The organism is Zoogloea sp. (assembly GCF_041908905.1).
In the GTDB taxonomy this organism is placed as follows: domain Bacteria; phylum Pseudomonadota; class Gammaproteobacteria; order Burkholderiales; family Rhodocyclaceae; genus Zoogloea.
This window is the reverse complement of record NZ_JAYREK010000001.1, coordinates 111926-224210: the sequence shown is the minus strand read 5'-3', so window position 1 is coordinate 224210 and position 112285 is coordinate 111926. Positions and strand designations below refer to the sequence as shown.

General features: G+C 70.2%; 102 protein-coding genes and 2 pseudogenes (2 of these 104 cut by a window edge). 51 read left to right on the top strand and 53 right to left on the bottom strand.

The features are described from left to right. Positions 1–1073, bottom strand: partial view of a cytochrome-c peroxidase gene (locus ACE3OU_RS01050; RefSeq protein WP_374239675.1) — the 5' portion only. The gene continues 106 nt to the left of window position 1, outside the view; only the first 1073 of its 1179 coding nucleotides appear in the window; it begins with the start codon at positions 1071–1073; its stop codon lies off the left edge, out of view. A gap of 451 nt (positions 1074–1524) precedes the next feature. On the opposite strand from ACE3OU_RS01050, the gene ACE3OU_RS01045 reads away from it, so the two are divergent. Both ACE3OU_RS01045 and ACE3OU_RS01040 read left to right on the top strand, forming a co-directional pair. Then, on the top strand, positions 1525–2793 hold the full coding sequence (locus tag ACE3OU_RS01045; RefSeq protein WP_374239674.1) for an AmpG family muropeptide MFS transporter: 1269 nt from the start codon (positions 1525–1527) through the stop codon (positions 2791–2793). 4 nt (positions 2794–2797) lie between these two features. Further along, positions 2798–3511, top strand: a complete 714-nt coding sequence (locus ACE3OU_RS01040) for a uracil-DNA glycosylase family protein (RefSeq protein WP_374239673.1) — start codon at positions 2798–2800, stop codon at positions 3509–3511. Positions 3512–3832: 321 nt separating this feature from the next. Here the strand turns inward: ACE3OU_RS01040 and ACE3OU_RS01035 are convergent, their stop codons facing one another. After that, positions 3833–5362 (bottom strand): helicase HerA-like C-terminal domain-containing protein, encoded by a 1530-nt coding sequence (locus ACE3OU_RS01035; RefSeq protein WP_374239672.1) that lies wholly within the window; start codon positions 5360–5362, stop codon positions 3833–3835. Between the two features lie 165 nt (positions 5363–5527). Here ACE3OU_RS01035 and ACE3OU_RS01030 point away from each other — a divergent pair, with 165 nt between their 5' ends. Next, on the top strand, positions 5528–7069 hold the full coding sequence (locus ACE3OU_RS01030) for a hypothetical protein (protein ID WP_374239671.1): 1542 nt from the start codon (positions 5528–5530) through the stop codon (positions 7067–7069). 108 nt (positions 7070–7177) lie between these two features. Then, complete coding sequence (locus ACE3OU_RS01025) at positions 7178–7906, top strand: YebC/PmpR family DNA-binding transcriptional regulator (protein WP_374239670.1); 729 nt, start codon at positions 7178–7180, stop codon at positions 7904–7906. A 102-nt stretch (positions 7907–8008) separates the two neighbouring features. On the opposite strand, the gene ACE3OU_RS01020 is transcribed toward ACE3OU_RS01025, so the two are convergent. Beyond that, on the bottom strand, positions 8009–8665 hold the full coding sequence (locus ACE3OU_RS01020) for a PEP-CTERM sorting domain-containing protein (RefSeq protein ID WP_374239669.1): 657 nt from the start codon (positions 8663–8665) through the stop codon (positions 8009–8011). A gap of 332 nt (positions 8666–8997) precedes the next feature. Between ACE3OU_RS01020 and ACE3OU_RS01015 the strand changes: the two genes are divergently transcribed. From ACE3OU_RS01015 to ACE3OU_RS01000, 4 genes are all read left to right on the top strand, one after another. Then, positions 8998–9423: a PilZ domain-containing protein gene (locus ACE3OU_RS01015; RefSeq protein WP_374239668.1), complete on the top strand. Its 426-nt coding sequence runs from the start codon at positions 8998–9000 to the stop codon at positions 9421–9423. Positions 9424–9582: 159 nt separating this feature from the next. Beyond that, positions 9583–11214 carry an ABC-F family ATPase gene (locus tag ACE3OU_RS01010; RefSeq protein ID WP_374239667.1) on the top strand — a complete coding sequence of 544 codons (1632 nt, stop codon included), beginning with the start codon at positions 9583–9585 and terminating at the stop codon, positions 11212–11214. Positions 11215–11493: 279 nt separating this feature from the next. After that, the gene (locus ACE3OU_RS01005) at positions 11494–12138 is read left to right on the top strand and encodes a hypothetical protein (RefSeq protein WP_374239666.1); all 645 of its coding nucleotides are present in this window, start codon (positions 11494–11496) and stop codon (positions 12136–12138) included. A 92-nt stretch (positions 12139–12230) separates the two neighbouring features. After that, positions 12231–15167, top strand: a complete 2937-nt coding sequence (locus ACE3OU_RS01000) for a response regulator (RefSeq protein ID WP_374239665.1) — start codon at positions 12231–12233, stop codon at positions 15165–15167. A gap of 335 nt (positions 15168–15502) precedes the next feature. Here the strand turns inward: ACE3OU_RS01000 and ACE3OU_RS00995 are convergent, their stop codons facing one another. Both ACE3OU_RS00995 and ACE3OU_RS00990 read right to left on the bottom strand, forming a co-directional pair. After that, on the bottom strand, positions 15503–17125 hold the full coding sequence (locus ACE3OU_RS00995; protein WP_374239664.1) for an NAD(P)-binding protein: 1623 nt from the start codon (positions 17123–17125) through the stop codon (positions 15503–15505). Then, a complete protein-coding gene (locus ACE3OU_RS00990) occupies positions 17122–18669 on the bottom strand; it encodes a polyamine aminopropyltransferase (RefSeq protein ID WP_374239663.1) in 1548 nt (515 codons plus the stop codon). The genes ACE3OU_RS00995 and ACE3OU_RS00990 overlap by 4 nt, the downstream gene beginning before the upstream one ends. A gap of 82 nt (positions 18670–18751) precedes the next feature. Here ACE3OU_RS00990 and ACE3OU_RS00985 point away from each other — a divergent pair, with 82 nt between their 5' ends. The 11 genes from ACE3OU_RS00985 (at position 18752) to ACE3OU_RS00935 (ending at position 26670) form a co-directional block, all read left to right on the top strand. Continuing rightward, positions 18752–19138 (top strand): DUF350 domain-containing protein, encoded by a 387-nt coding sequence (locus tag ACE3OU_RS00985; RefSeq protein WP_374239662.1) that lies wholly within the window; start codon positions 18752–18754, stop codon positions 19136–19138. Next, complete coding sequence (locus ACE3OU_RS00980) at positions 19126–19599, top strand: hypothetical protein (RefSeq protein ID WP_374239661.1); 474 nt, start codon at positions 19126–19128, stop codon at positions 19597–19599. Before ACE3OU_RS00985 ends, ACE3OU_RS00980 begins: the two co-directional genes overlap by 13 nt. Next, positions 19596–20621 (top strand): SPFH domain-containing protein, encoded by a 1026-nt coding sequence (locus ACE3OU_RS00975; protein WP_374239660.1) that lies wholly within the window; start codon positions 19596–19598, stop codon positions 20619–20621. Before ACE3OU_RS00980 ends, ACE3OU_RS00975 begins: the two co-directional genes overlap by 4 nt. Positions 20622–20673: 52 nt before the next feature. Further along, positions 20674–22146 (top strand): DUF4178 domain-containing protein, encoded by a 1473-nt coding sequence (locus ACE3OU_RS00970; RefSeq protein ID WP_374239659.1) that lies wholly within the window; start codon positions 20674–20676, stop codon positions 22144–22146. Between the two features lie 3 nt (positions 22147–22149). Then, entirely contained in the window at positions 22150–22317 is a 168-nt protein-coding gene (locus tag ACE3OU_RS00965) for a SelK/SelG family selenoprotein (protein ID WP_374239658.1), read from the top strand. Continuing rightward, positions 22314–22673 (top strand): adenosylmethionine decarboxylase, encoded by a 360-nt coding sequence (gene speD, locus ACE3OU_RS00960; protein WP_374239657.1) that lies wholly within the window; start codon positions 22314–22316, stop codon positions 22671–22673. The genes ACE3OU_RS00965 and speD overlap by 4 nt, the downstream gene beginning before the upstream one ends. Before the next feature lie 39 nt (positions 22674–22712). Beyond that, positions 22713–23267, top strand: a complete 555-nt coding sequence (locus tag ACE3OU_RS00955) for a flavin reductase family protein (protein WP_374239656.1) — start codon at positions 22713–22715, stop codon at positions 23265–23267. A gap of 6 nt (positions 23268–23273) precedes the next feature. Next, positions 23274–23591 (top strand): hypothetical protein, encoded by a 318-nt coding sequence (locus ACE3OU_RS00950; protein ID WP_374239655.1) that lies wholly within the window; start codon positions 23274–23276, stop codon positions 23589–23591. A gap of 157 nt (positions 23592–23748) precedes the next feature. Beyond that, the gene (locus ACE3OU_RS00945; RefSeq protein WP_374239654.1) at positions 23749–24327 is read left to right on the top strand and encodes a phasin family protein; all 579 of its coding nucleotides are present in this window, start codon (positions 23749–23751) and stop codon (positions 24325–24327) included. Positions 24328–24468: 141 nt separating this feature from the next. Next, complete coding sequence (locus tag ACE3OU_RS00940) at positions 24469–25545, top strand: PHB depolymerase family esterase (protein WP_374239653.1); 1077 nt, start codon at positions 24469–24471, stop codon at positions 25543–25545. 24 nt (positions 25546–25569) lie between these two features. Beyond that, entirely contained in the window at positions 25570–26670 is a 1101-nt protein-coding gene (locus tag ACE3OU_RS00935) for an ADP-ribosylglycohydrolase family protein (RefSeq protein WP_374239652.1), read from the top strand. Here ACE3OU_RS00935 and ACE3OU_RS00930 read toward each other — a convergent pair. Next, entirely contained in the window at positions 26667–26966 is a 300-nt protein-coding gene (locus ACE3OU_RS00930; protein ID WP_374239651.1) for a DUF2502 domain-containing protein, read from the bottom strand. The two genes, ACE3OU_RS00935 and ACE3OU_RS00930, sit on opposite strands and share 4 nt — an antisense overlap. 211 nt (positions 26967–27177) lie before the next feature. Between ACE3OU_RS00930 and ACE3OU_RS00925 the strand changes: the two genes are divergently transcribed. The 6 genes from ACE3OU_RS00925 to ACE3OU_RS00900 all read left to right on the top strand — a co-directional run bounded on the left by ACE3OU_RS00925 (position 27178) and on the right by ACE3OU_RS00900 (position 32604). Next, positions 27178–27684, top strand: coding sequence for a hypothetical protein (locus tag ACE3OU_RS00925; protein WP_374239650.1), 507 nt, complete (start codon positions 27178–27180; stop codon positions 27682–27684). Positions 27685–27768: 84 nt separating this feature from the next. Then, on the top strand, positions 27769–28155 hold the full coding sequence (locus tag ACE3OU_RS00920; protein ID WP_374239649.1) for a hypothetical protein: 387 nt from the start codon (positions 27769–27771) through the stop codon (positions 28153–28155). After that, on the top strand, positions 28155–29147 hold the full coding sequence (locus ACE3OU_RS00915; protein WP_374239648.1) for a 4Fe-4S binding protein: 993 nt from the start codon (positions 28155–28157) through the stop codon (positions 29145–29147). The genes ACE3OU_RS00920 and ACE3OU_RS00915 overlap by 1 nt, the downstream gene beginning before the upstream one ends. Continuing rightward, the gene (locus ACE3OU_RS00910) at positions 29144–29632 is read left to right on the top strand and encodes a hypothetical protein (RefSeq protein ID WP_374239647.1); all 489 of its coding nucleotides are present in this window, start codon (positions 29144–29146) and stop codon (positions 29630–29632) included. The genes ACE3OU_RS00915 and ACE3OU_RS00910 overlap by 4 nt, the downstream gene beginning before the upstream one ends. A 254-nt stretch (positions 29633–29886) precedes the next feature. Further along, positions 29887–30447 carry a carboxymuconolactone decarboxylase family protein gene (locus ACE3OU_RS00905; protein ID WP_374239646.1) on the top strand — a complete coding sequence of 187 codons (561 nt, stop codon included), beginning with the start codon at positions 29887–29889 and terminating at the stop codon, positions 30445–30447. Between the two features lie 24 nt (positions 30448–30471). Next, on the top strand, positions 30472–32604 hold the full coding sequence (locus ACE3OU_RS00900; RefSeq protein ID WP_374239645.1) for a response regulator: 2133 nt from the start codon (positions 30472–30474) through the stop codon (positions 32602–32604). A 9-nt stretch (positions 32605–32613) separates the two neighbouring features. On the opposite strand, the gene ACE3OU_RS00895 is transcribed toward ACE3OU_RS00900, so the two are convergent. The 7 genes and pseudogenes from ACE3OU_RS00895 to bamE form a co-directional block, all read right to left on the bottom strand. Further along, positions 32614–34128 (bottom strand): YdiU family protein, encoded by a 1515-nt coding sequence (locus ACE3OU_RS00895; protein ID WP_374239644.1) that lies wholly within the window; start codon positions 34126–34128, stop codon positions 32614–32616. An 83-nt stretch (positions 34129–34211) separates the two neighbouring features. Continuing rightward, the gene (locus tag ACE3OU_RS00890; RefSeq protein WP_374239643.1) at positions 34212–35972 is read right to left on the bottom strand and encodes an ATP-binding protein; all 1761 of its coding nucleotides are present in this window, start codon (positions 35970–35972) and stop codon (positions 34212–34214) included. Beyond that, positions 35969–36436 (bottom strand): hydrogenase maturation protease, encoded by a 468-nt coding sequence (locus ACE3OU_RS00885; protein ID WP_374239642.1) that lies wholly within the window; start codon positions 36434–36436, stop codon positions 35969–35971. Before ACE3OU_RS00885 ends, ACE3OU_RS00890 begins: the two co-directional genes overlap by 4 nt. After that, positions 36426–36935, bottom strand: coding sequence for a nickel-dependent hydrogenase large subunit (locus tag ACE3OU_RS00880; protein WP_374239641.1), 510 nt, complete (start codon positions 36933–36935; stop codon positions 36426–36428). The genes ACE3OU_RS00885 and ACE3OU_RS00880 overlap by 11 nt, the downstream gene beginning before the upstream one ends. An 82-nt stretch (positions 36936–37017) precedes the next feature. Then, positions 37018–37962 (bottom strand): annotated as a pseudogene (locus ACE3OU_RS00875) (nickel-dependent hydrogenase large subunit); the annotation flags it as partial. Between the two features lie 2 nt (positions 37963–37964). Next, positions 37965–38906 carry an NADH:ubiquinone oxidoreductase gene (locus ACE3OU_RS00870; RefSeq protein ID WP_374239640.1) on the bottom strand — a complete coding sequence of 314 codons (942 nt, stop codon included), beginning with the start codon at positions 38904–38906 and terminating at the stop codon, positions 37965–37967. A gap of 112 nt (positions 38907–39018) precedes the next feature. Continuing rightward, entirely contained in the window at positions 39019–39504 is a 486-nt protein-coding gene (gene bamE / locus ACE3OU_RS00865; RefSeq protein ID WP_374239639.1) for an outer membrane protein assembly factor BamE, read from the bottom strand. A gap of 138 nt (positions 39505–39642) precedes the next feature. Between bamE and ACE3OU_RS00860 the strand changes: the two genes are divergently transcribed. From ACE3OU_RS00860 to ACE3OU_RS00830, 7 genes are all read left to right on the top strand, one after another. Next, positions 39643–40767 (top strand): branched-chain amino acid ABC transporter substrate-binding protein, encoded by a 1125-nt coding sequence (locus ACE3OU_RS00860; protein WP_374239638.1) that lies wholly within the window; start codon positions 39643–39645, stop codon positions 40765–40767. 70 nt (positions 40768–40837) lie between these two features. Beyond that, positions 40838–41950: a branched-chain amino acid ABC transporter substrate-binding protein gene (locus ACE3OU_RS00855; RefSeq protein WP_374239637.1), complete on the top strand. Its 1113-nt coding sequence runs from the start codon at positions 40838–40840 to the stop codon at positions 41948–41950. 132 nt (positions 41951–42082) lie between these two features. After that, the gene (locus tag ACE3OU_RS00850) at positions 42083–43015 is read left to right on the top strand and encodes a branched-chain amino acid ABC transporter permease (RefSeq protein WP_374239636.1); all 933 of its coding nucleotides are present in this window, start codon (positions 42083–42085) and stop codon (positions 43013–43015) included. 203 nt (positions 43016–43218) lie between these two features. Further along, the gene (locus ACE3OU_RS00845) at positions 43219–44319 is read left to right on the top strand and encodes an ABC transporter ATP-binding protein (RefSeq protein WP_374239635.1); all 1101 of its coding nucleotides are present in this window, start codon (positions 43219–43221) and stop codon (positions 44317–44319) included. Next, on the top strand, positions 44316–45098 hold the full coding sequence (locus ACE3OU_RS00840) for an ABC transporter ATP-binding protein (protein WP_374239634.1): 783 nt from the start codon (positions 44316–44318) through the stop codon (positions 45096–45098). Before ACE3OU_RS00845 ends, ACE3OU_RS00840 begins: the two co-directional genes overlap by 4 nt. Next, the gene (locus tag ACE3OU_RS00835; protein ID WP_374239633.1) at positions 45095–45814 is read left to right on the top strand and encodes an ABC transporter ATP-binding protein; all 720 of its coding nucleotides are present in this window, start codon (positions 45095–45097) and stop codon (positions 45812–45814) included. The genes ACE3OU_RS00840 and ACE3OU_RS00835 overlap by 4 nt, the downstream gene beginning before the upstream one ends. 96 nt (positions 45815–45910) lie before the next feature. Continuing rightward, the gene (locus ACE3OU_RS00830; protein ID WP_374239632.1) at positions 45911–46468 is read left to right on the top strand and encodes a putative metalloprotease CJM1_0395 family protein; all 558 of its coding nucleotides are present in this window, start codon (positions 45911–45913) and stop codon (positions 46466–46468) included. A gap of 1 nt (position 46469) precedes the next feature. Here the strand turns inward: ACE3OU_RS00830 and ACE3OU_RS00825 are convergent, their stop codons facing one another. Continuing rightward, positions 46470–47183 carry a hypothetical protein gene (locus tag ACE3OU_RS00825; RefSeq protein WP_374239631.1) on the bottom strand — a complete coding sequence of 238 codons (714 nt, stop codon included), beginning with the start codon at positions 47181–47183 and terminating at the stop codon, positions 46470–46472. Positions 47184–47260: 77 nt separating this feature from the next. Here ACE3OU_RS00825 and ACE3OU_RS00820 point away from each other — a divergent pair, with 77 nt between their 5' ends. Beyond that, positions 47261–47824 (top strand): NUDIX domain-containing protein, encoded by a 564-nt coding sequence (locus tag ACE3OU_RS00820; protein WP_374239630.1) that lies wholly within the window; start codon positions 47261–47263, stop codon positions 47822–47824. A 6-nt stretch (positions 47825–47830) separates the two neighbouring features. Here ACE3OU_RS00820 and ACE3OU_RS00815 read toward each other — a convergent pair whose 3' ends face one another. The 3 genes from ACE3OU_RS00815 to ACE3OU_RS00805 all read right to left on the bottom strand — a co-directional run bounded on the left by ACE3OU_RS00815 (position 47831) and on the right by ACE3OU_RS00805 (position 50058). After that, positions 47831–48487 (bottom strand): ceramidase domain-containing protein, encoded by a 657-nt coding sequence (locus ACE3OU_RS00815; protein ID WP_374239629.1) that lies wholly within the window; start codon positions 48485–48487, stop codon positions 47831–47833. After that, positions 48484–49680 carry a multidrug effflux MFS transporter gene (locus tag ACE3OU_RS00810; protein WP_374239628.1) on the bottom strand — a complete coding sequence of 399 codons (1197 nt, stop codon included), beginning with the start codon at positions 49678–49680 and terminating at the stop codon, positions 48484–48486. Before ACE3OU_RS00810 ends, ACE3OU_RS00815 begins: the two co-directional genes overlap by 4 nt. A gap of 114 nt (positions 49681–49794) precedes the next feature. Then, on the bottom strand, positions 49795–50058 hold the full coding sequence (locus tag ACE3OU_RS00805; protein ID WP_374239627.1) for a hypothetical protein: 264 nt from the start codon (positions 50056–50058) through the stop codon (positions 49795–49797). 707 nt (positions 50059–50765) lie between these two features. On the opposite strand from ACE3OU_RS00805, the gene ACE3OU_RS00800 reads away from it, so the two are divergent. Then, positions 50766–51569 (top strand): FRG domain-containing protein, encoded by an 804-nt coding sequence (locus ACE3OU_RS00800; RefSeq protein WP_374239626.1) that lies wholly within the window; start codon positions 50766–50768, stop codon positions 51567–51569. A gap of 2 nt (positions 51570–51571) precedes the next feature. Further along, a complete protein-coding gene (locus ACE3OU_RS00795; RefSeq protein ID WP_374239625.1) occupies positions 51572–52615 on the top strand; it encodes a DUF262 domain-containing protein in 1044 nt (347 codons plus the stop codon). A gap of 235 nt (positions 52616–52850) precedes the next feature. Here the strand turns inward: ACE3OU_RS00795 and ACE3OU_RS00790 are convergent, their stop codons facing one another. From ACE3OU_RS00790 to ACE3OU_RS00775, 4 genes are all read right to left on the bottom strand, one after another. Then, the gene (locus ACE3OU_RS00790) at positions 52851–53246 is read right to left on the bottom strand and encodes a hypothetical protein (RefSeq protein ID WP_374239624.1); all 396 of its coding nucleotides are present in this window, start codon (positions 53244–53246) and stop codon (positions 52851–52853) included. Positions 53247–53302: 56 nt separating this feature from the next. Beyond that, complete coding sequence (locus tag ACE3OU_RS00785) at positions 53303–54793, bottom strand: YifB family Mg chelatase-like AAA ATPase (RefSeq protein ID WP_374239623.1); 1491 nt, start codon at positions 54791–54793, stop codon at positions 53303–53305. An 84-nt stretch (positions 54794–54877) separates the two neighbouring features. Further along, positions 54878–56125, bottom strand: coding sequence for a hypothetical protein (locus ACE3OU_RS00780; RefSeq protein WP_374239622.1), 1248 nt, complete (start codon positions 56123–56125; stop codon positions 54878–54880). A 65-nt stretch (positions 56126–56190) separates the two neighbouring features. Next, positions 56191–56448: an accessory factor UbiK family protein gene (locus tag ACE3OU_RS00775; RefSeq protein ID WP_374239621.1), complete on the bottom strand. Its 258-nt coding sequence runs from the start codon at positions 56446–56448 to the stop codon at positions 56191–56193. A 272-nt stretch (positions 56449–56720) separates the two neighbouring features. Here ACE3OU_RS00775 and ACE3OU_RS00770 point away from each other — a divergent pair, with 272 nt between their 5' ends. The 6 genes from ACE3OU_RS00770 (at position 56721) to ACE3OU_RS00745 (ending at position 62284) form a co-directional block, all read left to right on the top strand. Beyond that, positions 56721–57500 (top strand): TorF family putative porin, encoded by a 780-nt coding sequence (locus ACE3OU_RS00770; RefSeq protein ID WP_374239620.1) that lies wholly within the window; start codon positions 56721–56723, stop codon positions 57498–57500. Positions 57501–57550: 50 nt separating this feature from the next. Next, the gene (glnK, locus tag ACE3OU_RS00765; RefSeq protein WP_374239619.1) at positions 57551–57889 is read left to right on the top strand and encodes a P-II family nitrogen regulator; all 339 of its coding nucleotides are present in this window, start codon (positions 57551–57553) and stop codon (positions 57887–57889) included. A 14-nt stretch (positions 57890–57903) separates the two neighbouring features. Beyond that, positions 57904–59421 carry an ammonium transporter gene (gene amt / locus ACE3OU_RS00760; protein WP_374239618.1) on the top strand — a complete coding sequence of 506 codons (1518 nt, stop codon included), beginning with the start codon at positions 57904–57906 and terminating at the stop codon, positions 59419–59421. A gap of 159 nt (positions 59422–59580) precedes the next feature. After that, positions 59581–60057 carry a hypothetical protein gene (locus ACE3OU_RS00755; RefSeq protein WP_374239617.1) on the top strand — a complete coding sequence of 159 codons (477 nt, stop codon included), beginning with the start codon at positions 59581–59583 and terminating at the stop codon, positions 60055–60057. A gap of 112 nt (positions 60058–60169) precedes the next feature. Beyond that, positions 60170–61264, top strand: a complete 1095-nt coding sequence (gene trmA, locus ACE3OU_RS00750) for a tRNA (uridine(54)-C5)-methyltransferase TrmA (protein ID WP_374239616.1) — start codon at positions 60170–60172, stop codon at positions 61262–61264. A gap of 3 nt (positions 61265–61267) precedes the next feature. Continuing rightward, entirely contained in the window at positions 61268–62284 is a 1017-nt protein-coding gene (locus ACE3OU_RS00745; protein WP_374239615.1) for a hypothetical protein, read from the top strand. 62 nt (positions 62285–62346) lie between these two features. On the opposite strand, the gene ACE3OU_RS00740 is transcribed toward ACE3OU_RS00745, so the two are convergent. The 10 genes and pseudogenes from ACE3OU_RS00740 to ACE3OU_RS00695 all read right to left on the bottom strand — a co-directional run bounded on the left by ACE3OU_RS00740 (position 62347) and on the right by ACE3OU_RS00695 (position 77274). Further along, positions 62347–65097: a molybdopterin-dependent oxidoreductase gene (locus ACE3OU_RS00740; protein WP_374239614.1), complete on the bottom strand. Its 2751-nt coding sequence runs from the start codon at positions 65095–65097 to the stop codon at positions 62347–62349. Between the two features lie 14 nt (positions 65098–65111). Next, positions 65112–66836 (bottom strand): bifunctional protein-serine/threonine kinase/phosphatase, encoded by a 1725-nt coding sequence (locus ACE3OU_RS00735; protein ID WP_374239613.1) that lies wholly within the window; start codon positions 66834–66836, stop codon positions 65112–65114. Positions 66837–66857: 21 nt separating this feature from the next. Continuing rightward, a complete protein-coding gene (locus ACE3OU_RS00730; protein ID WP_374239612.1) occupies positions 66858–68072 on the bottom strand; it encodes a nitrate/nitrite transporter in 1215 nt (404 codons plus the stop codon). 367 nt (positions 68073–68439) lie between these two features. Next, a pseudogene (locus tag ACE3OU_RS00725) lies at positions 68440–69480 on the bottom strand (NAD(P)/FAD-dependent oxidoreductase); the annotation flags it as partial. 333 nt (positions 69481–69813) lie between these two features. Further along, positions 69814–71004 (bottom strand): nitrate- and nitrite sensing domain-containing protein, encoded by a 1191-nt coding sequence (locus tag ACE3OU_RS00720; RefSeq protein WP_374239611.1) that lies wholly within the window; start codon positions 71002–71004, stop codon positions 69814–69816. A gap of 195 nt (positions 71005–71199) precedes the next feature. Then, positions 71200–72117: a PEP-CTERM sorting domain-containing protein gene (locus tag ACE3OU_RS00715; RefSeq protein WP_374239610.1), complete on the bottom strand. Its 918-nt coding sequence runs from the start codon at positions 72115–72117 to the stop codon at positions 71200–71202. 536 nt (positions 72118–72653) lie between these two features. Beyond that, positions 72654–73529, bottom strand: a complete 876-nt coding sequence (purU, locus tag ACE3OU_RS00710; RefSeq protein ID WP_374239609.1) for a formyltetrahydrofolate deformylase — start codon at positions 73527–73529, stop codon at positions 72654–72656. A gap of 56 nt (positions 73530–73585) precedes the next feature. After that, positions 73586–74194: a bifunctional phosphoserine phosphatase/homoserine phosphotransferase ThrH gene (thrH, locus tag ACE3OU_RS00705; protein ID WP_374239608.1), complete on the bottom strand. Its 609-nt coding sequence runs from the start codon at positions 74192–74194 to the stop codon at positions 73586–73588. A 43-nt stretch (positions 74195–74237) separates the two neighbouring features. Continuing rightward, complete coding sequence (locus ACE3OU_RS00700; RefSeq protein ID WP_374239607.1) at positions 74238–75293, bottom strand: SGNH/GDSL hydrolase family protein; 1056 nt, start codon at positions 75291–75293, stop codon at positions 74238–74240. A gap of 70 nt (positions 75294–75363) precedes the next feature. After that, entirely contained in the window at positions 75364–77274 is a 1911-nt protein-coding gene (locus ACE3OU_RS00695; RefSeq protein WP_374239606.1) for an ATP-binding cassette domain-containing protein, read from the bottom strand. A gap of 68 nt (positions 77275–77342) precedes the next feature. On the opposite strand from ACE3OU_RS00695, the gene ACE3OU_RS00690 reads away from it, so the two are divergent. Next, positions 77343–78050 carry a hypothetical protein gene (locus ACE3OU_RS00690; RefSeq protein ID WP_374239605.1) on the top strand — a complete coding sequence of 236 codons (708 nt, stop codon included), beginning with the start codon at positions 77343–77345 and terminating at the stop codon, positions 78048–78050. A gap of 35 nt (positions 78051–78085) precedes the next feature. On the opposite strand, the gene ACE3OU_RS00685 is transcribed toward ACE3OU_RS00690, so the two are convergent. From ACE3OU_RS00685 to ACE3OU_RS00660, 6 genes are all read right to left on the bottom strand, one after another. Next, entirely contained in the window at positions 78086–78583 is a 498-nt protein-coding gene (locus ACE3OU_RS00685) for a hypothetical protein (RefSeq protein ID WP_374239604.1), read from the bottom strand. A 55-nt stretch (positions 78584–78638) separates the two neighbouring features. Beyond that, positions 78639–79247 carry a 2-hydroxychromene-2-carboxylate isomerase gene (locus ACE3OU_RS00680; protein ID WP_374239603.1) on the bottom strand — a complete coding sequence of 203 codons (609 nt, stop codon included), beginning with the start codon at positions 79245–79247 and terminating at the stop codon, positions 78639–78641. 79 nt (positions 79248–79326) lie between these two features. After that, entirely contained in the window at positions 79327–79572 is a 246-nt protein-coding gene (locus ACE3OU_RS00675) for a GlsB/YeaQ/YmgE family stress response membrane protein (RefSeq protein ID WP_374239602.1), read from the bottom strand. A 60-nt stretch (positions 79573–79632) separates the two neighbouring features. Then, positions 79633–80916, bottom strand: a complete 1284-nt coding sequence (locus ACE3OU_RS00670) for a TIGR03862 family flavoprotein (RefSeq protein WP_374239601.1) — start codon at positions 80914–80916, stop codon at positions 79633–79635. Positions 80917–81432: 516 nt separating this feature from the next. Then, positions 81433–83367, bottom strand: a complete 1935-nt coding sequence (locus ACE3OU_RS00665) for an amidohydrolase (RefSeq protein WP_374239600.1) — start codon at positions 83365–83367, stop codon at positions 81433–81435. A gap of 126 nt (positions 83368–83493) precedes the next feature. Continuing rightward, on the bottom strand, positions 83494–83907 hold the full coding sequence (locus ACE3OU_RS00660) for a secondary thiamine-phosphate synthase enzyme YjbQ (RefSeq protein ID WP_374239599.1): 414 nt from the start codon (positions 83905–83907) through the stop codon (positions 83494–83496). A 465-nt stretch (positions 83908–84372) separates the two neighbouring features. On the opposite strand from ACE3OU_RS00660, the gene ACE3OU_RS00655 reads away from it, so the two are divergent. Further along, complete coding sequence (locus ACE3OU_RS00655; RefSeq protein WP_374239598.1) at positions 84373–85512, top strand: J domain-containing protein; 1140 nt, start codon at positions 84373–84375, stop codon at positions 85510–85512. An 89-nt stretch (positions 85513–85601) separates the two neighbouring features. Here ACE3OU_RS00655 and ACE3OU_RS00650 read toward each other — a convergent pair whose 3' ends face one another. The 6 genes from ACE3OU_RS00650 to ACE3OU_RS00625 all read right to left on the bottom strand — a co-directional run bounded on the left by ACE3OU_RS00650 (position 85602) and on the right by ACE3OU_RS00625 (position 89823). Beyond that, positions 85602–86042 carry a DUF29 domain-containing protein gene (locus ACE3OU_RS00650; RefSeq protein WP_374239597.1) on the bottom strand — a complete coding sequence of 147 codons (441 nt, stop codon included), beginning with the start codon at positions 86040–86042 and terminating at the stop codon, positions 85602–85604. A gap of 76 nt (positions 86043–86118) precedes the next feature. Continuing rightward, positions 86119–87009 carry a radical SAM protein gene (locus ACE3OU_RS00645; RefSeq protein WP_374239596.1) on the bottom strand — a complete coding sequence of 297 codons (891 nt, stop codon included), beginning with the start codon at positions 87007–87009 and terminating at the stop codon, positions 86119–86121. Between the two features lie 19 nt (positions 87010–87028). Next, positions 87029–88186: an MFS transporter gene (locus ACE3OU_RS00640; protein ID WP_374239595.1), complete on the bottom strand. Its 1158-nt coding sequence runs from the start codon at positions 88184–88186 to the stop codon at positions 87029–87031. Positions 88187–88251: 65 nt separating this feature from the next. Then, positions 88252–89106, bottom strand: a complete 855-nt coding sequence (gene asd, locus ACE3OU_RS00635) for an archaetidylserine decarboxylase (protein ID WP_374239594.1) — start codon at positions 89104–89106, stop codon at positions 88252–88254. Positions 89107–89156: 50 nt separating this feature from the next. Next, on the bottom strand, positions 89157–89360 hold the full coding sequence (locus ACE3OU_RS00630; protein WP_374239593.1) for a heavy-metal-associated domain-containing protein: 204 nt from the start codon (positions 89358–89360) through the stop codon (positions 89157–89159). A 16-nt stretch (positions 89361–89376) separates the two neighbouring features. Next, positions 89377–89823, bottom strand: a complete 447-nt coding sequence (locus tag ACE3OU_RS00625; RefSeq protein WP_374239592.1) for a PACE efflux transporter — start codon at positions 89821–89823, stop codon at positions 89377–89379. 75 nt (positions 89824–89898) lie between these two features. Between ACE3OU_RS00625 and ACE3OU_RS00620 the strand changes: the two genes are divergently transcribed. Together ACE3OU_RS00620 and ACE3OU_RS00615 are read left to right on the top strand one after the other, a co-directional pair. Next, positions 89899–90447 carry a DOMON-like domain-containing protein gene (locus ACE3OU_RS00620; RefSeq protein WP_374239591.1) on the top strand — a complete coding sequence of 183 codons (549 nt, stop codon included), beginning with the start codon at positions 89899–89901 and terminating at the stop codon, positions 90445–90447. Beyond that, a complete protein-coding gene (locus ACE3OU_RS00615; protein WP_374239590.1) occupies positions 90444–91655 on the top strand; it encodes an exo-beta-N-acetylmuramidase NamZ domain-containing protein in 1212 nt (403 codons plus the stop codon). The genes ACE3OU_RS00620 and ACE3OU_RS00615 overlap by 4 nt, the downstream gene beginning before the upstream one ends. On the opposite strand, the gene ACE3OU_RS00610 is transcribed toward ACE3OU_RS00615, so the two are convergent. From ACE3OU_RS00610 to ACE3OU_RS00595, 4 genes are all read right to left on the bottom strand, one after another. After that, the gene (locus ACE3OU_RS00610) at positions 91646–93814 is read right to left on the bottom strand and encodes an ATP-binding protein (RefSeq protein WP_374239589.1); all 2169 of its coding nucleotides are present in this window, start codon (positions 93812–93814) and stop codon (positions 91646–91648) included. The genes ACE3OU_RS00615 and ACE3OU_RS00610 overlap by 10 nt on opposite strands. Next, positions 93811–95019 (bottom strand): ABC transporter substrate-binding protein, encoded by a 1209-nt coding sequence (locus tag ACE3OU_RS00605; protein ID WP_374239588.1) that lies wholly within the window; start codon positions 95017–95019, stop codon positions 93811–93813. The genes ACE3OU_RS00610 and ACE3OU_RS00605 overlap by 4 nt, the downstream gene beginning before the upstream one ends. 115 nt (positions 95020–95134) lie before the next feature. Next, a complete protein-coding gene (gene fliW / locus ACE3OU_RS00600; protein WP_374239587.1) occupies positions 95135–95560 on the bottom strand; it encodes a flagellar assembly protein FliW in 426 nt (141 codons plus the stop codon). Between the two features lie 208 nt (positions 95561–95768). Beyond that, complete coding sequence (locus tag ACE3OU_RS00595) at positions 95769–97310, bottom strand: DEAD/DEAH box helicase (RefSeq protein WP_374239586.1); 1542 nt, start codon at positions 97308–97310, stop codon at positions 95769–95771. 377 nt (positions 97311–97687) lie between these two features. Here ACE3OU_RS00595 and ACE3OU_RS00590 point away from each other — a divergent pair, with 377 nt between their 5' ends. Next, positions 97688–98542, top strand: a complete 855-nt coding sequence (locus tag ACE3OU_RS00590) for a neutral zinc metallopeptidase (RefSeq protein ID WP_374239585.1) — start codon at positions 97688–97690, stop codon at positions 98540–98542. Between the two features lie 180 nt (positions 98543–98722). On the opposite strand, the gene ACE3OU_RS00585 is transcribed toward ACE3OU_RS00590, so the two are convergent. The 4 genes from ACE3OU_RS00585 to ACE3OU_RS00570 form a co-directional block, all read right to left on the bottom strand. After that, a complete protein-coding gene (locus ACE3OU_RS00585; protein ID WP_374239584.1) occupies positions 98723–99196 on the bottom strand; it encodes a VOC family protein in 474 nt (157 codons plus the stop codon). 79 nt (positions 99197–99275) lie between these two features. Then, positions 99276–99998 (bottom strand): response regulator transcription factor, encoded by a 723-nt coding sequence (locus tag ACE3OU_RS00580; RefSeq protein ID WP_374239583.1) that lies wholly within the window; start codon positions 99996–99998, stop codon positions 99276–99278. Then, a complete protein-coding gene (locus ACE3OU_RS00575; RefSeq protein WP_374239826.1) occupies positions 99995–102007 on the bottom strand; it encodes a PAS-domain containing protein in 2013 nt (670 codons plus the stop codon). The genes ACE3OU_RS00580 and ACE3OU_RS00575 overlap by 4 nt, the downstream gene beginning before the upstream one ends. Positions 102008–102044: 37 nt before the next feature. Next, the gene (locus tag ACE3OU_RS00570; protein WP_374239825.1) at positions 102045–103070 is read right to left on the bottom strand and encodes an AraC family transcriptional regulator; all 1026 of its coding nucleotides are present in this window, start codon (positions 103068–103070) and stop codon (positions 102045–102047) included. A gap of 403 nt (positions 103071–103473) precedes the next feature. Here ACE3OU_RS00570 and icmF point away from each other — a divergent pair, with 403 nt between their 5' ends. The 3 genes from icmF to ACE3OU_RS00555 all read left to right on the top strand — a co-directional run bounded on the left by icmF (position 103474) and on the right by ACE3OU_RS00555 (position 108208). Continuing rightward, a complete protein-coding gene (gene icmF, locus ACE3OU_RS00565; RefSeq protein WP_374239582.1) occupies positions 103474–106740 on the top strand; it encodes a fused isobutyryl-CoA mutase/GTPase IcmF in 3267 nt (1088 codons plus the stop codon). 136 nt (positions 106741–106876) lie between these two features. Then, positions 106877–107416, top strand: coding sequence for a M15 family metallopeptidase (locus ACE3OU_RS00560; RefSeq protein WP_374239581.1), 540 nt, complete (start codon positions 106877–106879; stop codon positions 107414–107416). Positions 107417–107662: 246 nt separating this feature from the next. Continuing rightward, complete coding sequence (locus ACE3OU_RS00555; RefSeq protein WP_374239580.1) at positions 107663–108208, top strand: hypothetical protein; 546 nt, start codon at positions 107663–107665, stop codon at positions 108206–108208. A gap of 14 nt (positions 108209–108222) precedes the next feature. On the opposite strand, the gene ACE3OU_RS00550 is transcribed toward ACE3OU_RS00555, so the two are convergent. After that, positions 108223–109791 (bottom strand): diguanylate cyclase domain-containing protein, encoded by a 1569-nt coding sequence (locus ACE3OU_RS00550; RefSeq protein ID WP_374239579.1) that lies wholly within the window; start codon positions 109789–109791, stop codon positions 108223–108225. Between the two features lie 194 nt (positions 109792–109985). Continuing rightward, positions 109986–110210 carry a VF530 family DNA-binding protein gene (locus tag ACE3OU_RS00545; RefSeq protein WP_374239578.1) on the bottom strand — a complete coding sequence of 75 codons (225 nt, stop codon included), beginning with the start codon at positions 110208–110210 and terminating at the stop codon, positions 109986–109988. A 317-nt stretch (positions 110211–110527) separates the two neighbouring features. Here ACE3OU_RS00545 and ACE3OU_RS00540 point away from each other — a divergent pair, with 317 nt between their 5' ends. Together ACE3OU_RS00540 and ACE3OU_RS00535 are read left to right on the top strand one after the other, a co-directional pair. Next, complete coding sequence (locus ACE3OU_RS00540; RefSeq protein ID WP_374239577.1) at positions 110528–111676, top strand: patatin-like phospholipase family protein; 1149 nt, start codon at positions 110528–110530, stop codon at positions 111674–111676. Between the two features lie 55 nt (positions 111677–111731). Beyond that, a protein-coding gene (locus ACE3OU_RS00535) for an AzlC family ABC transporter permease (RefSeq protein WP_374239576.1) crosses the window boundary here: on the top strand, positions 111732–112285 show its 5' portion. It continues 151 nt past the right edge of the window; 554 of the gene's 705 nt are visible here — the first part of the coding sequence; it begins with the start codon at positions 111732–111734; its stop codon lies off the right edge, out of view.

Sequence of the window (112285 nt, the reverse complement as noted above, 5' to 3'; positions counted from 1 at the left end):
TCGGTGGTGTTCACGTTGCGGTGGTAGGCGGGCGGCAGGTCGTTGAACTTCTGCACCACGCCGTTGGCGTCGGTGGGGTACCACTCTTCCGGGTGGGTGTCGCGGCGCACGTAGAAGCGCACCGCGTCGGTCAGGGTCTTGATGGCGCCGTTGTGGAAGTAGGGCGCGGTCATCGCCACGTTGCGCAGCGTCGGAACCCGGAAGGCGCCGCACAGGTCGCTGCGGCCGGCCAGGTCGCCGCGGACCGGGCCGCACAGCCCCAGGTCGTGGTAGGCCGGGTTGGCGTTGGCCTGGATGTCGGGGTTGCGCGGCACGCCCAGCACGTCGTAGGTGTTGTCGGTAAACAGGGGCGGGTTGCCATTCACGCCGGTGCTGACGTGGCAGGCCGCGCAGTTGCCCTTGGCCGGGTCGTTGAAGAGGGACCAGCCCCGCAGCTCGGCCGCGCTGAGCGCCACCTTGCCCGCCTGCCAGAGGTCGAACTTGCTGCTGAACGGCGCGAAGTCCGGGTCTTCGAGCTGATACTGCTGGAGCGCGTACAGCAGGCGGGCGAAGGCGTCGGCCGGCGTGTCCAGGATGCCGGCGCCGAACACCTGGCGGAATTCGTCCGCGTGGCGCGAGCGCCTGAGCTTGGCCACCACGTCCTCGATGCTGGTGTTGGCCATCTCGTTGGGGTTGAGCAGCGGGCCGGCGGCCTGTTCGGCGAGGGTGTTGGCGCGACCGTCCCAGGTGAAGCCGCCGGTCGGTGTGCCGTCCTTGTCGAAGAAGAAGGCCGTGTTGAACTTGAGGTATTGCAGCGAGGGGGCCTGCCGCCCGGCTTCATGCCCGGCCTCGGCGCCGGCGGGCACCGAACGGGTGTCGGAGGCGGCGTGGTGGTTTGCCTTGACGTGGCAGCTCGCGCACGACTGGGTGCCGGTGCCGGACAGGACGGGGTCGTTGAAGAGCTTCTCCCCGACCTGGGCGGCGGCCGAGAGGGAGAGGGGGGCAGTGCCGCCCGCGCTGCCGTCTCCACCGCCGCCACAGGCGGAGAGGATGAGGGCCAGCAGGGTGCAGGCGATGGACGCAAGGCTGCGCATCGACGGCTCCAGACGGTTGGCGGGCGGACCACGCGTGGCGGGCGGCACGCGCGTGCCGCCCCGGGTTCTCGTCGCTGGCTGGCTGGGCGGGTCGATACCGGCTTGGCTGGCTGGCGGAGGCGAGGGAGTTAAACAAGACTCACTCGCAAATAAGAATGGTTCGCATCATAAGGGTGCTTTCTGGTTCCGGTCAATAACCTTTAAGATGAAAGGGTTATGAAAGGTTTTTGACAGGAATCTGTCAGCTATGCAAAAGGGTATCCGGGGGCCGGCTCGCCCATGCCAAGGCTTGCCCGAGCCGGCGGGGACGCCCGGCTCTCCTGTATCATCCCGGCTGCCGCCGCTGCGCCGTTCCCCGTGCCGGCGCTGCTTCGTGCGATTTTTAATTCAAGACCCGGATCTCCAGCCGGCTGGCCCATCGCCCCCGTCCCGCCGGCTGCCCCATGCTCCCATGACCGAATCCCCCTGGCGTGCCCTCGCCAACCGCCGCATGCTGATCTGCGTGCTGACCGGCTTCTCGTCCGGCCTGCCGCTCTACCTGCTGCTCAACCTGGTGCCGGCCTGGCTGAAGACCGAGGGCCTGTCGCTGAAGGCCATCGGGGCCTTCGCGCTGATCCAGTTTCCGTACACCTGGAAGTTCGTCTGGTCGCCCTTCCTCGACCGCTACGCGCTGCCCCTGCTGGGCCGCCGGCGGGGCTGGATGGCGCTCACCATGCTGCTGCTGCTCGGGGCGATCGCCTGGCTCGGCACCCTGTCGCCCACCGCCGAGCTGGGGCTGGTGGTTGGGCTGACGGCGCTGATCGCCTTCCTGTCGGCCACCCTCGACATCGTGCTGGACGCCTACCGCCGCGAGCTGCTTCCCGAGATCGAGCTGGGCATCGGCAACGCGATCCACGTCAACGCCTACAAGCTCGCCGGCCTGGTGCCGGGCAGCCTGGCGCTGGTGCTGGCCGACCGCCTGCCGTGGCCGCAGGTGTTCGTGATCACCGCGCTGTTCATGGCGCCGGGCCTGCTGATGACCCTGCTGGTCCGCGAGCCCGTCGCCGCGGCCCGGGCGCCGCGCACCCTGCGCGATGCGGTGGTCGAGCCCTTCCGCGAGTTCTTCGGCCGCCACGGGCTGCGCTCGGCGCTGCTGGTGCTGGCCTTCATCTTTTTGTACAAGCTCGGCGACTCGCTGTGCACGGCGCTGGCCACGCCCTTCTACCTCGAGATGGGCTTCAGCAAGACCGAGGTCGGCCTGATCGCCAAGAACGCCGGCCTGTGGCCCAGCGTGATCGGCGGCCTGCTGGGCGGGCTGTGGATGGTCAAGCTGGGCATCAACCGGGCCCTGTGGGTGTTCGGGGTGGTGCAGTGGCTGGCGATCTTCGGCTTCGCGTGGCTGGCCTGGCTGGGGCCGGCCGAGGCCGATGCCGGCCGGCTGTGGGTGCTGGCGGCGGTGATCGGCCTCGAGGCGCTGGGGGTTGGGCTAGGCACCACCGCCTTCGTGGCCTACATGGCGCGCACCACCCACCCGGCCTACACGGCCACCCAGCTGGCGCTGTTCACCAGCTTGATGGCGGTGCCGCGCACTTTCATCAACGCCTCGGCGGGCTGGCTGGTGGAATACTTCGGCTGGTTCGATTTCTTCATGCTGTGCGGCGTGCTGGCGGTGCCCGGCATGCTGCTGCTGTTCAAGGTCGCGCCGTGGCGTGAAGCCCCGCCGACCGAAGCCCGGAGCTGACCCAATGTCCGACAAACCCCTCGAAACCGCCGCCCGCAGGCTGTCGGCGGCCCTTGCGCCGATGCGCTTTTCGGCGCCGGTGTCCCACGTCTACAACCCCTTCGACTATGCCTGGGCGGGCAACGCGGCCTACCTGCGGCGCTTTGGCCAGGGGCCGAAGCGGGTGGTCTTCGTCGGCATGAACCCGGGTCCATTCGGGATGGTGCAGACCGGGGTGCCCTTCGGCGAGGTCGCCGCGGTGCGCGACTGGATGGGCATCGAGGCCGAGATAACGCCGCCCGCCGAGCAGAACCCCAAGCGCCCCATCGAGGGTTTCGCGTGCACCCGCTCCGAGGTGAGCGGGCGGCGGCTGTGGGGCTTGTTCGCCGAGCGCTTCGGCACGGCGGAGGCCTTCTTTGCCGAGCACTTCGTGTCCAACTACTGCCCGCTGGCCTTCTTCGACGGGGGCCGCAATGTCACGCCGGACAAGCTGCCCGCCGCCGAGCAGGGGCCGCTGCTGGCGGCCTGCGACGCCCACCTGCGCGAGACGGTGGAGATTCTGCAGCCGGAGTGGGTGATCGGCGTCGGCGCCTGGGCCGAGCAGCGCGCCCGGGAGGCGCTGGCCGGCCTGCCGCTGCGTTTCGGACGGGTGCTCCACCCCAGCCCGGCCAGCCCGGCGGCCAACCGCGGCTGGAGCGAGGCGGCGACGCGGCAGCTGGTCGAGCTGGGGGTGTGGTAGCGGCGCCGGGGCGCCTGGCGGGTGTCCCGGGCCTGTTGCTTGGGTGGCGTCGATGAGTTTTTCCACGTCGCAGCCCGAGGACGAGGCGGGCTCGCCCGCAGCGTGGGCGACGTCGCCTAAAGTTTAGGCAGTGTCGCCTAAAAGTTAGGCAACCGATCCTCTTGGCGCCCCTCGCTTGCATAAAAATGAGGCGGCATCGCCTCAAAATAAGGCAACCGACCCTCCCGGGGACCCTCGATTGCCTAAAAATAGGGCGACGGAGGATCGCAGAGACCCTCCGCCGGGTGAATGTTCATCGACGCCGCCCCTCCGGCGGCCAGCTCAGCGGCGCCGGCCGCCGCCGAGGATGGAGCCGAGCACGCCGCGCACGATCTCGCGGCCGATGGACGAGCCCACCGTGCGCACCGCGCTGCGGGCGGCCTGTTCGGCCAGGCCCGGGTGGCGCCCGCCGCGGGGGCCGGTGCTGCCGAACAGCAGCTCGCTGAGCCCGCCGAGCAGCCCGCTGCCGCTCTCTTCGGCGGGGGCCGGGGCGGCGCCGCCGCCGTTGCTGCCCTTGCCGGTGGCCGGGGTGGCCGCGGGCTTGCCCTGCAGCACTTCGAAGGCCGATTCCCGATCCACCATCGCCTCGTAATGGCCGTAGATCACCGAGTTTTCGATGGCGGCCTTGCGCTCGGCCGGAGTCAGCGGGCCGAGGCGGGAGTCGGGGGCGATGATGGTGGCGCGCTCGACGATGTGCGGGCGGCCCTTGTCGTCGAGGAAGGACACCAGCGCCTCGCCCACGCCGAGCTCGGTGATGACGGTGGCGGCGTCGAACTCGGGGTTGGCGCGCATGGTCTCGGCGGCGGTCTTGACGGCCTTCTGGTCGCGCGGGGTGAAGGCGCGCAGGGCGTGCTGGACCCGGTTGCCGAGCTGGCCGAGCACGGTGTCGGGCACGTCGAGGGGGTTCTGGGTGACGAAGTAAACGCCGACGCCCTTCGAGCGGATCAGGCGCACCACCTGCTCGATCTTTTCGAGGAGCGCCTTGGGAGCGTCGTTGAAGAGCAGGTGGGCTTCGTCGAAGAAGAACACCAGCTTGGGCTTGTCCACGTCGCCGACCTCGGGGAGCTGCTCGAAGAGCTCGGCCAGCATCCACAGCAGGAAGGTGGAGTAGAGCTTGGGCAGCTGGCTGAGCTTGTCGGCGGCCAGCACGTTGATCACCCCGCGGCCGTCGGCGTCGGTCTGCATCAGGTCGGCGATGTCGAGCATCGGCTCGCCGAAGAACTTGTCGCCGCCCTGGGTCTCGAGGGCCAGCAGGCCGCGCTGGATGGCGCCGATCGAGGCGGCCGAGATGTTGCCGTAGGAGGTGGTGTACTCCTTGGCGTTCTCGCCCACGTACTGCAGCACGGCGCGCAGATCCTTGAGGTCGATGATCAGCAGGCCCTGGTCGTCGGCGATCTTGAACACCAGCTGCAGCACCCCCGACTGGGTCTCGTTGAGGTTGAGCAGGCGGGTGAGGAGCAGCGGGCCCATGTCGGATACCGTGGCCCGCACCGGGTGACCGGCCTCGCCGAAGACGTCCCAGAACACCGCGGTGCACGGCCGCGGGGTGAACTCGGTGATGCCCAGGGCGGCCAGGCGCTCCTTGAGCTTGGGCGACTCGACGCCGGCGGCGCCCACGCCGGAGAGGTCGCCCTTCACGTCGGCCATGAACACCGGCACGCCGATGTTGGCGAAGGATTCGGCCATCTTCTGCAGCGTGACCGTCTTGCCGGTGCCGGTGGCGCCGGTGATCAGGCCGTGGCGGTTGGCGAGCTGGGGCAGCAGGTGGATGTCCTGGGTCTTGGACTTGGCGATGAGCAGGGGCTCGGTCATGGCGTCTCTCCGGGCTGGCGGATCAAAACGCCAAGGGTAGCCCGATTGGCGGAGCGCGGCCAGAGGCGGCCGCCGGGCGGTGCTCGGGTGTAATTTTTTGTCATTGTGCCGTGCATCATCGGGGTCTAAGCTGAAGCGGAATCGTCCACTTCAAGGAGATGCATCATGACGTTCTCGTCCTGCGCCCTCCGGGGCCGGCTGGCGGGCCTCGCGCTGGCTGCGCTGCTGGCGGCCCCGCCGGCGGTGGCCGCCGAGCTGCCCGAGCTCAAGATCGACCTCGCCCAGACCACGGTGTCGGGCATCTCGTCCGGGGCCTTCATGGCGGTGCAGCTGGGGGTGGCCCATTCGGCCTCGGTGCGCGGGGTCGCCGCCACCGCCGGCGGGCCGTATTTCTGCGCCCTCGACGACGCCCTCGGTGGTGCCTCGGTGGACCGGGCCATCGGGCGCTGCATGCAGGGCGACCCGGCCTACCGCGCCCAGCCCATCGACGCGGCCCAGCTCGCCCGCATGGTCGCCGCCACCCGTGGCTGGGGGGCGAAGGGCGAGATCGACCCGCCCGAGGGCCTCGCCCGGCAGACGGTGTGGATCTTCCACGGCTACAACGACGGCGTGGTCAAGAAGCCGGTGAGCGACGCCCTGCGGGCCTGGTACACGGCCTTCACGCCGGCCGGGCAGGTCTTCTACAAGGACGAGTTGCCGGCCGGCCACGCCCAGATCTCCGCCGCCTGCGCCGATCGCCCGGATGGCGCCTGCAACGTGTGCGCCCAGACCGGCGGCCGCTTCATCAACGCCTGCGCCGAGCCCGGCCAGCCGGGTGCGCTCTACGACGCCGCCGGCGCCGCGCTGCAGCTCTTCTATGGCCCGCTGCGGCGCACCCCCACCGCCGCTCTCGGTGGGAAGCTGGAGTCCTTCGAGCAGGCGCCCTTCATCCGCGGGCGTAGCGGCAGCCCCGTGCCGCCGGCGCGGATCGCGATGGGCGACACCGGCTACGTGTATGTGCCGCCGGCCTGCCGCGCCGGCGAGCCCTGCCGGTTGCACATCGCCTTCCACGGCTGCCAGCAGGACGCCGGCAGCCTCGGTCAGGCGTTCGCCACCACCGCCGGCTTCAACGAGTGGGCCGACGCGGGCCGCATCGTGGTGCTCTACCCCCAGGCCCGCAAGACGCTGCCGGACCCGCTGGGCCGCACCCCGGCCAACCCGATGGGCTGCTGGGACTGGTGGGGCTACAACGATTTCCTGCACGACCCGGGCGCCGGCACCTACGCCCGCAAGGCGGGGGTGCAGATCGCCGCGGTGTGGCGTATGGCCGAGCGGCTCGCCGGCGCCGGGGGGCGATCCGCTCCCGCGGGCGGGGCACAGCCGGCGCTGACGGTGGTCGACCGCAGCGCCTCCCAGGCGGCGCTGGCGTGGACGCCGGTGGCCGGTGCCACGGCCTATGTCGTCGAACGCAGCGAGGCGGGGGGCGCCCCTCAGCGGCGGGCGAGGGTGGAGGCGGCCCGCGTCTCGTGGGTCGATGACGGACTCCGTCCGGGCAGCGCCTATCGCTACACCCTGCGCCCGCTGCTGGGCGAGGTCGAGGGCATGCCGTCGGCGCCCGTCGAGCTGCGCACCGCCGCCGTGCCGCCGGCCTGCGACCCGTACTTCTCCCTCTCGCGCGGGGCGCCGGTCACCCGCACGGGGCGCCCGACCCGGGCGGTCTGCCCGTAGGCGGCACGCCACGCCGGGCCTGGGGCCCTCCCGGCGCATCCGCGGAGGGCCCGCGGCGCTTGCCGTGGGTTATAATTTTCGGCTTTCGATTGATAGGGTTAGCGCATCATGGCGGGTCATTCCAAGTGGGCCAACATTCAGCACCGCAAGGGCCGGCAGGACGAAAAGCGCGGTCGCGTCTTCTCGCGGCTGGCTAAGGAAATCACCGTCGCGGCCCGCATGGGCGGCGGCGACATCGCCTTCAACCCCCGCCTGCGCCTGGCGGTGGACCGGGCCAAGGCGGTCAACATGCCCGCCGACAACATCGACCGGGCGGTCAAGAAGGGCACCGGCGAGCTCGAGGGCGTGACCTACGAGGAGGCCCGCTACGAGGGCTACGGCATCGGCGGCGCAGCGGTGATGGTCGATTGCCTCACCGACAACAAGACCCGCACGGTGGCCGACGTCCGCCACGCCTTCAACAAGTACGGTGGCAACATGGGCACCGACGGCTGCGTGTCCTTCCAGTTCAAGCACTGCGGCCAGCTGCTGTTCGCGCCGGGCACCTCGGAAGACGCGCTGATGGAAGCCGCCCTCGAGGCCGGCGCCGACGACGTGGTGACCAACGACGACGGCTCCATAGAGGTCACCACCGACCCGTACCAGTTCGGCGAGGTCAAGGAGGCTCTCGAGAAGGCCGGCTTCACCGCCGAGTTCGGCGAAGTCACCATGAAGCCCCTCAACGAGACCGAGCTGGCCGGCGACGACGCGGTGCGCATGCAGAAGCTGCTCGACGCCATCGAGTCCCTCGACGACGTGCAGGCGGTGTACACCTCGGCCGCGATGGACGAGGAGTGAGGCGGAGCCCGCTGCCCGCCGCATGAAACAAAAAGGCCACCGCGAGGTGGCCTTTTGCTTTCGGCGGCGTTTCCGGCCAGGCCGGAAACGCTCCGGCGGAAGTTACTTGCGGCGACGGACGGCAGCCAGACCCAGGGCGCCGAGACCCATCAGGGCCATGGAGGCGGGTTCCGGGATCGGAGCCGGCGGGTTCGGGGGGGTGACCGGGTCGGTCCAGCTGATGCCGAAGGCATCCAGTTCGAGATCCCAGCCCGGAGCGCCGTTCAGGGTCAGGGCGAGAACGCCGCCAGCGGAGATCAGGGCGGGGTCGAGGGTGAAGGTCTTGTCGGTGTTGCTGGTGTTGCCGGGGATCGCCGAAGAGTAGATGTTGGTACCGTTCAGCGTGAAGGCGATGTCAGTCGGGTTGCCATCAGACAGGATGATCTTGAAGAGAAAGCTGACGTCCAGCACATTCAGCGGTACAACACCCGCAGCCAGATTCCAGCTGACGCCGACAGTCGAGTCGACGCCGCTGTCATTGCTGACAGACAGCTTGCCGGCGGTGGTGTTCACACGGGCCTTTGCGACGTCGCCGTCATCACCAGCGGTCTTGATGATGGACAGGACGCGCTCGGTTACCGTCGACTCCACGGGGGTGCCGGCGACTACGTCTTGGCTGATGTTCTGGGCGCCGGTGTTGAAGTCGTCAACGATGTAAGCGCCGGCGTGAGAGGCACCAGCAACTGCGAGAAGGGCAAGCGCGATGAGATTTTTTTTCATGGATTCAACTCCGGTTTGGAATCTGTCAAAAATATTTTGAGCGGATAAAATTGATTTCCGCCTGCTCACATCAAGCAATGGCCGTGCCCGATTGTGGTTTTTTGATACGAATCAAATACTTATAATGTATAAAAAGTGTTACTTGTTTGTCCTGTAAAATATTTCGACAAGTAAAGGTTAAGTTATGTGACGCGGCGCCGTATATTAATCCCGATGAATATTCAATTTAGTAAAAATATTGTTTTTATTGATTTTTCTGAATCTTGAATTAAAATCGTTGTATTCAAAAGGCAATAAGACGGTTTTGAATCTACTGTCCGTGGAGGCGTTTGATGGTGGCGAGTGAGTCTTCAAATGAGGTCGGGTCCGGCGAACGCCGCAAGCGCCAGCGTTTCGTGGCCCGGCGCTGGGGGAGCGTCTGTTTCTGGGTGGTGATCGACGGGGAGCGCCTGCCGGTCAATGACCTGTCCCTGGAAGGTTTCTCAGTGCCCTACGGCGCACCGCTCATCGAGCCGCGCCAGCTGGGCTTCGAGCTGAGCCTGGACGGCATCCCGGAGCGGATCTTCGGCGTGGCCGAGACCATGAATTTCACGGTCGGGGAGAGCGGTGGCCAGCTTGGCTGCCGCTTCCTGTCCTTCGAGGGCGACGGCGCGATCCGCCTGCACGACTGGCTGACGGTGCATGTGATCGCCACTGCCACCGTGCGCATTTCCGAAAAAGAGGCCGCGGAGATCGTGTCGGGGCCGTCGCTGATCTGAGGGGGCTCCCCGGATGTGCCGCCCGGGTACCTGAGATAATTTCTCAGGTACTTGAAAGATATGGTAAATTTCGATCCAGCTTCGCCGGCCACGAGCCGGCGTTTTCCGTTTGTGCCTAGTCTTGCCGTCCCCGCTGCGGGGGCTTGAGGAATTCCTGCCGTGCTCATCGCCAACAACATCACCATGCAGTTCGGGGCCAAGCCCCTTTTCGAGAACGTTTCCGTCAAGTTCGGTGACGGCAACCGCTACGGTCTGATCGGCGCCAACGGGGCCGGCAAGTCCACCTTCATGAAGATCCTGGCTGGCGTCCTGGAGCCCAGCGCCGGCAACGTCGCCATCGACACCGGCGAGCGGATGGCCTTCCTCCGGCAGGACCAGTTTGCGTTTGAGGACGTGCGCGTGCTCGACGTGGTGATGATGGGCCATGCCGAGATGTGGGCCTGCATGCAGGAGAAGGACGCCATCTACGCCAACCCCGAGGCGACCGAGGACGACTACATGAAGGCCGCCGAGCTGGAGGGCCACTTCGCCGAATACGACGGCTACACCGCCGAGGCCCGCGCCGGCGAGCTGCTGCATGGCGTCGGCATCCCCACCGAGCAGCACAACGGCCTGATGCGCGAAGTCGCCCCCGGCTGGAAGCTGCGCGTGCTGCTGGCCCAGGCCCTGTTCGCCAACCCGGACATCCTGCTGCTCGACGAACCGACCAACAACCTCGACATCAACACCATCCGCTGGCTGGAGAACGTGCTCAACGAGCGCAACTCCACCATGATCATCATCTCCCACGACCGCCACTTCCTGAACCAGGTGTGCACCCACATGGCCGACCTCGACTACGGCCGCATCCAGGTGTGGCCCGGCAACTGGGACGACTACATCGAAGCCTCCACCCAGGCCCGTGAGCGCCAGGCCGCGGCCAACCAGAAGGCCAAGGAGAAGGTCCAGGAACTGCAGGAGTTCGTGCGCCGCTTCTCGGCCAACAAGTCCAAGGCCCGCCAGGCCACCAGCCGCGCCAAGCAGATCGAGAAGATCAAGATCGACGAGTTCAAGCCCTCCAGCCGCCAGTACCCGTGGATCCGCTTCGAGTACGACGACAAGGAGAAGCTGCACCGCCAGGCCGTCGAGATCGAGAACCTCACTTTCGGCTACGATCCGGCCAACCCGATCATCAAGAACTTCACCTTCACCGCCGACGCCAACGACCGCATCGCCATCATCGGCGAGAACGGCATCGGCAAGACCACCCTGCTCAAGCTGCTGGTGGGCACCGGCCTGCACGGCCTGGCGCCCCAGCACGGCTCCATCAAGTGGGCCGAGAAGGCCAAGCTCGGCTACTACGCCCAGGACCACGCCGAAGATTTCGCCGGCGGCGAGAACCTCACCGACTGGATCAGCGGCTACGTGCGTGAAGGCGGCTACGAGGGCGACGACGCCGAGACCCTGATCCGCGGCACCCTGGGCCGCCTGCTGTTCAAGGGCGACGACGTGAAGAAGTCGGTCAAGGTCATCTCCGGCGGCGAGCAGGGCCGCATGCTGTTCGGCAAGCTGATGCTTCAGCGCAAGAACGTGCTGCTCCTCGACGAGCCGACCAACCACATGGACATGGAGTCCATCGAGTCCCTCAACGCGGGCCTCGCCGACTTCACCGGCACGCTGTTCTTCGTCTCCCACGACCGCGCCTTCGTGTCGTCGATCGCCACCCGCATCCTCGAGATCCGCGGCCCGGGCGACATCGTCGACTACCGCGGCACCTACGAGGAGTACCTCGCCAGCCAGGGCATCGAATGACGCGTTCGTGAATAAACCTGCTGCGCGGCCCGATCTCGCGACTGCGGTGCTCGCTGTACTCCAGTGCGGCTCCGCTCCTCGTCGCGACCTCGGGCCGCTCGCTACGGTTTCTTCACGAACGCCGCGCTTGTGCCGGGTGTCTGCGACTGCTCGGGCTGCCCTCGTGGATGCGGTGCCCGCTGCACGCCCCTACCGCGTTACGCCGCCATCCCGCGCTGCTCGCCGCGGTGTTTCCGCCGACGCTGTGCGGATGTCAGTACTGAAGGCAGGGAGGGCGATGTGACGCCGCTGGTGCTCCTTGTTGGCCTCACGATCGCCCTCGGCCTGGTGGTCGACCGCTTCGGCGGCGTCTGGGGGCCGCCGCTGGTGAGCCTGTGGGTGTGGGGCCTGGGCGGTCTGCTGTGGTGGCGGGAGCGGGCCTGGCGCCCGCGGCTGCTGGCCTGCCTCGTGATCGCCACCGCCGGCGAGGTCGTGCTGTCGCTGGTCTGGGGGCTGTACGACTACCGGCTCGGCAATCTGCCCCTCTTCGTGCCGCCCGGGCACGTACTGCTCTACTGGCTCGGCCTGCGCCTCGCCGACGAGCTGCCGACGGGCCTGCTGCGCGTCACGCCGTGGCTGGCGCTGGCGGCGGTGAGCCTGCTGGCGCTGGCCCGCCTCGACTGGCTGGGGCCGCCGCTGCTCCTCATCTTCCTGGCCTGCCTGCGCTGGGGGCCGGCGCCGCGGCTGTACGTGACGATGTTCCTGCTGTCCCTGGCGATGGAGCTGTGGGGCACCGCCCTCGGCAACTGGGCCTGGCGCGGCGTGCTGCCCGGCCTCGGCTGGCCGGTGGCCAACCCGCCGCTGGCGGCCGGGGCCTTCTACTGCGTGCTGGATCTGCTCAGCGACAAGGCGGCCCCAGTGCGCCGCCCGGCAACCGTGGGTTGAGCACTTCGCCGCACCGGTCCGTGAAACCGTGTGTCGCCGCCGCCAGCGGGGCCCGGATCGGGTGGTCCCCAGAGTAAGCTGCGGGCAAGGCCATGAAGCTCAGCAAGCTATCCCTCCTCTTCTCGGCGGCCCTGTTGCTGATCGTCGGCATCAACGGGTCGATCTCGATCCTCGTCCTGAACGCCTTCAGTCGCGCCCAGGCGGAGCAGGACCATCGTCTCGAGGCCCTGCGCCGGGTGGATGACCTGCGCCGCGAGATGGACACCCTCTCCGGCCTCGTGCGCAGCTACGTGGTCACCTGCGAGCAGCGCTACCTCACCTACTACTACGCGATCCTGGCCATCCGCGAGGGCGACCAGCCGCCCGTCGCCGACGCCGAGCCGGCCACCTTCTGGAGCCGGGTGATCGCCGGGATGACCCCCTACACGCCCCACACCGATCGCCCGCGGGAGTCCGTCTGGGCGCGCATGCGGGCCCTCGGCCTCGAGGAGGCCGAGCTCGTCGCGCTGGAGCGGGTGCGCCGCGAAGCCGAAGCCATCAAGGCCCTGGAGCAGGTCGCCTTTGCCGCCGCCCAGGGGCATTACGACCCGGTGGCCCGCTCCTTCGTGGCCGAAGGCAAGCCCGACCAGGCGCTGGCGATCCGCCTCGCCCACGGCCCGGAATACAGCGTGCAGCGGGCCCGCAGCGCCATCTCCATCGCCGCCCTCAAGGCCCGGGTGGACGAGCGCACCGGCCGTCAGGTGACCGAGGCCCGCCACCGCCTGCGCAACTGGATCGTCGCCGCGATCATCGGCATGACCGCCACCGTGCTGCTGGCGCTGCGGGGCGTGCGCAGCGTGCGCCAGAAGGTGCTGCAGCCCATCGAGGACATGTGCGCCGCCACCGACCAGCTGGCCCGCGGCCAGTACGACGTGCGCCTCACCGGCGAGGACGAGGTGCAGGAGATCCAGACCCTGCGCACCACCTTCAACTCGATGGCCGACGCCATCGAGCGGGACATCGGCGAGCGCGAGAGCATCGGCCGTGAGCTGCAGGAGGCGCGCGCCCGGGCGGAAGCCGCCACCCAGGCCAAGTCGCTGTTCCTGGCCAACATGAGCCACGAGATCCGCACCCCGCTCAACGCGGTGATCGGCATGGCCGACCTGCTGCTGCGCAGCCGCCTGCCGCCGCGCCAGCGGGATTACGCCAGCAAGATCCGCATCTCCGGGCGGGCGCTCCTCGACACCCTCAACGACATCCTCGATTTCTCCAAGATCGAGGCCGGCCGCCTCGAGCTCGAGCGCATCCCCTTCCGCCTCGAAGACCTGGTCGCCAACGCCTTCGTGCTGGTCGAGCGGGCCGCCCTCGAGAAGGGCGTCGAGCTGCTCTTCGAGGCCCGCCGCGACAGCGCCGACCTGCTCGCCAGCGGCTTCACCGGCGACCCCCTGCGGATCGGCCAGGTGCTCGGCAACCTGCTCTCCAACGCGGTCAAGTTCACCCCCGCCGGCCACGTCTCGCTGCGCATCGAGCGCCTGGCCGGCGACGCCGGGCGGGAGCGGGTGCGCTTCAGCGTCGAAGACACCGGGATCGGCCTGCGGCCCGATCAGATCGAGCACCTCTTCGACGACTTCGTGCAGGCCGACGGCGCCACCACCCGCCGCTACGGCGGCACCGGGCTGGGCCTCGCCATCGTGCGCCGGCTGGTGGCGGCGATGGACGGCACGATCCGCGTCAAGAGCGCGCTGGGCCAGGGCAGCAGCTTCATCGTCGAGATCCCGCTGGCCCGCGACGCCGGCGCCCGCCACGCCCCCGCCGAGCCCCTGCCGGCCCTGCGCGTGCTGGTGGCCGACGACTACCCCGAGGCCCGCCTGGCGCTCATCGACATCCTCCAGCTGGGCGGTATCGACGACGTGGAGGCGGTGAGCTGCGGCAGCGAGCTGTTCGACTGCCTCGCCGGCGCCCGTCAGGAATCCCGGGGCTACGACCTGCTCTTCCTCGACTGGACCCTGCCCGACAGCAACGGCGGCGAGGTGCTGCGCCGGCTCGCCGCCGAGCCCGGGCTCGCGCCGCGCCACGTTGCGCTGATGGCGCTGCCGCGCACCCTCGACGAGGAGATGCCCGAGACCCACCCCTCGGTGCTCCATTTCTGCGACAAGCCGCTGCTGCCCGGCGCGCTGCGGCGCCTGTGCGACGAGATCCTCGGCCGCGCCCCGCTGCCGCCGGCCAAGGACGAGGTGGCCATCGGCGCCCTCGACGGCATGCGCGTGCTGCTCGTCGAGGACAACTCCACCAGCCGCGACGTGGCGGTGGCGCTGCTCGGCCGCTGGGGCGTCGAGGTGGACAGCGCCGCCGACGGGGCCGACGCCCTCAGCCAGCTCGCGGCGCAGGCGCCGGGCCACTACGACCTGGTCTTCATGGACCTGCAGATGCCCGGCATGGACGGCTACGAGGCCATCACCCGCATCCGCGCCCAGCCCGCGCTGGCCGAGCTGCCGGTGTATGCCCTGTCGGCCCACGGCAGCCGCAGCGTGCTGGAGCGCTGCCGTGAGCTGGGCATGAACGGCTGCCTCGACAAGCCCTACGACCTGGCCGAACTTTTCGCGGTGCTGCGCCGCTATTACCGGGGCCGCTCCGCGCCCGAGAGCCTGCCGCCGTCCCCGCCGGGCACCGCCACCCTGGCCGGGCTGGAGGGCATCCCCGGCCTCGACCCGGACTGCGCGATCAACGACACCGGCATCAGCCCGACCCTCTACCCGCGCCTTCTCGCCAAGTTCCGCGACCAGTTTGCCGACGGCCCCCAGGGCCTGCGCGCCGACGTGGACGCCCGCGCCTGGGCCGCCGTGGTGCCCTTTGCCCACACCCTCAAGGGCCGCGCCGGCCTGCTCGGCATGAGCGAGATCGCCGCCATCGCCGGCCGCCTCGAGGCCGCCGCCCGCGCCGGCGACGCCGCCCGCGCCCAGCGCGCTCTGCAGGCCCTGGAGGCCGGCCTGCGGCCCATCGTGGAGGGGCTGGACCGGGTGCTGCCGCGGGGCGAGGCGGGGCGGGTTTGAGCCACCGCCCGTTGGGGCACGGGTACGAGGCTCCGAAGGTCGAACTCGAGCCTCGGAGGGTCAAGCTCGAGGTTCGGAAGGTCGCTCTCGATCCTCGGTAGCTCGAACTCGAGGTTCGGAAGGTCGAACTCGATCCTCGGAAGCTCGAACTCGAGGTCCGGAAGGTCGAACTCTATCCTCGGCAGGTGGAACTCGAGGTCCGGAAGATCGAACGTGATCCTCGGAAGGTCGAACTCGATCCCCGGAAGCTCGAACTCGAAGCTCCGAAGATCGATGCCCAGCTCCGGAAGGCCGGCGTCGAGGTGCCGCGCGCGGTGGCCGGGCGGGCCGGGGGATCAGGAGCCCAGCGCCTTCCGCCCCGCCCGGTCGCCCCACCAGGCGGCCTCCTCGAACACCGAATAGCCCGACAGGTCCGAATGGGCGAACAGCAGGCGCCCGTCGGCCTCGCGCAGCGCGGCGAGGCCGGGGTTGGCGAGGCTGCCGCAGATGGGCATTGCCATGCCGTGGCCGCGCAAGGTGATCTCCACCACGCGGGTGCGGCGCCACAGCTCCAGCGGGCCGTAGTGCTGGCGCAGTTCTTCGGCGGCGAGGTCGAGGAGGTCGGCGGCAGGGGCCGTGGCGAGCCAGGCGCGGGCCTGCTGCGGGGTCTGGTCGGCGAGCGCCCGGTAGGCGGTGAACACCGTGTGGGCCGGGCGGGCGGCGCGGATCAGCTGGTGGGTGGCGACCACCCAGCCCAGGCCGCGGCTGCCGGCGAGCACGTTGTCCCAGGCCAGCGGGGCGTCGGCGGGCTCGGGGGGAAAACCGTCGAGCAGGAAGTTGGCCACCAGCCACGGGGCCTGGGGCGGCAGGTGGGCGGCCGGGTCGAAGCCGTAGTCGCGGAGGTTGGAGACCACCCGGGCCGCCACGTGCAGCGGCATCGCGCAGATCGCGCGGCGGGCGCGGATGCGCACGGGCCCCTCGGGGCTGGCGCACAGGATGCTCACGCCCTGCGCGTCCTCGCGCACGTCCAGCGCATGGCCGGCGAGCTGGCGGCCAGCGGGCACCCGGGCTTCGAGGCCGCGGGCCAGGAAGGCGAGGCCGTCCGGCCAGGTGAGCAGGCTGCCGTCGGCGGCGTTGGCGGCCTGGCCGCCGCGGCTGGCGAAGTAGTGCAGGCCGGTCCAGGCCGACACCTGGTCGGGCGTGGCGCCGTATTCGTCGCGGCAGACGTAATCCAGATAGGTGTGCAGGCTCGGCGAGCTGTAGCCCTCGGCGGCCAGCCAGGCGCGGAAGCTGACGCCGTCGAGGCGGCGGAAGGCCGGGTCGGCGCTGGACTGGGCCAGGGGCACGCAGAAGGCGCGCCGGCCGTCGCTGCCGCGGGTGTGGGCGAGGGAGTCCACCCGGGCCAGGAAGCGCCGGTGCTGGGCGGCCTCGTCGGCGCCCACGTGGGCGGTGGGCAGCAGGCCGTCGCGCCAGGCGCCGTCGAAGAACAGGCGCTCGTCGGGGGCGTGTACGAGCGCCGTCTCGCTGAAGCGGGGGCGGGGGCCGAAGGGCTCGGCTTCGATCACGCCCAGCTCGTGCAGCAGCTCGCGCACGGGTGTCGATTCGAGCGACGGCAGCGGCAGGTAGTGGGCACCACGGGGGAAGGCGAGGGAGGAGCCGGAGGGGCTGTCGAAGCGCCCGCCGGCGGCGTTGCCGAAGGGCTCCGGGCCGGTGAGCAGCAGGAAGTCGTCGTGGCCCGCCTTGGCCAGCCGCCAGGCCGCGGTGAGGCCGGCGATGCCGCTGCCGAGGATCGCCACGCCGGTGCGGATCTCGCGTGGCGGGGTGGGGAGCAGCGCACCGGCGCGCAGCGCGTGGCCGGCCTCCATGCCGGGGCGCAGCACCGTGAGCGGGATGCCCAGGTGCGTCAGCCGGCGGCAGCCGGGCAGGGCGGCGAGGCCGGCGGCGGCTGCGCCGGCCAGGAAGCGGCGCCGGTTGATCACCGCACCACCCGTCCCCAGTCCTCCTCGAAGTAATGCACCAGGGCCTGGGTGTTGAGGTGGTTGGGCTCGACCGGCAGCGGGCGCATGTCCGGCGGGAAGCTGAACATCAGCCGCGTGCTGTCGGCGTCGAGGAAGCGGGTCGGCACGCGGTAGCGGGTGGGCGGCACGAAGCCGGGGCGCTTCATGGCGAGGTTGAAGCCCCATTCACCGAAGGACGGCACCATCGCGTGGTAGGGGTGGGTGCTGAAGCCGGCCGCGCGCAGGGTCGCGTCGATGCACCAGAAGCTCCGCGGGGCGAACCACGGCGAGGTGGATTGCACCACCAGCGCGCCGTTCTCGGCGAGGTGGCGGGCCATCAGGCGGTAGATCGGCACCGAGTAGAGCTTGCCGAGGCCGAAGCTGGAGGGGTCGGGGAAGTCGGCGATGATGAGGTCGAAGACCTCGGCGTTGTCCTCCAGCCACTGGCCGGCGTCGGCGTTGATGATCGTCACGCGCGGGTCGGACAGGGCGCCGGCGTTGAGGGCCGCCAGCTCGGCGTTGCGGGTGAACAGATCGGTCATCGCCGGGTCGAGGTCCACCAGGGTGACCTGCTCGATGTTGGCGTGGCGCAGGATCTCCCGCACCGCCAGTCCGTCGCCGCCGCCCAGCACCAGCGCCCGCCGCGCCCACGGCAGGCTCTGCAGCGCCGGGTGCACCAGGGCCTCGTGGTAGCGGTGCTCGTCGCGGCTGGAGAATTGCAGGTTGCCGTTGATGTAGAGCCGGGTGTCGTCCTTCCAGCGGGTCACCACCAGGCGCTGGTAGGGCGTGGTGGTGGCGAAGATCACCTCGTCGCCGAACAGCCCCTTCTCGGCCCAGCGGGTGAGCCGGTCGGAGCCGGCCAGCCCGGCGGCCAGGAAGGCCATCACCAGCACCCCGCGCAAGAAGCGTGGGCGCAGGCCGGGGATCTCGGCGCGGTAATGCCACAGCGTCCACAGCGCCACCGCCACGTTGGCCATGCCGAACAGGAAGCCGGTACGCGACAGCCCCAGCTTGGGCGCCAGCACCAGCGGGAACAGCAGCGACACCACCAGCGCGCCCAGGTAGTCGAAGGTGAGCACCCGGCTCACCAGCTCGCTGAAGCTGGCCTGGCGGGCGTTGAGCACCCGCATCACCAGCGGGATCTCCATGCCCACCAGCACCCCCAGCGCAAACACCAGCGCATACAGCGCGCTGCGGAAGGGCGCCGACATCCACGCGAAGAGCAGGAACAGCAGCGTCGCCGACAGCCCGCCGAGCAGCCCCACCAGCAGCTCGATGTCGATGAAGCGGGCCAGCACGTCGCGGTCGTCCACATACTTGGAGAGGTGCGAGCCCACCCCCATCGCGAACAGGTAGCAGCCGATGATCGACGAGAACTGCAGTACCGAGTCGCCCAGCAGGTAGCTCGACAGCGCCCCGGCGATCAGCTCGTAGGCGAGCCCGCAGGAGGCGACGACGAAGACGGAGAGGATCAGCAGCCGGTCGGGGAAGCGGGCGGGCCGGAGGCCGGGGGCGGGGGGTGACATGGGCCCGACTGTACCCGGAATGCGCTTGCCCGGCACAGGCAAAGCTGGCTAAATGACGGCCCGGTCACCGGGGAAAACCGCGATGGAAGCCTTCTACAATTACCTGATCCACCTGCTCTCCGGCCTGGCGATGGTGGCCCTGTTCGCCGCCATCTACCTGCGCGTGACACCCTTCTGCGAGCGTGCCCTGATCCGCCAGGGCATCGTCGCGCCGGCCCTGTCGTTTGGCGGGGCGACCCTCGGCTTCTCGCTCACGGTGGCCTCCAGCATCCTGCACAACGACAGCTACCCCATGTTCGTGCTGTGGGGTGGGGCCGGCCTCGCCACCCAGGTGCTCACCTACGCGCTGCTGGCCCGGCTGCTGCCCGCGCTGCCCGACCAGCTCGCCGGCAACAACGTCGCGGCGGGGGCCTTCGCCGGCACCGTGGCGCTGGTGGTGGGCATTGTTAACGCAGCGTGCATGTCGTGATCCCGCCGGTCGACGCCGAATACGCGCGCCAGGCAATCGAGGCCAAGGCGCTGGCGCGGCGCAACGAAGCGCGGGGCAATCGGGCCCTGCTGGCGGGCGTCCTCGGCGGCATGTTGGCGGGCTTTTTGTGGGTCGTCTTCGAGCCGGACGGTGGTGCGGAGCCAGGGTCCAAGCTGTGGGTCTCCGTGGTGGCCGGTCTGCTGGTCGCGATCTACGTCCAGCTGTTCCTCACCCGCCGCAATCCGCCGCCCCAGGCGGCCTGCCCGGCCTGCGGCTACGACTGGGAGATCCGCAAGGCCTGCGAGCCCACCTGTCAGGCCATGCCGCACTGGGACAAATGCCCGGGTTGCGGTGCCTTGATGGGCGACGAGATGCTCGAAATCGCCATGGCCCGCAGCCGCGGCTACAGTGGGCTGGCGCTCGCCCGTTATCTGGATAAACAACATCAGGAGCACCCATGAGTCTCGGCGCTTTCATCAAGAAGCAGTTCATCGACGTCATCCAGTGGAACGAGGACTCCGACGGTACGCTGGCCTGGCGCTACCCGATGGAAGACTTCGAAATCCAGTATGGCGCCAGCCTCACGGTGCGCGAGTCGCAGATGGCGGTGTTCGTGAATGAGGGCCGGGTGGCCGACGTGTTCGGGCCGGGCCGCTACACCCTCACCACCCAGACCATCCCGCTGCTCACCAACCTTAAAAACTGGGACAAGCTGTTCGAGTCGCCCTTCAAGTCGGACGTGTATTTCTTCAGCACCCGCCTGCAGCTCGGCCGCAAGTGGGGCACGCCGCAGCCGGTCACGATCCGCGACAAGGATTTCGGGATGGTGCGCCTGCGCGCCTTCGGCATGTACTCCTACAAGCTGGCCGACCCGCGCAGCTTCTTCACCGAGATCAGCGGCACCCGCGAGCGCTACACGGTGGACGAGCTGGAGCAGCAGCTGCGCAACCTCATCGTCACCACGATGAGCGCCACCCTGGGCGGCGCCGACGTGCCGTTTGTGGACATGGCTGCCAACCAGATCCTGCTGTCCGACCGGATGCGGGCGGCGATGACGTCCACCTTCGAGCGTTACGGTCTGGCGCTGGACAACTTCGCCGTCGAGAGCGTCTCGCTGCCCGATGAGCTGCAGAAGGCCATCGACGCGCGCATCTCGATGGGCATGGTCGGCGACCTGGGCGACTACACCCGCTTCCAGGTGGCCCAGGCGGTTCCGCTGGCGGCCCGGAACGAGGGCGGCCTGGCCGGCGTCGGCGCCGGTCTTGCCGCGGGCGTGGGCATGGGGCAGGTGATGATGGACGCGCTGCGCGGCAGCCCCGCGCCGGCTGCTGGGTCGGCTCCCGTGGCGTCGGCGCCTGCCCCGACGGCCGACGACCCGGAAGCCCGCCTCGCCAAGCTCAAGGCCCTGCTCGACAAGGGCCTGGTGACCCAGGCCGACTACGACTCGGCCAAGGCCGAGATCATCAAGAAGCTGATCGGTTGAGCGTGCCGGCACCGCACCGCCCGCCACGGGCCTGCCTGGGCCCGGCCTGAGCATGTTCAAGCTCGCCTGCCCGTCCTGCGGCGCCGAGGTGGCCTTCCGCTCGGCCACCTCGGCGATCGCCGTCTGCGAGTACTGCCACAGCACCCTGCTGCGGGAGGCCGACGCGGTGCGCGACGTAGGCAAGATGTCGGCGGTGCTCGAGGACTACTCGCCGCTGCGGGTCGGCGTCTCCGGCGTTTATTCCGGCCGCGCCTTCACGGTGATCGGGCGCATCCAGCTGCGTTATGGCGCCGGCTTCTGGAATGAGTGGTATGTCGGCTTCGACGACGGCGGCGCCGGCTGGCTGTCGGATGCCTCCGGCCAGTACGCGCTCACCCTCGACGCCGGCCTCGCCGACGACGCGCCGCCCTTCGACCAGCTGGTGCCCGGCGGCCACTATCGGCACGACGGTGTCGACTACATCGCCGCCGACCTGCGCCGGGCCCGCTGCTGTGGCGGCGAGGGGGAGCTGCCGTTCCGGGTCGCCACCGGCTGGGAGGCGACGGTGGCCGACTACCGGCAGTCGCACCGTTTCCTGACCCTCGATTACTCCGACGGCAGCCCGCCGCGCTGCTACGTGGGCAAGGCGGTGACGCTGGCCGACCTCAAATGCCAGCTGCTGCGCGAGCCCGATGAGATCGCCCGCAGCGCCGGCCACCTGAAGGGCGCTGCCGAGGCGCTGGCCTGTCCGGCCTGCGGCGCCTCGATCGCCTGGCATCCGGGGGTCGCCGAGCAGCTCCACTGCCCGGCCTGTGCCACCCGCGTCGATGCCGGCGGCGGCACGGCGCTGGCCCTCGAGGGCGCCCGCCGCGAGGCCCAAGTCAAGACCAGCCTGGCCCTGGGCGACGCGGCCCGCATCGACGGCATCCGCTGGCTGCTCATCGGCCTGCTGCGCTGCCGGGCACAGGGCGGCGCCGACGAGTGGACCGAATACCTGCTCTACAGCGAGCGGCAGGGCTTCTTGTGGCTGGTGGAGTCCGCCGACAGCTGGGACAGGGTGAAGGTGCTCGACACATGGCCCGAGGCGGTCTCGGCCAGCGCGGTGCGTCTCGACGGCGCCGCCTTCACGCGGCTGCGGGCCTACGGCGCCGAAGTGATCCACGCCGCCGGGGCCTTCAACTGGCAGGTCAAGGTGGGCGACAAGGTGAGCCTCACCGACTACCGGGGCAGCCGCGGCATGCTCACCAGCGAGCGCAGCCCGTCGGAGCTCGGCTGGAGCCTGGCCCAGCGGGTGCCGGCGAGCACCGTGGACGGCTGGTTCGGCAAGGGCGGCAAGCTCGCCGCGGCGGCACCGGAGATCGGCACGCGGATCGCCGGCCAGCCCGACCGGGCCGCGCTGCGCCCGCCGGCCTGGGTGTTCACCGGCCTCGTGCTGCTCACCAACGTGCCCATCGCGCTGGTCGGCGGGCTCTTCAGCTGGGTGCTGATCCTGATCGCCATCGGCGTGCTGTGGCTGCCGGTGTTCACCGACTGGATGGACGACTGAGCCATGTCCCGCGGGTTTTACATCTTCTTCGCCTTCATCGTGCTGGTCTTCGTGACCCTCCTCAACCTGGAGCACGTCACCGACCGCAACGGCGGCTCCAGCCGCAGCTGGGGCAGCAGCGGCTCGTCCGGCGGGGGAGGCTGGTCGTCGGGCGGGGGCGGGCACAAGTGAGCGCCTTCCAGCCCCGCGGCCGCCACCTGCTGGCCGATTTCCACGGCGTCGCGCCCGGCCGCCTGGCCGACCCCGCCGCTATCGAGGCCTTGCTGCGCGCCGCCGCCGACGCCGCCGGCGCGACCCCGGTCGGAGGCCACTTCCATCCCTTCGGCCCCGGCCTGGGCGTCACCGGCGTGCTGCTGCTGCAGGAGTCCCACATCAGCATCCACACCTGGCCCGAGCACGGTTTTGCCGCGGTGGACGTGTTCATGTGCGGCGCCGCCCGCCCCGAGAAGGCCATCGAGGCGATTGCCGCGGCCCTGGCCGCCGGCTCGGTGGAACTGCGCGAACTCGCCCGGGGCCGGGCGGGCTAAACTGGTTTCCATCCCTTTCCCCATCACCGAATTCCCGCCATGATCCCCGTTCCCCTGGCCCAGTCCTACCGCCTCCTCAACCACGGCCCCACGGTGCTCGTGTCGTCCGCCCACGGTGGCCGGCGCAACGTGATGGCCGCGGCCTGGAACATGCCCCTCGATTTCGACCCGCCCAAGGTGGCGGTGGTGATCGACAGGACAACCTTCACCCGCGAGCTGATCGAGGCCTCCGGCGAGTTCGTGCTGGCGGTGCCCGGCCGGGCGATCGCCGCCCAGGTACTGGCGGTGGGCTCGCGCTCGGGGCGGGACGGCGACAAGTTCGCGGTCCTCGGGCTGGAGGCGCTCCCGGCCGCGCAGGTGGCGGCGCCGCTGCCGGCGGGCTGCATCGGCTGGCTGGAGTGCCGGGTGATCCCCGAGCCGCACATCCAGCAGGCCTACGACCTCTTCCTCGGCGAGGTGCTCGCCGCCTGGGCCGACCCGGCGGTGTTCAGCGCGGGGCGCTGGCATTTCGGGGGGGATGAGCAGCGCAGCATCCACTATGTGGCCGGCGGGCAGTTCTTCGCCACCGGCGACGCCTTCGACGTGAAAGGTTGAACCGCCATGGAACTACCCGTTGTCTTCGAGAGTTCACAGCTCGCCCATATCATCGAGCAGGCCATGATCTGCATGTGCGCCTGCCCGGCCCAGGTGGCGCAGGAGATCCTCAGCCTGCGGGAGCTGTACCAGTATCAGCTCGATTGCACCACCCTTCGCAAGGAGGATCTGGGTGTCCACGAGCGGATCATGCAGTCCCTGCTCGTGGTGCACGCCGAGATGGAAAAGTGCCTCGACGACGTGCTCGTCGCCGAGGGCTGGGACAAGGAAACCCTGGCGATGCCCGAGGGCCTGCGCCAGTTGCGGGACGACATGCTGGGCTAGCGGGCGGAGGGCATGTGGAGGCTGGCATGGGGGTTGGAAAAGTTTTTGCTGCGCCGCACAAAAAACGCTTGCATTTGATTTTGTTGCGGTGCAACATAACACCCATACCGAATCTTCTTCGGTGATCGCAACCCCAACCCCATGTGAGGAGATCATCATGACCGCAACCCCCGAGCAAATCGTCGCCGCCAGCAAGGCCAACGTTGAAGCCGGCCTGAAGTCCGCTTCCGCCTTCGTGACCACCGTGTTCACCGCCGCCGAGCGCGTTGCCACCCTGAACCTGGCCACCGCCCGCACCGCCTTCGACGACAGCGTCGCCTTCTCCAAGGCCGTGATGGCCACCAAGGACCCGAAGGCCCTGGCCGCCCTCAGCCTCGGCGCCATGACCCCGTCCGTCGAGAAGTCCGTTGCCTACGGCCGCAGCCTGTCCGTGATCGGCGCCGACACCCAGGAAGAGCTGACCAAGCTGGTTGAAGCCGAAGCCTCCGTGCTGGGCCAGAACTTCGATACCGCCGTCGAGGCCCTCTTCAAGAACGCCCCGGCCGGCTCCGAGTCCGCCGTCGCCGCCGTGAAGGCCGCCCTGGCCAACGCCAACTCCGCCTACGAAGGCGCCACCAAGGCCGCCAAGCAGGTTGCCGCCGCCGCCCAGGCCAGCGTCGAGAAGGCCACCGCCGTCGCCGTCGAGAACGTCGAAAAGGGTGCCAAGGCTGCCGCCTCCGCCCTGAAGGTTGCCTGACAGGCACATGAACCTGCCCGGTAGCCCGGCCCCCCAGTCCGCTGCGGGGGGGGCGACGCTCCGGCGAGTTTGCGGATCACCCCCGCCGGAGGTGATCCGGAAAGGCCCTTCGGGGCCTTTCTGCATTTCTGGAGTCTGCCGATGAGCCGTCGCAAGTCCCCCGTGCTGGCCGCCCTGTTCAAACTCACCCGGGCCGGCGTGCGCCAGTCGGCGCGCATCGGCCGGGCGGCGACCCGCCAGGGCGTGGAGGCCGGCGGCAAGCTGGCCGAGCAGGCCGGGCGCGTGCTGTCGGCGGTGGCCACCCCCACCGACGCGCCGGGCGCGGTGGCGGGCGGGCGCTGGTATGAGGGGCGCTGGGGCCTCGGGCCGCTCGCCCTGCGGCGCTGGCGGCTGTTCGTCCCGGTGGGCGCGACGGCCAGGAAGCCCTTGCCGCTGCTGGTGCTGCTCCACGGCTGCGCCCAGGACAGCGCGGCCTTCGCGGCCGTCACCCGCGCGGCCGTGGTGGCCCGCGCCCACGGCTTCGCGGTGCTGCTGCCCGAGCAGGGCCAGGACGCCAACCCCCAGCGCTGCTGGAACTGGTTCGGCAGCGAGGCGCGGGTCGGGCTGGAGACGCAGACCCTGATCGCCCTCATCGACCACGTCGTGCAGACCCACCCCCGGGTCGGCGGGCCGTTGTTTGCCCTCGGCCTGTCGGCCGGCGGGGCGATGGCGCTGACCCTGGCCCTGCGTCACCCGGAGCGCTTCTGCGCGGTGGGTAGCCACTCCGGGGCCGCGCCGGCCAGCGCCCGCACGCCCCTGCAGGCCGGCCAGGCGATGCGCGGCCGCCGCTCCCCCGATGCCGAGGCGATCGCCCTGCGCCTCGCCGGGCGTCGCCTGCCGCCCTTGCTGCTGATCCACGGCGATCGCGACCCGGTAGTGGCCTTCGACAACGCCGAGGCCGCCGCGGCGCTGTGGCTGGACCTGCTCCCCGCGGGGGCACGGGTCCGGGAGACGGCCGGGGCGATCCGCCGGGGCCGCCGGCGCAGTGTCGCCCGCCGCGACTGGAAGTGCGGCCGCCGGCTGGTCGTGCGCCAGCTCCGCGTGGAGGGCCTGGGGCACGCCTGGAGCGGCGGTGCGGCCGGCCAGGCCTTCTCCGACCCCGGCGGGCCCGATGCCCTGCGCCTGGCCTGGCAGTTCTTCGAGACGGCGATGGAACAAGCGGCGGCGGCGCCCGTCTGACTCCCTTTGCCCGGAGAAAAGCCCATGCCCGATTCGACCTCCGCCCGGCTGCACGACCGCGCCGCCGGTGCCCTGCTGGGCGCCTTCATCGGCGATGCGCTCGCCCTCGGCCCCCACTGGTACTACGACCTCGACGAACTGCGGGCCGACTACGGCGACTGGATCACCGGCTACACCGATCCGCGGCCCGGCCGCTACCACGCCGGCCTCAAGGCCGGCCAGCCGTCCCAGGCCGGCGTGCTGCTGGCCCTGACCCTGCGCTCGCTGGTGGAGCGGGGCGGCTACGACGAGGCGGACTTCTGCCGCCGAATGGACGAGGAGTTCTTTCCGCTGCTCGACGGCACGCCGATGGCCGGGCCCGGCGGCTACACCAGCCAGTCGATCCGCGAGGCGTGGCGCGCGCGGGTGGTGGACGGCCTGCCGTGGGGCCAGGCCGGCGGCAGTGCCGACACCACCGAAGCGGCCGAGCGGACCCTCGCCATCGCGGTGCGCTACGCCCTCGACCCGGCCGCCCTCGCCGACGCGGTGACCCGCAACTGCGTGCTCACCCAGACCGACGGCACCGTGGTGGCGATGACGGTGGCCTTCGGCGCGGTGCTGGGCATGCTGGTGGAGGGGCACCCGCTGGACGGGGAGATCTCCGCGAAGCTGATGGCGCGGGTCAAGCAGGGCGCGCTGCCCTTCCACACCGTCACCCGCGGCAGGCTCGAGGCGCCGGCGCCCGGTGCGGCCGAGGCCCCGCTGGCGGGGCGTTTCCCGTCGCCGGACGCGCTGCTCGGCCCGTCCTGCATGGCCCGCGCGGCCCACGACCCGGACGTGCGCATCGAGCCGGCCTGGAAGGTGTCGCTGGTGTACGGCATGCCCTGCGCGGTGTATCACCAGTTCCCGGCGGCCTACTACCTCGCCGCCCGCTTTGCCGGTGATTTCGAGTCGGCGGTGCTGCACGCGGTCAATGGCGGCGGGCAGAACCTCGCCCGGGCCATGCTTGCCGGCGCGCTGGTGGGGGCCCAGGTGGGCCTCTCCGGCATCCCGGCCCGCTTCATCGACGGGCTGGCCGATGGCCCGGCGCTGGTCGCGCTGGCCCGCCGGCTGGCGGCCCAGCTGGCAACACCCGGGACCGCCTAGCAGCGCCCCTTCTTGGCCTGGCCCGGCGGGCAGTGGCCGTGGTCATGGTCGTCGTGACCCCGCGGGGCGCAGCGGCCGCGGAAGTCCTTGCGCCCTTCGTAGCGGTGGCAGTTGTCACGCCACCAGGCTTCGTCGCGCCAGCGGCCGCCGTCCCAGTAGCGGCCGCTCCGGTCCCGGTCGCCGATGTAGAGCGACACGCCGGGGGCGTTGATGGAGAGGTCGACGTCGATGGCGACGGCGGGCGTCGCGCTGCCCAGCGTGAGTAGAACGAGGGGCAGGAGGAAGGTCTTGCGCATGATGAACCTCATGAGTGTTGCGATAATCCGGAATGATAGAGTGACGTGACAGGCGATTCCCGGCGACGACAGCCTGTCAGGCTGGCGGGCCGGGCTTGTCGGGCCGCTCCGGGCGCCTCGCCCCTCGTGGGACGCGGCCGGGTTTTCCGGCGCCTGCGCGTCCCCATCCTGTGACATGCGCCAGGCGGCTTGCCGCCCTCGAGGAGAAAGCATGGCGATCATTTTCGCAAAGACGACCAAGGGCCACGCCGAGATCGAAACCCGCTCCGGTGCGCTCAGCCCGCGGGTCCGGCGGGTGTTGATTTTTGTCGATGGCAAGCGCCCGGTCGAGGAACTGCGCAACATGCTGCACTACGACGACCTCCAGCACACCCTCGGCCTGCTCGAGGAGGATGGCTTCATCGAGATGGTCGGGATCAGCGGGGCCGGCGGGAGCCCCCTGCCGCCGGACGCCGCCCCGCCGTCCGGCGTCTTCCGCCTGCATCCGCCCGGCGACGACCCGCTGCGCCTGCAGCAGGCCCGCAACTTCATGCTCAACACCCTCAACGCCTTCGTCGGTGCGCTGGGCACCAGCTCGCTGCAGGACCGCATCGCGGCGGCCCGCAACCCGGCGGAGATGCGCCTGCTGTTCGACGAGTGGTATCACGCCATCGTCAGCTCCCGGGACGGGCGCCGGCAGGCGGAACACCTGCGCGGCAAGCTGCTCGAGGTGATCTGATCCCGCCCCCGGCCGGGCGCGCCTTGGTGGCCGCCTTGCCGCAGGTCAAGTACCGGCGCGTCGCCGCGGGCTAAGCTGGGGCCCATGAACGACGATCCCGATCTTGCCGCCCCGGGCCGAAGCACCGCGGTCATCGCCGAGGCGCTGTACCTCGCCAACCTGATGCTCATCCCCGGGCTGGGCTTTCTCGTGCTGCTGGTGCTGTGGTGGCGGCAGCGGGGCCAGGCGCCGGAGCTCGCCCGCGGCCACCTGCGCCAGACCGTGGCGGCCAGCCTGTGGGCGGGGGGGCTGCTGGTGGCGGCCAACGTCGCGATCATCCTGCTCGGTGGCTACGACTCGGCCTGGACCTGGATCGTCGTGGTGCTCTATTTCACGACCTGCCACTCGACCCTGATCTTCTGCGGCGCCATCGGCCTGTCCCGGGCGCTGGCCGGCAAGCCCTTCCGGTTTCCCCTCATCGGGCCGCGCTGATGGCGGACCGGCGGATCATCCCGATCAGCGCGCTGGCCGCCGCGCCGGAGGCCTCCCGCCAGCGCCTGCGCCGCTGGACCCAGGCCGCCTTCTTCGCGTTCTTCGTGCTGGCTCCGGTCTTCAACGTGCTGCGTTACGACCTGCCCGCCGGCCATGCCTGGCTGCTGGGCTTCGCGTGGCATGCCGGGCTGGACGACCTCCTGTGCGTGTCGAAGGTGGCCGCCCTGGGGGCGATCGGGCGGATCTTCGGGCGGGTGATCCTGCCGCTGTTCGCCCTGGGCGGTGCGCTGATGTGGGCGGCCTGGCGCTGGGGGCGCATCTACTGCGGCTGGCTGTGCCCGCATTTCTGGGTGGTGGAGCTGATCAACGAATGCATGCGCCGCGCCGGCGGCCGGCCCACCCTGTGGGAGCCGCGCCCCTTGCCCCTGCGGCGGCCCGACGGCCGGACCATCGTGCCGGATCGCCGCTGGTGGCTGGTGGCGGCGCTGCTGGCGGTCGGCTGCGCCCTCGTGTGGGCCGTCGTCACCCTGACCTACCTGTTGCCGCCGGCCCAGGTGTATGGCGACCTGCTGGCCGGCCGTCCGTCCCGCGGCGAGGGGCTGTTCATCGCGGTGTTGACGGGGCTGCTGGCCCTGGAGTTCTTCTTTGCCCGGCATCTCTTCTGCCGCTTTGCCTGCTCGGTGGGGGTGTTCCAGAGCCTGGCCTGGATGGCCAACCGGGCGGCGCTGGTGGTGGGTTTCCGGCGCGAGCGCGGGGCCGAGTGCGCCAGCTGCGACAGCGCCTGCGATCACGCCTGCCCGATGCGGCTGCGCCCGCGCAACATCAAGCGGGCGATGTTCACCTGCACCCAGTGCGGGCTGTGCGTGGCGGCCTGCGAGACCACCCAGCGCGACAACCCCCGCGGGCCCCTGCTGCACTGGGTCGGCGGCGCGGCGGCGCGGGACAACGAGGCGGCCTTCCGCGCACCCCGATTCGAGAGGAAAGATCCATGACCGGTTTCAACGACTTCGCCATCGCCCGCGCCCTGCACGTGTTCTCGGTGCTGATCTGGATCGGCGGGGTGGCCTTCGTGACCCTGGTGCTGCTGCCCGCCTGCCGCGATCTGGCCGCGCCGCGGGAGCAGCTCGCCCTCTTCGAGCGCCTCGAGCACCGCTTTGCCCCGATCGCCCGGTGGACGGTGCTGCTGGCGGGCCTCTCCGGCCTGTGGCTGACCTGGCGGCTGGGGGCGTGGGAGCGCTTTGCCGACCCGCTGGGCTGGTGGTGGATGCACGGGATGGTGGCCGTGTGGTCGCTCTTTGCGCTGATGCTCTTCGTGCTCGAGCCCTTCGTGCTCCCGCGCCTCTTCGCCCGGCTCGCCGAGCGCGACCCGGAGGCGCTGATGGCCCGCGTCCAGCGCCTGCACCGGGTGCTCCTCGCGGCGAGCCTGCTGGTGGTGCTCGGCGCGGTGGCGGGGAGCCACGGCGGCTGGCGTTTCTGAGGCGGGGCAAGCCGGGTTTATCCCCGCCGGCGGGGGGCAGGCCTGTGGATAAGCTGTGAAGGGGGCTTTCAAGTGTTTTATCTGCAAGGGTTTTTCGTGCCTGCCTAAAAATTGGGCAGGCGCGGGCGCCGCGGTGGGGTTTGCGGGTGAGGCTCAACCCGGCTACACGGGGGCCGTTAGATAAGCGGTGCAAACGCGGCCTGCGCCCGGGCAGACGGCCCGGGCTGTCAGCGTTGCCAGAGGAGAACCCGTCAATGCAGCGCTACACCCTCACCGAGTACGCCGACGCCTCCCGGGAGACGCGGGCGGTTTACGACGATTTCATGCGCACCACCGGCGCCACCGAGGTGCCGATCTGGCTGAAGAGCCTCGGCCACAGCGCGCCGCTGGCCCGCGCCTACTGGGAGCGGGCGAGGGGCACCCTGTTCGCGGGCAACCTGCCCCTGCCGCTGAAGGAGATGATCGTCTTCGTGGTGTCGGCCCGCAACGGCGCCCGCTATTGTTCGGCCTGCCATGCCCAGAACGTGCTCAGCCTCGACAAGACGCTGGCCTTCGACGACCTCAGGGATTTGGTCAGCGCCAGCGACGGCTTCAAGCTGCCGGCCTACTACCGCGCCGTGGTGGCGTTTGCCGGCAAGGTCGCCGACGACCCCAACTGCCTGGACGACGCCGACTTCGAGGCCCTGATGGATGAGGGCTTCAGCCGGGAGGAGATCTGCGAGATCATAGCGGTGATCGACATGGCGACCATGTTCAACGTCTATACCAGCAGCCTGCGTCTGGATCTCGATCCGAACTACCGCGCCATTCTCTGAGCCGGGCTGAAAGGGAGTCCGCTGATGCCCCAGGGTGAACACTGGAACGCGCCGGCCGTCCAGCAACTGGCGCGCTACGAGGGCCTCGTCCGCCTTTTCGAGGACATCCAGCACGTCAGCGACATCGGGCAGATCGCCCGGCGGGTGGCCACCCAATGGAAATACTTCGCCAACGTGGCCGCCTGGCGGATGGTGCTGCCCGACGAGGAGGGCTTCCTCGTCATCGACAGCTTCCGCGGCGAGGCCACGTTGAGCCGGGTCGAGGCGCTGGCACCGTGGGATGACCACCACTGGCAGCTGCAGCGGCCGAGCCTGATCCGCCTGTCCGGGCCACCCGGGCGCATCCCGCCGCCGGCCTTCCTGGCGGGGGCGGGGATCACCGAGATCGAGGTGCTGCCCATCCTCCGCGCCGAGCACTGCATCGCCCTGGTGGCCGTGGCAGCGCGGCACGAGCCCTTCAACGAGCTCGACAAGAAATTCGTCCGGATCTTCGGCGGCCATCTGGCCGACCGGCTCCATGGCCTGCTGCGGAGCAGCCGCGCGACCCGCCTGCTCCGCGAGCGCGAGCAGCGCTACCGCAACCTCGCCGAGAACTCCGTCGACTGGATCTGGAGCCTCGACGCCGGCGGCCACCACACCTACACCAACGACCGCGGCCTGCGCCTGCTGGGCCTCTCCCGCGAGGCGCTGGGAAAGGCCGATTTCACCGCGCTGGTGCACCCCGATGACCACCCGCGGGCGCTGGCCCTGTTCCGGCGCGCCTTCGAGACACGCCAGGGCTGGTCGAACGAGCTGCTCCGCTGGCGGCTCGCCGACGGCAGCTACCGCACCCTGGAGTCCAACGCCTCGCCGGTCTTCGACGCCGGGGGCGAGATGATCGGCCTGCAGGGGGTGGATCGGGACGTCACCGAGCGCATCGCCGCCGAGATCGAGCTCAAGCGCCACCGGGACCACCTGGAGGAGCTGGTGGTGGCGCGCACGGTCGAGGTGTCCCTCGCCAAGGAGGCGGCCGAGGCGGCCAACCGGGCCAAGAGCACCTTCCTGGCCAACATGAGCCACGAGCTGCGCACGCCGATGAGCGCCATCATCGGGCTCACCGACCTGGCCCTGCGCCGGGCCACCGACCCCAAGCTGCGGGACCAGCTCGGCAAGGTCGCCCGGGCCTCCCACCAGCTGCTGGGGCTCATCAACGACATCCTTGATCTTTCCCGCATTGAGGCCGAGCGGCTGACCCTCGAACAGACCGATTTCCGGCTCGGCGAGGTGATCGACAACCTGACCGGCCTGGTCGCCGTAAAGGCCGCCGAGAAGGGCCTCGCGCTGCGCATCGACCTGCCCGACGGGCTCGGCCGCCTGGCGCTGCGTGGCGACCCCCTGCGCCTGGGGCAGGTCCTGATCAACCTCACCGGCAACGCGGTCAAGTTCACCCCCCACGGCAGTGTCGTGGTGCGCGGGCGACGGCTGGAGACGGAAGGGGAGCGCGTGCGGCTGCGCTTCGAGATCGAGGACACCGGGGTCGGCATCGCCGCCGACGACCAGAAGCGCCTGTTCACCGCCTTCGAGCAGGCGGACGCCTCGATGACCCGCCGCTTCGGCGGGACGGGCCTGGGGCTGGCGATCAGCAAGCGGCTGGTGGCGATGATGGGCGGCGAGGTGGGTGTCACCAGTACGCCCGGGCTGGGCAGCACCTTCTGGTTCACGGTGTGCCTCGGAAAAGGCGTCGCCGCCGCGCCCGTCCCCGCAGCCGGGCTCTCCGCCGAGGCCCGCCTGCGTGGCGAACATGCCGGCGCGCGCATTCTGGTGGTGGAGGACGAGCCCCTCAACCGCCTGGTCGCCGGGGGCCTGCTCGAAGCCGCCGGCCTGGCGGTGGACATGGCCGAGGACGGGCAGCAGGCCGTCGAGATGGTGCCGGCCGGCCGCTACGACCTGATCCTGATGGACATGCAGCTGCCAGTGCTCAACGGCCTCGACGCGACACGGGCGATCCGGCGCCTGCCGGACGGGGCCGTGGTGCCCATCGTGGCGATGACCGCCAACGCCTTCAGCGAAGACCGCGCGGCCTGCCTGGCCGCCGGCATGAACGACCACATCGCCAAGCCCATCGATCCCGACCGCCTCTTCGAGGTCCTGCTCGACTGGCTGGCGCCCCGGCGCTGAGGCCCGGCCTCAGCTGGAGCAGCTCACCGCCAGCCCCGCGGCCCAGTCCGGCGGCGGGGCGGCGAAGCGCTCGTGGGCCGGCTGCAGCGTGAACGGCCGCGACAGGCAGTCGAGCACCGCTTCCACCTCGCTGAAGTCGCCCGCCCGGGCGGCGCGGATGGCCGCTTCGGCGATCCAGTTGCGCAGCACGTAGCGCGGGTTGACCGCGTCCATCGCCGCCTGCCGTTCGGCGTCCGGCCGGCCCTCGGCGCCCAGGCGGGCACGCCACAGGGCGAGCCAGGCGTCGGCGGCCTCGCGGTCGACGAACAGATCCCGCACCGGGGCGTCGGCGGCGGGGCTGTCGCCGGCCAGCGCCGGGAGCTGGCCGAGGTGGCGGAAGAACAGCGTGAAGTCGGGGTGGTGGCGCTGGAGCAGCCCGAAGGTCTCGCCGATGAAGTCCTCGTCGCCGGGCAGCCGGCGGGCCAGGCCGAGCTTGGCGCCGAAATGGGCCATGAAGCTGTCCTCGAAGGCCGGCACGTAGCTCTCCTCGATGGCCGCCTGCACGGTGTCGGGATCGCCGACCAGCGAGGCCAGCGCCTGGCCGAGGGCGTAGAGGTTCCAGTGGCCGATCTGGGGCTGGGCCCGGTAGCTGTAGCGGCCGTGCTCGTCGGAGTGGTTGCAGATGTGGCCGGCGTCGAAGGCGTCCATGAAGCCGAAGGGGCCGTAGTCCAGCGTGAGGCCGAGGATGGACATGTTGTCGGTGTTCATCACCCCGTGCATGAAGCCGACCGCCTGCCAGTGGGCGATCAGCTCGCCGGTGCGCCGGCCCACGTCGCGCAGCAGGGCCTCGTAGGGGTTGGCGGCGTCGCGGCAGGCGGGGCGGAAGCGGTCGATCACGTAGTCGGCCAGCTGGCGCAGCTCGGCGGCCTTGTTGCGGGCGGCCCAGTGCTCGAAGGAGCCGAAGCGGATGAAGCTGGGGGCGAGGCGGGTGACGACGGCGGCGGTCTCGACGGTCTCGCGGCGCACCGGGGCGTTGGAGCCGACCACGCACAGGGCGCGGGTGGTGGGCACGCCGAGGGCGGCCATCGCCTCGGAGCACAGGAACTCGCGGATCGACGAGCGCAGCACCGCGCGGCCGTCGGCGAAGCGGGAGTAGGGGGTCTGGCCGGCGCCCTTCAGCTGGATCTCCCAGCCGGAGCCGGCGGCGGCGATCTCGCCGAGCAGGTGGGCGCGCCCGTCGCCGAGCTGGCCGGCCCACACGCCGAACTGGTGGCCGGAATACACCGCCGCCAGCGGCTCGCTGCCGGGCATCAGCAGGTTGCCGGCGAACACCTGGGGAAACTCCGGCCGGGCCAGCTCGGTGGCGTCGAGGCCGATCAGCGCCGCGGCGCCCGGGCTGGCCGCGACCAGGTAGGGCTCGGGCAGCGGCTCCGGGGGCAGGCGGGTGTAGAAGGCGGCGGGCAGCCGCGCGAAGGCGTTGTCGAAGGGCAGGGTCTCGAGGGTCGGCATGGTGGCGGGGCGGGAAGGGGCGGAGGTGGCGTCCAAATCCGACTAAAACACTATGGTAATGGTTCCCGGCCCGCCGGTGGCGGGTTCGATGGGCCGTCACCCGGCCCGGCCCCGCCGGCTCAGGGGCTGGCCGGGACTTCCCGCGGGAGCCGGATCTCGAATTCGGCCCCGCCCTGGGGGCGGTTGCGGGCGGTGATCGAGCCCCGGTGGCCGAACACGATCTCCTGGCAGATGGCGAGCCCCAGCCCGGTGCCGCCGGCGCCGGTCTTGGTGGCGCTGCTCTGCACGAACTTGTCGAAGATGCGCTTCTCCTCGCCCGGCGGGATGCCCACGCCCTCGTCGCCGATGGTCATGGCGAGCGCTTCGTGTTCGCCCAGCATCGCGTCGCGGTAGCTGACGGTGATGGTGCTGCCCTCCGGCGAGAACTTGACCGCGTTGGAGAGCAGGTTCTGCACCACGTGGAGGATCTGGGTGGGGTCGATGGCGGCGACGGTGCTGGCGCTCCGGCGGTCGATGGCAACCTTGAGGCCGCGGTTCTCGAGCACCGCGGAGAGGTCGTTCTGGACCCGCTCCACGACCACCGCCAGGTCGGCGCGGCGGAGATCGAACTGCACCCGCCCGGCCTCGAGCTTGGACAGGGACAGCAGGTCGTCCACCAGCCGGGAGAGGCGGTTGCCGCTCTGGTGGATGCGGTCGAAGTAGTCGCGGATCTTGTCTTCCGGCACCTTGCCCAGGCGGGTCAGCCCGAGGCTGGCGTAGGACAGGATGCCGTGCAGCGGCGTGCGGAACTCGTGGGACATGTTGGTCAGGAACTCGCTCTTGAGCTGGTTGGCCCGCTCGGCGGCTTCCTTGGCCTGGATCAGGTCGGCCGTCTGGGCCGCGACGAGCTCGGAGAGATGGTCCCGGTGGTCGAGGAGCTCGGCCTCGATGGCCTTGCGGGCCGAGATGTCCTTGGTGGTGCCCCGGTAGCCGAGGAAGGTGCCGTCGGGGCCGAAGCGGGGTTTGCCGGAAGCGCTGAACCAGCTGACCCCCAGGACCTTGGATTCGACCCGGTATTCGAAGTCGCGAAACTCCCGCTGCTCGGCGATGGCCTGGCGGTAGGCGGCCCACTTTTCGATGTCGGCGAAGTCCTCGGCCGCCGCGAAATCCTCGCGCTTGCGGCCGTGGACCACGTCGATTAGCTGGCGGCCGGTGCGGTCCGCGCCGACGAAGGCCGAGAAGCGCATCTCGGCGTCGGTCTCCCAGAACCAGTCGGACGACACTGCCGAGTAGTCGCGGAAGCGCTGCTCGCTGTCCTTGAGGGCCTGCTCGCGGGTGCGCAGGGCGGTGATGTCCGAGCCGACGATCACCGCGCCGTCGAGCTTGCCGCTGGGGCTGTACAGCGGCGTGGCGCGCAGCATGAAGTGCCGCGAGCCGACTCCTGGTTGCCGGCTGGCCATGCAGGTCTCGAGCTCGAGCCCGTCCTGCTGAAGGATGGTCCGGAACAGCACGGTGCCGGGGGCGAAGCTGGGCGAGGCGGCCTGCAGCGGAGCGAGAGCCTCGGGCATCAGCAGGCTGTCGGGGGAGCGCCCGACCAGCACCCCCGGGGCGATGCCGAGACTGCGCTGGAAGGCCGCGTTGGCGCGGCTGATGTTGCCGAAGCGGTCCACCACAAGCAGCAGGCTGTCCATGGTCTCCATCACGTTGCCGATGAAGGCGCTGAGGCGGGTCTGCTCGGCGTTGCGCTCCTCGAGCTGGCGCGACTTGGCGGTGACCTCGGCGACCATCGTGTCCATCATCTCGGTGACGGTGCTGACCTGCTGCTCCAGGCTGGCCTTGGCCTCGCGCAGGGCCTCGACCTCCGCCTGCAGACGCTCGATCTCGTTGCCGAAGCGGGTCATCGCCAGGCTTCCCGGATGTGCGCGGCGGCCTCGTCGAGCCGCGCCGCGACGCTGGCCGACAGGCCGGGCGAGAAGGGCGCCACCCGGGCCGCCTCGACGCCGACCAGGCGGATCTGCGGCAACTGGTCGAGGGCCGCCGGCAGCAGCGCCAGCAGGGCCCCCAGGCCGGCGCCGTGGAAGCCGGCGGCGGCCTCGGCGCGGGCCGCGTCGGCGGCGAAGTCTGCCGGGTCGAGGGCGTGCAGCGACCCGGCCGGGCCGAAGCCGCGCAGCGCGTCGACGACGATGGCCTGCCCGCAGCCCTCGAAGCAGCCGATCGCCGCCAGCCCGGCGATGTCGGCCCGGAGCAGGCGCACGTGCTCCGGCACCGGGGCGGCGGCGAGGCGGGCGTGCACGGCGGGGCCGAAGCCGTCGTCGCCGTGCAGCTCGTTGCCGAAGCAGATCACGTGGATGCGCTCACACGCCATAACGGTGGCGCTCTCCGCGCTGGACGAAATGCACCGTGCACACCAGGCAGGGGTCGTGGGAGCGCACGATGTGGCCGATCTCGATCGGGTCGGCCGGGTCGGCCAGCTCCAGGCCGATCACGCTCTGCTCCCAGTGGCCGTGGCGGCCGGCGCTGTCGCGGGGCGAGGCGTTCCAGGAGGTCGGGGTGACGATCTGGTAGCGGCTGATGCGCCCGCCGCTGACCTGCAGCCAGTGGCCGAGGGTGCCCCGGGCGGCCTGCACGAAGCCGTAGCCCTCGCCCTCGTCGAGGGCGTCGGCGGCGGGCGGGAGGTAATGGGGCGTGCCGACTTCGCGGCGGAGGTCGGCCAGGTGGGCTTTCATGAAGTGCAGGGTGAGGCTGGTGCGGCGCAGCCGGGCGAACTGGCGCAGCCAGGCGTTGGGGCCTTCGCGGGCCTGCAGGTCGCGGATCAGGGCGTCGCCGCCGGTGAGCAGGTCGGCCAGCGGGCCGGTCTCGACCACCTGCTCGCCGTAGCGGGGGGGCCTTGGCCCAGGTGTAGCGGTCGGTATCGGGCTGGTAGTCGGGCACCGTCTCGCCCTCGAAGGGGTGCCGCCCGCCCGGGTAGGGGCGATACCAGGAGTGGCGCACGTGCTCGTTGATGTGTTCCGGCGCGAAGGGGTCGAGCTGGCCGCCGTCGGCATGGTAGAGCCCGCCGGGGAGCAGGCTGGGGGTGTCGGAGTAGGGCGGCTGCCAGCGCTGCGGGTCGTGCCAGCTGCCGGCGCTCAGGAAATGGCGGGCGCCGGCGCCGATGTGCTGCAGGCCGATGGCGCGGGCGAAGCGGGTGAGCAGGCCGACCGCGCTGGCGGCGTGGGCGGGCTTCTCCAGCCACGCGAAGAAGGCGTCGCCGCCGGCGAGGGCGAGCCAGTTGTCGAGGCTGTCGCCGATGACGTCGCGCTCGTAGATCTCGATGACCTGGTCGACGATGTCCTCGCAGTCGATGATGTCGCGGGCGGTGGCGCCCCGGGTGATGCCGCCGGGCAGCATGTAGGACGAGTGGGGCCACTGGCCGCCGAACAGGGCGACCAGCTCGACCACCTTGCGGCTGGCGGTGAGGGCGCTGCGCACCACGCGACCCTTGAGCGGCGCGAAGGCCGCCTCGATGTCGGCGGACAGGGGCTGGCCGGCGTAGCGCGGGTGCACGAAGTCGGGAGTGAAGAACAGGAAGCTCTGGCGCAGGTCGCTCTGCACGTTCTCGGCCATCAGGCACAGGTTGCGCACCAGCGTGGCGTGGGGCGTGACCGGCAGGCTGGCCAGGCGCTCCAGGGCCAGGGCCGCGGCGTACAGGTGGGCGGTGCCGCAAATGCCGCACACCCGCGGCGTGATCACCAGGCCGTCTTTCGGGGCGCGGCCGATCAGGAGCTGCTCGAAGCCGCGGAACAGGGTGCCGATGCAGCGGGCGTCCACCACCCGGTTGCCGTCGAGGTCCACCTGGAACTCCAGGTCGCCTTCGACGCGGTTGAGGTCGATGTCGAGGGTGACGCGCGCCATGCTCAGGGCTCCATCTCGCGGTTCTTGACGCGCTTGGGCGCGGCCGCGTGGGCGAGGTTCTTGTAGGCCAGGTAGTGGGCCCGGGAGACGCCGAGGGGCAGCTTGACGGGCACCGCGCCGAGTTTTTCGGTGCGGAACAGGTCGCCGTCCCGGGGGAAGTCGGGGGAGGTGCAGCCGAAACAGGGCACGCCGGCGCGGGGCTTGCTGCTGCGCCGGTTCCACAGCTCGCTGTTGCAGTTGGCGAGGGTGCCGGGCCCCTGGCAGCCGAGGTTGAAGAACAGGCAGCCGCGGCCGCCGAACTCGGTCTCCTCGAGGTCGTACTCGTGGTATTCGTTGCGGGTGCAGCCCTGGTGCACCGTCGAGCCGTAGAAAGCCCGCGGCCGGTTGAGGGCGTCGAGCTCGAGGGGCTGGTCCTCGGCCAGCAGGGCCAGGCTGCGGGTGATGGTGGTGGGGTGGGTCGGACAGCCGGCCAGGTTGATCACCGGCAGGCCGGCCTTCGAGCGCCAGTCCGGCCCGAGCAGCCCGCCGGGGCGATCGCGCTCGAACTGCAGCCCGGTGCAGTCGGTGGGGTTGGGCGGCGCAGCGGGGATGCCGCCGAAGGCCGAACAGCTGCCCACCGCCACCAGATAGCGGGCGTGGGGGGCGAGGGCCTTCACGATGTCGATCTTGGCCCGGCCGCGGTAGCTGTCGAACATGCCGGTGCCGAAGGGGCCGGTGATCAGGCTGCCCTCGATGCACAGGATGTCGAGGGCCTGCTCGCCGGCCTCGATGCGGGCGATGAGCGCCGCCAGCCCGCCGGGCGGCGTGGCGCTGAGGGACGGGTGCCACAGGATGTCGAGCTGGCCCTGGCGGACCATCGATTCGACCGAAGGGCTGTCTGCGCACAGCAGCGACATCGTGTCGCCGCTGCAGGCGCCGGTTTGAAGCCAGAGCAGGGTGGCCATGCTTGATTCCTCCTGCGGACCGTCAGGGCCGCCGTGGGCAGCGCGGAGCCCGGGCTCCGGGGGGTGTTCATTATTTTACGTCATCCCGGGGCGCTGCTTGAGCCGGACGGCATCAGCTGCCCCGCGGCTGGGTCGACCGGCTGGTGCCGGTGACCACGCCGGCCGCGTCGAAGTGGATGTTGAAGAACACGTCGGCGCTGAATTCGGGGGGCAGGCGCCAGTCCCACACCTCCTCCTTCTTCAGCGCGAACTTCTGCACCGAGCGCGGCTTGCCGAGCAGGCGGCGCACCTGGTCGCGGGTCCAGCCGGGCTGGACGCGGGCGAAGTTCTGCGGCGTCAGCACGTTCTCGAGGCTGACCAGGATGTTGTCCGCCCCGATCGTGGCCATGAAGCACTCGGTGCCCTCCGGCTGGCGGGTGTATTCCCAGGTCACGCTGCCGTCGTCGTTGCGCCACTCGAGGCCCGGCTTGCCGAGCCGGTCGCGCACCTCGTAGCCGGTGGACACGCCGGGCTTGAGATCCTTCATGTTGACCGCGTCGCAGCTGGCCAGGCCGAGCACCGCCAGCGCGCCGAGCAGCAGGGAGAGCAGCTTGCGCATGATTCATCCTTTTTATGGGCCGGCGCCGGGCCTGCCCGTTTTCCGCCAAAAGGGCCGGCCTTGGTTACAATCGCTCGACTTACCGGCCGGGCCCCGCGGCCCATTCTGGCACGAACGCCCCTTGCGGAGGATGAGCACTTGAAACGACACGCACTGGCAATGGCCCTGGCGGGCCTGACGATGACGGCGAGCACGGCCGCGATGGCCGATGTGGTGGTCAAGCTGGGTTTTGCCGGCCCGCTGACCGGCCCGGTCTCCCACCTCGGCAAGGACGAGCAGTTCGGCGCCCAGCTGGCCCTCGACGACGCCAATGCGAAGGGCGTGGTGCTGGGCGGGCAGAAGGTGCGCTTCGAGCTGGTGGCCGAGGACGACCAGGCCGACCCGCGCACCGCCACCACCGTGGCCCAGCGCCTCGTGGACGCGGGCGTCCGGGGCGTGGTCGGCCACGTGACCTCCGGTGCGGCGATCCCGGCCTCGCGCATCTACGAGCAGGCCGGCGTGCCGTCGATCACCCCGTCGGCGACCAGCCCCAAGCTTACCCAGCAGAAGTTCAGGACCACCTACCGGGTGATCGCCAACGACATGCAGCAGGGCGCGGCGATGGCGCGTTTTGCCACCGATGCCCTCAAGGCCACCCGCATCGCGGTGATCGACGACCGCACCGCCTACGGCCAGGGCCTCGCCGACGCGCTGGTGGACAACCTCAAGCGCCTCGGCGTGACGCCGGTGGGGCGCGAGTTCACCAACGACAAGGCCACCGACTTCTCGGCCATCCTCACCCGCCTGAAGGCCGCCAGGCCCGACGCGATCTTCTATGGCGGCATGGACGCCCAGGGCGCGCCGCTGCTGCGCCAGATGAAGCAGCTCGGCGTCGGCGCCAAATTCCTCGGCGGCGACGGGGTGTGCACCACCGAGATGATCAAGCTCGCCGGCCCGGCGATCAGCGCCGACGTGTTCTGCACCCAGGCCGGCATCCCGATGGACCGCATGCCCGCCGGCAAGGGCTTCAACGAGCGCTTCACCAAGCGCTTCAACGTTCCGGTGCAACTCTACGCCCCCTACAGCTACGACGCCGCCAGTGCCCTGCTCGAGGCGATGAAGCTGGCCGACTCGGCCGACCCGGCCCGCTACCTGCCGCTGCTCCAGAAGGTCAGCTTCAAGGGCGTCACCGGCGCGGTGGCCTTCGACGCCAATGGCGACATCCGCGAGGGCGGCGTGGCCCTGTACCAGTACCAGTCCGGCAAATGGCAGGTGCGGCCCTGATCGACCCGGTCAAAGTGGCGCCAGAATTGCTAGAGAGCACTGCCCCGTTCCAACCAGAGGAGGAAAACCCATGAAATACAGCCTTGTCGCCCTCGCCGTGCTCGGTCTTGGTGCATCGGCCGCCCAGGCCCAGGAAGTCGTCAGGATCGGCGCCACCGCGCCCCTCACCGGCACCCAGGCCCACCTGGGCAAGGACATCGAGAACGGCGTCCGCCTCGCCCTCGAGGACTACAACGCCAAGGGCGTGACCCTGGGCGGCAAGAAGGTGAAGTTCGAGGTCATGGCCGAGGACGACGCCGCCGACCCGAAGACCGCCACCACCGTGGCCCAGCGCTTCGTCGACGCGGGCGTCAAGGGCGTGGTCGGCCACCTCAACTCCGGCGCCTCGATCCCCGCCTCGCGGATCTACAACGAGGGCGGCATCCCGCAGGTCTCGCCGGCCTCCACCAACCCCAAGCTCACCCAGCAGGGCTTCAAGGCCACCTTCCGCACCATCGCCAACGACGTGCAGCAGGGCCTGGGCATCGGCAAGTTCGCGGCCACCAGCCTGGGCAAGAAGGTGGCGGTGATCGATGACCGCACCGCCTACGGCCAGGGCCTCGCCGACGAGGTCGACAAGGCCGTCAAGGCGAGTGGCGGTACCGTGGTGACCCGCGAATTCACCAGCGACAAGGCCACCGACTTCCTCGCCATCCTCACCCGCATCAAGGCCAAGGCGCCGGACGTGATCGTGTACAGCGGCATGGACGCCCAGGGCGGCCCGATGCTCAAGCAGATCAAGCAGCTCGGCATCAACGCCAAGTTCATCACCGGCGACGGCGGCTGCACCGGCGAGATCATCAAGCTGGCCGGCGACGCCATCGGCCCCAACGCCTACTGCACCCAGCCGGGCCTGCCCCTCGACAAGATGCCGGGCGGCAAGGACTTCAACGCCCGCTTCAAGAAGCGCTTCAACGCCGACGTGCAGATCTACGCCCCCTACGCCTACGACGCCGCCTCGGCGATCGTCGAGGCCATGAAGGCCGCCAACTCGTCCGACCCGGCCAAGTACGCCGCCCACATCGGCAAGGTGAACTTCCCCGGCGTGATCGGCACCGTCGCCTTCGACGCCCGCGGCGACATCCGGGATGGCGCCGTGACGGTCTATCAGTTCAAGGCCGGCAAGTGGGAGCCGGTGCACTAAGGCAGTCCTAGCTTCCGTGCAGGGGCGGCGCCGGCCGCCCGCGGTGCCTGAGCCGGAGCAGCCTCCGGAAGCCAGCGCCCGCGGGTGGGCGGGCCTGCCCCCGCCTCCCTCCACCCTTTCCCGCCCCTCCCCATGGAAACCCTTCTCCAGCAAGCCGTGAACGGCCTCGTCGTGGGCAGCGTGTATGCGCTGATCGCCCTCGGCTACACGATGGTCTACGGCATCCTCGGCCTCATCAACTTCGCCCACGGCGACGTGCTGATGGTCGGCGCCCTGGTCGCCCTCGAGGCGATCCGTCTGCTCCAGATTTACGCCCCCGAACTCGGGCTGGTGCCCACCCTGCTCGCCGGCCTGTCGGTGTCGGTGGTGGTGTGCATGCTCCTCGGCTACACCATCGAACGCACCGCCTACCGCCGCCTGCGCAACGCGCCGCGGCTGGCCCCGCTGATCACCGCCATCGGCGTGTCCTTTTTGCTGCAGACCGTCGCCATGATCATCTGGGGGCGCAACTACCACTCCTTCCCTCAGCTGGTGTCCACCGAGCCCCTCGAGCCCATCGCCGGAGTCTTCATCACCCCGGTGCAGATCTCGATCCTGGCCGTGTCGGCCACGCTGATGGTGGCCCTGGTGCTGCTGGTCAACAAGACCCGCCTCGGCCGCGCGATGCGCGCTACCGCCGAGAACCACAAGGTGGCCAGCCTGATGGGCGTCGACACCAACAAGATCATCGCCGCGACCTTCATCATCGGCTCGGCGCTGGCGGCGGTGGCCGGCGTGATGTTCTCGTCCAACTACGGCACCGCCCACTACGCGATGGGCTTCATCCCCGGCCTCAAGGCCTTCACCGCGGCGGTGCTCGGTGGCATCGGCAACCTGGGTGGCGCGATGCTCGGCGGGCTGGTGCTCGGCCTCGTTGAATCCATCGGCGCCGGCTACATCGAGGACCTCAGCTTCGGCTTCCTCAACTCCAGCTACCAGGACATCTTCGCCTTCATCATCCTCGGCATCGTGCTCATCTTCCGGCCCACCGGGCTGCTGGGCGAGCGGGTGGCGGACCGGGCTTGAGGTGACGACCCCCACGCTCACTGCGTTCGCGGAGGGCCGGCTTTGCACGGCCGGCCCGTTCGGCAGGCGCAGCGCAGTGCGCTGCGAATTCCCTGCCTTACCCCCCCGAGGGGGCGCGGGACTCCCTTGGGGCGGCCCGGCGGAAGTCCCGGTTATCTCAGCTTCGACTACTGAAGACGTTGTCTTTGAGGAATTCTTCAACCATGAATGAACTCGCCCTCGCCATCCCCTGGCTCGGCAAGCGCAACCCGGCGGCGGCCCGCGGGGTGGTGCTCCTGCTCGCCGTCGGCGCGCCGCTGATCGCCATGCTGTTCGGCAAGACCTGGGTGCGCATCCTCGACTTCGCGATGCTCTACGTGATGCTCGCGATCGGCCTCAACCTGGTGGTCGGCTTCGCCGGCCTGCTCGACCTCGGCTACATCGCCTTCTACGCGGTGGGCGCCTACACCTTCGCCTTCCTGGCCTCGCCGCACTTCGAACTGCACCTGCCGTTCTGGCTGGTGCTGCCGCTGGGGGCGGCCTTCGCGGCGCTGGCCGGCATCATCCTCGGCCTGCCCACGCTGCGGCTGCGCGGTGATTACCTCGCCATCGTCACGCTGGGCTTCGGCGAGATCGTGCGGATCTTCATGAACAACCTGAACCACCCGATCAACATCACCAACGGGCCCCAGGGCATCAACATGATCGACCCGCTGGTGCTGTTCGGCTGGGACATCTCGAAGCCCCTCAAGGTGGGCGACGAGATCACCATCAACTCGCTGTTCCTGTACTACTACGTGTTCCTGGCCTGCGTGGCGCTGTCGGTGCTGCTCGTGCAGCGCCTGCAGGTGTCGCGGGTCGGCCGCGCCTGGGCGGCGATCCGCGACGACGAGCTGGCCGCCAAGGCGATCGGCATCAACACCCGCAACATGAAGCTGCTGGCCTTCTCGTTGGGGGCCACCTTCGGCGGCGTGGCGGGCGGGCTGTTCGCGGCCTTCCAGGGCTTCGTGTCGCCCGAGAGCTTCTCGCTGATGGAGTCCATCGCGGTGCTCACGATGATCGTCTTCGGCGGCATGGGCAACCTGGCCGGTGTCATCGTCGGCGCGCTGGCCCTCACCGCGCTGCCCGAGGTGCTGCGCCACGTGGCGGTGCCGCTGCAGCAGGCGGTGTTCGGCCAGGTGCTGCTCGACCCCGAGGTGCTGCGCATGCTGCTGCTGTCGCTGGCGATGATCTTCATGATGCTGCTGCGCCCGGCCGGCCTGATCCCGGCCTACAGCCGCTACTCGCGGCCCGAGCTGGTGGTGGGCAAGGAGGTGGCCAAGTGATCACCCTCCTCGAAGCCCGCGGCATCACCAAGCGTTTCGGCGGCCTCACCGCGCTGTCGGATGTGTCGCTGACCATCCGCAAGGGCGAGGTGTACGGCCTGATCGGCCCCAACGGCGCCGGCAAGACCACCTTCTTCAACGTGCTCACCGGCGCCTACGTGCCCGAGGAGGGCGAGCTGGTCTTCAACGGCAGCGAGCTGCCCCTCGGTAAGCCCCACAAGGTGGTCGAGGCCGGCATCGCCCGCACCTTCCAGAACATCCGCCTGTTCCGCGACATGACCGCCCTCGAGAACGTGATGGCCGGCCATCACATCCGCTCCCGCGCCAACCCCTTGTCCATCCTGCTGCAGACGAAGCACGCCAAGGAGGAGGAGCGCCTGATCACCGAGCGCGCCTACGAGCTGCTCCGCTACGTGGGCATCGAGCGCTTCGCCGACACCGTCTCGAAGAACCTCTCCTACGGCGACCAGCGCCGCCTCGAGATCGCCCGCGCGCTGGCCACCGAGCCCCAGCTGCTGGCCCTCGACGAGCCCGCCGCCGGCATGAATGCCACCGAGACCGCGCGCCTGCGCGAGCTGGTCCAGACCATCCGCCACGACGGCGTCACGGTGCTGCTCATCGAGCACGACGTGAAGCTGGTGATGGGCCTGTGCGACCGTCTGGCGGTGCTCGACTTCGGCCGCAAGATCGCCGAGGATGTGCCCGCCGAGGTGCAGCGCAACGACGCCGTGATCTCCGCCTACCTGGGCGGCCACGCCACCGCGGGAGCCAAGTCATGAGCGCCACCCCGCTGCTCCAGCTGCGCGACCTGCGGGTCGCCTACGGCGCCATCGAGGCGGTGAAGGGCATCAGCCTCGAACTCGCCCACGGCGAACTCGTCTCGCTGATCGGCGCCAACGGCGCCGGCAAGACCACCACCCTCAACGCCATCGCCGGCACCCTCGGCACCGCCGGCGGCGAGCTGCTCTATGAGGGCAAGGGCATCGAAAAGCTGCCCGCCCACCTGCGCCTGCGCCGCGGCCTGGCGCTGGTGCCGGAAGGGCGGGGCATCTTCACCCGCCTCACCGTCGAGGAGAACCTGCGCATGGGCGCCTACTGCCGGCGCGACCACGACGCCATCGAAGCCGACCTGGAGCGGGTGTTCACCATGCTGCCGCGGGTCAAGGAGCGCCTGCAGCAGGTGGCCGGCACCCTGTCGGGGGGCGAGCAGCAGATGGTCGCCATCGGCCGCGCGCTGCTGTCGCGGCCGCGCCTGCTGCTCCTCGACGAGCCGTCGATGGGCCTCGCGCCGCTGGTGGTCGAGAAGATCTTCGAGGTGATCCGCTCGGTGGCCGCCGAAGGCGTGACCATCCTCCTCGTCGAGCAGAACGCCAACCTGGCGCTGGAGTTCTCCCAGCGGGCCTACGTGATGGAATCCGGCCGGATCACCCTGGCCGGCTCCGGCGCCGAGCTGCTGGCCGACCCGAAGGTGCGGGCGGCGTATCTCGGTGAATGAGCGGGTGAGTGAGCGAACGCGGGCTGACGCGGGGTCTGCCGCCGTCTAAGCTGGAGGCGTGGGGGCCGCCTCCCCACGCTTGATCGGGTTCTTCGCATGTCGGTTTCCGCGCTGGGCGCCGCCCAGACCTTCGCCTACAGCTCTGCCCCGTCCCGCCCGGCCGCTTCCGGCGGCGGTGGTGCGGTTGCGGCCGGCCGTGCCCAGGCCGCGGCCCCGGGCGGGCTCAGCACGGCCGACCTCAAGGTGGTCAGCGAGCTCAAGGCCCGCGACCAGGTCGTGCGGGCCCACGAGGCGGCGCATCTGGCGGCGGGGGCCGGCATCGTCACCCGGGGCGCCAGCTACACCTACCAGACCGGGCCCGACGGCCAGCGCTACGCCATCGGCGGCGAGGTCGGCATCAGCACCTCGCCGGGGCGCACCCCCGAGGAGACCCTCGCCAAGGCGGAGCAGATCCGCGCCGCCGCCCTCGCGCCGGCCGACCCGTCGGGCCAGGACCTGCGCGTCGCCGCCCAGGCCGCGCAGATGGCCGCCGAGGCGCGCCAGCTGCTCGCCGAACAGTCGGCCGAGGCCCGCCGTGTGGGCGAAGCCTATGGCGCCGGTGCAGCGCCTGAATCCGCCGTGCCGGCCGGCACGCAGGTGGACGCCTGGGCCTGATTCAGCCGTGGGGGGCCGCGCCGGTGTTGTCCGCCCACTCCACCAGATGCCAGCGCCGCCGGGCGATCTGCCAGACGGCGTAGCGCCTCGGCCGTTCGCCGCCCAGGCGGAAGGTGTCGTGGTCGGTGAGGGGCAGCGTGCCGCCGGGCCAGAAGCGGGCCAGCACCGCCTCCAGGCTGCCGTCGTCGCTTACGCCCAGGCCGGCGCAATCCGGTTTCGGCGCAGTAGTGGTCGAGATCACGTCGTGATAGCTCGCCCAGGCGTGCCCGGCCAGGTGCCGGGCGAGCAGCGGGCGCCAGTCGCCGCCGGGGGCGGGGAGCTGCCCCAGCACGTTGGAGAACAGGATCGCCGCCTGCGGGTGGGCGGCGGCGAGCCGGGCCAGACCGTCGGTGCCCGCCAGGCAGTCGAGGCGGTCGAAGCCCAGCCGGCCGGCGTCGGGGCGGCGGGCGAGCAGCCAGCGGGCCAGCGGGTCCGGCTCCAGGGCGGTGACCCGCCCGAAGCGCGCCAGAAACCCCGTCGGCAGCCCATAGCCCGCGCTCGGCCCGACGATCACCAGCTCGCGCCGCCCCGGCTGCCAGCCCGCCAGCCAGCCGGCGAGCACCCGGTGGAAGGGCGCCCAGCGCCCGTGGCGGTGGCGCAGCGCGCGCAGGTGATAGACCAGCCCGCCGCTGGGGTCGAGGAGGTGGTCGTGCAGGCGGTGCCGATCGGGCGTCATGCGTCAATTATCCTGGCCAGTCGGGGTCCGTGGGTGCGATGCTTGCCGACTTTCGCATCCACCGAGCAGGAGTCCCCATGCACGACCTCCGTCACGACACGGCCCACGACCCCCTCCACGAAGAACAGCAATCCTCCGAGCAGGTTTTTGGCGGCAAGCTGCTGCAGGTGTACCGTGACGCGGTGCGTCTGCCCGACGGCCGGCCGGGCCTGCGGGAGTACATCAAGCACCCCGGCGCGGTGGTGGTGATCCCGGTGTGCGAGGACGGCACGCTGATCTTCGAGCGGCAGTTCCGCTACCCGCTGCGCCGGGCCTTCCTGGAGCTGCCCGCCGGCAAGATCGACCCGGGCGAGGACATCCTGGCCTGCGCCCGGCGCGAACTCCAGGAGGAGACCGGCTACGTCGGCAGCCACTGGCGCCACCTGGGGGTGATGCACCCCTGCATCGGCTACTCCGACGAGCGCATCGAGATCTTCCTGGCCACCGGCCTGCAGCACGTGGGGCATGCCTGGGACGACGGCGAGTTTCTGGAGATCACCCGCATGCCGCTGGCCGAGGCGCGGGCGGCGGTGTTCGACGGGTGCATCACCGACGCCAAGACGATCACCGCGCTGTTCTGGGCCGAGCGCGAGCTGGGCTGACCGCGCTCAGCCCGCCGCCGGCCGGGTGGCCAGCAGCCCGCGCAGGCAGCAGTAGAGCATCGCCGCGTTGATGAGGTGCCAGCCCAGGTGGGTGCCCGCCGGCCACACGGCGCACAGGGGCTGGTCGATGGCGCGGCACACCAGGCTCGCCACAAACAGCCCGGCCGCCCGGTTGAGCCAGCGGGCCGCCTCGGGCCAGCGTGGCGCGGCCTGCCGGGCGCACACCAGGAGCAGCAGGAAGGGCGCCAGGTAGCTCTCGGAGTCGTTCTGGCTGAGGGTGGGCAGCTGCTTGATGGCCAGCACGAACAGCCCCGCCAGCACCACGAAGACCGCCACCCCCAGGTTCGCCGCCCCGTTGCTGCGCCCCAGCGCGCGCACCTGGAAGCGCTGGTGGAAGAACAGTACGAAGACGGCGATGAAGCCGATGTCGAGCAGCGCCGCCCAGCGCGTCGCGAGGGTGTGGAAGGCCATGCTGCCCAGGCCGACGGCGCCGATCAGCAGGATCAGCACCCGCGTGTCCCGCCCGGCGCCGCGCCCGGCCTGCCGCCACAGCAGCGCGGCGGCAAGCAGGAAGGCCAGGTTGGTGGCCACGTTGAGCGGCTCCGACCACAGGCCCGGGTCGGTGCGCTCGCAATACATGTCGATGGATTCGGACCACCTCATGGCCGGGCCTCCGCGCGGGGGTGACAGCGCCACCACCAGACCCCGAAGCAGCTGAGGCTCAGCAGCAGGCTGCCGGCGGAGCCCACGGCCAGTTGATGCACCGAGCCCCACAGGGCCGGCGCGGCGACCCCGGCGCACAGGGAGCTGACCAGCATCTGCAGAAAGCTCTGGCAGCTGGAGGCCAGCCCCCGGTGCTCGGGGAAATAGTCCAGCGCCAGCAGCGTGAGGCAGGGCAGCCCGATCGCCATGCCGAAGGTGTGCAGCATGATCGGCAGCACCGACTGGGGCAGGCCGGGCGGCAGCAGCTCGGCCACCGCCAGGTTGCAGGCCGTGGCCGCCAGCATCGTCGCCACCGACACGCCCACCGTGCGCGCCGGCGACAGCCGCCCGGCGAGCCGCGCCGACATCGCCGAGCCGGCCATCATCGCCAGCACCGTGGGGATGAAGAACCAGCCGAAGCCAGTCTCCCCCAGCCCGAGGTGCTGGATCAGGAACACCGGCGCCGACAGCACGTAGATGAAGTAGGCGTTGAAGCCGAAGCCGCCGGCGAAGGTCAGCAGCAGAAAGCCCGGCGTCGACAGCACCATGCCGTAGCGCCGCGCCAGGTGAACCGGGTGCAGCGGCTGGCGCGCCGCCGGGGGCAGGGTTTCATGCAGCAGGCGGGCGGTGACGGCGGCCAGCCCCAGCCCCAGCAGGGCCAGGAAGACGAACACCGCCCGCCAGCCGAAGGCCGCGAAGATCCAGCCGCCGAGCATCGGCGCCAGCGCCGGGCCGAGGGCGAAGGTCATGCTGACGTGGCTCATCAGGCGCTGGGCCGCCGGCCCCTCGTGGAGGTCGCGCACCACGGCGCGGCCCACCACCATCCCCGCCCCGGCGCTGATCCCCTGCAGCGCGCGCCCGGCCAGCAGGACGTCGATGCTGCCGGCGAAGACGCACACCAGCGAGGCCAGCGCGAACAGCAGCATCGACGCCACGATCACGCGCTTGCGCCCCCAGGCGTCCGACAGCGCGCCGTGCCACAGCACCATCGCCGCCATCGGCAGCATGTAGGCGGTGAGGGTCTGCTGCACCTGGAGCTGGCTGGCGCCCAGGTCGTCGCCGATGGCGTGCAGCGCCGGCAGGTAGGTGTCTATCGAGAACGGGCCGACCGTGGCCAGCGCCGCCAGCAGCATGGCCAGTTGGATGTAGGGCATGGGGGAAACCGGGATGGGGCATCGTCGATGGGCGAATTTAGCACGGCTGTCGATGCGGGGCGGGTTTGGCGAGCCTTGCCTCGGAGATCGCCCGAGAGGTTCGGTGTCACGGCGTCAGCTATGCGGGGTTGGGTGAGGTTTTTGCAGTGCAGAACCTCCGTGATGCACCAAAACAGGCCCGATATTGGCCCCGAAAACACCTTTTTTCAGTCCGAGCACATCTTTTTTCATATGACAAAAATTGCCGGCGGGCCTGCTGGAAGGTTTTGTCACATGGTCGGGGCTTCTTGGCATATCACTGACGGTCTTTGTCATGCCCCCCGGAAGGTTCTTCATATGAGAAAAGAAGGCGGTGGCGTGAGAAAAAGTTTTTGTCATGTGAAAAAAGGCGTTTTTCTACCCGATCAGGATGTTTTTCATATCAAAAAAATCGCCCCCAAACGCCATCTCCGGCGCTTTCTCGGGCCCCGGGAAAACGCTGAAACCCAGTACTGGCGCGGGTTTCGAGGGTTTTCGGGGTACGTCGCGCCAAGGGCGCAACTTGTTTCACCCCGGGGCGGCGAGACGATTGCCCAATGTGGGGTCGTCCCATCACACAGACAACGCGTTTCCCCGTAGGCTTTCTGCTATGGCTGCGGCAGGGCTTGAGGGGTGGGTGTCTGACGGTTGAGTCGGCTGCGGGGGATGGAGGACTGGTAATCGGCCGGAGCTGACCTCGGGCCTCCGACCGGAGTCAGGCTGCAATGCGCCGGTTACCTGCCACTCAGCCACTAGCGGTGGTCAATGGCTGCTTTCGTTACCGGCGACGAACGGCACCCGACCCAATCCGCGCCTTCGTTTGCCGCGCATGGCAACGGCAGGTTACTGAGTCGAGTGGTCGTTCTCAGCGATGGTTGTACTAACGCACCTCGGCCTTTCCCAACGTTAACTGAAAGCTTCACCCGTCACCTCTCCGGCCGCCAACTACCAAGCGGCGATTTCGCGGGTGCGAAGCACTCGAACCCAGCGCCTCATTATTCATTGCGCATGAGCAGTCTGGAGGGCATAATATAAACAAAAACCGATGAGACTGCAGGGGGACTGGCATGGCAGCACCGAGGACAGAGATTGCACCGACCTTGGCCGAATACACTCGGCTGGTCGATACAGCGCGGCGGAGCACTGGAGCGCCCATATGGTTCCGGGGGATCGGATCGACTCAACATAAGCTGATTCCTTCACTTTATCGCCATCCCACAAAAACCCAAATCAGTGACCTGGTTGAGTTGGAAGGCGAACTTCTCACGCGATTCCGCCACCGGAGCATTCCTTATCAGGACAGGCCTCTAAGCGACTCTTGGGAGCTGCTTTTCATGATGCAGCACTTTGGAGTTCCGACCAGACTGTTGGACTGGTCGGAAAACCCCTTCATTGCGTTGTATTTCGCCATTACGTCTGCTGAACAGAAGGCTAGTGGCGGCGCTTTTTCTGAAGATGCCGCCATCTGGATGCTCAACACAAAGGAATGGAACGGCAAAGTCCTTAGCCCTTATTGGAAGGGGCGGGTAGTATCGGTCCCGGACAATCCCTTAGAGGGATATTTCCCAGGTGCTGACCTAGGTAAACTAGCCGCTCTCCCAATTGCAATGGCAGGTCTATATAACAGCCCTCGAATCGTAGCGCAGCGAGGGGCTTTTACCATTTTTGGGCACATGAATCTTTCGATGGAAGAGTTGTTTGACCAACAGGGTTTCCCACAGGAGGCTTTGCTAAAGATAGTCCTTCCCAAGGATGATCTGCCCGTTATCCGTGATTCGCTGTTCGGTATTGGATATGCCGACTCTATGATCTATCCAGACCTGCCTGGCTTGGCGAAAGAAATGAAGCGCCATTTCGGCTTTGGGGTTTAGCTATGTTTGAAGTCCACACATTTGATCCAAAAACGCTTAGCTGGTGGTTTGATCAACTTGACAACATCGACTTGGATCCCCCATATCAGCGGCGAGGGAAACTATGGAGCGATAGGGATCGTGCCTTTTTGATCGACTCAATATTGAATGGCTACGATGTTCCAAAGGTGTATGTTGCCGATTTTGCCTTTGGGAGAGCCCAACTCAATACAAGTGGCAAACAATACGCCGTGATCGACGGAAAACAGCGTCTTGGGGCGATCTTTGATTTCTTTAGCAACAAACTTAGATTGGCCGATAATTTTGAATGGACGGTCAATCCCGAGCTTCGTCTTGGAGGCCTGTCTTACAACGATCTCTTGCAAAACCACCCCAAAGTGGCCAGCAGATTTGCCAATTTCAATTTATCCGTAATGCGCGTCATTACCGATGATGAGGGGAAAATCAACGAACTTTTCGTGCGCTTGAATAGAAGCAAGCCTCTAACCGGCGCAGAAGTACGAAACGCTATGGGAGGGATCGTACCCCAGTTGATTCGGGACCTCTGCGCGCACCGGTTTTTTGCAACCCGGATCAAATTCTCTACGGAGAGGCGTCAAGATCAAAATGCTGCGGCCAAACTTTTGCTTGTTGAGTTCCGTGGCAACCCCGTAGGGACTCAAAAGCCCAATATTGATCGTTTTGTGGATGAAGGCATTAAAGCCCAAGCCGGCACGGAGGAATTTGCGCGTGCTGCCAGCCGGTGTATCGAAGTACTATCCCGTATGGCTGATATATTTTCGGAACGAGACCCTTTGCTTTCGTCTGCGGGCCCCCTGCCAGTCCTATATTGGTTTATACGCGAGACACCACCTGAAAAGGACAAACTCATACGATCTTTCCTCGTAAAGTTCGCTAAAGAACGAAGGGACAATAAGCTTCTTGCCAAGGTTGGGGGGCGCAATGTTGATAACGAACTGGCTCTGTATGACCAGCTTGATCGAAGTACAGATAACCAAGGTAGCATAGAGGGGCGTGTAGATATTCTTCGGCGACGCTTCAAATAGGCTGAATTACCCCTACTTTCATAGACAAATTCGAGAGTCTGCTCGGCAACGTAGACCAGCCGTATATCGCACGGTGGCGGAGTGACCGATTGGCCGATTATCTGCCATCTGAAACCCAGACTTCATCAACCAAAAAGCCAACCCTCAGGTTGGCTTTTTCCGTTCAGACTGACTTCCCTGCCCGAATCCCGACAGGGCTGGACCTTGGAGGTGACACCCACCCCCAGGCCCTCACTTACTCCACCGCCCTCACCTTATCCACGTAGTACCCAGTTTCCCCAAAGCACGTGGACGGAATACCTAGATGCTGGTCATACGACAGCGCGACCCGCTTGCCCATCGCGGCGTTGATGTCGGCGGCGACCTTGTCGTCGCGCACGGTGAAGGGAAAGATCTCCGGCATGCTGCCGGGCAGGGCGACGATGGCCAGCTCGCCTTCCCAGGTCTTGCACAGCCAGCCCTTCTGGGAAAACTTCTGTACGTAGCCGGCGCGTTCGCCGCTGGAGTAGCTCCAGTTGAGGGCCAGCCAGGTGTAGCCGACCAACAGGGCGATGATCAGGAAGAGGAAGCCGACGGACCACAGGAACCAGTTCCTGCCCTTGCGGGCGCCGGTGGAAGGGGTGGATGCCACGTGAAACTCCTGCTGGGATGAATGATGGATGAGGGCGCGTGCCGTGGGCCGGCGCGTCACCCGAAGCCGCGGCGGCTCTGGATGGCTTCGGCCACGTGGGCCGCTCCCACCGTCGGGGCTGCGTTCATGTCCGCGATTGTACGCGCGACTTTCAGGATGCGATGGTAGCCCCGCGCCGACAGGCCGAGCCGCTCGATGGCACTTTGCAACAGTTTGCTGCCGGCGGCGTCGGGCTGGCAGAAGGCGTCGATCTCGGCGCCGGCGAGGTTGGCGTTGGGCTTGCCCTGGCGGGCGAGCTGGAGCTGACGGCAGCGGGCGACCCGCTCGCGCACCGCCGCGGAGGGCTCGCCGGCGGGTGTCGCCTGCAGGTCGGCCACCGGCAGCATGGGCACTTCGAGGAGCAGGTCGATGCGGTCGAGCAGCGGGCCGGACAGCTTGCCCCGGTAGCGGGCGATCTGCTCGGGCGTGCATCGGCAGCGCCCGTCCGGGTGGCCGTGGAAGCCGCAGGGGCAGGGGTTCATCGCCGCGATGAGCTGGAAGCGGGCCGGAAACTCGGCCCGCCGGGCGGCGCGGGAGATGGTGATGTGGCCGCTCTCGAGGGGTTCGCGCAGGGCCTCGAGGACGCGCCGGTCGAACTCGGGCAGCTCGTCGAGGAACAGCACGCCGTTGTGGGCGAGGCTGATCTCCCCGGGCCGCGGCGTGCTGCCGCCGCCGACCAGGGCCGCCGTGGAGGCCGAGTGGTGGGGGGCGCGGATCGGGCGCTGGCGCCAGCGGGCGGCGTGGAAGCTGCCCTCCACCGAATGGATCGCGGCGGTCTCGAGGGCCTCGGCGTCGCTCAGGGGCGGCAGCAGGCCCGGCAGGCGCTGGGCGAGCATCGACTTGCCGGTGCCCGGTGGGCCGTAGAAGAGCAGCGAGTGCTGGCCGCTGGCGGCGACTTCGAGGGCGCGCCGGGCCTGTACCTGGCCTTTCACGTCGGCGAGGTCGGGGTAGGCGGGTGGTGGAGCGAGGGGCGGGCCGGCGTAGGGTTCGAGGGGCGTGTGCCGGCACAGGTGGGCGACTACGGCGAGCAGGCTGGGCGCCGGCAGGATGGTGACGCCCTGCACCAGCGCGGCCTCGGCGGCGTTGGCGGCGGGCAGGATCAGGGTGCGCCCGCGCTCGGCGGCCTGGCGGGCGAGGGCGAGGGCGCCGCGCACCGGGCGCAGCTCGCCCGACAGGGAGAGCTCGCCGGAGAACTCGTGGTGGGCGAGGGCGTCGGCGGGGATCTGCCCCGAGGCGGCGAGGATGCCCAGGGCGATCGGCAGGTCGAAGCAGCCGCCCTCCTTGGGCAGGTCGGCGGGGGCGAGGTTGACGGTGATGCGCCGCTGGGGAAACTCGAACTGGCTGGTCTGCAGCGCGGCGCGCACCCGGTCGCGGGCCTCGCGCACCTCGACGTCGGGGAGGCCGACCAGCGTGAACGCCGGCAGGCCGTTGGCGAGGTGGACTTCGACGCTGACCTCGGGGGCGGCGAGGCCGACGAGGGCGCGGCTGCTCAGGACGGCCAGGCTCATGATGAGGTGGGCATAAAACCCCGAGTTTAGCCGGTTGCCGCCGGCAAGGACAGCGCCGATGCCGGGCGGGTGATGCCGCGCGGCTCAGCGCCCGATCGGCAGGGTCAGCTGGGGGCCGGGGCCGCTCTTGCCGGTCAGCTCGAGGCGCGACAGCTCGACCAGCAGCGAGAAGGTGGATTTGCTGTCCTGGTCGGCCTCGTCCACGTAGAACCAGTGGTCCTTGTAGCGCACGGCCACGTGGGCGTTGGCGGGCCGCTCGGTGCCCGGCTGGCTGCGCACCCGGAACAGCTCGGCCATCACCTGCTGCCAGTCGAAGTCCTGCCCGGCGGCGTCGCGGGTGATGGTGGCGAGGCCGCGGGCGCGGTGGGGCTCGGGCACCTCGACGCCGTGGCTCACGTAATACAGGGCCTGCAGCAGGGAGCGGGTCTCGAGGTCGAGCTGGGTGAGGCCGCCGGGGGCCTGGGCCTGGCGGAACGGCGGGAGGGTCTCCTGGGTCATGCGCAGCTCGCTGGTGCCGGGCTTCAGCCCGAAGGCTTCGGCGAAGGCGCGGGCGTCCGGGCTGTCGAGCTGGCGCGGGTCGATGCGCACCACCGGGTAGCTGCTGCGGCGCAGCAGGCGCCAGTGGCGGCCGCTGGCGTCGGGGCGGTATTCCATGCCGTTGCGGGCGGCGTCGATCAGGTCGCGGGCCGACACCGCGCCGGCCGGCAGGCTGCCGCCCAGGATCTCTTCCTGTTCGGCCATCCCGAACACCAGGGCGCCCTGGTTCTGCAGGCGCTGCAGGGCGGCCACGCCGCGCAGGAAGCTGGAGGCCGGCGGCGCCTCGCGGGGCGTCGGGCCGCTGGCGGTTTCGGCGTTGGGCACCCAGTTGAGGTTCTCGAGGTAGAGGCGGAAGACCTTGGAGATCGGCCAGGTGGTCTTGGCGAGGTAGATCACGCCGTCGAGGGACAGCGGGGTGAACAGCTTGCGGGTGAATTCCTGGTCGTCGAGGGGCGTGAGGCTGAAGGTGGGGCGGTCGGCGCCCATGATCTGGGCCTGGGGCAGCACGGTGGTGAAGCTGCGGTTGATGTCGCCCCCCGCGGCGGTGAAGAAGGGCAGCAGCCCGACGCTCTGGCTGCGCTCGAACTGGGCGGCGATCGCCGATACGGCCAGGCTGCTGGGGGTGTCGGTGTAGCGAAGGCGCACGATGTTGAGCAGGAGCTGCTCTTCGGTGGTCCGCTTGATCACCTCGTTGTACTGCAGGCGGGCGTGGTCGAGGGTTTGCGGGCCGAGGCTGCTGCAGCCGGAGAGGCCCAGGCCGAGGGCCAGCAGCGCGATGAGGAACGGGCGGGGCACGGGAGACTCCGGGCAGACATGAAAGAGGGCGCCGCAGCGCCCTCGGGGGATGGTGTGGCGGCGGCTTATTCGTCGGCCGGCGCGCGCTGGGCCAGCTCGGCCTCGAGGCGGGCGACCCGGTGTTCCAGGTCGGCCAGCTTCTCGCGGGTGTGGGCCAGCACTTCGCGCTGCACTTCGAACTCTTCGCGGGTCACCAGATCGAGCTTGGAAAAGCCGCTGGCGAGCAGGGCGCGGGCATTTTTTTCCAGGTCTTTGGCGGGGCTGTTGGCGAGGAGTTCGGAAACTTTCGAACCGATTTCGTCGAGGATCTTGGGATTGGCCATGGACGTGTTCCTCATGGGTGATGGGATGAATGGGCTTGCATGAAGTGTAGCACTGCCCCGCCCGCGGCCCCCAGCCGGCGATGCACCACATTGGCGCATGCCGGCGGGCGCCTCCATCCAGACTGGTGCGCACGATTTTGGGGCCGTGCGCCGGCCGGCCGCGGGCCTGGGCTAATCCGATGAAAACAAAAGATTTTCAAAACTGGCATGTGGGTTGCTAAGGTTAAGCCAGAGTTTTGAAACCCCGATTGAACCTTCTGGAGATTACCGCCATGCGCAAGACCGTCATTGCCTCCGCCCTGTTCGCCGCCTCGGTGCTGCCCAGCCTCGCCGCCGCCCAGACCGCCGCGCCCGCCGACGACTACACCATCACCGGCAACGTGTCGCTGATCAACGACTACCGTTTCCGCGGCATCACCCAGACCATGAAGAAGCCCGCGTTGCAGGGCGGTTTCGACTTCAGCCACGCCAGCGGCTTCTACCTGGGCAACTGGAACTCCAACGTCTCCGAATACGCCGGCTTCCCGGGCGGCAACCTGGAGATGGATTTCTACGGCGGCTACAAGACCAGCTTCGGTGACTTCAGCCTCGATGTGGGCGCCATCTATTACTACTACCCGGGCTCCAAGTACAACTTTACCGGCAGCACCGTCGACAACAAGGAGATCTACATCGGCGGCTCCTGGCAGTTCCTGTCGGCCAAGTACTACTACTCGGTGGGCGACTACTTCTCCGACAAGGGCGACAAGAACAAGGGCACCGACGGCACCGGCTACCTCGACCTTGCGGCGACCTACGACCTGGGCGGCGGCTGGGGCGTCAATGGCCACGTCGGCCACCTGTCCTACAAGGGCCGCGACAAGGCCGACTACACCGACTGGAAGCTCGGCGTGACCAAGGATGTGAAGGGCTACGTGTTCGGCCTCGCCTACCTGGGCACCAACGCCCGCGACAAGGCCGGCGACTGGTACTCCTTCACCAACGCCTCGACCGGCAAGGTCGTCGCGGCCGGCGCCGACACGCTGCTGGTGTCGGTTTCCAAGACCTTCTGAACCTTCCCGAGGCGGTGCCCCAGGGCGCCGCCGCTTCCGGAGCACGCATCATGAAACTCGTCACCGCCGTCATCAAACCCTTCAAGCTCGACGAAGTGCGCGAAGCGCTGTCGGCCATCGGGGTGCAGGGCATCACCGTCACCGAGGTCAAGGGCTTCGGCCGCCAGAAGGGCCACACCGAGCTCTACCGCGGCGCCGAATACGTCGTGGATTTCCTGCCCAAGGTGAAGATCGAGGCCGCCGTGAAGACCGAGATCCTCGACCAGGTGGTCGAAGCCATCGAAAAGTCCGCCAGCACCGGCAAGATCGGTGACGGCAAGATCTTCGTCTTCGATCTCGAACAAGCCATCCGCATCCGCACCGGCGAGTCCGGCGTCGACGCGTTGTAAGAGGAGCCTGCATCATGAGAAAGTTCTTTGCGGCCCTGCTCGCCTCCGTGGCCCTGGGCCTGGCGGGTGGCGCCATCGCCGACGACAAGCCGGAGGCGTCCGCCGCCCCCGTCGAAGCGCCGGCCGTGACGGCACCGGCCGAGGTCAAGGCCGAAGCCCCCATCGCCCCCCCCGCGGCCGTTGCCGCCGAGGCCGCGCCGGCCGAAGCCGCGCCGGCGCCGGTCGCCAACAAGGGCGACAACGCCTGGCTGATGGTCTCCGCGGCCTTCGTGATCCTGATGTCCATCCCGGGCCTGGCCCTGTTCTACGGCGGCCTGGTGCGCGCCAAGAACATGCTGTCGGTGCTGTTGCAGGTGCTGGCGGTGTTCTCGCTGATCAGCGTGCTGTGGGTGCTGTACGGCTATTCGGTGGCCTTCACCGAGGGCAACGCCTTCTTCGGCGGCCTCGACAAGGCCTTCCTGAAGGGCATCACGCCGGACTCCGTCGCCGCCACCTTCTCGAAGGGCGTGGTGATCTCCGAGTACATCTACGTGGTGTTCCAGGGCGCCTTCGCGGCGATCACCGTGGCCCTGATCCTCGGCGCCTTCGCCGAGCGCATCAAGTTCGCGGCGGTGCTGCTGTTCGCGGTGCTGTGGTTCACCTTCAGCTACCTGCCGGTGGCCCACATGGTGTGGTACTGGGCGGGCCCGGATGCCTACGTCTCCGCCGCCGCGGCCGATGCGGCCAACGCGACCGCCGGCTACCTGTTCCAGCATGGCGCCCTAGACTTTGCCGGCGGCACCGTGGTGCACATCAACGCCGCCGTGGCCGGCCTGGTCGGCGCCTTCATGGTGGGCAAGCGGATCGGCTTCGGCCGCGAGTCCTTCGCCCCGCACAGCCTGACCCTCACCATCGTCGGCGCGTCCCTGCTGTGGGTGGGCTGGTTCGGCTTCAACGCCGGCTCCGCCCTCGAAGCCAACGGCGCCGCCGCCCTGGCCTTCGTGAATACCTGGGTGGCGACCGCCGCCGCGGCCTGCTCCTGGCTGGTGGCCGAATGGCTCCTGAAGGGCAAGCCGTCCGGCCTGGGCGCCGCGTCGGGTGCCGTGGCGGGGCTGGTGGCGGTCACCCCGGCGGCCGGCTTCGTCGGCCCGGTGGGCGCGATCGTGATGGGCCTGCTGGCGGGTGTGGTCTGCCTGTGGGGCGTCAATGGCCTCAAGCGCATGCTCGGTGCCGATGACTCCCTCGATGTGTTCGGCGTGCATGGCGTCGGCGGCATCCTCGGCGCGATCCTCACCGGCGTGTTCGCCGCGCCGTCCCTCGGCGGCACCGGTATCTGGGACTACGTGGCCAACAAGGCGGCGGACACCTACTCGATCGCCGACCAGGTCATCAATCAGGCCACCGCCGTCGGCATCACCGTGGTGTGGTCCGCGGTGGTCGCGGTGGTCGCCTACAAGCTGGTCGATCTGCTGGTCGGCCTGCGGGTGGCGGAAGACGAGGAGCGCGAGGGCCTCGACATCACCTCCCACGGCGAGAGCGCCTACCACCAGTAAGCGCCTTCATCCGGCAATCCACGCAGCGGGCGCCTTCGGGCGCCCGTTGTGTCTGGCGGGGCCGACGGGGGAGGGGGCGGCGCGGCGTGCGCCAATCTGCTAGGCTCGCCGCCTTTCAACCCGCCGGGCCGCGCAGGCTCTGCTTTGACCCGAACCACCATGGACAAGTACGAAAAGTTCAAGATCGAACAGGATTCCCTGCTCAAGGCGCTGGCCGAGAACGGCCCCAGCGAAAACCTGATGCACCGCATGCAGGCCCTCTACAAGGACGCCTGCCTGGTCGTCGCGCTGGGCCCGAGCACCGCGCTCGAGCGCAGCCCCGAGGACGCCAGCCGCGAATACGCCGACGAGCAGGATTTCGCCGCCTACGTGGAGGCCTACGTGCTCGCCGTGCAGAGTGGCGAGCTGGCGCGGATCTTCCAGATGCCGCCGTGGGGGCCGGTGTCCTACGAATACGAGACGGTGGACGTGGACGGCAAGGTCTGCCCGGGCGTCCGGGTGAGCTGGGGCAACAAGATCGCCTTCCTCGCCGGCGGCAAGGACAGCGCCTTCGACCCGCAGCTCGAAGCGATGGCCAAGGCCCTGGCCGCGCTGCTGTCGGCCAAGTGGTACCGCTGGCAGGTGCGGCTGGTGTGACGGGCCCGTCGGCGGGCCGCGCGGGCGTCTCCCCCGGCCTCGCCGACAGGCGTATATTCCGGCCCTCGTTACCCCTTTGATCGGTTCGGCCGTGGGCCGGGCCGCATGCGCCATGCCCCTGCCCAGTTTCAACCCCGCCGACTACCCGCAACAGCTGGCCGACAAGGTGGCCCGCTACAAGGCCGACTTTGCGGCCTTCGACCTGCCCGAGCCGGAGGTCTTCGCGTCCGAACCGCTGGCCTACCGCCTGCGCGCCGAGTTCCGCATGTGGCACACCGGCGAGCGCGTCGATTACGCGATGTTCGACCCGGCCGACCCCAGGCAGGTCGTGGTGCTCGACGCCTTCCCGCCGGCCGCGCCGCCCATCGCCGCGGCGATGCCGCGCCTGCGCGACGCGCTGATGGCCAGCGAGCCCCTCAAGCGCAAGATCTTCCAGGTGGAGTTCCAGGCCACCCTGTCCGGCGAGCTGATGATCTCCCTCGTCTATCACCGCCCCCTCGACGACGCCTGGCAGACCGCCGCCGCGGGGCTGGCGGCCGAGCTCGGCGTGCAGCTCATCGGGCGCAGCCGCAAGCAGAAGATCGTGCTCGGCCGCGACTGGCTGCTGGAAGCCTTCGAGCTCGACGGCCGGCAGCTCCGCTACCAGCAGCTCGAGGGCAGCTTCACCCAGCCCAACGGCGGCGTTAACCGCAAGATGCTCGGCTGGGCCCGCGCCCGGGCGGCGGGCCTCGGCGGCGACCTGCTGGAACTGTACTGCGGCAACGGCAACTTCACGGTGGCGCTGGCGCCGCTGTTCGGGCGCGTGCTGGCCACCGAGATGAGCAAGCCCTCGGTGCGCGCCGCCGACTACAACCTCGAGGCCAACGGCGTCGGCAACGTGAAGATGGTGCGGATGGCCAGCGACGAGATCAGCGACGCCCTCGCCGGCGGCCGCGAATACCGCCGCATGAAGGACGTGGACCTGGCCGCCTACACCTTCAGCACGCTGTTCGTCGACCCGCCCCGCGCCGGCCTCGACGCGCCCACCGTCGCGCTCGCCCGCGGTTTCGACCACATCCTGTACATCTCCTGCAACCCGCAGACCCTGCGCGACAACGTGGAAGCCCTGCACGCCACCCACCGCATCGCGGCGGCGGCGGCCTTCGACCAGTTCCCCTACACCCACCACCTGGAGTGCGGCCTGCTGCTGGAGCGGCGGAGGGGCTGAGCGATGGGCTTCCTCGACTGGCTGCTGGGCAAGGGCGGCGAGGTCTGCGACGGCGACCCGCGCCTCGCCGAGGCGGTGGCCCGGGTGATCGACGCCACCGACCCGCGCCTCAGGCTGCTCGACGGGGTGCGGGAGCGCCTGTGCCCGGCGGTCACCGGGGCTCTCGCCTACGCCGACCGGGTGGCCGCCGCGCTGCCGCCCTGCGTCGAGGTCACCCCCGACAACTGGTCGGCGAGCCCGGTGCTGCGGGCCTTCTTCGTGCGCCCGGCCGACGTGGCGGCCACGCTCCACGACAGCCGCGACCTGCAGGACTTCCTGGCCTCGCCGGCGGGTAGCGCCCTCGACCGGGTGTGCTGCGTGATCGCCGCCACCCGCAGCGAGCAGACGGTGCTCGGCACCGCCCTCGAGGGTGACATCCTGCGTCAGGACGTGGAGCAGAAGACGGTCAGCTTCGGCCACTTCCGCCTGTTCGGCTTTGCCGCCACCGAGGAGGCGCTGCGCCGGCGCATCGCCGACACGGTGCTCGAAGGGCTGGTGCTCGCCGCGCTGCGGGCGATCAACACCCGCCAGCAGGAGGGTGACCGGCTGGCCTTCGCCCAGCGCCTCCTCAGCGGCCGCCTCGCGCTGATGGAGAAGAGCCGCGCCGGCCTCGACGCCCTGGAGTGCGGCACCTGGAAGGGGCGCGACATCGGCCGGCTGCGCGACAGCCTGGCCGCCAACGCCGCCGAGCTCGCCGCCCATCACTCGGCCGGCGGGGGCCTGGAGGGCGCGCTGGAGGGGATCATCCGGACCCTCGAGGCGGCCGACGCGGTGATCCACGCCGAGAGGCTGAGCCTGTCCCTCGACGCGATGAACGTGGCCGTACCGCCGGACAGCCCCGGCGCGGCCACCGTGGAGCTGCTCGAATTCTCCACCGCCACCCCGGGGACGTCCCGCCGGGTGGCCTTCCTGGCAAGCGTGCCCCGCCACGCGGTGGCCGAGCGCAAGCTCGACCTGGCGGCGGGGCTGCGGCTGCTCTAGCTAGCCGGCTGCGTCGCAGGAAGCCCGCGGCCCGTCCTGCCGGATCGTGGCATGGCGTGGCGCTACGGGCCGGGTACGCCGCAGGGCTCCTGCGCCTCCGCCGCGGCGAGCAGGCGGCGCAGCTCCGGCACGCAGGAGCCGCAGCGGCTGCCGCACTGGAGCCGGCGCTGCAGCGCGTCGAGGTCGTCGCCGCCGGCGATTGCCGCGCTGATCTCGTGCTCGGACACGTCGAGGCAGTTGCACACGATGCGGCCGCGCTGCCGCGCCGTGCCGGGCGGGCTCGCCAGCGGGGCCAGCAGGAGCGGGCGCAGCTCGCCGGCCGGGCGGCCTTCCACCAGCAGCTCCTGCAGCCAGGGGCCGGCCGCGGTCTCGCCGGCCAGGCGCAGCGCGACCAGCTGCCCGCCCTCCATCCGCGCGCGCTTGTCGATGCCGCGGTGCGCGTCGCGGTAGCACAGGGTTTCCGCCCCATCGAGGCCGGCAAGGGCGTCGAGCTCGGCCAGCCAGGCGTCCGGAATCGGGCCGTCGTGGGCGGCGCGCAGCACCACGGTGGCTTCGTCGCGGCCGGCCAGCCCCAGGGAGGCGTAGGCGAAGCGCGCCAGCCACGGCACCAGGCGCTCGGCCAGCTCGGTGGCGGCCTCGCCGGGGCGCTCCCGCCACAGCAGCAGCAGCGGGTGGGGCAGGTCGGCGCGGCACACGGCGATCGCGCTGTGCTTGAGCTCGGGCTGCTTCGAGTAGGGGTCGAAGGCGGCGCTGGTCAGCGCGTTGATGCCGGCCGAGTTCAGCGCGTTGCGCCCCCAGTGCATTGCCACGAAGGCCTGGCCGCGGCCGACCTCTTCGGTGGCGTGGGCGCGCAGCACGATCTCGCCGCGGCGGCTGCGGACCTTCACCAGCTCGCCGTCGGCAATGCCGAGCCCGGCCAGCTCGCCCGGGTGCAGGTCGATGCGCGCCTCGCCGACGTGGGCGTAGAGGCGCGCCAGCTTGCCGGTGCGGCTCATGCCGTGCCACTGGTCGCGCAGCCGGCCGGTGGTGAGGTGCAGCGGATAGTCCGCGTCGGGCGCTTCGGCGGTGGTGGCGCGCACCGGCACCACGAAACGGGCGCGCCCGTCGTCGGTGGCGAAGCGGCCGTCGGCATACAGCCGGGCCCGCGCCGGCGCGTCGCCGGGGGTGCTGCCGGCGGGGAAGGGCCATTGCTGCGGCCCGGCCTGCTCCAGCAGGGCGTGGCTGAGGCCGCCGATGTCCATGTCGCGACCCACGGTGCTCGCCGCATGCTCGGCGAAGATGGCCGCGCTGTCGGCGTAGTCGAACAGCCGCGCGGCCTCGGGCCGGCCCAGCCGCGGCGCCAGCGCCCGGGCCAGGTCGCGGACGATGCGCCAGTCGGCGCGGGCCTCGCCGGGCGGCGGCACGGCGCGGTGTACGCGGCTGATGCGGCGCTCCGAGTTGGTGACGCTGCCGTCCTTCTCGCCCCAGGTGGCGGCCGGCAGCAGCAGGTCGGCGTAGGCGGCGGTCTCGGTGCTGCGGTAGGCGTCCTGCAGCACCACGAAGTCGCAGCGCGCCAGCGCCGCGTGCACCGCGGCCAGCTCGGGCATCGACTGGGCCGGGTTGGTGCAGGCGATCCACAGGGCCTTGATCTTGCCGGCGCCCGCCGCGCGGAACAGCTCCACCGCGCTGAGGCCGGGCTGGGCCGGTACGTCGGCCACCCCCCAGAAGCGCGCGACCTCGGCGCGGTGCGCGGGGTTGGCGAGCTCCCGGTGGGCCGGCAGCAGGTTGGCGAGGGCGCCGACCTCGCGCCCGCCCATCGCGTTGGGCTGGCCGGTCAGCGAGAACGGGCCGCAGCCCGGCCGGCCGATCTGCCCGGTGGCCAGCGACAGGGCGATCAGCGCGGTGCCGTTGTGGGTGCCATGGGTGGACTGGTTGAGGCCCTGGCACCACAGGGACATCGCCGCGCCGGCGGTGCCCCACCAGCGCGCCGCGGTGACGATGTCGGCCGCGGCGAGGCCGCACACCTCGGCGGCGCGGGCCGGCGTGGTGTCCCGCACGTGTTCGCGCAGGGCCTCGAAGCCCTCGGTGTGGGCGGTGATGAAGGCGGTGTCGAGGTGGCCCTCGGCGATCAGCACGTGCAGCATCGCGTCGAACAGCCAGATGTCGGTGCCGGGGCGCAGCGCGAGGTGCAGGTCGGCGCCCGCCGCGGTGTCGGTGCGGCGCGGGTCGACGACGATCATCTTCATGCCCGGACGGGCCTGCCGGGCCCGCTCGATGCGCCGGAAGGCCACCGGGTGGGCGTAGGCCGGGTTGCTGCCGGCGATCAGCAGGCAGTCGGTGTGGTCGAAATCCTCGTAGGCGCAGGGCGGGGCGTCGGCACCCAGGGTCTGCTTGTAGGCGGCGACGGCGCTGGACATGCACAGCCGCGAGTTGCTGTCGACGTTGTTGCTGCCGATCAGCGCCTTCATGGTCTTGTTGAAGACGTAGTAGTCCTCGGTGAGCAGCTGGCCGGAGATGTAGAAGGCCACCGAGTCGGGGCCGTGGCGGCGTATCGTGTCGGCGAAGCGGTCGGCGGCGTGGGCGATCGCCTCGTCCCAGCCGATGCGCCGGCGCGGCTCGGCGCGGGTGCGGCGCAGCTCGGGGTGGAGCAGGCGGGTCTCGGGGCGCGCGGCGAGGTGGAGCGTCGAGCCCTTGGTGCACAGCCGGCCGAAGTTGGCCGGATGCGCCGGGTCGCCGCGCACGCCGGTGATCTGCCGGCCGTCGTGTTCGATCAGCACGCCGCAGCCGACGCCGCAGTAGGGGCAGGTGGCTTTCGTTTCGAGGGGGGAGGGCATGGTGCGTGTCCTGGCTAGGTGCGGCTGGCCAGATAGGCCTGCACGACGTTGAGCAGCAGCGATAGGCCGGCGACGATCTTCAGCGAGAGGGCCGGGTTGCGGGAGAGCAGGGGCAGGCGCCGGGGGCTGGCGAGCGGCCGCTCGGCGCCGCGTTCGAGTTCGAGGCGGAACTCCTCGGCGGTCTCGAAGCGGTCCTTCGCGTCGCGCGCGCAGGCCTTCAGCAGCACCGCCTCCAGCCAGGCCGGGGTGTCCGGGCGGTAGCGGGTCGGCGCGACGGGGGCGCCGAAGCGCGGGCGCTGGAAGGCCTCGATCTCGCCGTAGGGGTATTTGCGCGTCAGCAGTTCGTACAGCGTGACGCCGCAGGCATACAGGTCGGTGCCCGCGTCGGCCTGCGCCGCGTCGCCGAACAGCTCCGGCGCCATGTAGGACGGCGTGCCGGGGTTGTTGATCTCGCGCAGGTCGTCGCCGTCGGAGGCGGCGACGCCGAGGTCCAGCAGGCGCAGCTGGCCGTCCCGGTCCACGTGGATGTTGTCGGGTTTCAGGTCGCGGTGCACGATGCCGAGGCGGTGCAGCGCGCCCACGTGCCGGAGCAGCTCGCGGCCGATCCCGACCAGCTCGTGGGTAGCGTAGCGGTGGCCGCGGGCGAGGGCCGCCCGCAGGGTCTCGCCGGGGTGCCAGCTCATCAGGTAGTACAGGTGCGCGCGGGGCGGGTGGTCGACGATGCGCGGGAAGCCCTGCCCCGGCACCCGGCGGGCCAGCCATTCCTCGCGCACCAGCGCGGCCAGCGCCTCGGCATCGCCGGCCTCGGGGCGCAGCGTCTTGAGCACCAGCGCCGCGCCGTCGTCGATGCGGGTCACCCGGTACAGCAGGGTCACCAGCGATTCGTGCAGCAGGGCGTCGACGCGCAGGCCGTCCAGCGTCTCGCCGGGCTTGAGGCGCGGCGGCAGCGGCAGGCGCCGGCTGCCGGCGAGCCGGTCGCGGGGGTTGTCGGCGGGCAGCGCGAGCAGCTCGGCGACCAGCGCGGTGGCGTTGTCCTGGCCGCCGCGGCGCAGGGCCTCCCGGGTCAGCGCGTCGGCCGCCGGCTGGGCCTCGGCCTCGCGGCGCAGCACCTCGGCGATGCCCGCGTCGCCCAGGCTGCCCCACACCCCGTCGGTGACCAGCACGAAGCGGTCGCCGGGCAGCAGCTCGCCGTCGTCGTGGTCCACCAGCAGGCGGGCCTCCAGGCCGATCGCCCGCCGCAGCACGTTGGAGAGCTCGGGGTGCTCCCAGCTGTGGTCCTCGGTGAGGCGCTGCAGCGCGCCGTCGCGCCACAGGTAGGCGCGCGAGTCGCCGATGTGGGTGACGTAGTAGCGCCGGCCGCGCAGCACCAGCGCGGTCAGCGTGGTGGCCATGCCGGCGTAGTCGCGGGACTTCGACGACTGGGCCAGCAGCCAGCGGTTGACCGCCCCGAGCACGGTGTCCATCGACTTCTCGACGCTCCAGGTGTGCGGCGTCGAGAAGTAGTCGGCCAGCAGGCTGCGCACCGACTGCTCCGCCGCCTCGCGGCCATGGGCGTGGCCGCCGACGCCGTCGGCGATCGCCAGCAGCAGGCCCTTGGCCGCGAGCTCGGCGCCCTCCGGGGTCGCCGCGCCGACGAAGTCCTCGTTGCGGGCGCGGGGCCCCTGGGCGCTGGCGTGGCCGAGCCGGATTTCGGGGCCGGCCGCCGCCCCGCCCGGGGCGCCGGGATGATCTGCTCTCATCGCGGTGGTCCGGGAGGGGGGTCAGATCCGGGCCGAGGTCACGTGGGGCGCGCCCCAGGTGGTGCGCCAGCGGGCCTTGACCAGCGACAGGCCGGACAGCGCGACCAGCGCAAGTGCGGCGAAGACCAGGAAGCCCGCCTGGTAGCTGCCGGTCAGCTGCCTGGAGTAGCCCAGCGAGGACGCCAGGTAGAAGCCCCCGACGCCGCCGGCCATGCCGACCAGCCCGGTCATCACGCCGATCTCCTTGTGGAAGCGCTGCGGCACCAGCTGGAACACCGCGCCGTTGCCCATCCCCAGCGCGAGCATCGCGCAGACGAAGGCCGCCAGCGCCATCCACGCCTCGGGCAGGTCGAAGCTGACGATGCCGAGGAACAGCGCCGCGAACACGTACATCACCGACAGCGACTTGATGCCGCCGATGCGGTCGGCCACGTTGCCGCCGATCGGCCGCACCAGCGAGCCGGCGAACACGCAGCCGGCGGTGAAGAAGCCGGCAGTCTGCGGGGCGAGGCCGTACTGGGTGTTGAAGTAGATCACCAGCGACGAGGCCAGCCCGACGAAACCGCCGAAGGTCACCGAGTAGAAGAACATGAACCACCAGGCGTCCTTGTCCTGCAGCACCCGCAGGTATTCGGCGAGGGTCTTGGGCGGCGGGGCGTCCGGCGCGTCCTTGGCCATCACGCAGAAGGCGGCCAGCACCAGCACCAGCGGGATCAGCACGGCGCCGAACACGTTGCTCCAGCCCAGCGCTGCGGCGAGGCCGGGGGCGAACAGCGCGGCCAGCGCGGTGCCCGAGTTGCCGGCGCCGGCGATGCCCATCGCGGTGCCCTGGTGTTCGGGCGGATACCAGCGGGAGGCCAGCGGCAGCGCGGCGGCGAAGGAGGCGCCGGCGACGCCGAGGAAGCCACCCAGCACCAGCACCTCCGCGTAGCTGTGCACGCCGGCCAGCCAGGCATACAGCAGCGCGGCGATCACGATGACCTGGCCGATGATGGCGGCCTTCTTCGGCGACAGCCGGTCCACCAGCACGCCCATCACCACCCGCAGCAGGGCGCCGGCAAGCACCGGGGTGGCGACCATCAGGCCCTTCTCGGCGTGGGACAGCCCGAGGTCCTTGGCGATGCCGATGCCCAGCGGGCCCAGGATGACCCACACCATGAAGGACAGGTCGAAGTAGAGGAAGGCGGCCAGCAGCGTGGGCGTGTGGCCGGCCTGCAGGAAGGATTTCTTGTCCATGTCGCGTGCTCTCTCAAAAGATGAGTGATGGGGCCGGGGGGCCCGGATTCAGCAGCGCATGGCGTCGTTACCATCGTCCCGTCGGCGTTGACGGGATGAACACTGTGCTGGGCAATACAAAGCAGGCTCCGTGCCTGTTTTGCGATGGTGGAAATTTCCGCTGGTTGGCGGCTTTTTCCAGCCGATTCCGGCCGATCGGGTCGGGGTTCCGGCCAGAAACCGCACCAAAACGGCGCGCCGTGGCTTGTTGCGGTGCATCAGAGGCCGCGGCGTTGCGCCGCTCGAGGTAACGCGGGGGCGCCCCGGGTTTCCTGGCCCCCGCAGGGGCGGGCAGGGCGCAGCCCGGCCCGGGGCCCGCTCAGTGCGGGCCGGCGTGGCCCGCGTCGCCGGCCAGCGCCCGGCCGAAGATCAGCACGTCACGGATGTCGCGGATGTCGCGCCCGTCCTTGAGCAGCTGGAAATACCACGGCCCGTCGGTGGTGTCGCCGTACATCACGCCGCCGACCAGCTTGCCGTCGCGGATCACCAGCTTCTTGTAGACCCCGCCCTGCGGATCGTTCAGCACGATCTCCTCGCTCTCCTGGCCACCCATGAAGTCCCCGGCCGAGAACAGGTCGATGCCGGTGACCTTGAGCCGGGTCGAGGTCACCGAGCCGGTGTAGCGGCCGATGCCGTGGCCGGCGAGATGGTTCGCGGCGACCCGGGCCTGCTCGAACAGCGGGGCGACCAGGCCGTAGGCGATTCCGCGGTGGCTGACGCATTCGCCGACCGCGTAGATGCGCGGGTCGAAGGTCTGCATGGTGTCGCTGACCACCACGCCGCGCTCGCAGTGGAGGCCGCAGGCCTCGGCCAGCGCGACGTTCGGACGGATGCCGGCGGCCATCACGACGAGCCCGGCGGGGATCTGCAGGCCGTCCTTGAAGCGCACCGCGGCGACCCGTCCGTCCTCGCCGCCGATCACCACCGCGTGGCGGTGCACCCGGGCGGCCTCGATCATCGCGTCGGTGTCCTGGATGTCCCGATAGCCGATCACGCCGGGCAGCTTGTTGCCGGGGATCGGCAGCATGAAGGGCGTCGAGCCGGTGGCCAGCAGCAGGCGGTCGTAGGGGGCGCAGGTGCCGTCGGCGGCGACGACCTGGCGGCGGGCACGGTCGATGTGGGTCACGGGCTTGCCGGCATGCAGGGTGATGCCCCGCTCGCGATACCAGTCCAGGTCGTTGAGCATGATCTCGGCGATGCCCATCTCGCCGGCCAGCACCGGCGAGAGCAGGATGCGGTTGTAGTTGCCGTGCGGCTCGGCGCCGAACACGGTGATCTCGTAGCGGTCGGGGGCGAGCTCGAGCAGCGCCTCTATCGTCCTGATGCCGGCCATGCCGTTGCCGACCAGGACCAGTTTCTGCTTTTCCATGGCGTCTCCAATCAAAGGCGCGATACGCGGCTCCGTCCGCGTCGTTCCCGGCGCCGGGATGGCCGCCGGGGTGCCACGCGCGGGGGACGGAGCCATGAAAAAACGGCGCCCATTCCGTGCGGGAAAATCGGGTTCCCGAGTCTGGAATGGACGCCGTTGTCCGGGGCGCGGGCCACGTTGCCTGCGCCGTCTGCGGGGAGTCTCAGCAGTAAACGTGCCAGCGGCGGGAGGGCCGCCTGGCCGGGCCCGCGGACGGCGCGCGGCCCGATGGCTGCACCGCGGCGGTGCATCGCGGCGCCGGGATGCCCCACGAGGCGCCGCGGCCGGTGGCCCTCAGCGCCGGGGCGGCAGCAGCTCGGCCATCGACAGCACCGTCTGGGCGACGTCGGCGATGCGCCGGTTCTGGTTCATGGCGGTCTGGCGCAGCAGGCGGTAGGCAGCGCCTTCGTCCAGCCCCTGGTGTTCCATCAGCAGGCCCTTGGCACGCTCGACCAGCTTGCGCTCGGTCAGCGTGGCGCGCACCGCCGCGAGTTCGTCGCCGAGGGTCTGGAGGCGCGCGGACTGTGCCTGCATGTAGTCCATCATCGAGCGGGTCACCTGCGGCCCCAGGCTGGCGCCGAGGAGCAGGCCGTCCTCCCCTGCATCGGCACATTCCCCGCCGGCCAGCAGCACGGCGAGGGGCGCGGGGGGCGTGGCCGGCGGGGCGATCGGCATCGCCTGCTGGCGTTCAAGCTCCGCGCGGCTTGCCGCGATCCGGCGCTCGCAGGTCTGCTTGAGCTGCTCCGCCAGGTGCGCCTCGACGAGGTGGATCTGGTCCAGGCGCCGCGAGCAGAGCTCGAACCAGAGGTCGGTGAGCGCGGGGTCGAAGTCCTCCGTCGCGGTGGCGAGGGTGCGGCGCAGGCGCTCGAGTTCGGCCAGCGGCATGCGGGCCTGCAGCGCCCGCCACCGGGGCAGGATGTCCGCCGCGCAGAAGGCCTCGAAGCGCTGCAGGCACAGCTCCTGCTGCTCCTGGAGGTGCAGCAGCCGCTGCGCCCCCTGCTCGCCGCAGCGGCCCGCGGCCAGCGCGCCGGCACCGGCGGCGCGCTCCTGCCCGGCGACCTCGAAGATCAGCGCGAGCAGGGCGGAGATCCGCTGGGTGTACTGCTGCATGGCATCGGCGCCCGAACACCGCCGGGCGCGGAGCGTCTCGCGCAGCCCTGGCAGCCCCTCCAGGCCCTCGACGACGATCGCGACGCGGGTCAGCAGGCGCATGCCGCCCGTGAAGTCGCCATCCGCCTCCAGCCCGTCGGCCCAGGCCAGCAGGCGGGCCTCGCTCGCCAGGCTGTCACGGATGCAGGCCTCGAGTTCCGGCCCGAAGCGTTGCCCGCCCGAGACCAGGAAGATCTGCGACGAGCCGCGCTCCCGCTGCAGGCCATGCACGAGCTCGCCGACCGCCAGCACCAGCGCGCAGCTCTGCGCGAGTTTCTCCAGGTCGCGCATCTCGCAGCGGCGTGCTGCGAGCAGGAAATCACGTGCTGTCTTCATTTGTTCTTTTCATCCCCGTTTCATCCGGCCTCCAGTCCGGTGGCCACGTGGATCGCAGCACGCAAGGATCAGGCCATGAGCGGCGCCGGGGCGTTGTAAACGAGAAAGCCCCACGCCATCACGGCGCAGGGCTTGGCAGCTTTCAGCGGCCGGCTGCTCGGCGGGGCGGTTGCCTTGCCGACGCGCCCGCCGTGCTCAGCGCCGCCGGCGGCGGCTCAGGCCGAGGCCGGCGAAGCCGAGGCCCAGCAGGGCGAAGGTGGCGGGCTCGGGCACGGTGTTGCCGGCGCTCGGGTTGGAGCTGCCGGAGCCGGGCTGGCCAGGGTCGGGCTGGCCGGGATCGGGCGTGGTGGGCGGGTTGTTGGTGCCCGGGTCGGGCGTGACGGGCGTCCCCGGGCCGAAGTTGGCCAGCTGGCTGACCTGGAGGGCCGACAGGCCGGTCATGTAGGCGCCGGGGTTGGCAATCAGGCCTTCGGCCAGGCTGGTGGCGGTCGCGACGGCGCCGGAGTCCACCGCGTCGTAGTAGTAGGTGACGTCGTCGGGGCGGACCAGGATCGCGAAGTGGGCGACGGAGATGGACTTGCCGGCGCCGAGGCTGAGGGTGAGGTAGTCGTTGTAGGCGTTGGGGGAGATCTCGGTTTTCGTGAAGGCGCTGGTCCAGGCGTTGTTGCCGTTGATCAGCGCGAGGACGGGGTCGTGGCTGCCGTTGACGCCGGAGTCGTAGCTGACCAGGAAGTTGCTGTTGCGGGTGGTCACCTCGGTGCCGTCGGAGCCGGGGTTGCCGTAGAAGGCGACCTGGCCCGAGAAGGCGCTGCTGCCGGTGTTGGTGAAGGTGTCGACCCAGCGGTAGGTGTTCATGCCGGCGAGCAGGTCCACCTGGCGCTGCACGGACAGCCCGGCCGGCAGGGACGTGTAGTAGCCGAACCTGTCGAAGGCATCCCAGCCGCCGTCGCGAACGTAGCCCAGGCCGGCGTTGCCGCCCGTGTAGGTGCTGCCTTCGCCGCTTTCGGTCACGATGTCGGCCGTCACCACGAAGGGGCCCGCGTGGGCGGCCAGGGAGAAGAGCCCGAGCAGGGCGCTGCTGATGCAGGTCAGTGTGATTTTTTTGACGTTCATTTTATTGCTTTCTCGAATTGAAAGAAGTCCAGGAAGAAGCGCAGGCTGCAGGCCTCCTCTATTCATTCGATTTCGCAATTATTGTGCCGCCCCTTTTTGCTCTTGTTTTTTGTTTTTATTCAATGGCTTGTCTTGACGTGGGCACTGCCATGGAGGGGGTTCCCCTTATTTTGTAAAAACCCCCGATTTGAGTAGGGTGAATTGGTTTCCGTGATGCCGGTCACGGTCGCGCTTAATTCCGGTTTATGCCTTTGGGTTTGTTTGTGGCAGGCCCGGATTTTTCGGGGGAGCCGGCGGGCAGGGTCAAGATTTTGTGCCGGAGGGGTGTGCAGTGTTTCGCACCGGGCTGTTCGTTTTGTCGCCAATGAGCGGCGTGACGCCGGGCGTGGGACTGCCCGCGGTGGGGCGCCTCGCGGCCCCGTGTTGGGGCGGCGAGCGTGTCGATATTTTTTACAGTGCGGGGGCGGGGCGTAAAAAAGCCAGCCCCGTGGGGCTGGCTGGGCAACGGCGCGCCGGCGTCGGGGGCCGGCAGGGGGTCAGCGGAACACCACCGTCTTGTTGCCATGCACCAGCACCCGGTCCTCGAGGTGGTAGCGCAGGCCGCGGGCGAGCACGGCCTTTTCGATGTCCTTGCCGTAGCGGACCATGTCGTCCACCGAGTCCGAGTGGTCGATGCGGATCACGTCCTGCTCGATGATCGGGCCCTGGTCGAGCTCGGAGGTGACGTAGTGGCAGGTGGCGCCGATCAGCTTGACGCCGCGCTGGTAGGCCTGGTGGTAGGGCTTGGCGCCGACGAAGCTGGGCAGGAAGCTGTGGTGGATGTTGAGGATCTTACCCGGGTTGGCGGCACACAGCTCGGGCGACAGGATCTGCATGTAGCGGGCCAGCACCATGGTGTCGCCGTGCACCTCGTCGAAGATGCGCTGGATCTCGGCGTAGGCGCGGGGCTTGTTGTCGGCGGTGACCGGCACGTGGTGGAAGGGGATGCCGTGCCACTCGACGAAACCCCGGAAGGTGTCGTGGTTGGAGATCACGCAGGGGATCTCGATGTCGAGCTCCTTCGACTGCCAGCGGGCGAGCAGGTCGTAGAGGCAGTGCTCCTGCTTCGAGACGAGGATCACGACGCGCTTCTTGACCGCCGAGTCGGTGATCTTCCAGTCCATCTGGAGTTCTTCGGCGATGGGGGCGAAGCGCTCGCGGAACTCGGTGAGCATGAAGGGCAGCGAGTCGGCGCGGATCTCGACGCGCATGAAGTAGCGGTCGGGCTGGCTGGCGTCGTCGTTGCGTTCGGAGTGGAGGGCCGTTTCGAGGATCCAGCCCTTGTGTTCGGCGATGAAGCCGGAAACCTTGGCGACGATCCCGGAGCGGTCCGGGCAGGAGGCGGAGAGGGTGTAGAAGCGTTCGCGGTGCATGGCGGGGGGGGCCGCCGGCGGCCGGCCGGGGGGCCGGGCCGGCGGACATGGAAGGGTCAGATGCGGGCGGAGGCGGCGCGGATCTGGGCCATCAGGCCGCTGTATTCGCGTTCGACCGGGAACTGGGGAAACTCGGCGATGACGTTGTCCGGGGCGCGGAACAGGATGCCGGCGTTGGCTTCCTTGAGCATCGCGGTGTCGTTGTAGGAGTCGCCGGCGGCGATGACCTTGAAGTTGATCTCCTTGAAGCGCTGCACGGCTTCCTTCTTCTGGTTGGCCATGCGCAGGTGGTAGTTCACCAGGAAGCCGTCGGCGTCGGCCTCGAGCTTGTGGCAGAACAGGGTGGGCATGCCCAGCTGCTGCATCAGCGGCATCGCGAATTCGTAGAAGGTGTCGGACAGGATGATGACCTGGAAATCCTGGCGCAGGGCGTCGAGGAAATCCTTCGCGCCGGGCTCGGGGCCCATCTCGGCGATCACCTTCTGGATGTCGGGCAGGCCGAGCTTGTGCGCCTTCAGGATGTCGAGGCGGTACTTCATCAGCTTGTCGTAATCGGGTTCGTCGCGGGTGGTGCGGCGCAGTTCGGGGATTCCGGTGCGCTCCGCGAATTCGATCCAGATTTCGGGGACGAGGACACCTTCGAGGTCGAGACAGACGAGTTGCACGGCGTGGGGCTCCAGATGGTGGCGTAGGGATGAGCCTGCGATTTTAGCAAAGAGACCGGCCGGGCTTTTGCCGAATGCGTCGCGAAGTGCAAGCTGCGCCCAGCCCGAGGGCCAGCAGGCCGAGGGTGGCGGGTTCGGGCACCTCGCGCAGCATGGCCCCGGCGAGCAGGGCGTGGCCGGTGGCGGTGGGGTGGATGCCGTCCCAGAAGAGGTAGCTCTCGGGGGTGGCGCAGACGCTCCCGCTGCCGTTGAAGGTGATGTCGTCGCCGGTGTAGCAGCGCTCGCTGACGTTGGTGAGGCCAAAGCGGGCCGGCTCGGCGACGACTTCGGCGAGGAAGCCGGCGGCGTCGAAGGTCAGGATGTCGAGCCCGGCCGCGCGGCGGCTGTCGATGAGGCCGGCGAGCCCGGTGTTGAAGAAGCCGGTGAGCTGGCTGCCGAAGGCGGCGGCGTAGGGGCCCCGTTCGATCAGGCGCGGGACGAGGCCGATGTCGGGGGCGTTGGGCATCAGGAAGTGCCGGGCGCCGGCGGCGGCCAGGCTGTCGACGATCAGGCCCAGGTCGGCCAGGGTCTGGCCGATGCTCTGCGGGGTGCCGTCGGCGCGGGGGCGGCCGGTGAGGATGTCCTGCAGGTTGTTGGCGCCACCCCACACCACGTAGAGGGCGTCGGGGTCGAGGGTCGGGTGGTCGGCGAGCAGGGCGTCGCGCTGCTGGAGCAGGCCCTTGAACTCGGGGTAGAGCGGGTTGTAGAGCTGGTTGTCGGTGCGGGCGCCGCCGAAGGCGTAGTTGGTGCCGCCGTAGAGGGAGGCGGTCGAGGTGAAGCCGAAGGCGCCGGCCAGCACGTCCACCCACAGGGGCCCGTTGGACGCCCGGTTGGGGGCGTAGGGGGACGGGGTGTTCGGGTCAGCGAGGCCGAGGATGGGCAGCGGCTGGCCACCGTTGGCGGCGACCAGGGCGGCCTGGGTGGCGCCCACGTTGCCCACGTCCGACAGGCTGTCGCCCAGGACGTAGAGCTGCGAGTAGCCGGCGGAGGCGATGGCGGGCAGGGCAAGGCCGGCGGCGAGGGCGAGGCGGCGCAGGGCCTTTGTGAACGTGGCCGTCATTGCGGGTATCCTCCTGGTGTTGAAATGTGTGGAGGATACCCGATACGGGTTGTTGCGGCCGCCCGGGGCTTCAGTCGGCGGGGATCGCCTCCAGCGCCTCGTGGAGCTCCAGCCAGCGCAGCTCGGCCTCGTCGATCTTCTCGCTGAGCTCGGCCTGGCGCTTGAGGAGTTTCGGCACCTCGCCGGCGTCGGGGCCGGTGTACAGGGCCGGGTCGGCGAGGCGCTCGTCGAGCTGGGCCTTTTCGGCGTTCCAGGGGCCGAGCTTCTTGTCGAGCTGGTCGAGCTCTTTTTGCAGCGGGCGGCGGGCGGCCAGGCGGGCCTGGCGGTCGGCGGCGGCGGCCTCGCGCCCGGCCTTGCGGCTGGCCTTGTCGGCGGCGCGGTCGGGGCACTGGGCGGCGGCGGCATCCGAGGCGCGGCGCTGGGCGAGCCAGGTTTTATAGTCGTCCAGGTCGCCGTCGAAGGGCTGCAGACGCCCGTCGTCCACCAGCAGGAAGCGGTCGCAGGTGGCGCGCAGCAGGGCGCGGTCGTGGGAGACGATCACCATGCCGCCCTCGTAGTCCTGCAGCGCCAGGGTGAGGGCGTGGCGCATCTCGAGGTCGAGGTGGTTGGTGGGCTCGTCGAGGAGCAGCAGGTTGGGCTTGCCCCAGATCAGCAGGGCCAGCGCGAGGCGGGACTTCTCGCCGCCCGAGAAGGGCGCCACCGGGCAGGTGGCCATGTCGCCGTTGAAGTCGAAGCCGCCCAGATAGTTGCGCAGCTCCTGCTCGCGGGTCTGCGGGTCGAGGCGCAGCATGTGCTGCAGCGCGGATTCGTCGGGGCGCAGGCTCTCGAGGGCGTGCTGGGCGAAGTAGCCGAGCTGCAGGCCCTTGCCCTCGCGGCGCTGGCCGGCGCTGGGCGCCAGGCTGCCGGCGAGCAGCTTGATCAGCGTGGACTTGCCGGCGCCGTTGCGGCCCAGGAGGCCGATGCGCTCGCCGGGGCGGATGGTGAGCTTCATGCCCGCCAGGATCGGCTTGCCCGGGTAGCCGGCGGCGGCGTCCTCGAGCTGCAGCAGCGGGTCGGGGGCGGCGCCGCATTCGCGGAAGCTGAAGCTGAACGGGTTGTCGATGTGGGCCGCGGCGATCACCTCCATCCGCTCCAGGGCCTTGATGCGGCTCTGGGCCTGGCGGGCCTTGGTGGCCTTGGCGCGGAAGCGGTCGACGTATTTTTGCAGGTGGGCGCGTTCCCGCTGCTGCTTCTCGAACAGCGCCTGCTGCTGGGACAGGCGCTCGGCGCGCTGGCGCTCGAAGTCGGAATAGCCGCCCGCGTAGAGGGTGAGGCGCTGGTTCTCGATGTGGGCGATCTGGTTGACCACCGCGTCCAGGAAGTCGCGGTCGTGGGAGATCAGCACCAGGGTGCCGCGGTAGTCGCCCAGCCATTGCTCGAGCCAGATCACCGCGTCGAGGTCGAGGTGGTTGGTGGGCTCGTCGAGCAGCAGCAGGTCGGAGCGGCACATCAGCGCCTGGGCCAGGTTGAGGCGCATCCGCCAGCCGCCCGAGAAATCCGCCACCGGGCGCTCCAGGTCGGCAACCGTGAAGCCCAGGCCGTCCATCAGCGCGGCGGCGCGGGCGCGGGCCGCGTAGCCGCCGATCTCCTGCAGGCGGCCGTGGAGGTGGCCGATCTCCTCGCCGTCGTGGGCGGCCTCGGCGGCGGTGAGGGCGGCTTCGACGCGGCGCAGCTCGGCGTCGCCGTCGAGCACGTATTCGATGGCCGGGCGGGGCAGGGCCGGGGTTTCCTGGGCCACGTGGGCGATCACCCACGCGGCGGGCATCTCCAGGTCGCCGGCGTCCTGGTGCAGCTCGCCGCGCAGGAGGCCGAACAGGCTCGACTTGCCGCAGCCGTTGGCGCCGGTGAGGCCGACCTTCCAGCCGGGGTGGATCTGCAGGCTGGCGCCTTCGATGAGGGTCTTGACGCCACGGGCGAGGCGGAGGTTGCGGAACTGGATCACGGCGGCAGGAAAGCGGGCAGGAAATCCGGTATTGTAAGCGGTTCCATTCCTGCAAGCCCTGCCGTGCCATGCGCCGAAGCCGTCTCTTTCCGCTCTCCTGCCTCGCCACCCTGATCTTCGCGCTGTCCGGCGGCCCGCTGCGGGCGGCCGATGCCCCCGCTGTCGACCCGGAGGCCGAGCTGGCCCGCGCCGCGAAGCTGCATTCCGAGGCCTCGGCGATCCGCGACGAGGCGACCCTGCGCTTCTCCGACGAGGAGATCGCCTGCTACCAGCGTTTTCTGGTCAATCGCTGCATCGACCAGGCGCGCGCCCGGCGGGTCGAGGCGGTCCGCCGCGCCCGCGCCCTCGACACCGAGGCCGACGCGATCGAGCTGGCCGACAAGAACCGCCGCTTCGCCGAGCGGATGGCCGAACAGGAGGCCAGCGCGCCCCGGAAGGCCGTCGAGCGCGCCGAGCAGGAGGCCAAGAACCGCGCCGAGAGCGAGGCCCGCCTGCGCGAGTTTTCCGAGAAGAACGCCGAGCGCACCAAGCTCGAACAGGACGCCAAGACCCGCGGCATGCAGGAGGCCGAGGCGCGCCACCGCCGCGAGGCCGACCAGGCCCGTCGCCGCGCCGAGGAGGCCGCCGCCGCGGCCCAGCGCGCCGAGCAGGCCCGGAGCGACAAGGCCGACTACGAGGAGCGCGCCCGCAAGGCCGCCGAGAAGAAGGCCGAGAAGGAACGCAAGAACGCCGCCGGCGCTCCGCCGGCCACCGACGCGCTGCTGCCGGGCAAGTGAGCCGGCCGTCGGGCTGACGCCGGGCCCGGGCTGGCTCAGTTCCCCGGGCGCGGGTAGCCGGCGTCCACCCACGCCCCGGCGCTGGCGGCGTTGAGCTTGAAGTCGGGGCGCACGCGGACGCGGGCGAGTTCGTCGCCGAACTCGTCGAAGGCGCTGAGGTGGGCGTAGGGCTCGTATTCGTCGGGCACGATGTCGAGGCGCACCTCGATGCGGCCGCCGTCGGTGCTCACGGTGACGCGCTTGTGGAGCGTGGCGTGGAGCTGCTGCTCGTGCCGGCGCAGCACCTCCGAGGCGGTCTTGACCAGGGTGTTGAAGGCCGCCGCGTCGAGGGGCTTGGGGTTCTTCTTGTCGCGGCCCATCGTCCATGGGCCGACCAGGGCGGGTTCGGACTCGCCGTCCTTCAGCATCGCCACCGCCCAGCCGTCGTCCTCTTCATTTTTGATCACGCGGGCCGTCCAGCCGTCGTCGCGCCACAGGCGGTCTTCGGTGATGCGGGCGGCGGGGTCGGTGTCGAAGGCGTCGTCGGCGTTCATGGCGGGCTGGCGGGCGATGGGCGGGGTGCGATTCTATCCCATCGGCGGCCGGCGCTCAGGCGGCGGGCGGGTTCGCGGCCCAGGCCAGCGCGTCTTCCAGCCGGTCGTTGCCCCAGAACAGCTCGCCGTCCGGGGTGATGAAGCTCGGCGCGCCGAAGATGCCCAGCTCGCCGGCCTCGGCGGTCTGGCGCTGCAGCGCGAGCTTGGTGTCGGCCTGGCCGGCCTGGCTGATGAGCGCGTCGGCGGGCAGCCCGAGGCCGTCGAGGAGGCCGCGGATCACTCCGGGGTCGGCGATGTCCTGGTCGTCGGCGAAGTTGGCGCGCATCACGCCGCGGGCAAAGTCGCCGATCCACGGCTCGCCTGCGCCGAGCAGCGCCACCCGCGCGGCGAGCAGGCCGCTGCGCGGAAAGCGCGACGGCATCCGGAAGGGCAGGCCGTAGCCCTGGGCCAGCCGCGCCAGGTCGCGCCACATGTAGCGGCCCTTGGGCGGGTAGATGTTGAAGGGCGAGTCGTTCCAGCCGAGGGACAGGAACACCGGGCCGAGCAGGAACGGGCGCCACCGCACCTCGACCCCGGCGTCGCGGGCCAGCGGCCCGATGCGCATGACCGACAGGTAGGAGTACGAGCTGGCGAACTCGAACCAGAACTCCAGCGTCTTGTTCATCGCGGGCTCCCTTGCGGTGGAGACGTTTCAGTCTAGCACCGCGGGCGGCGTTCGCTGGCCGACCCGGGCGCGAAGCCGCTTACTTGCCGCCGAGCTTGCCGGCCAGCACCAGCAGGATCACCGCGCCCACCACCGAGCCGATGAAACCGGCGCCCTGGCCGGCCTGATACAGCCCGATTGCCTGGCCGCCATAGGTGGCCGCCAGCGAGCCGCCAATGCCGAAGAGGATGGTCTTGATCCAGCCCATCGAGTCGTCGCCGGGTTTGACGAAACGGGCGACGAGGCCCACCAGCAAGCCGATGACGATGGTCGAGACGATGCCCATGATGCGCTCCTGCGGTGGAAGACAAGGCTTCACTGTAGCCGTCGCGCCGGGGGCAGCGTGTTAATAAGTGTCTTCCCGCCCGCAGCCCGCCCGCCACGCCAGCACCCCCTGGGCGGCCCACCGGCCGCTGGCGAAGCAGGCGGTGAGCAGGTAGCCGCCGGTGGGGGCCTCCCAGTCGAGCATCTCGCCGGCGCAGAACAGGCCGGGGTGGCTGCGCACCATCAGGTGTTCGTCGAGTTCCTCGAAGCGCAGGCCGCCGGCGGTGCTGATGGCCTCGTCGATGGGCCGCGGCGCGACGAGGGTGACGGACAGGGCCTTGATCGCCGCGGCGAGGCGGGCCGGGTCGGCCAGCGCGGCGGCATCGAGGCATTCCCGCAGCAGGGCCATCTTGACCCCGGCGATGCCGACCCGGCTCTGCAGGTGGCTGGCCAGCGAGCGGGCGCCGCGGGGGTGGGCGACCTCGGCCTGCACCCGCTCCAGGCTGCGCCCGGGGGCGAGGTCGACCCGCAGCGTGGCGTGCCCGTCGCGGGCGATGCGCTCGCGGATGGTCGCCGACAGCGCATACACCAGGCTGCCCTCGAGGCCGTCGGCGCTGAGCATCGCCTCGCCGGGGCGTGCCGGCGCGCTGTCGTCGGCGAGGCGCAGGGTGATCGACTTGAGGGGCTGGCCGGCGAAGCGGCTGGCCAGGTGCTGGCTCCAGCCGGTGGGCGCCTCGCCCCGCGGGGAGGCCACCACGAAGCCGCAGTTGGCGGGCTGCAGGGGCGCCACGGCCAGGCCCGCGGCGGTGAGCAGCGGCACCCAGGCGCCGTCCGAGCCGAGCTTGGCCCAGCTGCCGCCGCCCAGGGCCAGCAGGGTGGCGTCGGCCCGGTGGGTGATCGGGCCGGCTGGCGTGGTGAATTGCAGGCTGCCGTCGGCGGCCCAGCCGGTCCAGCGGTGGCGGGGGTGGAAATGCACGCCGGCCTCGCGCAGGCGGACCAGCCAGGCGCGCAGCAGCGGCGCGGCCTTCATCTCGGCCGGGAAGACGCGCCCCGAGCTGCCGACGAAGGTGCTCACCCCCAGCCCTTCGACCCAGGCCCGCAGCGCGTCGGGCCCGAAGGCCGCGAGCATCGGCTCGATCTGCGGGCGGCGATCGCCGTAGCGCCCGGCGAAGGCCGCTAAAGGCTCCGAGTGGGTGATGTTGAGCCCGCCCCGGCCGGCCAGCAGGAACTTGCGGCCCACCGAGGGCATCGCGTCGAAGACATCCACCCGCAGCCCGGCCGCGGCCAGGGTTTCGGCGGCCATCAGGCCGGCGGGGCCGCCGCCGACGATGGCGACGTGGAAGGGCGAGGAGGCGGAGTCGGACATGGGGCGCAGGGCGGGTTGGAAGCAGGCGCGATTGTAGGGCTTCGTCCCGGGGAGGGTGGGGGCAATCGTGGGGGGGGGGCCGTCAGGGCCGGTCGGGCGAGCGTGGCGTGGCGCGATCGCGTTGCAGGCGGGGCTGTGGGCGTGCCCTGGCGGGCCAGCCCCGACCCGCGAGGCGGAGATCGCGAGCTGAAAAGGGCCGAGCACGCATCTCTTGGACGCGGGCTCGGAGCGTCGAGCTGAGGTGCCGGAGCCCGGAGGTCCGGGGTCGGGGCTCGCGAGGTGGTCCGTCGATCAAAAAAGCAGCGATGGCGCATCTTGTTGGTGCGCGATCGGAGCGTCGAGCCGGGATGCCGGAGCCCGGAGGGCCGAGGTCGGGGTTCCCGGTGTGGTCCATCGACTGAAAAAGCAGCAATCTCGCATCCTTCAGGCGCGCGATTGCTGCTCCGGGCGATGGCGGCCGGGCTTCGTGCGCCGAGTCCGGTGCCCGGAGGGCCGGTGGCGCAGCGCAGCCTGCCCTTAGCGGGTGATCGGCACGCCGCCCTCGTTGCTGCTGAACACCGTGACGCCTTCCTTCACGGTGCCCACCACGCGGATCTCGCCGAGCTTGTCGGCGGGGGTCTTGAGGGGGTTGGCGGAGAGCACCGCGAAGTCGGCCAGCTTGCCGGCGGCGATGCTGCCCTTCACCTTCTCCTCGCCCAGCTGGCGGGCCGGCTGCAGGGTGACGGCCTTGAGGGCGTCGAGGGGGGCGAGCTGCTGCTCTTCGCCCAGCGGGCGCTTCGCCGCCGCGGCCATCACCGCGAAGGGCGAGGGGTCGAGGCGGGCCGGGTCGGCGTGGAGCAGCACCGGCAGGCCGCGGGCGAGGGCGCTGCCCGCCGGGGCGAAGCGGGCGCTGCGCTCGGGGCCGAGGGTGTAGTCCTTCAGCGCAGCCAGCGACAGGGCCAGGCGCTGGGGCGCGAAGCTGACCGCCGCGCCGGCCTCCTTCAGCCCGTCGAGCTGGTCGTCGCGCAGGGCCTGGGCGCCCACCAGCAGCGGCTGGCGCCCCTTGCCGGGTTGCTTGGTTGCGGCAGCGCGCAGGCCGGCGATGGCCTGGTCGATCGCCGCGTCGCCGTTGGCCTGTACCGCCACCTGCCAGCCGCCGGCGTAGGCGCGGGTGATGAGGTCGGTGGCCGCCTCGTCGCTGGCCCAGGCGTAGCCCGAGTAGGCGCTGCGCTTGCCCGGCGGCGGCAGCTGGTAGGGCTGGCTCATCCAGGCGCTGCGGTCCTCGGCGACGCCGTCGAGGGCCAGCGAGACGCCCGCGAGGCGCAGGCGGTTCTTGTAGTACTTGGGGCCGACGCTCTTGTGGCCCTTGAGGACCGGGCCGGCGGAGGCCAGGTCGGCGTAGATCATCACGTCGAGCTTGAGGGCGCCGGTGTCGGCGGCCTGGGTGTACAGGGCCAGGTCGTCGGGGGTGGCGCGGCCTTCGACGGCGGTGGTGTAGCCGTTCTGCAGGTAGAGGGTCTGGCCCTGCTGGATCAGGGCCTGGCGGTCGTCGGCCGACAGCCTGGGCAGCGCGCCCAGCAGGGCCGCCGCCGCGGCACCGTCGAGCACGCCGTCGGGCTCCTTGGAGCCGGGCCAGCGGCCGATGCTGCCGGCGGGCGGGTTGGCGCTGTCGCGGGTGATCCCGGCCAGCTCCAGCGCCTTGCCGTTGAGCACCACCTGGCGGCCCGAATGGTGGATCACCAGCACCGGCTTGTCGGCCGACACGGCGTCGAGGTCCTGCCGGGTGAGCGGGCGCTGCTCGCGCAGGCGGCTGTCGTCGTAGCCGTAGCCGATGATCCAGCCGAAGCGCTGGGCCAGGTCGCCGCGGCTCCAGTCGCGCAGCGTGCGGACGAGGCCGTTGATGTCGCTCACGCTGCCGCCGGGCGGCGGCTGCAGCGGCGCCGCCACCGAGTACAGCCCCAGCCGCGACAGCTGGCCCCAGGCATCGACGAAGCCCGGCACCAGGGTCTTGCCGGCCAGGTCCACCACCTCGGTGCCCTCGCTCTTCCAGCGCGCCAGGATGTCCTTGGCCTTGCCCACCGCGACGATCCTGGTGCCCTTGATCGCCACCGCCTGGGCCGCCGGGCGCTTGTCGTCGAGGGTCACCACGTCGCCGTTGGTGAAGATGATGTCGGACAACGGCGGCGGGGGCGGTGCCGGCGGCGGGGCGTTGGGGTCGGCGGGCGCGGCCGACCCGGTGGGGGCGGTACCGGTGGCCGGTGTGGCGCCGGTGGCTGGGGCCGCCGGCGTCGTGGCCGGCTTGGCCGGGGCCACGGCGGGGGTGGTGACGGGCGCGGGCGCAGGCTTCGCGGCAGCCGGCGGGGCGGTGACGGGCTTGGGCGCCGCGGTGGGCGTCTGGGCGAACAGGGCCGGCGCAGCCAGCGCCAGGCCGATGGCGGCACCGAGGGTGCGCAGGGTGAATTCGTGTTTCATGGAACCGGGCTCCGGAAAGCGGCAGGGCCGCCGGGGCGGCGGCTCCGGCGGCGGACCCGGCGAGCATAGCATCGGTGGGCCCCGGCGGCCGTGATCGGCTTGGGGGCGGGGGTGGAACGGGCGGGCTCAGCCCAGCACCGTCACCACCACCCGCCGCGCGTGGCTCGCCGCGCGGTGCTCCCACAGGAAGATCCCCTGCCAGGTGCCCAGCAGCAGGCGCCCGTCGCCCACCGGGATCGTCAGGCCGGGGCCCGACAGCACGCTGCGGGCGTGGGCCGCCATGTCGTCGTCGCCCTCCAGGTCGTGCCGGTAGGCCGGGTCGCCGTCCGGCGCGAGGCGGGCGAAGACCGTCTCCAGATCCCGCCGCACGTCCGGGTCGGCGTTCTCGGTGATCAGCAGCGAGCAGCTGGTGTGCTGCACGAAGACATGGGCCAGCCCGCAGCGCAGGCCCGCGGCGCGCACCGCGGCGGCCACGTCGGCGGTGATGTCGAGGGTGGCGCGGGGGCGGGTGGTGAAGGTGAGGAGGGTCTGGTGGGGCATGGGGGCGGTGCTCGGAATGGGGGGGTGATTATGCTGCGCCCGCCCTGCGCGCCGGTAAGAATGAAGCCGAGCCCCATCCTTTTTCCGCCGCTATGCATGGCGTCATGTAAGCCCATCGTCCCGAAGCTCGCCCTGGCCCGCCGCCATGGCCTGCGTTCGATCAAGGTGTTCGGGGCGACGCGGGGCCCGACAGCGATGGGGATCTGCTTGTCGAGCCGGCGCCCGGCCAGTCCGCGCCTGTCAGAATTTTCGCGCTCGGAGCCTTGCTGATGGACGCCAGAAACGCCTGGGCCGCCATGTGGATGGGGTGATGCTGGCAACCGCCCGCGTCATCGAGCAAATACCGCGCGCCCGTGAGGCCGCGGCGCGCTTGCGCTAAAATACGCGGCCGATTCTCAAGGGCCTTCCATTCGCCGCGCCGCGGTGGCCTGGCCCCATCCGCCCCGTGGCTCTTATCCCATCGCGATGACGCATTCTCTCTTCCCCGACGATTCCGCTCCGGCCATCACCGGCCTGGTCCTCACCGCCAGCGAGGCGCCCCTCAGCAAGGAGCAGAAGGCCTTCAACAATCTGCTTGCCAAGCTCGACAAGGCGCGCAGGAAGCTGGCCGGGTGGCGTGAGGCGCTCGAGGTGTTCCGCCGCCGTTGTGCGGGCGAGCTGGAGCCCCGCGAGGCGCGCCAGGCCGACCTGCAGGTCGGGCTGGCCCAGGCGCTGCACGCGGCCCACGGCCAGAAGGGGGTGACCGCGGCCGAGCGGCGCAAGCTGTCGCTGCTGATCGTCGAGCTGGCGGCCAGCGTGCTGGAGGCCCGCGACGACGCGGAGATGAAGGCCCTCTACAACCAGCACGGCGAGACCGATTACGACGCCGAGGAGGAGGCCGCCGACGCCGACCTCAAGGCCATGCTGGCGGGGCTCTTCGGGGTCGAGCTGGGCGACGACGTGGACATGCGCTCGCCCGAGGCGGTGGCGGCCCACGTGGAGGCCCAGGTGCGTGCCCGGGCCGGGTCCGCCGGCGAGGACGGCGACGATGCGCCCTTCGACGCGCCGCCCCGCCGCCCGTCGGGCCACCAGCAGGCCCGCGAGGCGCGCCTGGCCGCCGACGAGAAGGCGATGAGCCAGACGGTGCGCGAGGTGTACCGCAAGCTGGCGAGCGCGCTTCACCCTGACCGGGAGCCCGACCCGGCCGAGCGGCAGCGCAAGACGGCGCTGATGCAGCGGGTGAACGAGGCCTACCAGGCCAACAACCTGTTGCAGCTGCTGGAGCTGCAGATCGAGATCGAGCAGATCGACAGCGCCCACCTGGCCGGGCTGGCACCGCAGCGGCTGAAGCGCTACCACCAGATCCTGCGCGCCCAGCTGCAGGATCTGGAGATGGAGATTTTCGGCATCGAGCACGGCCTGCGCCAGCAGCTGCACCTGCGCGGGCGGATGACGCCCAAGCTGCTCCTGCAGTGCGTGGAGGCCGACGTGGCCACGCTGGACGGTGAGATCCGCCGCCTGGAGGGCGAACTGGCGATCAGCGCCGACCTCAAGGCCCTGAAGGCGTGGTTGAAGGGCATCCGTCCCGCCCGCCGGCAGGAGGCGTGGAGCGGGTTTCCGTTCTGAGCGTCTCCGGGGTTGGGCTGCGCCCAGCCTTCCCCCCCGAGGGGGCCAAAGGAAACTTGGGGCAGGCCGGCGTTTCCTTGGGCGTTCGCTTACCGCGAGGCCGCAGGCAGCCAGCTTTGGGCCAGCACTTCGTCAGCTATCGCCCACGGGCATTCTTCCGGGAAGCAGTCCAGCCCGGTCTCGCCGACGGCCTGGGCCACCGCCCGCGCCCACACCATGTCGAGCCAGCGGGGCTCCTGCAGCTTGGGCGCGAGGCTCGGCGATTCGTCGAGGGCGTAGGCGATCTCCTTGCGCTGGGCCTTGATGGTCTTCTCCCAGCTCGCGCCGCGGCGTTCGGGCTGGTATTGCCACTTCAGCAGGTGCGCCAGCAGGACGGCCATGCGGCTCGCGAGTTCGCGTTGTTCGCTCTTGCCCACGTCTTCGATCTCCCCGGCGATGTGTTCGATGTCGAGCATCTCGAAGCGCCCGGCACGCAACAGCCGAGCCTGTTCCTGGGCCCAGGCGTTGATGTCTTTGTCGTAAGCGTTCATGGCCGGACTCCTTGTTTCAAGCCCTGTAAGGATAGCATCGGTGACAGACCCGGCTGTGGGCCATCCGGGCCGCCCGCTACAGCCCCCGCGCCCACTCCGGCCGGAGCCGGGCGGCCTCGGGCGTGGCGATGGCCTGGCGCACCTGTTCCAGCAGTCGCGCCTTGTCGGCGCCGAGGGTGCCCTTCAGGACCAGGATGTTGCTGGCGTGATCCGATCTGAACACGGTGCGGGTGAGTTCCAGCTGCGACAAAAAGCGCTCCATCTCGACGAACAGCCCGTGCTGGTCGAGGGGCTCCCACTCGGGGAAGCCGGCGCGGAAGCGCGCCTCGCCGTGGGGGAAGCTGACCACCAGCGTCGACAAATATTCGGGCTGGGTGGCGTTGGCGAGGCGGGCGGAGTGGTCGGCGTGCTGGGCGCTGAGCTGCTGGCCGCCGAGGCCGTTGAGGATCATCACCGAGCGGGTGATGCCGGCCGCGCCGAGCTTGTCGAGGGCGTCGCGGGTGGTCTCGAAGGTTTCGCCCTTGCTCACCTTGGCGAGCACCTCGTCGTCGCCGGATTCGGCGCCCAGGTAGGCCATCGCCAGGCCGGCCTCGCGTAGCTGGATGAGTTCGGCGACGCTCTTCTTCTTGAGGTTGCGGGCCAGGCAGTAGCTCGACACCCGATGCACCGACGGCATGTGTGCGCGGATCGCCTCCAGGATGGCGAGCAGGCGCCGCGTCGGCAGCACCAGCGCGTCGCCGTCGGCCAGGAAGACCCGGCGGACCTGGCTGCCGTAAAGGGCGCCGGTGCGGCGGATGCTGTCGAGCACCTCGTCCTCGCCGCGGGCGCGGAAGGCTTTCTGCGGGGCGGTGTACATCTCGCAGAAGGTGCAGCGGTTCCACGAGCAGCCGTCGGTGACGGGCAGGATCAGCGATTGCGCCTCGGAGGGCGGGCGGTAGACGGGCTCGACGTAGCGGATCGGGATCATGGGCGTGTCGGTGGGTGTTTCAACGGATCTGGGCGCCCGGCTTCCACAGCGGCCACAGGGCGGCGAGGCCGAGCAGCGGACCGGGCAGCAGCAGCCAGGCCACCTGTTCGTGCAGCGTGGGCCACAGGCGGGTGGCGAGGGCGATCGAGGCCATCGTGATGGCGAAGCCGATGGCGTTCTGGAAGGCCAGCGCGCTGCCGACGATCTCCGGCGGGCAGGCCTTGGCCGACATGGCCGAGAAGTGGGGCGAGTCGGCCACCACGCTGGCGCCCCACACCAGCATCAGCGCGCCGAGCAGCCACTCCGCACTGCCGGCCAGCAGCGGATAGACCGCGCAGCAGGCGGCCGAGGTGGCCAGCGCCAGCGCGGCGACCCGGGCGCTGCCGAAGCGCCGGCTGGCGAAGCCGCCGGCCACGCAGCCGATAGCGCCGATGGCGATCACCGCGAAGGCCGGGCCCGACACCTTGCCGCCGGCCACCTGCCCGACCAGCAGCGGCACGAGGGTCCAGAAGGCGTACAGCTCCCACTGGTGGCCGAAGTAGCCGCAGGCCGAGGCACGGAAGCGCGGGTCGGCGAAGGTCATCAGCACGCGGCCGAGGCGCAGCGGTGGCGTGCCGGCCTTGCGCTGCAGGTGGGGGCCGTCACCGAGGCGGGCGATGAGGGCGGCGGCCAGCAGCGCCAGCCCCGATGACACCAGCACCGTGGCTTGCCAGCCCCAGCCGGGGTCGAGGAAGCGCACCCCGTGGGGCAGCGCGGTGCCGAGGGTGAGCATGCCCACCAGCCAGGCCAGCGCAGAGCCGGCCTGGGTGGGCACCCAGCTGACGACCAGCTTCATGCCCAGCGGGTAGACCCCGGCCAGTGCCAGCCCGACCGCGAAGCGCAGCGCGAGGGCGCTGTCCATGCCGCCGGCGAGGAGCGCGAAGGCGGCGTTGGCGGCGGCGCCGAGCAGCGCGCAGACGGCGAAGATGCGGCTGGCGGCGAAGCGGTCGGCGAGGCCGCTGAGGGAGAAGCCGAGGGTGCCGAGGATGAAGCCGAGCTGCACCGCGTTGGTGAGCCGCCCCAGGTCGGCCGGCTGCAGGCCCCAGGCGGCCATCAGGTCGGCCCCGGCGGCGTTGGCCGAGAACCACAGCGAGGTGCCGAAGAGCTGGGCGACGACGATCACGGGCAGCGGGCGCATGGAGCCTCCGGGGGCAGGGTGGCGCGTTGCAGGGGGGAGGGCCGGGCGGTGGCCCGGCGGGGGGCTCAGCCCGGGGTGATCCGGCTGCCCATCGCCTCGCCCATCCGGATCGGCCGGGCCGGAGCCCAGTCGGGGTTGAAGCGGAGGCGCCGCTTGGGGAACAGCATCACCACCGTGGAGCCGAGCAGGAAGCGGCCCATCTCGTCACCCTTCCTGAGGGTGACCTTGCCGGGGGCGTAGTCCCATTCGCGGATCTTGCCCGGCCGCGGCGGATTGACCTGCCCGTGCCACACGGTGGCCATGCTGCCGACGATGGTGGCGCCCACCAGGGTGAGCACGAAGGGGCCGTCCTCGTTCTCGAAGACGCACACCACGCGCTCGTTGCGGGCGAACAGGCCGGGCACGCCGCGTGCGGTGGCGGGGTTCACCGAGAACAGCTCGCCGGGGACGTGGATCATCCGCGTGAGCCGGCCGTCGCAGGGCATGTGGATGCGGTGGTAGTCCCGCGGGCTGAGGTAGAGGGTGGCGAACTCGCCGTCCTGGAACTGCACCGCCAGGTCGCGGTCGCCGCCGACCAGCGCGTGGGTGGAGTAGCGGTGGCCCTTGGCCTGGAAGATCTGGTCGCGCTCGATGCGGCCGAACTGGCTGATCGCGCCGTCGACGGGGCAGACGTAGTCGGCGCGGGCCAGCGGGCGGGCGCCCGGCTTGAGGGGGCGGGTGAAGAATTCGTTGAAGCTGGGGTAGCTGGCGATGTCGGGGTTGGCGGCCTCGGCCATGTTCACGCCGTAGCGGCCGACGAACCAGCGGATCACGCTCGTCGTCAGGCCGCCGGCCCGGGCGCCGGCCAGCTTGCCGGCCAGCACGGTGAGCGCCTGCTTGGGAAGGATGTATTGGGCGGTGACTTTGAGGCGGTCGGACACGGGGAATCCTGGCGGCGGTGGCGAAGGGCAGGGATTATAGCCGCGCGCCCTTATTTAGTCGGGAAGCCGGCGTCCTCGATGGCCGCGCGGATGTCGCCCTCCGAGACCATCGGCGTGTGCTCGATGGTGGCTTCGCCGGTGGCGAGGGAGACGTCCACGTAGCCGATGCAGGGCAGGTCCTGGATGGCGTTCATGACGGTGCGCAGGCACTCTTCGTTCTGCATGCCGGTGATGACGAGGGTGGTGGTGGGCATGGGAGGGCTCCGGGGGTCAGGGTTGGGGGGCGGTGATCGGGAAGATCCGGTCGTAGGCGATGTTGAACGCGAAGGCGTAGGCCACGTAGGCAGCGGCGAGACCGAGGTCGGCGAGCAGGGCGGGCCACCAGCCGAGGCCGGTCCACAGCACGATCACCGGCAGCGTGAGCAGCAGCAGGCCGCCCTCGAACAGGGCGGCGTGGACGACCCGCAGCCGCCACGGGCGGCGGTCGGCGGGGCGGCCGGTGAGGCGGCCCTCGAACCAGTCGAAGGCGGTGTTGAAGAGCCCGTTCCAGACCGCGGCGATCAGCGCCAGCACCGCCAGCAGGCCCAGGGCGGGCAGCGCGGGCTGGCCGCTCAGCCAGACGAAGGGCGGGGTGATCAGCACCAGCCCGCCGGCCTCGAAGAGGGCGACCTGGCGGATGCGGTCGGGCAGACTGCGGAGTTTGGGCACGGCGGACATGGGCCGGAGTTTAACGCGTAGCGCAAAGCCCGCTAAACTGCCGGGCCTGATCCGATTTGCCCCGAGCCCCGATTGATGCCCGCCTCCGCCGATCTCGCCCTGGTCTGCCACCCGAGTTCCCCCGAGCCTGCGGTGCACGCCCTCGCGGCGGGTGCCCGGTTGCTGCCCGACGGCGGGCTGGCGCTGGTCTGGCGCCTCGACGCCGACCTGGCCGCGCTGCGCATCCCCGACGCCGCCACGTCGCTGCCGCCGGAGCGCCTGTGGGCGCACACCTGTTTCGAGGCCTTCGTCGCCACGCCGGGCAGCGCTGCCTACCGGGAGTTCAACTTCTCGCCCAACGGCCAGTGGATGCACTTCGATTTCTGCGGCCATCGCCTGCGCGTCGAGTCGCCGCCGCTGCCCGCCCCACCCATCGACGTGCGCCGCGGCGACGGATGGCTGGCGCTGCGGGTGTGCCTGGCGCCCCGCCACCTGCCCGCCGGCGCGCTGTGCATCGGCCTGACCGCGGTGGTCGAGGCCGCCGACGGCCGCCATTCCTACTGGTCCCTGCGCCATCCCGCCGGCCAGCCCGATTTCCACCATCGCGAGGGCTTCGCCCTTGCCCTGAGAGTGCCTACGCCATGATCCGATTCGGTCTCGACCGCCTGCTCGCCGACCCCGAACTGCGCCGCCCGCTGGCCGGCAAGCGGGTCGCCCTCCTGGCCCACCCGGCCTCGGTCACCCGCGACCTGACCCATTCCCTCGACGCCCTGATCGCCCTGCCCGACCTCCACGTCACCGCGGCCTTCGGCCCCCAGCACGGCCTGCGCGGCGACAAGCAGGACAACATGATCGAGTCGCCCGACTTCTTCGATCCGCGCCACGGCATCCCGGTGTTCAGCCTGTACGGCGAGGTGCGCCGGCCCACCGCGACGATGATGGACCGCTTCGACGTGCTGCTCGTCGATCTGCAGGACCTGGGCTGCCGCATCTACACCTTCATCACCACGCTGCGCTACGTGCTCGAGGCCGCCGCCCGCCACAAGAAGGCGGTGTGGGTGCTCGACCGCCCCAACCCCGCCGGCCGGCCGGTGGAGGGCACGCTGCTGCAGCCGGGCTGGGAGAGTTTCGTCGGCGCCGGCCCGCTGCCGATGCGCCACGGCCTGACGATGGGCGAGCTGGCCCGCTGGTTCGTCGCCACCCTCAAGCTCGACGTGGACTGCCAGGTGATCACCATGGAGGGCTGGGCGCCCGACGCGGCGCCGGGCTACGGCTGGCCCAGCGGCGAGCGCAGCTGGATCAACCCCAGCCCCAACGCCCCCAACCTGTCGATGGCCCGGGCCTACGCCGGCACCGTGATGCTGGAGGGCACCACCCTGTCGGAGGGGCGCGGCACCACCCGGCCGCTGGAGCTCTTCGGCGCGCCCGACATCGACGCCCCCAGGGTGATCGCCGAGATGCAGGCCTTCGCGCCCAAGTGGCTGGCCGGCTGCCGGCTGCGCGAGTGCTGGTTCGAGCCCACCTTCCACAAGCACGCCGGCAAGCTGTGCAACGGCGTGCAGATCCACGTGGAAGACCCGACCCACTACGACCACGCGGCCTTCCGCCCGTGGCGGCTGCAGGCGCTGGCCTTCAAGGCGATCCGCCGGCTCAACCGCAACTACCTGCTGTGGCGGGATTTTGCGTACGAATACGAGCACGACCGCCTCGCCATCGACCTCATCAACGGCTCCGAGATCCTGCGCGAGTGGGTGGACGACGACACCTCCCGCCCCGGCGACCTCGACGCCCTGGCCCTGGCCGACGAGAAGGCGTGGGAAGAGGCGCGCCGGCCGTATCTGCTCTACCCCTGAGCCGGGGGCGAAGGGAGCTGGCCCTGGGCTTCGGCCGCCAGGCCCAGCCGGGCGGTGAACCAGAAGGTGGAGCCCACGCCCGGTTCGCTTTCCACGCCCACCTCGCCGCCCATCAGTTCGGCGAGGCGCTTGCAGATCACCAGCCCCAGGCCGGTGCCGCCGTACTTGCGGGTGATCGAGCTGTCGGCCTGGGCGAAGCTGTCGAAGAGCTTCTGGCGCTGCGCCGGCTCGATCCCGATGCCGGTGTCGCTCACCGCGAAACGCAGCAGCACATCGTCCCCGTCGCGGGCGGCGACGCCCACATGCACGGCGACCTCACCCTGTTCGGTGAACTTGATCGCGTTGCCGACGTAGTTGAGGAGCACCTGGGTGATCCGCAGCGGGTCGCCGACCAGCGTGCGCGGCACGTCGGCGGCCACGTCCACCACCAGCTCCAGCGGCTTGCCGGCCTTCCGCGCGCCCATCATGTCGTGCACGCTGCCGAGCACCTGCTGGAGCTCGAACTCCATGTGCTCCAGCTGCATCCGGTTGGCTTCGAGCTTCGAGAAGTCAAGGATGTCATTGACGATGCCGAGCAGGTGCTTGCTGGAGAACTCGATCTTCTCGAGATAGTTGCGCACCTTGGGGGGCGGGTCGGCCCGCAGGGCGAGGTAGGTCATGCCGATGATGCCGTTGAGCGGGGTGCGGATCTCGTGGCTCATGTTGGAGACGAACTCGGACTTCACCCGGGTTGCCGCCTCGGCCACGTGGCGGGCCTCGACCTGCTCGGTGAGGTCGATGCAGAAGCTCACGTAATGCCCGGACGGCGTGCGCGCCTCGATGAACTGGATCCAGCGCTGGCCGATGGCCTGCAGCACCGCGCCGGAGTCCCGGTGCGCCGTGCGCCGCGCGCCCAGCGCCAGCTCGATGTCCTCGGCGCGGGCGCCATCGTGGAGGGCCTGCTCCCGCTGGGCGTCGATGAGCGCCGTGAAGGCCACGCCGGGCTCCAGCAGCCCGGCCACCGAGGGGTGCAGGGCCCGGTACTCGGCGTTGCAGTAGATCAGGCGGTCGTCCGGCGCGAAGATCGCGAAGGCCTCGCCGGTGGTGTCGATCGCGCTGCGCAGCAGCTCCTTGCTGAGGGCCAGCTCATGGGTGCGTGCCTCGATCTGGCGGGCCAGCTCGGCCTGCCGGGCCTGCTCGGCAGCGAGGGATTCCCCGAGCGTCCGGGCCAGCTCGCCGATCTCGTCCTCGTGGCCTTCGTCGCTGATCGGGGTGCTCTGGGTGCGGACCGACAGGATCAGCCGCTTGAGGCGATTCGTGAAATAGGTGGCCACCAGCCCGGCGAGCCGCCACACCCCGCCCAGCACGAGGGCGGCCACCACCAGATACAGCAGCCACAGCTTGAGCAGGTCGTTCCAGTAGGAGTGGGTGTTGAACAGCGCGATCTCGAACTGGTAGAGATCCTTGAAGCGCGGGTGCTCGATGCGCTCGCTGCGGGCGCCGAAGCGGTTGCGGATCGTTGGCGGGTGCACGAACAGCGCCCGGGTGCCCGACGTGACCGCGAAGCCCAGCGCCAGGTCCATGGCCCGGGCCCGGGCGGCCAGCGTGTCGTTGAGGGGGATGTTGCCGACCAGCACGCCTATCGTGTCGGCGGTGACCGGGAAGGTCACCGGGAAGAACAGCAGCAGCCGTGCCTTGTCGCCGTCGAGCAGGAGGCTCCCGGGCTTGCCCTCGGCGAGCACCCGGGCGATCACCTGGCGCGCGGGCTCGGCGAGCAGCCCGGCCTCCGGTTCGGCCCCCGAGATGAAGCGGCCCCGGTAGTCGAGCAGGGTCACGCGCATGCTGAAGAGGTTCGCGTTGAGGGTGCGCAGATAGGGGCGCAGGTAGGCTTCCCGCCCCACGGTGTCGGAGATCGCCGTCCACACCAGCGAGCTCGCGCTCAGTTCGCCGAGCTGGTCGGCCTGCCGCGCGAGCTCGGTGCGCAGGCCGCTGGACAGGATGGTCAGCGCGGCGACATTGCTGGTCTCCAGGTTTTCCCGGGTGACCAGGGTCTGGGCGACGAAGACGACGGTGCCCAGCAACAGGATGACCACCGCCGCGATCTGGAAGGCGTAGCGCTGGAAGCGCCTGGCCAGACTGCTCGGGCGGGAGGGCGGCAGGGCCGGGAGGAGGTTGCTCACCGGGGCTTCCGGGTCCGCCACGGCACCGGGATCAGGGTGTCGTCGGGCATGTAGCGCGCCATGAAGACATCCGACCCCGACAGGGCGTCATGGCGATCCGGCGTGAACGGTGGATTGTAGCGGCGCACCAGGCCGTCGTAGGGGCCGAGCCTCTCGAGGGCGTCGCGGATCTTGCGGCGGTCGGCGCTGCCGGCCTTGTCGATGGCGCGGGCCAGAATGTGGGTCAGGTCGTAGGCGTGGGCAACGCCCACCGGGCTGCGGATCTTTTCGGGGCGGTCGATGCCGTAGCGGGTCTCGAGTGCCGCCATCACCCGCTCGGCGGTCGGCGAGCGGGCGCCGATGAAGCTGAAGGTCTGCACCACGGTGAGGTCGACCTTCTGCAGCGCGTCGCCGGCCAGCGCGCCCAGGGCGCCGCCGGTGACGCCCCAGTGGCTGACCAGCGGCAGCCGCTCGGCGTCGGGCAGGGCCGCGACCTCGCGCACCAGCACGCCACCCTCGCCTTCGTTGGCGACCAGGATCACCGCCTGGGCGCCGAGCTTGCGGACTTCCTGGTAGACCTCGATCAGGGATTTGTCGCCCCAGTTGTACCAGCGCTCCCCGACCACCGTGATGCCGGCGCGGCCGGCTTCCCGGGCGAGTGCGGCCTGGTTGCTGCGCCCCCAGGCAGTGTTGGGCAGGATCACGCCGACCCGGCTGGCGTTGCGCTCCTCCCGGGCGAAGCGGAGCAGGGCGGTGGCGGCCCAGGCGTCCTTGAGGGACAGACGGAAGCTGTAGCTGGGCTTGCGGTCGTGGTCGGTGATTCCGTCGGCGGAGCTCCAGGGCGCCATCAGCGGAATGCCCAGCTCGTGGGCGACGGGGACCGACTCCATCACCACCGGGGTGAACTTGCCGCCGAACACCGCCACCAGGTCGGGGCGCCTGGCCAGCTCGCGCAGGTTGTCGACGCCCATCGCCGGGATCGAGCGGTTGTCGGTGATGACCAGTTCGAGCTTGCGCCCGCCCAGCACGCCGCCCTTGCGGTTGATCTCGTCGATGGCGATTTCCATGCCCCGCTGGATGGCCTGGGCCGAGGTGCTGGTCTTGTGGCCGAATTCCGCGTCGAGGCCGATGAGCACCGGCGGCTTGTCGGCCCCGTGGGCGATGCTGCCGAACAGGGCCGCGCCGGCGAGGGCGAGGCCCGCACACTTCCTGATGAATGCGTTCATGGGTGGCTTCCCGGTGGGGGGGACGCGCTGGCGCGACCTCTCCGTAAGGCGCCGGCCGGCGTCGGAGGTGCATGCGGCAGGTGCATGCGGCAGGCTGTCCCGCCTGCCGTGGGGGTCAGCCGATCGCCTTCAGCGTGACGCTGGTGTCCACCTTGCCGATGATCTTCTGCAGGCCGCGGCGGGTGGCGGTGTTGATGACCAGCGGGGCCATCACGTTGGCGTGCACCGGGTTGTCGGCGTCGCGCCGCACGATCACCAGCAGGGTCGCGTCGGCGGGGTCGGTCAGCTGCAGGTCGTCGACCTCGCTGTCGTTGAGGGTGAATTCGTAGTTGAGGCCGAAGATGTCGGGCGTGGTGACCGTGAAGGCCACTTCGGGCTCGTCGAGGCTCTGCAGCATGAACAGCTTGGGTGCTTCGCTGCCTTCGGGGTGCAGCAGGGCGAACTGGCGGCAGGCTTCGAAACCGGGCAGGCCGGCCGGGAAGGTGATGACGCGCTCGGGCGAGACTTCGACTTCGCCGACGACGGGGCTGCTGATCTTCATGGTGTTCTCCCTTGGTGGATTCTGCTGAAAGTGGCGAGGTGATTCCCGCCCGTGTTCCGTGCAGCTTTCATGATAGGCGGGAGAGAACGTCACTGCCCCGGGAAACTGAAGGGTCTTTTCCCGGCTATTTGCCCGCGTCGCGCCGGTGGGCGCCCATGAAAAAAGGCGCCCGGAGGCGCCTTTTGGGAGTGTGTCCTGGCTGGACCGATCAGCGGTCGCGGTTGAAGGTGCGGCCGGCGCGGGGCTTGCCGCCGGTGCCTTCGCTGCGGCCGTTGCCCGCCGTGTGGTGGGTGGAGCTGCGCTTGGCCACGTGGGGGAACTCGGTGCGGTGTTCCGGATGGCGCGGGCGGTCGCCGAACTCGCGGCGGCCTTCGAAGCGGCTGTCGCCACGCGCCTCGCTGCGGCCGGCCCACGGGCTGGCCGGGCGGCCTTCGGTGCGGGGGGCCTCGCCGTCGCCGAAGCTGCGGCGCGGCTCGCGGTCGAAGCGGCTGCCGCCGTTGCCACCGTAGCCGCCGGACGGGCGCTTGTCGCCGAAGCGGCCGCCGCCGTTGCCGAAGCTGCGGCCGTCGCGACGCGGGCCGCCGGGGCGGCGCTCGTCGGCGGGCATGCTGCTGCGCGGCTCGAGGCCGGGCAGGGTGTGCACGGCCAGGGGCTGGCGGGTGTAGCGCTCGATGGCGCGCAGCAGGCGCACGTCGCGGCGCTCGGCCAGGCTGATGGCGATGCCGCTGGAGCCGCCGCGGCCGGTGCGGCCGATGCGGTGCACGTAGTCGGCGGCAACCTTGGGCAGGTCGTAGTTGATCACGTGGCTGATGCTGCGCACGTCGATGCCGCGGGCGGCGACGTCGGTGGCGATCAGCACGCGCACGTGGCCGCGACGCAGCTGGTCGAGGGTGCGGGTGCGCATGCGCTGGTTCATGTCGCCGTGGAGGGCGGCCACCGAGTGGCCCTGGCTCTCGAGGTTGAGGGTGAGGGCGTCGGCGTCACGCTTGGTGGCGGTGAACACGATGGCCTGTTCGACACCCACGTCGCGCAGCAGGCCGTCGAGGAGGCGGTTCTTGTGGCCGATGTCGTCGGCCACCAGCAGGCGCTGCTCGATGTTCTCGTGGCGGGTCTGGGCGGAGGCGATCTCGATGCGCTCCGGGTCCTTCAGCAGGCGCTGCATCATGCGGGCGACCTGGCCGTCGAGGGTGGCCGAGAAGAACAGGGTCTGGCGGTTGGCCGGCAGCTTGGCGACGATGGCCTCGATGTCGTCCACGAAGCCCATGTCGAGCATGCGGTCGGCTTCGTCGAGGATCAGGATCTCGAGGCGGGCGAAGTCGATGCGGCCGCTGTTCATCTGGTCCATCAGGCGGCCGGGGGTCGCCACCAGGATCTCGTAGGGGCTGGACAGCAGCTTGTTCTGCACCGGGTAGGGCATGCCGCCGACCACGCTGACGGCCTTGGCGTGGCGCAGGTTCTTGCCGTAGCCCTTGCAGGCGTCGGTGACCTGGACGGCCAGCTCGCGGGTCGGGGTGAGCACCAGCACGCGCGGGCCACGGGCCTTGATGGTGGGCTCGACGGTCAGGCGCTGCAGCGAGGGCAGCATGAAGGCGGCGGTCTTGCCGGAGCCGGTCTGGCTCGACACGACGAGATCCTTGCCGGCGAGGGCGGCGGGGATGGCGGCCAGCTGAACGGGGGTCGGGGTGGTGTAGCCGGCGTCGTTGACGGCCTTGACGATGTGCTCGGAAAGACCGAGGTTTGCGAAATCCATTTCGCTTCCTTATCTGGTATTGCGGATGCGGTGCCCGCGAAGAAAAGACGGCAACGCGCCGCGGCGCGAAAATGCGCGCGACAATATGGCTGCCTGACTGGCATATCGGCACTAACCGATCAGGACAACCTCACGTCGAATACGGGAGATAAGAAGGCTAGGGACGATCTGACTCGGTGCGAACCGCTTTGCACCGGACCGCGGACTATAGCGATAATGTGCCGGCTGCACAAGCAGAATGTTGCAGCGCAAAAATCATTGCCGCCGAGGGGGATGACGGGTGGTTTGTGTCGGGCTGTGTCCCGGCGGCGGCGGTAAACCCGTGGTCCGGCTTTTCGCTCACACTCCGCGCCGGTTCATCACTGAAAGGATCTGCAATGCGTTTCGACAACAGTCGGGAAAGCAGCAACGTCGAGGATCGCCGCGGAGGCGGTGGCCTGCCGGTGGGTGGGCGCAGCATCGGCATCGGCACCATCGTGCTGGCCCTGGTGGCGATGTATTTCGGGGTCGATCCGGGCGTGGTGCTCAACCAGACCGCGGTGGCGCCGTCGCGGGTCGAGCAGGGCCGCCCGGCGGCGCCGGCCGACGACGCTGAGAGCAGGTTCGTCCGCCACGTGCTGGCCGAGACCGAGGACACCTGGCGGCAGATCTTCCGCGCCAACGGCCAGCAATACGTCGACCCGACGCTGGTGCTGTTCTCCGGCGCGACCCGCACGGCCTGCGGCGTGGGCCAGGCGGCGATGGGGCCGTTCTACTGCCCGGCCGACCAGAAGGTGTATATCGACCTCGGCTTCTACCAGGAGCTGAAGAGCCGCTTCAACGCGCCGGGCGACTTCGCCCAGGCCTACGTGATCGCCCACGAGGTGGGCCACCACGTGCAGAACCTGCTGGGGATCTCCGAAAAGGTGCAGGCGGCGCGCCAGCGGGCCGGCGAGCGGCAGGCCAACGAGCTGTCGGTGCGCCTGGAGCTGCAGGCCGACTGCCTGGCCGGCGTGTGGGCGAAGAACGCCGACGCGGCCCGCGGCATCCTCGAGGCCGGCGACGTGGAGGAGGCCCTGCGCGCCGCCTCGGCGATCGGCGACGACGCGCTGCAGAAGCAGGCCCAGGGCTACGTGGTGCCCGACAGCTTCACGCATGGTTCGTCGGAGCAGCGGGTGCGCTGGTTCCGGCGCGGCATGGAGTCGGGCCAGCTGGCCGCCTGCAACACCTTCCAGGGCCGCGGCGGGCTGTGATCGCTCGCGCCGGCGGGGGGGCGAGGGGCTCTGAGCCGGCCAGCAGACATTCCCGCGGCACGGGGCGAGCGCCGCGGGCGCTCCTTCAGTGCCTGGTGATGGATCTGCGGGGCCAGGCTCGCGACCGCCGACTGCCGCACAAAATGAAAACCCCCCGGCGCGCCGGGGGGCGATGCTTGCTTAGCCGGCCAGCTTGGCGAAGGCCTCGACTACTTCGGACGGGGCCTGGACCAGCTCGATCAGCACGCCTTCGCCGCCGATCGGGAACTCCTCGTTGCCCTTCGGGTGCAGGAAGGTGATGTCGTAGCCGGCGGCGCCCTTGCGGATGCCGCCCGGCGCGAAGCGCACGCCCTGGGCGGTCAGCCACTCGACGCACTTGGGCAGGTCGTCCACCCACAGGCCGACGTGGTTGAGCGGGGTGGTGTGCACGGCGGGCTTCTTCTCGGGGTCGAGGGGCTGCATCAGGTCCACCTCGACCTTGAACGGGCCCTTGCCCATCGCGGTGATGTCCTCGTCCACGTTCTCGCGCTCGGACTTGAAGTTGCCGGTGACCTCGAGGCCGAACATGTCGACCCACAGGGTGCGCAGGCGGTCCTTGGACGGGCCGCCGATGGCGATCTGCTGGACGCCGAGGATCTTGAATGGTCTGGTCATGTTTATTGCTCCCTCTTTGTAAGAGCCCGGATTTTACAGGGGGGCGCGGAGCGCGGGCAAAGTCTCGGCCCACCTCCGCTCATCCCTTGACCCACTCCACCGTGGCGCACAGCAGGTAGCCGGCGCCGTACACCGTCTTGATGATCTTCGGGTCCTGCGGGTCGTCCTCGAGCTTGCGGCGCAGGCGGGAGATGCGCACGTCGATGCTGCGGTCGAAGGGGTCGAGCTCCCGCTCGCCGATCAGCTGTTCGCGGCTGAGGATCTTGTTGGGGCGCTTGAGCAGGCTCTGCAGCAGGGCCGCCTCGGCGGCGGAGAGGCTGACCTCGCGCCCGTCGTCGGCGCTGAGGGTGAGCCGGTCGAGGTCGAAATGCCAGCCGCAGAAGCGGGCGCCGCCGTGGGGGGCGGGCTCGCTGGTGGCGGCCTTCTGGTAGCGGCGCAGGATTGAGCGCACCCGGGCGACCAGCTCGCGGGGCTCGAAGGGCTTGACCAGATAGTCGTCGGCGCCGAGCTCGAGGCCCAGCACCCGGTCGGTGAGGCCGTCGCGCCCGGTGAGGATCAGGGCCGCGCAGGGGTGCTGCTCCTGCAGCTCGCGCAGCACCTGCAGGCCGTCCATGTCGGGCAGGCCGAGGTCGAGGATTGCCAGCTCGGGCTGCACCTTGCGGGCGCGGGCCAGCAGGGCCCGGCCGGTGCCGAAGGTCTCGCTGCGGAAGCCGTACTCGGCGAGGCTGGCGGCGATCAGGCGGGCGATGTCGGGTTCGTCTTCGACGATGAAGACCAGGGGGCTGTCCTTGTCGGGGCTCATGGCGGCGGGCTCTCCGGATCGGCAGGGTAGGTGAGGGTGGCGAGGGCGGCGGCGAGGGCCGCGCCGTCGAAGGGTTTGCGCAGGGTCGGCACGTCGGGGGTGCCGGCGGGGGTGGGGCCGGTGGCGTAGCCGGTGATCAGCAGGATGGGCAGCGCCGGCCGCAGCTGGCGGGCGAAGGCGGCCAGCTCGCGGCCGCCGAGGCCGGGCATCACGGTGTCGGAGACGAGGATCGCGATGTCCTCGACGGCCTCCAGCATGGAGCGGGCCTCGAGGCCGTTGGCGGCCTCGACCACCGGGTAGCCGAGCTCGGTGAGCTGCAGCCGGATCACCTTGCGCACCTCGGGTTCGTCCTCCACCAGCAGCACCAGCCGGCTGCCGTTGGCGGCGGGCGGCGGGGCCGGGGCGACCGGGGCCGGCGGGGCCGGGCGGGCGTCGGTCATCGGCAGGATGAAGCGCACGTTGGTGCCCTTGCCCGGGGTGCTGAGGATGCGGATGTTGCCCCCCGACTGGCGGATGAAGCCATACACCATCGACAGCCCGAGGCCGCTGCCGGTGCCGAAGCTCTTGGTGGTGAAGAAGGGCTCGAAGACCCGCGACAGGATCTCCGGGGCGATGCCGCTGCCACTGTCGGAGACGTCGAACTGCACGTAGTCGCCGGCGGGCACCTCGACCAGCAGCGCCAGGCTTGGCGAGACGTGGCGGCGGGCCACGCTGATGCCGAGGCTGCCGCCGTCGGGCATCGCGTCGCGGGCGTTGATGGCCAGGTTGAGGAGGGCGTTCTCGAGCTGGTGGGGGTCCACCAGGGCGTAGAGCTTCTCGGTGGGCAGGTCGAGCCGCATGGTGATGCGCTCGGTGAGGGAGCGCGCCAGCAGCGGGGTCATGTCATGCACCAGGGCGCCCACCTCGACGGGGCTCGGGGCGAGGGGCTGCTGGCGCGAGAAGGTGAGCAGGCGGCGGATCAGCTCGGTGCCGCGGCGGGCCGCCGACAGGGCCGGGTCGAGGTAGTCCTCGAAGCCCTGGTGGGCCGGGAGCTTGTCCCGCAGCGCGGCCAGGTTGCCGGTGATGATGGTGAGCAGGTTGTTGAAGTCGTGGGCGAGGCCGCCGGTGAGCTGGCCGACGGCTTCCATCTTCTGGGCCTGGATCAGCACCGCCTGGCCGGCCTTCTGCTCGGTGATGTCGATGGACAGCACGAAGAAGCCCTGCACGCCGCCGGCTTCGGAGGCTTCCGGCACCACCGCGCTGCGGGCGTGCACCTGCTGGCCGGCGGCGTTGATGCGGGAATATTCGTAGCTCACCTGCTCGCCGGTGTAGGCCTGCTCGAGCTGCGGCCTGACCTGGGCGTAGGCGTCGGGCCCGACCACCTCGAGGATGCTCTTGCCGACGATGCTCTGCTGGTCGAGGCCGAACCAGTTGGCGTAGCCCCGGTTGGCGAAACGGTAGCGTTCGCCGGCGTCCACGTAGGCGATCATCGCCGGGATGGTGTCGAGGATGCGGCGCATGCGCTCCTCGCTGCGGGTGAGCTGGCCGGCCAGGTTGTCGAGGCGGGTCTTGGCGGCTTCGAGTTCGGCGGTGCGGGCGCGCACGCGGTTCTCCAGCTCGGCGTTCTGGCGCTCGATGAGGCGCTCGTAGCGGCGCTGCTCGGTGATGTCGGTCCACAGGGTGACGAAGCCCAGGTTGGGGATGGGCACGCCGCGGATCGACAGCACCTGGCCGTTGGGCCGGGTGCGCTCGGCCTGGTGGGGTTGGAAGGCGCGCACCGCGGCCATCCGCTCGGTGACCAGGCGCTCCACCTCGGCCGGGTTGAGGGCCCCGCCGCTGTACTCACCCCGCTGCACGTTGAAGCGCACGAACTCCTCGAAGGGCGTGCCGACCCGCACCAGCGACTCGGGAAAATCCAGCAGGCGCAGCATGGCCTTGTTCCAGGTGACCAGCTTGGGCATGGCGTCGAACACCGCGATGGCCTGGTCGAGGAGATCGAAGCCGGCCAGCAGCAGGTCGTAGCGGCGCAGCTCCTCCGGGGAGCTGGCGCGCGAGGGGGGGGCGGGTTCATGACGCGGGTCCGGGGCTGTCGGGCGGTGGCCCGCCGGCGAGCTGGCGCCGGTAGCGTTCCGGCGACATGCCCGTCCAGCCGGTGAAGGCCCGGTAGAAGGCGGAGGTGTCGGCGTAGCCCAGGTCGGCGGCGACCCGGGCGATGGAGTGGCCGGTCTTGGTGAGGCGCGACAGGGCCAGGTCGCGGCGCAGGGCCTCCTTGATGATGCGGAAGCTGGAGCCCTCCTCGCCCAGCCGGCGGTGCAGGGTGCGCGGCGACATGTGGAGCTGGCTGGCGACCTCGTCCTGGGACAGGCTGGCCGGCAGCGCGTCGCGGATCAGGTCGCGGACCCGGGTGACGGTGGCGCGGTCGCGCCGGTAGAGCATGCTGATGCGGCCCGGCGCGCCGTCGAGGAAGCTGGCGAGGGCGGCCTCGTCGCGGCGGATCGGCAGGTCGAGCAGCGTTGCGTTGAAGCGGGCGGTGAGCACCCCGCCGCCGATGAAGGCGGAGCGCTCGGTGTACACCAGCGCGTAATCATCGGCGTGGGCCGGCCGCGGGAAGGGGAAATCCACCGAGTCCAGCGCCAGCCCGCGCCCCACCAGCCAGCACGACAGGCTGTGGAGCAGGCGCAGCAGCCACTCGAAGGCGAACACCCGGCCCGGCGCGTCGGGCGTGGGGGCGAGGGGGCGGGTCTCGGCGATCTGCAGCTCCGCGTGGTGGCCGGCCCGGTGGATGCCCACCGCCAGGTCGGGCAGCACGATGGCCAGGAAGCGCCGCGCCCGGTCGAGGCTCTCGGCGAGGGTCGGCGCGCTGAGCATGCCGCGGCACAGGAACTCGAAGCAGCCCGGCGGCATGCGCACCGAGAACAGCCCGAAGCCCTCGTCGCCGAGCTCGGCGATCACCCGGTTGTAGAGCAGTGCGTAGCGGTCGAGGGGCACCCGGCTGGCGGGGTCGCCCGGGTCGATGTCGAGGCTGGCCAGCAGCGGCGCCGGGTCGTGGGCGTGGGCGGGCAGGGCCGCCACCATGCCGGTCACGAAACCCATCGAAACGGTGGCGCGGGGGCGAGGGCTGAACAAGGGCGGCTCCGCTCGGGAAAGGAAAGGCGGGCGTGCCGGAGCCCGCCGCCACGTCGGGTCATGTGGCGGATTCTGCACGAGCCGGCGCTGCCTGGGTAGATGTGCCCGGGCCCGCGCGTGGCGGCCCGGGGGGCGTCCGGGCGGGGGCGCGGCATGCTGCAGTGCCTTCTGCCTGCGCTGTCGGGGCCGGGCGTGGGCAGCTGCGGCGGGGCTTCGCCGGGATGTTGCGGTGCAGCGTCCGGACGCGGCCGCGGCGTCGATTGCACGCTTGGCGGAATTTGCACGATCTTCGTCGACAAGGGCAGTGGAAAAGGCCGCGCCGGCCTTCTACCATTCATGGATTCAATCAACATGATGTGGGGGAGACACCATGACCGACCTGAGCGTTGCCAAGAAACTCGTCGCCTACAAGCCCAAGAACAAGGTGCGCTTCGTCACCGCCGCGGCGCTTTTCGACGGCCACGATGCGTCGATCAACATCATGCGGCGGATCCTCCAATCCACCGGCTCCGAGGTCATCCACCTCGGCCACAACCGCTCGGTGGGCGAGATCGTCAATGCCGCGCTGCAGGAAGACGTGCAGGGCATCGCGATCACGTCCTACCAGGGCGGCCACGTGGAATTCTTCAAGTACATGATCGACCTGCTGCGCGAGAACGGCGGCGAGAACATCAAGGTCTTCGGCGGCGGCGGCGGCGTGATCGTGCCGACCGAGATCAAGGAGCTCCACGACTACGGCGTGACCCGCATCTACTCGCCCGAAGACGGCGCGACGATGGGCCTGCAGGGCATGATCAACGACCTCGTCGAGCGCTGCGACACCGACCTCTCCGCCACCGGCCCCAAGGGCGCCGACGCCGTGCTCGCCGCGCTGAAGTCGGGCGATCGCCGCGCCCTCGCCCAGATCATCACCGGCCTCGAGAACGGCGCCTACGGCGACGACGTGAAGGCCGCGCTGATCGAGGCCGCCAAGGGCGTCACGGTGCCGGCCCTCGGCATCACCGGCACCGGCGGCGCCGGCAAGTCCAGCCTCACCGACGAGCTGGTGCGCCGCTTCCGCCTCGACCAAGGCGACAAGCTGCGCCTGGCGATCATCTCCATCGACCCGTCCCGCAAGCGCACCGGCGGCGCGCTGCTCGGCGACCGCATCCGCATGAATGCCATCGAGCACCCGAACATCTTCATGCGCTCGCTGGCCACCCGCGACACCGGCAAGGAAGTCTCCGTCGCGTTGCCCGAAGTCATCGCCGCCACCCGCCTGGCCGGCTTCGACATGATCATCGTCGAGACCTCCGGCATCGGCCAGGGCGACGCGGCCATCGTGCCCTTCGTCGATGTCTCGCTGTACGTGATGACCCCCGAGTTCGGCGCCGCCAGCCAGCTCGAGAAGATCGACATGCTCGACTTCGCCGACTTCGTCGCCATCAACAAGTTCGACCGCAAGGGCGCCGAGGACGCGCTGCGCGACGTGCGCAAGCAGTACCAGCGCAACCGCGAGCTGTTCAACCAGAACACCGACGAGATGCCGGTGTTCGGCACCATGGCCGCCCGTTTCAACGACGACGGCGTCACCGCCCTGTTCCAGGCCATCGCCCCGGCGCTGGCCGCCAAGGGCCTCAAGCTCGGCAAGCCCCAGCTGCCGCTGGTGAGCGTCAAGGCCTCCAGCCGCGGCCGCGCCATCGTGCCGGCCGAGCGCACCCGCTACCTGGCCGAGATCGCCGAGACCGTCCGCGGCTACCACAAGCACACCGCCGACCAGGCCCGCATCGCCCGCGAGCGCCAGGCCCTGCGCATCTCCAAGAGGCTCTTCGAGGGCTGCAGCAAGGACGCCGCGAGCTTCGACGAGCTCATTACCTGGAAGGACGGCGAGCTCACCGGCAGCTCGAAGAAGCTCCTCGACATGTGGCCCACCACCGTCGAGCTCTACGCCGCCGACGAATACGTGGTGAAGATCCGCGACAAGGAAATCCGCACCAAGCTCACCTCCGAATCCCTCTCCGGCAGCAAGATCCGCAAGGTGTCGCTGCCCACCTACGAGGACGAAGGCGAGATCCTGCGCTTCCTGATGAAGGAGAACGTCCCCGGCTCCTTCCCCTACACCGCCGGCGTGTTCGCCTTCAAGCGCGAGGGCGAGGACCCGACCCGGATGTTCGCCGGCGAAGGCGACGCCTTCCGCACCAACCGCCGCTTCAAGAAGGTTTCCGAGGGCATGCCGGCGCATCGCCTCTCCACCGCCTTCGACTCGGTCACGCTCTACGGCTGCGACCCGGATCCGCGTCCGGACATCTACGGCAAGATCGGCAACTCCGGCGTGTCCATCGCCACCCTCGACGACATGAAGGTGCTGTACGACGGCTTCGACCTGGTCAATCCGACCACCTCGGTGTCGATGACCATCAACGGCCCGGCGCCCATCATCCTGGCGATGTTCTTCAACACCGCCCTCGCGCAGCAGCTCGCCAAGTTCAAGGCCGACAACGGCCGCGAGCCCACCGAGGACGAAGCCGAGAAGATCCGCGAGTGGGTGCTCGCCACCGTGCGCGGCACCGTGCAGGCCGACATCCTCAAGGAAGACCAGGGCCAGAACACCTGCATCTTCAGCACCGAGTTCGCCCTCAAGATGATGGGCGACATCCAGGAGTTCTTCGTGCACAACAAGGTGCAGAACTTCTACTCGGTGTCGATCTCGGGCTACCACATCGCCGAGGCCGGCGCGAACCCGATCAGCCAGCTCGCCTTCACGCTCTCCAACGGCTTCACCTACGTCGAGAGCTACCTGGCCCGCGGCATGCACATCGACGACTTCGCGCCCAACCTGTCCTTCTTCTTCAGCAACGGCATGGACCCGGAATACTCCGTGATCGGCCGCGTCGCCCGCCGCATCTGGGCCGTGGCGATGAAGAACAAGTACGGCGCCAACGAGCGCAGCCAGAAGCTGAAGTACCACGTCCAGACGTCCGGCCGTTCGCTGCACGCCCAGGAGATGGACTTCAACGACATCCGCACCACGCTGCAGGCGCTGATCGCGATCTACGACAACTGCAACTCGCTGCACACCAACGCCTACGACGAGGCGATCACCACGCCGACCGAAGAGTCCGTGCGCCGTGCGATGGCGATCCAGCTCATCATCAACCGCGAATGGGGCCTCGCGAAGAACGAGAACCCGAACCAGGGCGCCTTCATCATCGACGAGCTCACCGATCTGGTCGAAGAGGCGGTGCTCAAGGAGTTCGAGGCGATCAGTTCCCGCGGCGGCGTGCTCGGCGCCATGGAGACCGGCTTCCAGCGCGGCAAGATCCAGGAGGAGTCGCTCTACTACGAGCACAAGAAGCACGACGGCTCCTACCCGATCATCGGCGTCAACACCTTCCTCAACCCGAAGGGCATGGCCCAGCAGGAGATCGAGCTCGCCCGCTCCTCCGAGGACGAAAAACAGAGCCAGCTCCAGCGCCTCGCCGACTTCCACGAGCGAAACAAGGACGAAGCGCCCAAGTGGCTCGCCAAGCTCAAGCAGACCGTCATCGAGAACGGCAACGTGTTTGCGGTGCTCGTCGATGCGGTGAAGTACTGCTCCCTCGGCCAGATCACCGGCGCCCTCTATGACGTGGGCGGTCAGTACCGGCGCAGCATGTAAGCGCCAGCCCCGGCGGGGTTGTTGCATCACCCGGAACGGCGCCGCAGGGCGCCGTTCTGCATTGGGGCGCCGGCCCTGCCCGTGGTCTATCCTGAAAACGCCGATCCTGTCTGGATAAAACCGAGGAGAGATCACCATGGCTGCCGACCTCACCCTGCTCGTCCCGGCCTTCAGGCCCCGACTCGAACAACTCCTTGCCAACTGCCGCGCCCGGGGCGTCGAGATGCGGCCCTACATGGGTCTGCGCACGCCGCTGGAGCAGGCCAGGCTGTGGCGCCAGTCCCGCTCCCGGGAAGAGATCGACGTTAAGGTGGCCCAGCTACGGGCCGCCGGGGCCGATTATCTGGCCGACTGCCTCGTCAAGGTCGGGCCGCAGCACGGAGACCCGGTGACCAACGCCATACCGGGCCTGTCCTGGCACCAGTGGGGTGAGGCGGTGGATTGTTTCTGGGTGGTGAAGGGGGCCGCCGAGTGGTCCACCAAGCGCCTGCTGAACGGCCTCAACGGCTACCGGGTGATGGCCGAGGAGGCGAAGAAGCTGGGCCTCGACCCGGGTGGTTGGTGGAAGCGCTTTCCGGATTGGCCCCACGTCCAGCTGCGTTCCGACCCCAGTCCGCTGGGCGTCATGACGCTCGCGGCGGTGAGCGCGGAGATGCAGAAGCGCTTCAGCGCATGAGGCCGGGGCCTCCGCGGTGGATCCATGATTTCCGACCCGCCGCACCCGTGCGGCCGTGGGCGAGGTGCCGGCCTGGCCCGCTGCCACGGGCAAACGTGAGTAAATTGACGCCGTGCGGCGCGATTGACGGGCCTTGATCGGTGCCACTGCCGTCATAATGCAGCTTCTTAGCACGCCCCGCAGTGAATCCCTCGGCCCGGCCCTGGCGCGTGCGCAACCGATGCCGGGGGCGTTTCGAGTGAAGGAATGATGAACAGCCACAACCCCCTGCCGCCGGCCCAGCCGGCACGCCGTGCCCCCTGCGGGCGCGCCTTCTGTGCCGCCACGCTGGCGCTGGCGCTGGCCCTGCCGTTCGGCCCGGCGCTGGCCGAGGCGCCTGCGAAGGCCGCTGATGCGCCGGGCACCGAGGCCGCCGCCAAGCCCGCGCTGCCCGACTTGAAGCTCGACGTGCTGCCGGCCGATGTGGTCTCGGTCACCCTGGTCGGCAGCTGGTCCGAGAAGCATGAGCGTGGCGTCTATCGGGTGATCGTCGTCAAGGGCGGCCCTGACGAGCTGCTGGCCCGGGTCGTCGTGCAGTGGGTCCGCCAGCGGGTCGGCGAGAAGCCGGCCGTGGTCGCCTCCCGGGAGATCGAGGCCTTCAATGAGTACATCGGTATGGCGATGGTGCCCACCTGGCGGGATCTCGGCACCAACCGCCTGCAGATGATGGCCGATATCCGGCTGCCCGACGGCCAGCGCAAGCGGGTGCGCGTGCTGGCCAGCTCGCCTGGGGAGCTCTCCGACCCGGTGTGAGCGCCGGCTCCGGCTCAGGTGCCGAAGATCAGGCGGTCGCGGCCCATGTCCTTGGCGCGGTACATGGCCCCGTCGGCGCATTTCATCAGGCTCGCCTCGTCGTCCCCGTGGTCCGGGAAGATGCAGATGCCGATCGACGCCGAAATGTTGATCGTGTGGGGGCCGATCTGGAAGGGGCGGGCGATGGAGGCCCGGATCCGCTCGGCCACCTGCTGGGCGTCTTCGCGGTCGTCGATCTGCGGCAGCAGCACCACGAACTCGTCGCCGCCGATGCGCGCCAGCGTGTCGGATTCCCGCAGGCACTCGCGCATGCGCTCGGCCGAGGCGATCAGCAGGCTGTCGCCCACCGCGTGGCCGCAGGCGTCGTTCACGGGCTTGAAGTGGTCGAGGTCCACGAACATCACGGCGGCCCGGTTGCGGTCCCGGCGCGCCCGGGCCAGGGCCGCCTGCAGGCGGTCGGAGAACAGCGCCCGGTTGGGCAGCTGGGTGAGCGGGTCGTGCTGGGCCATGTGGCGCATGCGCTCCTCCCGTTCGCGCAGCTCGCGGGTCATCGAGTGGGCCCGGGCGAAGGCGCGGGCGCGGCCGGTCACCAGCTGCCAGGTGAACAGGGCCAGCAGCAGGCTCATGCTGACCCCCGCCGCGGCGATGATACGCGCCGGGTTCTTGCTGTAGCTCTGCCCGAAGGCTGGCGTCGAGCGGACCTGCAGGGTCCACTGGTGCTGGGGGAACTGGATGTGCTCCACCGCGCTGAAGCGGGGCGGGGCGTCGTCGCCCGGGGCGGAGTCGTAGATCAGCTCGTCCGATGACACCTTCGGCCCGTCGTAGAGCCGCAGTGCGATGCCCGGCGGCGTGTCACCGTGCAGGCTGGCCATCAGGTCGCCGGCGCGGAAGGCAATGTGCACCCATCCATAGGCCGCCGCGTGCCGGGCGGCCGGGGTGTTGCGGGGCTGCCCCTTGCGGTAGAGCGCGGCGTACATCGCGAAGGACGGCTGGGGCACGGCGTCGTCCATCTTGAGGGCCAGTTGCGAGGTGATCGCGATGCCCCCGGAGTCGCGGGCCTCGTCGAGGGCCTGCCGGCGTATCGGGTCGGCGTAGATGTTATGGCCCAGGGCCCGGTGGTTCTGGGCGGTCGGCGGGGCCGCGTAGGTGACCGGGGCGACCGGTTCGGTGCGCTCGTCCGTGATGGTGTAATCCGGGTTGCCCTGCGCCCGCTGGATCGCCACGTGCCGGGGGGCCTGAGCGGAGGGCAGCAGGGGCGTGAACAGCATGGCCTGCAGCCCGGAGACCTCCGACCCGTTCATCAGCGCGCCGACGAAGTGCTCGAAATCTTCGCGGTCCACCGAGTCCGACGCATCGAACAGCCCCCGCGCCGCCCGCAGCATCTGCTCGTAGCTGGCGACCCGTTCCCGGATGCGGCTCACCGACTGGCGCACGGCGAAGTCGAAATCCGTCTGCAGCCGGGCCTGCGCCGCTTCGTTCTCGTGGTGCCACAGCCAGCCCGTCAGGGCCAGGGATAGCAGGCCGACGAAGAGCGGCAGGCGCAGGTTGCGGTGCCGGAGGAGGAACGTGTCGGGTGTGTCCATCAGGGCGGGGGGAGCGACGTTGCGGGGGGGACCACGATCAAGGGGCCGCTCGCCGGGCGGGCTGAGGCTCGGCGAGCGGCCGGACGACGAGAGGCGGGAGGGCACGGGCTGTGCCGGCTTCCCGCCCGACGAAAGCGCTCACATGGGCAACTCCGTTCAGACACCCGGCTGGCATGGCGTGCCGGGCTGGCGCCTCAGGTCATTTCGCGCAGATACAAGGTTTCGACCTGCTCCCGTGCCCACGGCGTACGGCGCAAAAACTTTAGGCTCGATTTGATGCTGGGCTCATTCTGGAAGCAGCGGATGTCGATCAGCGTCCCCAGCCGATCCCACCCGAAACGCGCCACCAGTTCGGTGAGCATGCGTTCGAGGGTGACGCCGTGGAGCGGGTTGTTGGTTTGCGGGTTGGCCTGATTCATCAATGAGACTCTGACCCACTTCGCCGACGCTGCCAAGGGCCGAGGTCAAGCCCCGGCCTGTCACGATTGTTGTTTTGTGTAAAAAAACAACGATCTCCCCGGCGGCTCCGGGGTGATCCGGGTGGTCGCGGCGGACCGCGGGAGGCCATCCCGCCCGACTCCGTGCTGCGAACTGCCGCCCTTGTCACCCGGCATTCATTGGCTATGCTGAAGCAATCGGTCGTTTCCCCTCGCACGGTATCCGTGCATGCCCGCCCGCTGGCTTGGCCCGCGGGCGCCGGGCCTGTCGTGGGGAGCCGGCCGGCAAAGGAGGGCAGATGCCGATCATTCAGGGCGGGCAGCACGTGGCGCTGTCGCCGGTCGATGCCGCCGGATCCGGGCAGCCCAGGCCGGGCGTTGCGCTGTGCCTGTCCGGCGGCGGCTACCGGGCGATGATCTTTCATCTCGGGGTGCTGTGGCGGCTCAACGAGCTGGGCTATCTCGTGCGGCTCGATCGCATCTCCAGCGTCTCGGGCAGCTCGATCACCGCCGCCCTGCTGGGACTGCGCTGGGCCGAGCTCGACTTTGCGGATGGGGTGGCCCAGGCCCTGGAGGCCCAGCTGGTCGCGCCGATCCGTGCCTTTGCCCGCGAGACTGTCGATGTGGGCTCGGTGCTGAAGGGCGTCTTCCTGCCCGGCTCGATCAACGACAAGCTGGCCGACGCTTATCGCCGGCACCTGTTCGCCGACGCCACCCTGCAGGACCTGCCGGACGACCCCCCGCGCGTCGTCATCAACGCCACCAATGTGCAGACCGGCGCCCTGTGGCGCTTCTCCAGGCCCGCCATGCGCGACGACCTGGTGGGCGAGGTCTGCCGCCCGACGGTGCCGCTGGCCGTGGCGGTGGCGGCCTCGTCGGCGTTTCCGCCGCTGCTCTCGCCGGCCCGCCTGGCCCTCGACCCGACGGCCTTCAGCCCGCCGGCGGGCGAGCCCCTGCACCGGCCGCCGTTTACCGACGAGGTCTATCTCACCGACGGAGGTGTGTATGACAACCTGGGGCTGGAAACCGCCTGGAGGCGCTACGAGACCATCCTCGTCAGCGACGCCGGCCCCGCGCTCGGCGCCGAGCCCGACCCGGGCATCGACTGGGCCAGCCACGCCCGGCGGGTGCTCGACATGACCGACAGCCAGGTGCGGGCCCTGCGCAAGCGTCAGGTGATCGCCGGCTTCCTGTGCGGCGACCGCATGGGCGCCTACTGGAGCGTGCGTTCCAAGATCGGCAACTACGGCCTCGCCTCCGCGCTGCCGTGCCCGGCCGCGCGCACCGCCGAGCTGGCGCAGCTGCCCACCCGCCTCGCCGCCATGCCCGACGACCTGCAGGAGCGTCTCATCAACTGGGGCTACGCCGTCTGTGATGCGGCGATGCGCCGCTGGGTCGACCACACCCTGCCGCCGCCGGCGGGCTTTCCCTACCAGAGGGGCGTCTGAGCCCGGCGCGCCGCCGCCCGTGCTAAGTTTGCGCTCCCCTTCTGCAGGAGCGCGCATGTCGCCGAGTTTCAAGGCCGGAGCCCGGGAGGGCTTCCGGGTGTGCCTGCCGGTGTCGGTGGGCCTGATCCCGTGGGCGCTGGTCACCGGCTTGTCGATGGTGAGCGTGGGTTTCACCCCGCTCCAGGCGATGGGCATGAGCCTCATCGTGTTCGGCGCCACCGCCCAGCTGGGCACGCTGCCGCTGATCGCCATCGGCGCGCCCGTGTGGCTGATCGTTGCCACCGCGCTGGTGGTCAATCTGCGCTTCATCATCTTCAGCGCGGCGCTGGCCGGGCCGCTGGCGGGCGGTCGCCCGTGGCAGCGCTGGCTATGCGGCTACGCCCTCACCGACGGCGTGTTCGCCACCTGCCTGGAGCGCCTGCGGAGCGAGGCCGACCCGGAGTGGCGGCTCGGCTACTACCTGGCGCCGTCCCTGTGGTGCGCGCTGCTGTGGCAGAGCTCGACCCTCGCCGGCGTGCTGGCGGCGGGGGTGATCCCGCGCGGCTGGTCGCTGGAATTCATGGCCAGCATCGCGCTGCTGGTGCTTCTGGTGCCGATGGCGCGTGTGCG

Coding starts and splice junctions, on each gene's coding strand:
- ACE3OU_RS00990 (WP_374239663.1), bottom strand. CDS start 18,669: ATGTCACCCCCCGCCCCCGGCCTCCGGCCCGCCCGCTTCCCCGACCGG.
- ACE3OU_RS00955 (WP_374239656.1), top strand. CDS start 22,713: ATGATCCCCGTTCCCCTGGCCCAGTCCTACCGCCTCCTCAACCACGGC.
- ACE3OU_RS00920 (WP_374239649.1), top strand. CDS start 27,769: ATGAACGACGATCCCGATCTTGCCGCCCCGGGCCGAAGCACCGCGGTC.
- ACE3OU_RS00605 (WP_374239588.1), bottom strand. CDS start 95,019: ATGAACGCATTCATCAGGAAGTGTGCGGGCCTCGCCCTCGCCGGCGCG.
- ACE3OU_RS00690 (WP_374239605.1), top strand. CDS start 77,343: ATGCGCCGAAGCCGTCTCTTTCCGCTCTCCTGCCTCGCCACCCTGATC.
- ACE3OU_RS00965 (WP_374239658.1), top strand. CDS start 22,150: ATGTCCCGCGGGTTTTACATCTTCTTCGCCTTCATCGTGCTGGTCTTC.
- ACE3OU_RS00655 (WP_374239598.1), top strand. CDS start 84,373: ATGACGCATTCTCTCTTCCCCGACGATTCCGCTCCGGCCATCACCGGC.
- ACE3OU_RS00890 (WP_374239643.1), bottom strand. CDS start 35,972: ATGACCCGCTTCGGCAACGAGATCGAGCGTCTGCAGGCGGAGGTCGAG.
- ACE3OU_RS00550 (WP_374239579.1), bottom strand. CDS start 109,791: ATGGACACACCCGACACGTTCCTCCTCCGGCACCGCAACCTGCGCCTG.
- glnK (WP_374239619.1), top strand. CDS start 57,551: ATGAAACTCGTCACCGCCGTCATCAAACCCTTCAAGCTCGACGAAGTG.
- ACE3OU_RS00640 (WP_374239595.1), bottom strand. CDS start 88,186: ATGCGCCCGCTGCCCGTGATCGTCGTCGCCCAGCTCTTCGGCACCTCG.
- ACE3OU_RS00615 (WP_374239590.1), top strand. CDS start 90,444: ATGATCCGATTCGGTCTCGACCGCCTGCTCGCCGACCCCGAACTGCGC.
- ACE3OU_RS00825 (WP_374239631.1), bottom strand. CDS start 47,183: ATGACGCCCGATCGGCACCGCCTGCACGACCACCTCCTCGACCCCAGC.
- ACE3OU_RS00595 (WP_374239586.1), bottom strand. CDS start 97,310: ATGGATTTCGCAAACCTCGGTCTTTCCGAGCACATCGTCAAGGCCGTC.
- ACE3OU_RS00540 (WP_374239577.1), top strand. CDS start 110,528: ATGCCGATCATTCAGGGCGGGCAGCACGTGGCGCTGTCGCCGGTCGAT.
- ACE3OU_RS00815 (WP_374239629.1), bottom strand. CDS start 48,487: ATGAGGTGGTCCGAATCCATCGACATGTATTGCGAGCGCACCGACCCG.
- ACE3OU_RS00715 (WP_374239610.1), bottom strand. CDS start 72,117: ATGAACGTCAAAAAAATCACACTGACCTGCATCAGCAGCGCCCTGCTC.
- ACE3OU_RS00700 (WP_374239607.1), bottom strand. CDS start 75,293: ATGACGGCCACGTTCACAAAGGCCCTGCGCCGCCTCGCCCTCGCCGCC.
- ACE3OU_RS00720 (WP_374239611.1), bottom strand. CDS start 71,004: ATGAAGACAGCACGTGATTTCCTGCTCGCAGCACGCCGCTGCGAGATG.
- ACE3OU_RS01040 (WP_374239673.1), top strand. CDS start 2,798: ATGTCCGACAAACCCCTCGAAACCGCCGCCCGCAGGCTGTCGGCGGCC.
- ACE3OU_RS00775 (WP_374239621.1), bottom strand. CDS start 56,448: ATGGCCAATCCCAAGATCCTCGACGAAATCGGTTCGAAAGTTTCCGAA.
- ACE3OU_RS00745 (WP_374239615.1), top strand. CDS start 61,268: ATGGGCTTCCTCGACTGGCTGCTGGGCAAGGGCGGCGAGGTCTGCGAC.
- ACE3OU_RS00945 (WP_374239654.1), top strand. CDS start 23,749: ATGACCGCAACCCCCGAGCAAATCGTCGCCGCCAGCAAGGCCAACGTT.
- ACE3OU_RS00660 (WP_374239599.1), bottom strand. CDS start 83,907: ATGCCCCACCAGACCCTCCTCACCTTCACCACCCGCCCCCGCGCCACC.
- ACE3OU_RS00985 (WP_374239662.1), top strand. CDS start 18,752: ATGGAAGCCTTCTACAATTACCTGATCCACCTGCTCTCCGGCCTGGCG.
- ACE3OU_RS00915 (WP_374239648.1), top strand. CDS start 28,155: ATGGCGGACCGGCGGATCATCCCGATCAGCGCGCTGGCCGCCGCGCCG.
- ACE3OU_RS00925 (WP_374239650.1), top strand. CDS start 27,178: ATGGCGATCATTTTCGCAAAGACGACCAAGGGCCACGCCGAGATCGAA.
- ACE3OU_RS01020 (WP_374239669.1), bottom strand. CDS start 8,665: ATGAAAAAAAATCTCATCGCGCTTGCCCTTCTCGCAGTTGCTGGTGCC.
- ACE3OU_RS00795 (WP_374239625.1), top strand. CDS start 51,572: ATGTTTGAAGTCCACACATTTGATCCAAAAACGCTTAGCTGGTGGTTT.
- ACE3OU_RS00855 (WP_374239637.1), top strand. CDS start 40,838: ATGAAATACAGCCTTGTCGCCCTCGCCGTGCTCGGTCTTGGTGCATCG.
- ACE3OU_RS00940 (WP_374239653.1), top strand. CDS start 24,469: ATGAGCCGTCGCAAGTCCCCCGTGCTGGCCGCCCTGTTCAAACTCACC.
- ACE3OU_RS00800 (WP_374239626.1), top strand. CDS start 50,766: ATGGCAGCACCGAGGACAGAGATTGCACCGACCTTGGCCGAATACACT.
- ACE3OU_RS00585 (WP_374239584.1), bottom strand. CDS start 99,196: ATGACCAGACCATTCAAGATCCTCGGCGTCCAGCAGATCGCCATCGGC.
- ACE3OU_RS00835 (WP_374239633.1), top strand. CDS start 45,095: ATGAGCGCCACCCCGCTGCTCCAGCTGCGCGACCTGCGGGTCGCCTAC.
- ACE3OU_RS00650 (WP_374239597.1), bottom strand. CDS start 86,042: ATGAACGCTTACGACAAAGACATCAACGCCTGGGCCCAGGAACAGGCT.
- ACE3OU_RS01015 (WP_374239668.1), top strand. CDS start 8,998: ATGGTGGCGAGTGAGTCTTCAAATGAGGTCGGGTCCGGCGAACGCCGC.
- ACE3OU_RS00885 (WP_374239642.1), bottom strand. CDS start 36,436: ATGGCGTGTGAGCGCATCCACGTGATCTGCTTCGGCAACGAGCTGCAC.
- ACE3OU_RS00970 (WP_374239659.1), top strand. CDS start 20,674: ATGTTCAAGCTCGCCTGCCCGTCCTGCGGCGCCGAGGTGGCCTTCCGC.
- ACE3OU_RS00620 (WP_374239591.1), top strand. CDS start 89,899: ATGCCCGCCTCCGCCGATCTCGCCCTGGTCTGCCACCCGAGTTCCCCC.
- ACE3OU_RS00630 (WP_374239593.1), bottom strand. CDS start 89,360: ATGCCCACCACCACCCTCGTCATCACCGGCATGCAGAACGAAGAGTGC.
- ACE3OU_RS00820 (WP_374239630.1), top strand. CDS start 47,261: ATGCACGACCTCCGTCACGACACGGCCCACGACCCCCTCCACGAAGAA.
- ACE3OU_RS00850 (WP_374239636.1), top strand. CDS start 42,083: ATGGAAACCCTTCTCCAGCAAGCCGTGAACGGCCTCGTCGTGGGCAGC.
- ACE3OU_RS00785 (WP_374239623.1), bottom strand. CDS start 54,793: ATGAGCCTGGCCGTCCTGAGCAGCCGCGCCCTCGTCGGCCTCGCCGCC.
- ACE3OU_RS00845 (WP_374239635.1), top strand. CDS start 43,219: ATGAATGAACTCGCCCTCGCCATCCCCTGGCTCGGCAAGCGCAACCCG.
- ACE3OU_RS00830 (WP_374239632.1), top strand. CDS start 45,911: ATGTCGGTTTCCGCGCTGGGCGCCGCCCAGACCTTCGCCTACAGCTCT.
- ACE3OU_RS01045 (WP_374239674.1), top strand. CDS start 1,525: ATGACCGAATCCCCCTGGCGTGCCCTCGCCAACCGCCGCATGCTGATC.
- ACE3OU_RS00675 (WP_374239602.1), bottom strand. CDS start 79,572: ATGGGCATCGTCTCGACCATCGTCATCGGCTTGCTGGTGGGCCTCGTC.
- ACE3OU_RS00670 (WP_374239601.1), bottom strand. CDS start 80,916: ATGTCCGACTCCGCCTCCTCGCCCTTCCACGTCGCCATCGTCGGCGGC.
- ACE3OU_RS01030 (WP_374239671.1), top strand. CDS start 5,528: ATGACGTTCTCGTCCTGCGCCCTCCGGGGCCGGCTGGCGGGCCTCGCG.
- ACE3OU_RS01000 (WP_374239665.1), top strand. CDS start 12,231: ATGAAGCTCAGCAAGCTATCCCTCCTCTTCTCGGCGGCCCTGTTGCTG.
- ACE3OU_RS00590 (WP_374239585.1), top strand. CDS start 97,688: ATGCGTTTCGACAACAGTCGGGAAAGCAGCAACGTCGAGGATCGCCGC.
- ACE3OU_RS00930 (WP_374239651.1), bottom strand. CDS start 26,966: ATGCGCAAGACCTTCCTCCTGCCCCTCGTTCTACTCACGCTGGGCAGC.
- ACE3OU_RS00975 (WP_374239660.1), top strand. CDS start 19,596: ATGAGTCTCGGCGCTTTCATCAAGAAGCAGTTCATCGACGTCATCCAG.
- ACE3OU_RS00570 (WP_374239825.1), bottom strand. CDS start 103,070: ATGGGTTTCGTGACCGGCATGGTGGCGGCCCTGCCCGCCCACGCCCAC.
- fliW (WP_374239587.1), bottom strand. CDS start 95,560: ATGAAGATCAGCAGCCCCGTCGTCGGCGAAGTCGAAGTCTCGCCCGAG.
- ACE3OU_RS00545 (WP_374239578.1), bottom strand. CDS start 110,210: ATGAATCAGGCCAACCCGCAAACCAACAACCCGCTCCACGGCGTCACC.
- ACE3OU_RS00870 (WP_374239640.1), bottom strand. CDS start 38,906: ATGGCCACCCTGCTCTGGCTTCAAACCGGCGCCTGCAGCGGCGACACG.
- ACE3OU_RS00740 (WP_374239614.1), bottom strand. CDS start 65,097: ATGCCCTCCCCCCTCGAAACGAAAGCCACCTGCCCCTACTGCGGCGTC.
- trmA (WP_374239616.1), top strand. CDS start 60,170: ATGCCCCTGCCCAGTTTCAACCCCGCCGACTACCCGCAACAGCTGGCC.
- ACE3OU_RS00805 (WP_374239627.1), bottom strand. CDS start 50,058: ATGACAAAAACTTTTTCTCACGCCACCGCCTTCTTTTCTCATATGAAG.
- ACE3OU_RS00665 (WP_374239600.1), bottom strand. CDS start 83,367: ATGAAACACGAATTCACCCTGCGCACCCTCGGTGCCGCCATCGGCCTG.
- ACE3OU_RS00625 (WP_374239592.1), bottom strand. CDS start 89,823: ATGTCCGCCGTGCCCAAACTCCGCAGTCTGCCCGACCGCATCCGCCAG.
- purU (WP_374239609.1), bottom strand. CDS start 73,529: ATGCACCGCGAACGCTTCTACACCCTCTCCGCCTCCTGCCCGGACCGC.
- ACE3OU_RS01035 (WP_374239672.1), bottom strand. CDS start 5,362: ATGACCGAGCCCCTGCTCATCGCCAAGTCCAAGACCCAGGACATCCAC.
- ACE3OU_RS00810 (WP_374239628.1), bottom strand. CDS start 49,680: ATGCCCTACATCCAACTGGCCATGCTGCTGGCGGCGCTGGCCACGGTC.
- ACE3OU_RS00735 (WP_374239613.1), bottom strand. CDS start 66,836: ATGAGAGCAGATCATCCCGGCGCCCCGGGCGGGGCGGCGGCCGGCCCC.
- ACE3OU_RS00645 (WP_374239596.1), bottom strand. CDS start 87,009: ATGATCCCGATCCGCTACGTCGAGCCCGTCTACCGCCCGCCCTCCGAG.
- ACE3OU_RS00560 (WP_374239581.1), top strand. CDS start 106,877: ATGGCTGCCGACCTCACCCTGCTCGTCCCGGCCTTCAGGCCCCGACTC.
- ACE3OU_RS00900 (WP_374239645.1), top strand. CDS start 30,472: ATGCCCCAGGGTGAACACTGGAACGCGCCGGCCGTCCAGCAACTGGCG.
- ACE3OU_RS00680 (WP_374239603.1), bottom strand. CDS start 79,247: ATGAACAAGACGCTGGAGTTCTGGTTCGAGTTCGCCAGCTCGTACTCC.
- ACE3OU_RS00910 (WP_374239647.1), top strand. CDS start 29,144: ATGACCGGTTTCAACGACTTCGCCATCGCCCGCGCCCTGCACGTGTTC.
- ACE3OU_RS00580 (WP_374239583.1), bottom strand. CDS start 99,998: ATGAGCCCCGACAAGGACAGCCCCCTGGTCTTCATCGTCGAAGACGAA.
- ACE3OU_RS00755 (WP_374239617.1), top strand. CDS start 59,581: ATGGACAAGTACGAAAAGTTCAAGATCGAACAGGATTCCCTGCTCAAG.
- ACE3OU_RS01025 (WP_374239670.1), top strand. CDS start 7,178: ATGGCGGGTCATTCCAAGTGGGCCAACATTCAGCACCGCAAGGGCCGG.
- amt (WP_374239618.1), top strand. CDS start 57,904: ATGAGAAAGTTCTTTGCGGCCCTGCTCGCCTCCGTGGCCCTGGGCCTG.
- ACE3OU_RS00685 (WP_374239604.1), bottom strand. CDS start 78,583: ATGAACGCCGACGACGCCTTCGACACCGACCCCGCCGCCCGCATCACC.
- ACE3OU_RS00905 (WP_374239646.1), top strand. CDS start 29,887: ATGCAGCGCTACACCCTCACCGAGTACGCCGACGCCTCCCGGGAGACG.
- bamE (WP_374239639.1), bottom strand. CDS start 39,504: ATGCGCAAGCTGCTCTCCCTGCTGCTCGGCGCGCTGGCGGTGCTCGGC.
- ACE3OU_RS00730 (WP_374239612.1), bottom strand. CDS start 68,072: ATGGACAAGAAATCCTTCCTGCAGGCCGGCCACACGCCCACGCTGCTG.
- ACE3OU_RS00770 (WP_374239620.1), top strand. CDS start 56,721: ATGCGCAAGACCGTCATTGCCTCCGCCCTGTTCGCCGCCTCGGTGCTG.
- ACE3OU_RS00935 (WP_374239652.1), top strand. CDS start 25,570: ATGCCCGATTCGACCTCCGCCCGGCTGCACGACCGCGCCGCCGGTGCC.
- icmF (WP_374239582.1), top strand. CDS start 103,474: ATGACCGACCTGAGCGTTGCCAAGAAACTCGTCGCCTACAAGCCCAAG.
- ACE3OU_RS00555 (WP_374239580.1), top strand. CDS start 107,663: ATGATGAACAGCCACAACCCCCTGCCGCCGGCCCAGCCGGCACGCCGT.
- ACE3OU_RS00950 (WP_374239655.1), top strand. CDS start 23,274: ATGGAACTACCCGTTGTCTTCGAGAGTTCACAGCTCGCCCATATCATC.